Below are 111,408 nucleotides of genomic sequence, written 5' to 3'. Positions count from 1 at the left end.
GTGCGAGGCGAGTTGGCGGTTGAGTTCGTCGAGGACGATCCCGGGCTCCACCACGCAGGTGCGCCGCTCGGGGTCCACGGAGATCAGCCGGGTGCAGTACTTGCTCCAGTCGATCACCACGGCGGTGTTGGTCGACTGGCCGGCCAGACTGGTGCCGCCGCCCCGGGAGAGGACGGGGGCGTCGAAGCGTGCGCACACCGACAGCGCCCGTGCGCCCGCCTCGACGGTGCGGGGGACGACGAGGCCCAGGGGGACCTGCCGGTAGTTGGAGCCGTCCGTGGCGTAGGCACCGCGGCTGCCGGCGTCGAAGCGGACCTCGCCGTCCACCTCGGCGCGAAGGGCCGCCTCCAGGCCCGACGTGTCCGGTGGGGTCATCTGTGCTCCTTGCGTTCGCCGGCGTACTGCCCTGTCCGAGGACGGGCGAGTACCCGGCAAGCAGTCAGGCAAAACTGAACAGTCCAGGCTGGACAGTTTCGGCTGTCGGTCCTAGGGTGGGCGGCATGGCTGACATCTCCGACTCCGCCGCCCGCGCCGCGCGCGATCTGCGCGTGGTGTTCAGCCGGCTGCGGCGCCGTATCCGCGAGGTCGCGCAGGACACCGACCTCAGCCCGTCCCAGGAGTCGGCGCTCACCCTGGTCGGCAAGCACGGCGCCGCCACGGCCAGCGCGCTCGCCGCAGCCGAGGGCGTACGGCCGCAGTCGATGGCGACCACACTGGCCGCGCTCGACCAGCACGGTCTGATCCGGCGCGCCCCCGACCCCGAGGACGGCCGCCGCCAGCTGGTCACCCTGACCGACGCCGGGCGGGCCCGTATCGAGGGCAACCGCCAGGTCCGCGAGGAGTGGCTGGCCCGCGCCTTCCAGGACCGCTACACGGAGGAGGAGCGGCAGACCGTCCTCGCGGCACTGGAGCTGATGGAACGGCTGTCGCGGCCGTGACACCGAGGCTCACCGGACGCACCGACAGGGCCGCCCGGCCCGCCCCCGCCGGGTTCGACCGCCGGCTGATCCCGCCGATGCTGTTCGGCTCGGTCCTCAACCCGGTCAACTCCTCGATGATCGCCGTGGCCCTGGTGCCGATCGGCGTCGCCTTCGGGGCCCCGCCCGCCGAGACCGCCTGGCTGGTCTCGGCGCTCTATCTGGCCACGGCCGTCGGACAGCCCGTCATCGGCCGCCTGGTCGACATGTACGGCCCACGCCGGCTCTACCTCGCCGGTACGGCCCTGGTCGGCGTGGCCGGTCTGCTCGGCGCGCTCGCGCCCACGCTGGGCGCGCTGATCGCGGCGCGGGTCCTGCTGGGATTCGGGACCTCGGCGGCGTACCCGGCGGCCATGCGGCTGACCCGCGGCGAGGCCGAACGCACCGGGCAGGACAGCCCCGCGGGAGTGCTGGCCGCGCTGGCCGTCGCCAACCAGACGGTGGCCGTCGTCGGGCCCGCGCTCGGCGGCCTGCTGATCGGCCTCGGCGGCTGGCGCGCCGTGTTCACCGTCAACGTGCCGCTCTCGGCGGTCTGCCTGGTGCTCGGCACACTGCGACTGCCCCGGTCCGGGACCCGGCGACGGGCCGTCGACGTGCCCGGCATGGCGCTGTTCGCGCTGCTGCTGGTCGCGCTGATGCTGTTCCTGATGGAGCCGCGCACAGGGCGCTGGTACCTGCCGGTGCTGGCGGCCGTCGCCGCCGCCGGTTTCGCGGTGCGCGAGCTGCGGGTGCCGGACCCGTTCGTCGACCTGCGCGTCCTCGGCGGCAACGGCCCGCTGCTCGCCACCTACCTGCGCCAACTGCTCGCCTACACCACCTCCTACGCCTTCATGTACGGCTACACCCAGTGGCTGGAACAGGGGCGCGGGCTCGGCGCCTCCACCGCCGGGCTCGTCCTGCTGCCGCTGTCGGTGTCCGCGCTGATCGTGTCCACGCTCACCGGCCGCCGGGAGGCGGTGCGAGCCAAGCTGCTCGTCGGCTCCGCGCTCCAGGTCGCGGGCTGCGCCCTGCTGCTGCTCGTGCGCGCCGACAGCGCGCTGTGGCTGCTGCTCGCGGTCGGCGCGCTGCTCGGCATCCCGCAGGGCCTGATCGGCCTGGCCACGCAGAACGCCCTGTACCGGCAGGCCGATCCGGAGCGGATCGCCTCCGCCGCCGGGCTGCTGCGGACCTTCATGTACCTCGGCGCGCTGGGCGCGTCCGCCGCCACCGCGGCGTTCTACCCGCACCGCGCCGACACGGCCGGGCTGCACGGCCTGGCCCTGTTCATGCTCGCCGGCTCCGCACTGCTGCTGGCGACGACCCTGCCGGACCGCTCCCTCGGCCGGCCGGGCACCTCCACCCCCCGAACCACCGGAAAGGCCTGACCGACTCATGTCGCTCACCACGCTCGACCCCCGTACCGCCCTCGTCGCGATCGACCTGCAGAACGGCATCGTGGGCATGCCGGTCCAGCCGCACGCGGCCTCGGACGTCGTCTCCCGCACGGCCGAGCTCGCCGACGCGTTCCGCGCGCAGGGACTGCCCGTGGTCCTGGTCCGGGTCTCGTTCGCGCCCGACTGGGCGGACGCCGTGCCCGGCCGCACCGAGCAACAGGCGCGCGGGCTCGCCTTCCCGGAGGGCTGGGACGTCCTCGTCGACGAGCTGTCCGGCCACCCCGGCGACCTCCGCGTCACCAAGCACAACTGGAGCGCCTTCCACGGCACCGACCTGGACGTGCAGCTGCGCCGCCGCGGCATCACCCAGATCGTGCTGACCGGCATCGCCACCAGCATCGGCGTGGAGTCCACCGCCCGCGACGCCTACGCCCACGGCTACCACGTCACCCTGGCCACCGACGCGATGTCCGACTCCGTCCCCGAGGCGCACGCGAACAGCGTCGAGCGGATCTTCCCGCGGCTCGGCGAGAGCGGTACGACCGCCGAGATCCTGGAACTGCTCGCCAAGACCCACGCCTGACCGCCCGGCCCGGCCCCTCGCGGCGGGAGCGGGGTCCCGCACGCCCGCGCGAGGGACCGGACCGGCATTCGGCCGCGCCCACGGGCTCGGGACTGCATCGCCTCCCGCTGCGCGAGTTGCGGAACGCCTGTCGCGCACGGACTTCGTCCTTCCGGCGGACGAACCCTGAACCCGCCCCGGCGCCACCCGGTATGCTGCGCCGGCTGCTGCGCAGGGCACGGCGCCTGCCCGGTGGCGTACGGGGAACGCGGACGACCACGACGACGGAAGGCATGACGGCGTGCGGCAACTGGGGATAGGTGACGCCTGGGTGCTGGAACCCCAGGTGTTCCCGGACGACCGGGGCAGCTTCCACGAGTGGTACCGGGGAGCGGAGTTCCGTGAGGCCACCGGCTACGACCTCGGACTCGTCCAGGCCAACTGCTCGGTGTCCCGGCGGGGCGTGCTGCGCGGCATCCACTTCGCCGACGTGCCGCCCGGCCAGGCCAAGTACGTCACCTGTGTGCGCGGCGCCGTCCTCGACGTCGTCGTGGACATCCGCGTCGGCTCCCCCACCTACGCGCAGTGGGAGGCCGTACGACTGGACGAGGACACCCGGCGGGCGGTGTTCCTCGCCGAGGGTCTCGGGCACGCCTTCATGGCGCTCTCCGACGATGCCACGGTGGTGTACCTGTGCTCGGCCGGGTACGCCCCGAAGCGCGAGCACGGCCTGCACCCGCTCGACCCGGCGCTGGGCATTCCCTGGCCGCAGGGCATCGAGCCGGTGCTGTCGCCCAAGGACGCCGAGGCGCCCTCGCTGGCCGAGGCGGAGCGGTCCGGGCTGCTGCCCATGTACGCGGACTGCTCCGCCCACTACCAGCGGTTGCGCTCAGGGGAGTTCAGCGGCTGACGGCGCGCGGACCTCGAGCTCCACGATGAGGCGGCGTAGTTGCTCAGTCCTCGCCCCGCACGATGTTCTCCTCCGAGCCGGTGCCCAGCCGTTGCGCGGAGCGACGGTCCACGACGGCCGGGAGACAGGTGCGCACTCCCCGGTTCCGCCGCCTGCGAGTCGCCCAGCCGGTCTCGGCGTAGGGCACGGACGGTTTCTCAGTGGGATGCGCGATCACGTCGTCCATCTTCCTTCTGCGTCGTGCGCCCGCCGGGACCGGTCGGTCGGCCCGGCGCGGACCGGTGTGCGATCTGTGCGTCCCCGGGTCCCCGTGCCCCCGCCCCCGTAAACGCCGCGCCCGCTCAGGTCCGGCCGCCGCCCCCGCCGCCGAACGATCCGCTGGAACCGGGCGACCAGCGCGGGCGCCGCTGGTCAGCGGCGCGCCGGCTGCGGATGGTGCCGATCTGGTAGGGGGTGAGCCGCTCGCTGTCGTCCGCGGCCCGGGGCACCTCGTCGGGTTCGCGCATCTCGCTGGCCTCGTGGACGGGTCCGGTCGACGGCAGGCGGGGCTGCTCCTCGGGTCGCGGCGGGGCCGGCTCACGCCGGCGCACCTCGAAGCCGAGCCGGAAGGCCCAGAGCAGTCCCGCGACGCAGACGACCCCGGCGAGCAGGATGAGGACGTACCCGAACACCTGGGGGCCCGTGGCGGCTGTGTGCATGGCGAAGTTCATGGCCGTCGGGTACCCGGCCGAGCGGCGGATACGACCCCGGCGGTGAGGGCGTGGCGCACGGGAGGCCGCAGGTCACGGGGAGTAGCGTCATCCGGGATGACAGAACTACCGGAAATGTCGGACACTCACGAGGTCGTCGCGCGGTACACGGCGCCCGCCCCGCGTCCCGGCCGGTCCCTGCTGCGCTGGGCCTCCACCGCCGACCACAAGGTGATCGGCCGCCTCTACATGGTCACGGCGTTCTGCTTCTTCCTGCTCGCGGGGCTGCTCGCCCTCGGAATGCGCGCGGAACTCGCCCGGCCGGGTCTGCAGTTCCTGAGCGAGCACGGCTACAACCAGTTCTTCACGGTCCACGGCACGATCATGATGCTGCTGTTCGCGACCCCGATGTTCGCCGGGTTCGCCAACGCCATCATGCCGCTGCAGATCGGCTCGCCGGACCTGGCCTTCCCGCGGCTGAACGCGCTGTCGTACTGGATGTTCCTGTTCGGCGGCCTGATGGTGGTCTCCGGCTTTCTGGTGCCCGGCGGGGCGGCGGCGTTCGGCTGGTTCGCCTACGCACCGCTGAACAGCGCCTACTTCTCACCGGGCGCGGGCGGCGACCTGTGGGCGATGGGCCTGGTGGTCTCGGGTGTGTCGACGACGCTGACCGCGGTGAACTTCATCGCCACGATCCTGTCCCTGCGGGCGCCGGGCATGACGATGTTCCGGATGCCGATCTTCACCTGGAACGTGCTGTTCACCTCGATCCTGATCCTGCCGGCGTTCCCGGTGCTCGCGGCGGCGTTGCTGGCGCTGGAGGCGGACCGCAAGTTCGGGGCGCAGGTCTTCGACGCGGCCGACGGGGGCGCGCTGTTGTGGCAGCACCTGTTCTGGTTCTTCGGGCATCCGGAGGTCTACATCGTGGCGCTGCCGTTCTTCGGGATCGTCTCGGAGATCATCCCGGTGTTCTCCCGCAAGCCGCTGTTCGGCTATCTGCCGATGATCGGGGCCACGATCGCGATCACCATGCTGTCGGCGGTGGTGTGGGCGCACCACATGTTCGCCACCGGCGCGGTCCTGCTGCCGTTCTTCTCCATCATGTCGTTCCTGATCGCGGTGCCGACGGGCATCAAGTTCTTCGCGTGGATCGGCACGATGACGCACGGCTCGCTGTCGTTCGAGACCCCGATGCTGTGGTCGATGGGCTTTCTGGTGTCGTTCCTCCTCGGCGGGCTGAGCGGCGTGCTGATCGCCTCCCCGCCGCTGGACTTCCATCTGACCGACACCTACTTCATCGTGGCGCATCTGCACTATGTGCTGTTCGGTACGGTGGTGTTCGCGATGTTCGCCGGCTTCTACTTCTGGTGGCCGAAGTTCACGGGCAGGATGCTGGACGAGCGGCTGGGCAAGCTGCACTTCTGGCTGCTGTTCCCGGCGTTCCAGCTGACCTTCCTGGTGCAGCACTGGCTCGGCGAGGCCGGCATGCCCCGCCGGTACGCGGACTATCTGCCCGAGGACGGCTTCACACTGCTCAACAGCCTGTCGTCGGCGGGCGCGTTCCTGCTGGGCGTCTCCACCCTGCCGTTCCTCTACAACGTGTGGCGCACCGCCACCAAGGGCCGGAAGGTCACCGTGGACGACCCGTGGGGATGGGGGCGCGGCCTGGAGTGGGCGACATCCTGCCCGCCGCCCCGGCACAACTTCGTGGCGCTGCCCCGGATCCGGTCCGAGTCCCCTGCCTTCGACCTGCACCACCCGGAGATCGAGAGTCCGGCCGGAGAGGAGCTGGCCCGATGAAGGCGGAGGCGATGCTGTTCGGCGGGGTCGCGGCGTTCTTCGGCGGGTCCGCGGCGCTGTACGGGATCTGGTCGCAGGACGAGACGGGCACGGTCGCGCTGGTCGTCGCGTGCGCGATGGCGGGACTGGTCGCGTTCTTCTGCCTGATCCAGTACCGGCGCCGGGGGACGCGGGCCCAGGACCGCACCGAGGCGGAAGTGGCGGACGGGACCGGGCCGGTGGCCTTCTTCCCCGACGAGTCCCTGTGGCCGATCGTCACCGCGCTGGGCTTCGCGCTGACGGCGACCGGCGTGGTCTACGGACTGTGGCTGTTCCTCATCGGCCTGGGCGTTCTGGCGCGCGGGGTGTTCGGGATGGTGTTCCAGTACGCGCACCGGTGAGCGGTCTGCGCGGGGCTCCGGGCCGGAACGTCTCCGCGGGCTCGTGATCGGTCTCGTAACCGCCGGTGACGCTCTGCCGGATCTCGCCCGTGGGCACGCCCTCGGCCAGCCGCTCGTTCTCGGCCGCCGTCAGGGCCCGGCACAGCCACCGGGCGACCAGGAAGGCGAGGACCGGGGCCACGACGAAGGCGACGCGCAGCACCCAGGTGATGGCGTTGACGGAGACGTGGAAGGTCTGTGCGATGACGTCGTTGCCGCCGGCCAGCAGCAGCACGCCGTACCAGACCGTGCCCGCCACGCCGAGGCCCGTGCGCACCGGCCGCTCGCGGGGCCGGTCGCACAGGTGCCGCTCGGCCCACCACTCCCCCGTCAGCCGCTGCTCGACGAACGGATAGGCGTACAGCACGGCGAACAGCAGGCCGGGCAGGACGACCGCCGGGAGGAGGACGTTCCACATGAGAGTGTGCCCGGCGAAGTCCGTCTCCCACGCCGGGACCAGCCGCAGCGCACCCTCCAGGAAGCCGACGTACCAGTCGGGCTGGGAGGCGGTGGAGACCTGGTCGGGGCGGTAGGGGCCGTAGTTCCAGACCGGGTTGATCTGGGCGATGCCCGCCAGCAGCACCAGGACGCCCGCGACGATGACGGCCAGGCCACCGGAGGAGCCGGTGAACTGCGGGAAGAACGGCTTGCCGACGGCGTTGCCCTGCGTGCGGCCCGGCCCGCGCCACTGCGTGTGCTTGAGGTGGACGACGAGGATCAGGTGCACGGCGACCAGGGCGATGAGCAGGCCCGGCAGCAGCAGGATGTGCAGCGGATACAGGCGGGTGATGATGTCGTGGCCCGGGTACTGCCCGCCGAAGACGAAGAACGCCACGTACGTCCCCACGACCGGGATCGAGAGCATGATGCCCTGCGCGATGCGCAGTCCGGTGCCGGAGAGCAGGTCGTCGGGGAGCGAGTAGCCGGCGAAGCCCTCGGCGAGGGAGACCGCGAACAGGGTCACCCCGATCGTCCAGTTCAGCTCGCGCGGCCGGCGGAAGGCGCCGGTGAAGAAGATCCGCAGCAGGTGCGCGCCGATCGCGGCGACGAAGACCAGCGCGGCCCAGTGGTGGGTCTGCCGCATCAGCAGTCCGCCGCGCACGTCGAAGCTGATGTACAGGGTGGAGTCGAAGGCGGCCGACATGCGCACTCCCTGCAGCGGCACATAGGAGCCCGCGTAGACGACCTCGCGCATCTCCGGCTGGAAGAACAGGGTGAGCCAGACCCCCGTCACGATCAGCACCAGCAGGCTGTACAGGGCGAGTTCGCCGAGCAGGAAGGACCAGTGGTCGGGGAACGCCTTGCGCAGCAGCGGCCCGCCCTCCAGGACGGGCAGCCGGGAGTCCGCTGCGTCGACGAGCCGCTCGGCGCGGCAGCCGGCACGGTTCATGCGTCCTCGGACTCCGCCGCCGCGCGGGCCACCTCGGCCTCCACCTCGGGCCGTGGCCGGCCCGTCTCCCTCGCGAACTCGCTCAGCGCGGTCTGGACGTCCCGGGCCAGGTCACGCCAGGCACGCAGGGCGGTCTCGTACGTGCCCGACTGGGCGCCGGTCATCCGCCGCTCGGCCGGCGGGCCGTAGGCGTCCCGCAGTTCCTCGACCGTGGCGTGGGCCGCGTCGGCCGCGCGCTGCTTCTGCACGAGTTCGTCGAAGGTGTGTGCCACACCAATCGACCCTAGGCACCCCTCCCCGGATGCGCCTCCCCAAGCCTCACCGACCTGCACGAAACGCACCCGTGTGGCGGTCAGCCCCGGGCACACCGGCGAGCTGAGAGTGCGGCACGCACGGCACTGGCGGGCGGTGAGCCAGGGGTGCGACGGGGCCTGCCGGCCGCGGGTACGGCACCGACGGGGGCTGCCGGCCGCGGGTACGGCACCGACGGGCGGCGAGCCGCAGGTACGGCACCGACAGGGGATGCCGGCCGCGGGTACGGCACTGACCGGGGGCGGTGAGCCGGAGATGCGTCAACTGGTGGAGGCGGGGTCAGCTGCGGCCGTCAGGCGCCGCAGGCGGCGGTGGTCGGTCCCGGCCATCAGCCACCACAGGCACGGCCGGCCCCGGCCATCAGCCACCACACGCGGGGGCTGGTTGGTCCTGACAGTCAGCCACCGCAAGGGGCGGTCCCATCGTCAGGCGCCACAGGCACGGCCAGCCCAAGCCGTCAGGCGCCTCACACGGGGCCGGCCCAGGCCATCAGTCACCACAGGCACGGCCGGCCCCGGCCGTCAGGCGCCGCAGGCGGGAGCCGGTCCTGGCGTCATCGGGCGTCGCACGCCGGGCCGGTCCAGGCCGTCAGCCGCCGGGGACGAGGTCCGCCCATACCTGTTTGCCGCCGCTGACCGGGACCGTGCCCCAGGCCACCGACACCGCCTCCACCAGGAGGATGCCGCGGCCGCCGGTGGCCTCCCAGCCGATGCTGGTGGGCTTGACGGGGCTGCGCGGCGAGGCGTCGGCGACGGCGAGCCGCAGGCGGTGGTTGACCAGGCTGAGGTCGAGACGGACCTGGCCGTCGGTGTGCACGAGCGCGTTGGTGACGAGTTCGGAGACCACCAGCAGGGCCGCGTCCAGGGTGTCCTGCGAGACGCCCCACACCCGCAGGGTGCGCCGGGTGAAACGGCGGGCGTGCCGGACCGCCTCCGGCACCCGCCACACCGTCCAGCTCTCCCGCAGCGGGCGTACGGCCATGCCGTCGTAGCGCATCAGCAGCAGGGCGACGTCGTCGCCGCGGTGGGCGCCGGTGAGCAGGGCGTCGGCGACCAGGCCGAGGTGGGTGGGGTCGGCTGCGGCCAGCTGGGCGGCGAGCCGGTCCATGCCGGCGTCGATGTCGGCGCCCGGCGACTCCACCAGGCCGTCGGTGGTCAGCGCGATGACCGTGCCGGGCAGCAGCCGCAGCGGGGTCATCGGGAAGTCGGCCTGACCGAGCACGCCGAGCGGGGGCCCGCCCTCGGCCCGGAGGATGTCGGCGGTGCCGTCCGGGTGGCGCAGTACGGGCTGGAGGTGACCGGCGCGCACGCACCACCCGGTGCCCTCCTCCACGTCGACGTCGACGTAGGCACAGGTGGCGAAGAGGTCGGTCTCCATGTCCAGGAGGAGCCGGTTGGCGAGCGAGACGACCACGTCGGGCGTGTGTCCCTCGGCGGCGTAGGCACGCAGCGCCGTGCGCATCTGGCCCATCAGGGTGGCGGCGCCCGCGTTGTGGCCCTGGACGTCCCCGATGACGAGGGCGACGTGGTTGTCCGCCAGCGGGATCACGTCGTACCAGTCGCCGCCGACCTCCAGTCCGGCGGTGGTGGGCAGGTACCGGGCGACCGCGACCGCGCCGGGCAGCCGGGGCAGCCGGCGCGGCAGCAGGGTGCGCTGGAGCATGCCGACGAGTTCGTGCTCGGCGTCGAAGGCGTGGGCGCGCAGCAGCGCCTGCCCGGCGAGGCCCGCGCAGGCGGTGAGCAGGGCCCGTTCGTCGGGGCTGAAGCGGTGCGGCCGGTCCCAGCCGATCAGGCAGGCACCGGCCATGCGGCCGCCGGCGGGCAGGGGCAGCACCGCGAGTCCCCCGGGGCCGACCTCGGCGAGGGCGGGTTCGAGCGGACTGCCGGCGGGCCAGATCCGGGAGCGGCCCTCGCGCAGCGCGGCGGCCAGGGTGGGCATGGCGCGCACCGGTGCGTCGGGCCACTCGGTGCGCCATTCGCTGCGCCACACCTCGGGCCAGGCCTCGGGTTCGGGCGGGTCGAGGACGGTGACGACGAGCCGGTCGTTCTCCAGTTCGGCGAGCGCGATCCGGTCGGCCCGCAGCGGCCCGCGCAGGGCGGCGACGACGGCGTCGCCGACGTCCTTGACGGTGGTGGCGGTGGCGAGGGAGGCGGCCAGGCGCTGCACCCGGGCCACGTCGGTGACATCGGAGCGCAGGGTGGAGGCGTCGGCGACGGTGCCGACGAGCCGGGCGGAGCGGCCCTCGTCGCCGGGCAGCAGCCGGCCGCGCAGCCGCAGCCACTTGGGCGGGCCGGAGGGCTGCAGGATGCGGAACTCCAGCTCGCGGTCGCCGATGGACATGTGGTCGGCCTCGACCACGGACATCAGCGCGGGCAGGTCCTCGGGCACGGTGAGCGCCAGCAGGGTCTCGACCCGGCCGTCGAAGGCGTCCCGGGCGAGTCCGAACAGCCGCAGGATCTCGTCGCCGACCTCGACCCGGCCGCTGTCCATGGCCAGGCTGAAGGCGTTGGGCGCAAGCTCGCCGGCGTCACCGGGGGGCGCGTGCGGGCGGGGTACGGCGATGGCGCGGGCGACCAGCTCCAGGCAGGTCCGGTCGTCGGTGCCGAAGCCGCCGGGGTGCTCGCTGATCGCCAGCAGACAGCCGCCGCCCGCCGGGCCGAGCGGCAGGACGGCCATGGAGAAGTCCGGGGACGGGGTGCGCCTCGCCTCGGACCAGCCGGCGAGCTGCTCGGGCCCGAGCCAGAGCGCGTGTCCGCTGCGATGGGCCTCGGCGACCGGGGAACCGCCGGCGGCCGGATAGCCGTCGCGGAGCCCGTACAGGGTGCGCGGCAGACCCGCCGACTCGGCGAGGCGCAGCTGGGCCGGATCGTCACCGGGCGTGTAGACCCCCGCGAAGGCGGCCGCGGCGAACACCAGCGCCTGTTCGAGGACCCGGCGGAGGCGGTCGGGCGTGGCGGGCGCCGCGGTGAGCGTGTCCAGGGCGGCTTCGGCACGCTCCGTTCTCGTTCTGCTGACCGCAGCGCCCTCGCTCCTCACCACGTTCGCCATTACAGCGCGTGTGAGGCTCCCGCGCAGCCCCTGTGAAAGGTCGGGGCGCAAGGGCGGGGCCCGGTTCGCTCGAAAGTTCGCCGAACACATCTTGACCCGTGCGTTCCGCACGGTGACCTCGTGACAGCTGTGACTGTCCGCGACCGTCCGGCTCCTGCGAGTGTCGTCTGGCGGCCACAGGACGAGGGACGGAGGCGCATGGACAAGCGGTACGAGGTGTACGCGCTCGCCGACGGACACTTCTACGACACGCCCGACCGGCTCGCGGGGGCGGCCGGTGAGCCGGCGCCGCTGTTCGCGACGGCGCGTCGCACCGTCCCGGAGGGCTGGCACGCGGCGCGCTCCGGCGACTGGCTGACGCTGACCCCGGTCGGCTCGGACGGCGCACCGCTGCCGTCGCCGGCGCAGGGCTGGAAGATCCATTCCTCGGCGACGGCCGCGAACGCGGAACGGATCGCGGAGATCGTGTGGGACTACTGCGTGCCGCGCCGCATCCCGTTCAAGTTCGTGCCGGGTCCGCACCTGCTGCACCTGCGCAACGCCAAGTACGCGGGCCGCGACACCAGCGGCAAGTTCGTCACCGTATATCCCGCTGACGAGGAGCAGCTGCACCGGAGTCTGCGGGAACTGGGCGCGCTGCTGGAGGGTTTCGAGGGGCCGTACATCCTCACCGACCTGCGCTGGTACGACGGTCCGCTCTACGTCCGCTACGGCGCCTTCGCCCGCCGCTACGTCGTCGACGAGCGCGGCTCGCTGGTCCCGGCGGTGGCCGACGGCGCCGGCCGTCTCGTGCCGGACCGGCGGGCGCCGTCCTTCCAGGTGCCCGAGTGGGTGGGCCTGCCGGAGTTCCTGCGGCCGCATCTCGACGCCCGCAACACCACGACGGTCGGCGAGCTGCCGTACCGCATCGACAAGGCGCTGCACTTCTCCAACGGCGGCGGGGTGTACGCAGGCACCGACACGCGGGACGGGCGCCGGGTGGTGCTGAAGGAGGCCCGGCCGCACGCGGGGCTCGCCGCCGACGGAGCGGACGCGGTGGCCCGGCTGGAGCGGGAGAGGGCGGCGCTGGAACGGGTCGCCGGGACCGGTGTGGTACCCGAGGTGCGGGACTGGTTCACGCTCGGCGAGCACCGGTTCCTCGTCATGGACCACCTGGCGGGCCGCCCGCTCAACTCCTTCTTCGCCGAGCGGCATCCGCTGCTCACTCCCGACCCCGACCCGGCCGCCATCGCCGCGTACACGGCGTGGGCGCTGCGGATCAACGCGGCGGTGGAGCGGGCGGTGGCAGCGGTGCACGCGCGCGGGCTGGCCTTCAACGACCTGCACGTCTTCAACATCATGGTGTCCGAGGACGAACGGTCGGTGTATCTCATCGACTTCGAGGCCGCCGCCCCCGCCGAGGAGAACGCCCGGCAGACCGTCGCCCACCCCGGCTTCTTCGCCCCGCCGGACCGCCGCGGCACGGACGTCGACCGCTATGCGCTGGCCTGTCTGCGGCTCGCCCTGTTCCTGCCGGTGACCACGCTGTTCGTGGTGGACCGCGGCAAGGCGGCGCATCTCGCGGAGGTGATCGCCGAGCAGTTCCCCAACGTGCCGCGCGCCTTCCTGGACGAGGCGGTCGCGGAGATCACCCGGGATCCGGCGGGCGGACGGCGCACCCGGCCGGCCCCGCCGGTGGTGCCCGGCGACTGGCCCTACAGCCGGGACTCGATGGTGAAGGCGATCCTCGCCTCCGCCACCCCGGAACGCGACGACCGGCTCTTCCCCGGTGACATCGCCCAGTTCGCGGACGGCGGCGGCCTCGGCCTCGCGCACGGCGCGGCCGGGGTGCTGTACGCGCTGCAGGCATCCGGGGCCGGCCGGTACGACGAGGGCGAGCGCTGGCTGCTGGACCACACGGCCCCGCCACCGCCCGGCACCCCGCTCGGCCTGTACGACGGCCTCGCGGGCGTCGCCCTCGTCCTCGACCGACTCGGCCACCGGCAGCGGGCGTTGGACCTGCTGGACGGCATCCTGCGGGAGAACTGGCGCAGCCTCGCCTCCGACCTGCACGGCGGACTCGCCGGGCTCGGCCTGGTCCTCGGCCGCCTCGCCGACACGACGGGCGAGCCGGCCCTGCGGCAACACGCCGCAGAGGCCGCCGACATTCTCGTACGACGACTCGCCGAACCGGTCCCGGACGGCCCGCGCCGGCGCGCCGGGCTGCTGCGCGGCGCGAGCGGACCCGCGCTGTTCCTCCTCAGGCGGTACGAGGAGACCGGCGAGGAGGGTTGCCTGAGCGCGGCGGGCGAGGCGCTGCGCCGCGACCTGGACTGCTGTGTGACCCAGGAGGCGGGCGGCGGCCTGGAGGTGGACGAGGGCTGGCGGACGCTGCCCTACCTCGGCGACGGCAGCGCGGGCATCGGCCTGGTCGTCGACGACTTCCTGGCCCACGCGGACAGCGCGGAGTTCGAGCGCGCCCGGTCCGGCATCCTCACCGCCGCCACCTCCCGCTTCTACGCCCAGCCCGGCCTCTTCCAGGGCCGCGCCGGAATGATCCTGCACCTCGCCCGCAGCACCGCACCGGGAGCCGGTCGTGACCGGCTGGAGCAGCAGATCGCGGGGCTGGGCTGGTTCGCGATGGACTACCAGGGCCAACTGGCCTTCCCGGGGCACCAGATGATGCGGCTCTCCATGGACCTCGCCACCGGTACGGCAGGCTGCCTGCTGGCGCTCGCCGCGGCCCGCGACGGCGCCGGCACCGCACACCTGCCCTTCCTTCCGCCGCCACCGGCGGCCCGCACACGCGGCTCCGCACCGACGGAGCCGTGACACAACCCCGTCCCCAATCAGGGAAAGGACACCGTCATGGCACTGCTGGACCTGCAGACCCTCGAGTCCGAGGAGCACACCCACAACGGCGCGAGCACCGCGAGCCTGCTCTCCTGTGTCTCCGCGGCGAGCGTTCTCCTCTGCCTCTGACCGGGCGGTGAGTCCGCGGCTCCGGACGGTTCTCTCCCCCGTGGGAGGGGCCGTCCGGAGCCTCTGCGACCGGAAGGGACGACCGAGGCCCCGGCGCGAGGAACCACCCGGAACCTCCCCCGGCCGCGAATCGCCATCCGAACCCCGCCGACCACCGTCCGGGAGCCACCACCCAAAAGCCCGACACCCCCGCGCCCGCGGGCAGCCGTCCGCAAAGCCCGGCAGCCTCCGCCGCCGCTTCACTGTCCACAACCCCGGCAGCCGCCGTCGGCGAGCCGCCCTGCCGGCACCGGCAACCGCTGCGAGCCGAGACCGTCCGAAGTCTCCCCCAGGCGGCGGCCGTCCGCCCGGGAGCCCTGCCGTATCGTCCGATCTCAGCGAGGCCTAAGCCCATGAACTCCCGCTCCGGCAGCGCCACTTCCGCGGCCGGCCGTGCGCTGTCACGCGCGGTGCTGCGGCAGGGCGGTGCCCGCTGTGCCGCGCTCTGCGCCGTGAGCACGACCGCCACCGCGGCGGGCCTGCTGCTGCCCGCCCTGCTCGGCCACACCCTGGACCTGCTGCTGGTCCACGCCCCGGCCGGCCGCTGGCTCGGCTGCTGTGCCGGTGTCGTCCTGCTGCTCGCCCTGCTGGACGGCTGCGCGGGTGTGCTCACCGGCACCGCCGACGCGCACGCCACCGCGTGGCTGCGCCGCCGGCTCACCGGGCACGTCCTGGCTCTCGGCCCGCGCGCGACGGCCCGGTTCGGTGCCGGGGACCTGGTGGCACGGCTGGTCGGCAACGCCGCACAGGCCGGGACCGCGCCGGGCGCGCTGGCTGCGCTGCTCGCCGCGGTCGCCGGGCCCGTCGGGGGCGTGGTGGCGCTCGGCCTCATCGACCCGTGGCTGGCCGCCGTCTTCCTCGCCGGGGCGCCGGTCCTGGCCCTGCTGTTGCGCGCCTTCGCCCGGGACACATCGGCGTGCGTGGCCGAGTACCAGCGGGTGCAGGGCCGGATCGCCGGCGCCCTGGCGGAGGCGGTCGGCGGTGTCCGTACGATCCGGGCCGCGGGCGCCGAGGCGCGCGAGACGGCCCGGATCCTGGCGCCCCTGCCCGAACTGTCCCGCGCCGGGCAGCGCATGTGGCGGGTGCAGGGGCGGGCCGCCGCGCGTGCGGTCACCGTGGCCCCGCTGCTGAACCTGGGCGTACTGGCGGTGGCCGGGCTGCTGCTGGCCCGGCACCGCCTGTCCGTCGGCGAGATGCTGGCCGCCTCCCGGTACGCGGTGCTTGCCACGGGCGTCGGCGCCCTGGTCGGTCAACTGGCCTCGCTCGCGCGGGCCCGCGCGGCGACCGGCCGGCTCGCCGAGGTGTGCGCCGAGCCCGCCCCCGGACACGGCACCCGCCGCCTCCCGCCGGGCAACGGGCGGCTGGAGCTGCGGGCGGTGACCGCGCGCCGGGGCGGACGAACCGTCCTGGACCGCGTCGACCTGACCGTCCCGGGCGGCACCACCCTGGCGGTCGTCGGCCGCTCCGGCGCCGGCAAGTCCCTGCTCGCGGAGGTGGCCGGCCGGCTCGCCGACCCCGACACGGGCGAGGTCCTCCTCGACGGCGTCCCACTGCCCGACCTCGCCCACGGCGAGCTGCGCGGTGCCGTCGCCTACGCCTTCGAGCGCCCCGCCCTGCTGGGCACCACCGTCGAGGACACGGTCGCCTTCGGACTCACGGCGGCCACCCCGGCCGCCGTCCGCTCGGCCGCCCGGCGCGCCCACGCCGACGACTTCGTACGACGCCTCCCCGACGGCTACGCCACCCGCATCGCCGACGCGCCCCGCTCGGGCGGCGAGTGCCAACGCCTCGGCCTCGCCCGTGCGTTCGCCCACGGCGGCCGCCTGCTCGTCCTCGACGACGCCCTGTCCAGCCTCGACACGGTCACCGAACACCACATCACCCGGACACTGCTGGCCCCCGACCCGGACCGCACCCGCCTCCTGATCGCCCACCGCGCCTCGACGGCGGCCCGCGCGGACCGCGTCGCCTGGCTGGACGCCGGCCGGGTCAAGGCCGTCGGGACACACCGGGAGCTGTGGCAGGAGGCGGAGTACCGGGCGGTGTTCGGGGACGGCGAGGAGGAGATCCGGGACGAGCCCGGGACGGGAGGGCGGGGCTGATGGCGGTGCCGGTGCGGGGCCGCCGGGTTTGCCGTACTGGACGGTGGCCGGGACCGAGTCGGGGCCGACGGCCGTTCGGAGCGAGCGGCGGCCCGTGCCGGACCGCCGCCGGAAGTCGAGGTGACAGGCGTGCGTGACGGAATCCCGATGCGCGGGCCGGTCCACGGGCACCCGCAGCGTGTGCGCAGTCGGGCGTACCGGTTTCTGCGGGCGCGATGGCCGGTGCTGGTCCGGCTCGGCGCGTGGTCGGTGCTGGAGGCCGGGCAGACCTTCGTCGTCGGATACGCCCTCGCACGGGCGCTGGACGCAGGGTTCCTGGCCGGGAACGCGCGGGCCGGCCTGCTGTGGCTGGGTGCCGCGGGGCTCGCCGTGGGTGCCGGGGCGTACGGGACCGGCCGGGTGTACGGCGTGGTCGCGGCGCTGGTCGAGCCCGCCCGGGACCGGCTGGTCACGGCGGTGGTGGCGCGCGGGGTGCGGGAGGCGGACCCGGGTGCGCTGTCCGGGCTCACCCAGCAGGTGGAGATCGCCCGGGACACGCTCGCCGGTGTGGTGATGGTGTCGCGTTCGTTCCTGTTCACGTCCGCCGGCGCCTTGATCGGCCTGTTCTCGCTGGCCCCGCTGCTGCTGGCGGTCGTCCTGCCGCCGCTGCTCGCCGGGGTGGCCCTGTTCGCCGCGACGCTCGGCCCGCTGGCCCGCCGTCAGGAGGCGTTCCTGGCCGCCGACGAGGCACTGGCGCAGTCGCTGGGCGAGATCTGCCCGGGACTGCGGGACGTCACGGCGGCCGGAGCGGAGGAGCGGGTCGCCGGCACCGTCGGCGAGCGCACGGCAGCGGAACTGCGGGCCGCCCGCGCTCTCGCCCACTGGAGCCTGGCCCGCGTGGCCGCCCTGACGGTGGGCGGCGAGCTCCCCGGGGTACTGCTGCTGCTCACGGCCCCCTGGCTGCTCGACCACGGCGTCACCCCGGGCGCCCTGGTGGGCGCGCTCGCCTACGTCACCCAGTCGCTGCTCCCCGCGCTCGACAACCTGGTCCACGGCCTGGGCACGAGCGGTTCTCGGCTCACCGTGGTTCTGCGCCGACTGACCGTCCGAGACCCTGAGGGGCGGGGGACCGTGTCCATCAGCGGCTCCGCCGGGGGGCTCGACCGGCCACGGACAACCCGCGGCCGCCCGGCGAGCGCACCTCCCCCTTCCTCATGCGCCCTCTCCGTCACCTCCCTCACCTTCGCCTACGGCCCCGCGAGCGCACCCGTGCTCCACGACCTCGACCTCACCCTTCCCACCGGCGCCCACCTGGCCGTCGTAGGTCCCAGCGGCATCGGCAAGTCAACGCTCACCGCACTGATCGCCGGCCTGCTCACCCCTGCGCACGGCACCATCCGCGCCTGCGCGGCCGTCCTCATTCCGCAGGAGGCCTACGTCCACACCGGCACCCTGTCCGAGAACCTGAGCCTCCACCGCTCCGACCCGGTTCCCGAACAGGAACTCCTCGCCGCCGCCGACGCCGTCGGGCTCACCCCCCTGCTGAGAAGACTGGGCGGACCCGACACCCCCGTCGAGCCGGCGGAGCTCTCCGCCGGTGAGCGGCAGCTCGTGGCGCTGACCCGCGCCTACCTCTCCCCCGCCCCGCTGGCCCTGCTGGACGAGGCGACCTGCCATCTCGACCCGGCGGCCGAGGCGCGCGCCGAGCGGGCCTTCGCGGCACGCCCGGGCGGCACACTGGTCGTCGTCGCCCACCGGATGAGCTCCGCGCGGCGCGCCGACCGGATCCTCGTCATGGACGGGGTGCGCGCCGCCTGCGGCACCCACGCGGAGTTGCTGCGGATCTCGCCGCTGTACCGGGACCTGGCCGGCCGCTGGACGGACCCGGCGCAACTGCCCAGCCGGTCGCCGCTCACACCCAGCCCTCCCCGCGCGATATCCGAATCGCGTCGATCCGGTTCCGCGCCCCGGTCTTGCGGGTGATCGACGCCATGTAGTTGCGGACCGTGCCGTGGGACAGATGCAGGTTGCCGGCGATCTCCGCGATGGACGCGCCGCCGGCCGCCAGGGACAGCACGCTCAGTTCGCGTCTGGTCAGCGGCATCTGGGCCGCCTTGAGGAAACCGAAGCCCAGCGAGTCGTCGACGAAACGTTCCATCTGGGCGACGGACCGGATGGCGCGCAGCAGCCGGTCCGGTGAGCCCGCCTTGTCCACGAAGCCGAGCGCGCCCGCCTCGGCGGCCCGCTTCAGCAGGCCCGGCCTGTTCGCCTGGGCCAGCACCACGAGCGCCGGCGGCCTGCCGCCGGTGCCGGGCGGGCACAGCTCGCCGAGCGGCGGCACCCCATGGCCGTCGGCGCAGTCGAGGTCGGCCGCGCAGACGTCGGGCCTTAAGGACCGTACCCGCGCGGCGGCTCCTCGCCACGGCGTGTCGTGGACGTCCAGTCCGGGTTCCCCTCGCAGCCATTCGGCCAGAACCGATCGCACCAGACACGCGTCCTGCACCAGAAGCACCCGGATCACTGCCCCGCCCCCTCGGATGGTCGTCGTACGTCCGTTCTTTCCGTTCCTCGTCGTCGCGCCGCCCGCGCGGTCGTGGTCCGCTCCTCCTGCCCCTCGCGGTCCGCCACGGTCCGTGCCGTGGCCCGGGCACGGCAAGCGCGTGCCCATTCTTGGGTGCCGGTACCGTTCGCGGGCGCGGAGATCTGGCCATCAGGGTGCGCGGGGGCGCACGTGAGGCGCCCGTACGCCGTCCGCGCTTCCGCTGGTCGGGCATGGGTGCGGCCGGACGGGGTACCGCGAGCCGTCTGCGCACGGGGGACCCCGGCGGGCGGCCGGGGTGCTCGCCGTGCGCGGTGCGCGCCCGCGAGGGAATCTTGTGCCCAGAATGCGCGACGCGGCCGGGCGAGGAGGTGGTCGCCGTGTCCGACGGGCCGGGACCGGCACCGGTGGCCGACGGGGCACCGACCGCCCACACCGTGATGTCGCTTGCGCTGGTCTCGATGATGCAGGAGGTGCACGCGCACTCCGGCGCCGTCTACCTGCTCAGGTCCAACCAGCCGGTCCTGGAGATGACGGTGATGGCGGGCATGCCCCGGGCGTTCGCGGCGCCGTGGGAGCGGGTCGGGCTGTCCGCGCCGATCCCGGTCGCCGACGCGGTGCGCGACCGGCGGCTGGTGTGGGTGGGCGGCGAGGAGCAGATGGCCCGCTGCTATCCGCGTATCGCGGTGGTGCTCCCGTACCCGTTCGCGCTGGCCGCGCTGCCCGTGGCGACCGAGCGGCAGGTGTACGGCGCGGTGTTCGTGACCTGGCCCGGGGCGCATCCGCCGGAGCTGTCCGACTGGGAGCGGGACCATCTGTGGGCGGCCTGCGAACGGCTGGCGCTGCGGCTGGAGCGGGCCGCGTGGGAGGACCGGACGCTCGACGACGAGGCCGACATGCTGACGGAGCCGGTGTCGGCCGTGGCGGACACGCTGGGCTCGGTGGAGGCGACGCGGATGGTGTCGCGGCTGCCGTACGGGCTGGTCTCGCTGGACCTGCACGGCCGGATCGGGTTCGTCAACGCGGCCGCCGCCGAGCTGCTCGGCAGACCGGCCGGGGAACTGCTGGGCACGCCGCTGTGGGGATCGGTGCCCTGGCTGAACGACCCGGTGTACGAGGACCGTTACCGCGGGGCGCTGCTCAGCCAGCGGGCGACGTCGTTCGTGGCACTGCGTCCGCCGGGCGAGTGGCTGTCGTTCCGGATGTATCCGAGCACGACCGGGCTGAGCGTGCGGATCAGCCGGGCCAGGGCGGTGGCGGAGATGGCGCGCGGCCCGGCGCGAAAGGACGCGCCGCCGCGGCTGGTGACGATCTCGCAGGTGCTGAGCTTCGCGGGCGCGCTGACCGAGGCGGTCGGAGTGCAGGACGTGGTCCAGCTGGTCTGGGACGAGGTGGCTCCGGCGGTCGGCAGCCAGGCGATGGTGGTCCTCGGTTCGCAGGGCGGGCGGCTGGACGTGCTGGGACATCGCGGGTACCCGGACCCGCGCACCGTGGAGAGGTTCCACGGGCTGCCGCTGACCGAGCGGACCCCGGGCACCCAGGTGCTGAACAGCGGGGTGCCCGCGTTCTTCGCCTCCCAGCAGGAGCTGGAACGGCTGTATCCGGGCCGGCCCGAGACCCAGGACGACTTCGCGGCCTGGGCGTATCTGCCGCTGATCGCGTCCGGGCGGCCGGTGGGCACGTGTGTGCTGGCGTATGCCGAGCCGCATGTCTTCCCGGCCGACGAGCGGGCCGTACTGACCTCCCTGGGCGGCCTGATCGCGCAGGCGCTGGAGCGGGCCAGGCTCTACGACGCCAAGCACCGGCTCGCGCACGGGCTCCAGCAGGCCCTGCTGCCGAACTCGCTGGCACCGCCGCCCGGCATCGAGGCGGCCGCGCGCTATCTGCCGGCCACCCACGGCATGGAGATCGGCGGAGACTTCTACGACCTGGTGCCGACGCTGCCGCTCACGGCCGCGGTGATCGGGGACGTGCAGGGGCACAACGTGACCGCGGCGGGCCTGATGGGGCAGATCCGCACCGGGGTGCGGGCCTACACCACGGTCGGTCAGGCCCCGCACGAGGTCATGAGCAGCACGAACCGGCTGCTGATCGACCTCGGCACCGAGCTGTTCGCCAGCTGCCTGTATCTGCGGCTGGACCCGGCGCGCGGGCAGGCCGTGATGGCGCGGGCGGGGCATCCGCCGCCGCTGCTGAGACGGCCGGACGGGCGGGTGCGGGTGCTGGACCTGGCCGGGGGCCCGCTGCTGGGGATCGACGCGTGCGCGGTGTATCCGACGACCGAGGTGTCTTTCGCGCCCGGCTCGGTGCTCGTCCTGTACACCGACGGCCTGGTGGAGGCGCCCGACGTCGACATCGAGGAGGCGCTGGTCGACCTCGGCGCGCTGCTGTCGGAGGCCGGCGACCAGCCGCTGGAGAGGCTGGCGGACGAGGTGGTCCAGCACACCGCGGCGACGCGGGCGCGGGTGGACGACGTGGCGGTGCTGTTGCTGCGCGCGTCCGACGACGCGTGACGGTCCGGCCCTCCCGCCGGAGGGCCGGACCGTCACCCCGCCGACCGGAACCGCGGGTGAGGCCGGCGGGGCGACGGGGGTGTCGGACAGGCAGGGGTAGTGCGGTGCGCCCCTCCGGGGCGCTGCTCAGCGGGTGCTGGTCAGGGACGACCCGTCGTTCGCGGAGCCGCTGCCGGACTGGTCGCCGGAGCCGGCGCCGTTCCCGGACTGACCGCCGGCCGAGGCGGTCGGGTCGGCCGAGCCGCCGCTCTGGTCGCCGGCCGCGCCGGCCGGGTCACTCGCCGAGGCCGACGGGTCCGCGGAGCCGGACTGGTCACCGGCCCCGGACTGGTCGCCCGCCGAGGCCGACGGGTCCGCGGAGCCGGACTGGTCGCCCGCACCGCCCGCGGCGTTGCCGCCGCCGAGGGTCGCGCCGGTGGCCTGCAGGGCGGCCGTGACCGGCTGGAAGAAGGTCTCACCGCCGCTGGTGCAGTCGCCGCTGCCGCCGGAGGTGAGGCCGACCGCCCCGCCGTCCTGGGTGAACAGGGAGCCGCCGCTGTCGCCGGGCTCGGCGCAGACGTTGGTCTGGATGAGGCCGTTGACGGTGTCGGTGCCGCCCGGGACGGTCTCGCTCGCGAAGTTCACGGTGGCGTCGAGGCCGGTGACCTGGCCGTCGTGCAGACCGGTGGTGGAGCCCATGCGGAACACGGTCTCGCCGACGGTGGCGTCGGCGGCCTGGGTGATCTGGACGGTCTGGCCGTTGCCGGTGTTGACCTCGCTGGGTGCCTGGGTGCTCGGGTCGTTGTACTTGACGAGCGAGAAGTCGTTGCCGGGGAACTTGGCCTGGTCGACGGTGGCGACGGGCTGGCCGTTCTGCGAGTCGGACCAGTCCTTGGCGGCGACTCCGCAGTGACCGGCCGTCAGGAAGGCGGGACTGCCGTCGGAGGCGGTGACGTTGAAGCCGAGGGAACAGCGGACGCCGCCCTGCTGGGTCTGGGAGAAGATGGCGTCGCCGCCCGAGACGAAGGTCTTGAAGGTGCCGGCGGACTTCTTCAGCGTCGCCATGCCGGAGCCGAGGCTCTGCACGGTCGACTGCAGTCTGTTCCACTTGGCGCCGGTGACGGTGGAGTCGGCGGTGACGAGGACCTTGTCGGTGCGCGGGTCCACGGCCCAGGAGGTGCCGGGGATCGTCGCCTTGGTCTTCAGCGTCGTGGCGGCGGCCTTGAGCTCGCTGGTGCTGTTGCTCACCTGGCGCGCGACCGCGCCCGCCTTCTTCACCTGCGCGATCACGTTGTTGTCGCCGCTGACCACGTTGACGACCAGTTGCTGCTTGCCGCTGTCGTAGTACGACCCGGCGACGGCGTCGCCGAGGACCTTCTGCAGCTGGGCGGCGAGGCCGGAGGCCTGCGTGGCCTTCAGGGTCCTCGCGGTGCCGGTGGTCCCCGATGCCTGGTTCTTGTCCTGGGACGCGTTGGCGTTGGGCAGCAGAATGGCTGCCGCTCCGAGCGCCGCGACACCGCCCACCGCTATCGCTGCCTTGCGCTTGGGCATTCGCTTGTGACTCAAACTTCTCGACCTCCTGGGGACGGGGTCTGCCGCTTGCGGGCAGTTCGTATCGGGGCGCCTGGATGGCCGTACGTACGCACCGGCCGTGCGGTGTGTTCAATTCCGTTTCCCAACGGCCGTGCCGGGCGGGCGAATCGGCCACCCTCCGCGTGTCACAGCGGGCGGCCGGGAACAATCCCCCATATGACGATGACCCCCGCCGAAGCCGACAAGATCCTCTCCGCCAACTTCGCCCCCTGGGTGCTCGATCTCGCGCTGACCGTCGAGGCGGTGGGCGAGGACCGGGCCGTGCTGCGACTGCCCTGGTCCGAGCGGCTGGCCCGGGAGGGCGGCGGACTGTCGGGGCAGGCGCTGATGGCGGCCGCCGACACGGCGACGGTGATCGCGGTGTCCGCCGCGCGGGGCGGCTTCGTGCCGATGACGACGGTTCAGCAGTCGACGTCGTTCCAGCGGGCGGTGACCGGTTCGGATGTCCGGATCGAAGCGGTCCTGACGAAGCTGGGCCGCCGGATGGCGTTCGCGGACATCACCCTGAGCGACGCGGATTCGGGCACGCTCGCGGCCCGGGCGAGCACGGTCTACGCCATTCTGGGCTGACACGTTCCGCTACCGATCAGTAACGGTCCGTTCCGTGCTCGATGCGGAATCCCTGCTTCAGGGAATCTACACATTGAATACTCAACCAAGTCACTGACGACCGGGGATCTGCACATTCGCGCGCCCCCCGTCACTCCTTTGGCGCGGAGTGCCGGATTCGCGATCCTGCGGGCAAGCCCTCGTACGCGACGATGCGGTGCGGCATGTGAAGGAGTGGCCGACATGTCGTGCCCACGCCTGCACGGATGGCGCCCGTCCCGAGCCAAGTGCCCTGGTGAGAGCCCTGGTTGATTGGAAGCGCGTGCCGCCTGCGTGCTTTGATCCATCGCACCGCGGGGGTCGCGGCGGGCTCCCGGAGACGGGGGTCCGGCGCCCGCGGTCGCGGCCGTCCGTCTGTCCCCAGAGGGGGCCGCTCCCCTTGTGAAATATTTATAGGAAGGGAAGTTCCATCATGAACTCCACCCCCCAGGTCGAGACCGTCGAGATCTCGGACGCCGAGCTGGACAGCGTCTCCGGCGGCCTGTCCCTGAACACCCTGAACACCGTCACCGGTGCCGTGAACGGCGTTGCTCCGGTCTCCGGCGCGGTGGACACGGCCATCGGCACCGTCGAGGGTGTCACCGGCCTGAACGTTCAGCCGGTCACCAACCTGGTCGCCGGTCTCTGATCGCACCTCGTTGCATCGAAGGTCCCGGAGCCGTCCCTCGGCTCCGGGGCTCATCGATGTCCTGAAACACCAGCGTCTCTCCCCCAGGTGAGGGAAGTTCCGTGCAATTCCGCCAACAGGCCCTCGCCAAGCTCCAGTCGCCCGAAGAGCTGGACCTTCCGGTGCGGCTGGCCCGCCCCCAGGGCTGGCGCGCCCTGGGCGTCACCGTCGTCGTCATGGCCGCCGCCTCCGTGTGGGCCATGACCGGTTCGGTCGCCTCCACGGTGAGCGCACCGGCCGTCCTCACACACGGGCAGGGCAGCTACCTGCTGCAGAGCCCGGTCTCCGGCCAGGTCACGGCCGTCCTCGCCCAGCAGGGCGAGCGGCTGCCCGCGAACGCACCGGTCCTGAAGGTCCGTACCGGCCAAGGTGATTCGGTGGTCCGCACGGTCGCCGCGGGCCGGGTCACCACGCTCGCCGCCACCATCGGGCAGATCATCCAGACCGGCACGAACGTGGCCGCCGTGGAGAAGGTCGCCCACGCCTCCGACCCGCTGTACGCCACCGTGTACGTGCCCGCCGAGAACGCCGCCGCCATCCCGGCGCACGCCTCCGTCGACCTCACCGTGTCCTCGGTGCCGACGCAGACCTACGGCGTGCTGCGCGGCCAGGTGAAGTCGGTGGACCGCACCGCGCAGTCCGCCCAGTCGATCTCCGCGTTCCTCGGCGACAGCCAGCTCGGGCAGCAGTTCACCGGCAAGGGGCGCCCGGTGGCCGTGCTGGTGGCACTCGACAAGTCGACGGCCACCAAGAGCGGTTACCGCTGGTCCACGAGCGACGGGCCCCCCTTCCGGCTCGACTCCATGACGCTCGCCTCCGGTTCGATCAAGCTGGCCGACCAGCACCCCGTGGATTGGCTGCTCCCGTGACCGCCACCCAGGAACGCGGCCGCAGACGCGCCGCACCGGCCAAGCGGCCGGTCCCCAAGCCCCGTGGCGGCACGGTCCGTACGCCCACCGTGCTCCAGATGGAGGCCGTCGAGTGCGGCGCCGCCTCCCTCGCCATGGTCCTCGGCCACTACGGCCGGCACGTCCCGCTGGAGGAGCTGCGCATCGCCTGCGGTGTCTCCCGCGACGGCTCGCGGGCCTCCAACCTGCTGAAGGCGGCCCGCAGTTACGGCCTCACGGCCAAGGGCATGCAGATGGACCTGGCCGCCCTCGCCGAGGTGCGGGCACCGGCCATCCTCTTCTGGGAGTTCAACCACTACGTCGTCTTCGACGGCATGGGCCGCCGCTTCGGCCGGCGCGGCGTGTACATCAACGACCCCGCCAAGGGCCGCCGTTTCGTGCCCATGGAGGAGTTCGACGGCAGTTTCACCGGTGTGGTGCTCGTGCTGGAGCCGGGTGACGGCTTCACCAGGGGCGGGCGCAGGCCCGGCGTACTCGGCGCGATGCCGGCCCGGCTGCGCGGCACCGCCGGCACCCTGCCCGCCGCCGTCCTGGCGAGCCTGCTGCTGGTCGCGGTCGGCGCCGCGGTGCCCGCGCTCAGCCGCACCTACATCGACACGTTCCTCATCGGCGGCCAGACCTCCCTGCTGGGCGTGCTGTTCGCCTCGATGGGCACCTGTGTCCTGCTCACCCTGGTGCTGACCTGGCTCCAGCAGGCCAATCTGCTGCACGGCCGGATCATCTCCTCCACCCTCTCCAGCGCCCGCTTCCTGCGCCATCTGCTGCGGCTGCCGGTGACGTTCTTCGCGCAGCGCTCCCCCGCCGACCTGGTGCAGCGCCTGCAGTCCAACGACCAGGTCGCCGAGACCCTGGCCCGCGACCTCGCGGCGGCCGGGGTGGACGCGATCGTCGTCGTGCTCTACGCCGTCCTGCTCTACACCTACGACCCGCAGCTGACGTTCGTCGGCATCGGCGTGGCCCTGTTCAACGTGGTCGCCATGCGGCTGGTCGTACGGCTGCGCGCGACGCGCACGGCCAAGCTGCGCGCGGACACGGCCCGGCTCACCAACACCTCGTACACCGGTCTTCAGCTGATCGAGACGATGAAGGCGACCGGCGGCGAGGACGGCTACTTCCGCAAGTGGGCCGGACAGCACGCGACCACCCTGGAGGAGCAGCAGCGGCTCGGGGTGCCGAGCGCCTGGCTCGGGGTGGTCGCGCCGACGCTCGCCACCTTCAACAGCGCGCTGATCCTGTGGATCGGCGGCCTGCGCGCGGTCGAGGGGCACATCTCGGTGGGTCTGCTGGTCGCCTTCCAGGCGCTGGTCACCCGGTTCACCGCTCCCCTGACCCGGCTCAACGGTGTCGCGGGCCGCATCCAGGACTTCGCCGCCGACGTGGCCCGGCTGAAGGACGTGGAGAGCTTCCAGGCCGACCCGCTCTACGCCCGCCCCGGCGGCGCCGACTCCACGCGCCGGCTGCACGGGCACGTCGAGCTGCAGAACGTCACCTTCGGCTACAGCCCCCTGGACAAACCCCTGCTGAACGGCTTCGACCTGGCCGTGGGGCCGGGTGAGCAGGTGGCGCTGGTCGGCGGCTCCGGCAGCGGCAAGTCGACGGTGTCCCGGCTCATCTCCGGTCTCTACGCCCCGTGGGACGGGGTGATCCGCATCGACGGCCGCCGGCTCGAGGACATCCCGCGCGGCGCGCTCGCCGCCTCCGTCTCCTTCGTCGACCAGGACGTGTTCCTCTTCGAGGGCTCGGTCCGCGACAACGTGGCGCTGTGGGACCCGTCGATCCCGGACGAGGCCGTGGTCGAGGCGCTGAAGGACGCGGCGCTGTACGACGTGGTGATGCGCCGGCCCGGCGGCATCCACAGCAAGGTCGAGCAGGACGGGCACAACTTCTCCGGTGGCCAGCGGCAACGGCTCGAGATCGCCCGGGCCCTGGTCCGCGGGCCCAGCATTCTCGTCCTGGACGAGGTGACCAGCGCGCTGGACGCGGAGACCGAGCTGGTCGTGATGGACAACCTGCGCCGGCGCGGATGTGCCTGCGTGGTCATCGCGCACCGGCTGAGCACGGTCCGCGACAGTGACGAGATCGTGGTGCTGCAGCACGGCACGGTCGTGGAGCGCGGCCGGCACGAGGAGCTGGTGGCACACGGTGGCGCGTACGCCGCGCTGGTCAGGGAGCGATGAGATGACGACCGTCGGCGAAGGCGACCTCGTTCTCGGTGCGCTGGGCTCCATGGGCACCCGCGTCGACTGCGCGGGCTTCAACCGCCTGGACCTGGAAGGCCCGCAGGTGCTGTGGCTGGTCGCGGCCGGCGCCCTGGACCTGTTCGCGGTGGACGCCGTCCAGCAGGGCCACTGGCACCACCTGGGCCGGCTGGAACCGGGCGCGCTGCTGCTCGGCCCGGTCGCCGGGCCCCAGCACACCCTGGTGGCCCGCCCGGTCCGGGACTGCGTGGTCCACCGGATCAACCTGCGCGAGCTGTACCAGCCGGCGAACACCCAGACCTGGTCGTACGACGAGTACGGCAACCCCCAGTACGTGCCGCCCGCCACCAGCCCGCTGGAGTACGCGGTCGCGCTCGGCGTCGGCCGCGGCCTGTCCGTCCTCTTCCAGGCGCCGATGGCGGAGGAACGCGTCGCGACGCCCACCGACGACGACGTGTTCTGGATGCAGGTTCCGCCCGGCAGCGTCCAGTACGGCGCGCTGTACGGCGCGGAGGCCGCCGCCGACCTGCTGATGGACCCGGCGCTGTGGCAGTCCATGGTCGACCAGCAGTACCGGCTGCTGACCGCGCTGGACCGGTGGATAGAGCAGCTGGAGCGCACCCACGAGACCCGCACGGCCGCCGGGATCAAGGCCGGGGAGGCGGTGCGCGCCCAGGCCGACCAGACCCTGCTGGCCTCCATCGGCAAGCGCTCGGCCCACCGGACGACCGCGGCCGACGCCGACGCCGGTTACGCCGCCTGCAAGCTGGTGGCCGAGGCGGCCGGGATCAAGCTCGCCGAGCCCGCGCAGAGCGGCACCGAGAGCGAACGCCTCGACCCCGTCGAACGGGTGGCCCTCGCCTCCCGGGTGCGCACCAGAGGCGTACGGCTGCAGGGGCGCTGGTGGCGGGAGAACGTAGGCCCGCTGGTCGGGCACCGGGCGCTGTCGGGCGCGCCGGTCGCGCTGCTGTGGCGGCGCGGCGGGTATGTGGCCGTGCACCCCGGCACCGGACGTGAGACGCCGATCGAGAAGGCGAACGCGGAGGAGTTCGAGCCGCGCGCGGTGATGTTCTACCGGCCGCTACCCGACAAGGCGCTGACGCCGTTCGGTCTGCTGCGGTTCAGCCTGCAGGGCACCCGCGGCGACCTGGCCGGTCTGCTCCTCGCGGGCCTGGTGACGGTGGCGATCGGCGCGCTGGTGCCGGTCGCGACCGGCAAGGTGCTCGGCGAGTACGTGCCCAGGGCGCAGACGGGCCTGATCGTCCAGGTGTGCCTGGCCGTGATGGTGAGCGGGGTGGTCGCGGCGGCGTTCACGCTGCTGGAGAACCTGTCCATCCTGCGCCTGGAGGGCCGGATGGAGGCGGCGCTCCAGCCGGCCGTCTGGGACCGGCTGCTGCGCCTGCCCACCCGGTTCTTCACCCAGCGCTCCACCGGTGAACTCGCCAGCGCCGCCATGGGCATCAGCGCGATGCGGCGGCTGCTGGCGGGCGTCGGCCCGGTGGTCGCGCAGTCGGTGACCGTCGGCGCGATGAACCTGGGCCTGCTGTTCTGGTACAGCCCGCCGATGGCGCTGGCCGCGCTCGGCATGCTCGTCGTCATCGCGGCCGTGTTCCTGGGGCTCGGGCTGTGGCAGGTGCGCTGGCAGCGGAAGCTGACGGTGCTGGGCAACAAGCTCAACAACCAGGCCTTCCAGACCCTGCGCGGCCTGCCCAAGCTACGGGTGGCGGCGGCGGAGAACTACGCGTACGCGGCCTGGGCGCGGGAGTTCGCGCGCAGCCGGGAGCTGCAGCAGAAGGTCGGCCGGATCAAGAACCTCACCACGGTCCTCGGCGGGATCTATCTGCCGGTGTGCACGCTGCTGATGTTCATGCTGCTGGCGGGCCCGGCGAGGGGCGCGATGTCGGCGTCCGACTTCCTGACCTTCAACACCGCGGTGACGATGGTGCTGACCTCGGTCACCCAGCTGACCGGCTCCTTCGTCTCGGCGGTGGCCGCGCTGCCGCTGTTCGAGGAGATCAGGCCGGTCTTCGAGGCGACCCCCGAGGTGCGGACGTCGAGCACCCGGCCGGGGCCGCTGTCGGGTGCGATCGAGGCTCGCCGGCTGTCCTTCCGGTACGCCGACGACGGCCCTCTCGTCCTGGACGACGTCTCCTTCGCCGTACGGCCGGGAGAGTTCGTGGCGATCGTCGGCCCGAGCGGCTGCGGCAAGTCCACCCTGCTCCGGCTCCTCATCGGCTTCGACAAGCCGGTCTCCGGCAGCATCCTGTACGACGGCCAGGACCTCGCGGCGCTCGACCAGTCGGCGGTGCGCCGCCAGTGCGGGGTCGTGCTCCAGCACGCACAGCCGTTCACCGGCTCCATCCTGGACGTCATCTGCGGCACCGAGCCGTACACGCCGGAGGAGGCGATGGCGGCGGCCGAGATGGCGGGGCTCGCGGAGGACATCAAGCGGATGCCGATGGGCCTGCACACGATCGTGGCCGGCAACGGTGCGATCTCCGGAGGTCAGCGGCAGCGCCTGATGATCGCGCAGGCCCTGATCCGGCGCCCGCGCATCCTGTTCTTCGACGAGGCCACCAGCGCCCTGGACAACGACACCCAGCGCATCGTCATCGACAGCACCCGCAAGCTGAACGCCACCCGCGTCGTGATCGCGCACCGGCTTTCGACGGTCCTGGACGCCGACCGGGTGATCGTGATGGAGGAGGGCAAGGTCGTCCAGCAGGGCTCTCCGGCCGAGCTGCTCGCGGACACCACCGGCCGGCTGCACGAGCTGGTGCGCCGCCAGCTGACGTAGCGTCCGCGGCGGCCGGAAGCGTTCAGTACTTCCCCCTTCGCGGGCCACCCTCCTCCTCGCGCCGGTCGTGGTGGGTCGGCCTCCAGTGGTGTTCGCAGAACCAGCGGCCGAACAGGGCACCGCCGTAGATGACGAACCCGACGCCGATCAGCCAGGACTCGACCACGAGCACGGTGCCGACCGCGCCGTAGCTGAGCGCGTTGGTGACGATGAGCGGGGTGAAGACGAGGTAGGAGAAGGCGCGCAGGCCGGCCAGGCCGACGACGGTGGCGAGCGCGCCCGGCAGCAGGGTGCGCCACGGGATCTGGCCGCCCAGCAGGAAGCGCTGCCCCCACCAGAAGAAGACGATGCCGCTCACCGCGGACAGCGTGATCCGCTGGCCCCCGTGGAGCGCGTCCTTGGTCGCCACCTCCTGGTAGAGGTAGCCGGTGAGCACCACCAGCCAGGTCGCCTGCCGCCAGACCCGGTGCCAGGGGCCGGAGGCCAGGCCCCAGATGCGTTCGTAGGCGTTCTGCACGCTGCCGCCGAAGGACACGCCGAAGACGGCCAGCAGGACACCGCCCCAGACGCTGGTCGTGCCGATGACGTTGCGCGGCGGGCTGATGACGTCGGTGATCACACGGGCGGACCGGCCGGACAGGCCCATGCCGTCGGTGAGCCACGAGGCGAAGCCGCCCCGCACCAGGGGATCGGCGGCGGCGACCACGATCAGCAGTGGCGCCAGCGTCACCAGCGCCAGGGTGGCGAACCCCATGGCCCGGTGCATCAGTTCCAGCTCACGGCCGCGTTCGAGCAGGGCCTCGGCCCTGAGCCACTCCCAAGCGCGGTGCAGGCCGCGCCGCCACCGCCTCACGGCTCCTCCCGTGCTCGCCACCCACACGCTCTGCTGAAGCCGATTCATCCATCCCGGCGCGCTCCGGGCAACTCGCGTCGCTGCCGTGTCATGTCTTCGAGGTACGGCGACACGGCGGCGGAGTGACCGGTTTGCGGGCGGCCTCCACCGGAGAATCGGACCCCGTGCGTACTCCTGCGGAGGTGACCTCCACCCAGCCGGGCGGTCGGCGGCGGCCGCTGATCCTGAGCGCGAGCATGGGCGCGGGTCACGACACCGTGGCCGCCGAACTGGCGCGCCGAGCCGCGGCGCGCGGACACGAGCCGCATGTGGCCGACGTCCTGCGCCTGCTGCCGTACGGCCTGGGCGACGGTCTGCGCCGCTCCTACCAGGCCTCGGTACGGCACTTCCCGTGGGCGTACGCCGGCGTCTACGGCGCGTTCCTGCGCGGCGGCAGGGGGCCGCGCCCCAGCGGGGTGCCGCTGGCCCGGCTCGCCGCCGCCGCGCTGACGGAACTCGTGGAGCGGACGGACGCCGATGTGGTCGTGCCCGTCTTCCATCTGGCCGCGCAGCTCACCGGTCATCTGCGGGTCCGGGGCCGGTTGCGGGTGCCGAGCACCGTCTTCCTCCTGGACTTCGCCGTGCACCGGCAGTGGCTGCACCCCGGCAACGACCGGTACCTGTGCCTCACGGACGGGGCGGCGGCCGAGGTGCGCCGCGCCCTGGGCACGCCCGCCGTGACGACCGGCCCGGCGGTCGCGCCCGGGTTTCGCGCGCCGGCGCCCGGGGCTGCGCGGTGGCGGGAACGCTTCGCCGGGCGGGCGCCCGGCCGGCCGGCGGTCCTGCTGTCCGCGGGCGCCTGGGGTGCGGCGTACCGCCCTGACGCCACCGCCCGGCTGCTGGCGGCGGCCGGCTGGCTCCCGGTGGTGCTGTGCGGGCGCAACGCGCGGCTGCGGGCGCGGGTGGCGCGGGTGCCCGGGGCGCTCGCCCTGGACTGGGTGGACGACATGCCCGGGCTGCTGGCCGCCGCGTACGCCCTGGTGGACAACGCGGCCGGCCAGACCGCCGTACAGGCCCTGGCGGCCGGACTGCCCGTGATCGGCTACCGGCCGCTGCCCGGCCACGGGACGGACGGGGTCCGCCAGATGGCCGACCTCGGCGTGTCCGATCTCGCCCCGGACGGTCCGGCGTTGCTGTCCGCTCTCGCCAGGCTCACGGACGGCAGCCCACAGCGCGTGGAACGGGTGGCACGGGGGCGGGCGCTGTTCCGGGGTGACCCGATGGCGTACGTGACCGGGTCATGAGGCGGACAGACGCGGACGCGGAGCCCCCGCGGGCACCGGCCCGGCACGCCCGGCGACCTGCAGCCGACGCCACGGGACCGAGCGCATCCGGCAGCTCCTCGACGTGTGCCCCCGGACCCGGAGTCCAGCGCTTCGGCGGCTCCTTGCGCCTGTGCTCAGCCGCCGCACCCAGCCGCCCATATCACCGCCGGGCTCGGCCCGTCGGGTGGCCGACCGCCCCGGCCTGCATACGTGACCGGGTCGTGAGGCGGAGAGACCCGGACGCGGAGCCCCTGCGGGCACCGGCCCGGCACGCCCGGCGACCTGCAGCCGACGCCACGGGACCGAGCGCATCCGGCAGCTCCTCGACGTGTGCCCCCGGACCCGGAGTCCAGCGCTTCGGCGGCTCCTTGCGCCTGTGCTCAGCCGCCGCGCCCAGCCGCCCGTATCACCGCCGGGCTCGGCCCGTCGGGTGGCCGACCGCCCCGGCCTGCCGCGTGGCGGGCCACCGGGCACCCTGTGCTCCGAGACGCGCAGTCCGACGCTTCGGCGGGTCCACTCGCACGCGACGCGGGAACTCGGGGCGCCGACGGCCGCCAGGAAACCGGCCGGTGCGCCGGTCGGCCGACCTGAGCGAGACGATTCGGGATGCGCGGGCGGCTCCCCGCCCTGTACTCCGGGACGTGGAGCACAGGGCCTCGGCGGGTCCTCGGTCTGTGCTGAGCCGCCGGGCCCGGCCGCCCGTGTCACCGCCGGGCTCGGCGCATTGGAGGGCCGGTCGCCCCGACCTGCCGCGTGGCGGGCAACCGGTCGCCCCGGTCCAGCCGCTCGGCGGGCAGCCCGGTCAGCAGCGTGTCCCGTGGTCGCGCAAGGGGCCGACCGAGAGGCCGGCCTCGTGGCAGTCCCGCACCAGGGCGGGCAGTGCGCCGAGGGCCGAGCGCCAGCAGCCGGGGGCGCCCAGCCGGTCGGAGTCGTGCAGCAGGACCGTGCCGCCGCCGCGCAGGTCGGCCGCGACCAGGGCCCGCACGGACGCCGGGGTGGCCTCGGCCGTCCAGTCCCTGCCCCACGCCGACCACAGCACCGGCCGCAGCCCGGCCCGCCGTGCGGCCAGCCAGCGTCCGCAGGTGAGGATCCCGTACGGCGGCCGGTACCACTGCGGCCGGTGGCCGCAGACGTCGTGCAGCGCGCGGACGGTCCGGGCGACCTGCCGAGCGTCCCGGGCGGGGGCGGGGCGCCAGGGACGGTCGTGCGTCCAGCCGTGCACGGCCAGTTCGTGGCCGCGCCGGGCGGTCTCCCGGGCCAGCGCGGGATGGCGCACCACGTGCTCGCCGAGCACGAAGAACGTCGCCCGCACGCCGAGGTCGTCCAGCGCGTCGAGGAAGTGTGGCGTCGACCGCGGGTCCGGGCCGTCGTCGAAGGTCAGCGCGACGTGCCGGCGGCGGCCGGTGCCGGCGAGCCCCGGGAACAGCAGCAGCCGTACCCCGGGGAGCCAGGTGGCCGCCGGTCCGATGTGCGCGGCGGCGACGGCGGCCGGCAGCAGGACGGCCGCGGTCCGCCATGAACGGCCGGACAGGGGGGACATCGCTCACCCGCCTTCCGTACGTGTCCTCAACCGTGCGTCCGGTGCAGACGCCTCCGGGTGTCCTTCCCGCCCCGCGACCGCGCATCCCACTCCCGTCCGACGACCGGGGCCCGGGCCAGGCCGATGCTGCCCGCCCCGATCAGCGCGATGCCGATCACCTCCGGCAGGATCCGCCACCCGAGGTGGATCGCCTCGGCGAACAGCACCCAGCCGAGGACGACGCTGGTGAGCGCGTCGCCGAGGGTGAGGGCGGGTTGGGAGGCGGTGAGCGACCCGGCGCCCAGCGCGCTCTGCAGCAGCAGGAAGGCGACGAGTCCGGCGGCGGCCGTGGCGTACGGCGACCAGTGGGTGAACATCGCCGCCGGCCCGTGCCCGAGCCGCCCTACTGCTTCCTTGAGCAGCGCGGCGGTGGCGGCGAAGCACACGGCGGAGGCGAGGCCGAACAGTGCCGCCCGGGGCGCGCCCTTCGTCGGCCGGGCGGCGGTCACGAGGAGTACGACCAGGGCGAGCGCCCCGCCGCCGCCCAGCAGCCAGGCCCGGGGCGGCGCGGTCGGCCGGCCCGCGCCCGGGGCGGCCGCCAGCAGGAACACGGCCAGTCCGGCGGCGAGGGCGCCGAAGGCCAGCCAGGTCCACAGACCGGGGCGGCGCCGGAAGACGACCCCACCCACCAGCAGGGTGAACAGCAGCTCGGTGGCGAGCAGCGGCTGGACCAGGGAAAGGCTGCCCACGGCCAGCGCCCCGGCCTGCAGCAGCCCCGAGACCGCCAGCAGCGCGGCGCCCGTGAGCCAGTACGGGCGCCGCAGCAGCCGGGCGAGCCGGCGCACGGCCGACCCCGCCCCGCCGGCGCCTGCCTCGTCGTACGGCTCCTGTACGGCGGCCCGGCGCTGCAGCACGGACGCGGACGCGTTGCTCAGGGCCGCGAGCAGCGCGAGCAGCACGGTGACGCCGATCATGGCAGGTCACCCGAAGCGGGCGGCGAGCCACCGGTAGAGCCCGGGCGCGACGCCGCGCACCAGGGCGGGATACCGCAGCCAGCCGGGGACGTACACCTCGTCCTTGCCGTGCCGCACCGCGGTCCAGACGGCGTCCGCCACCCGCTCGGCCGGCACCGGGCGCGGCCACGCCCTCGTGTAGGGGGCGCCGCGGCGCTCGAAGAACGGCGTGTCGACCGCGCCGGGGATCACATGGGACACGCCCACCCCGGTGCGGCGCACCTCGTAGCGCAGCGCGTCGGCGAAGGCGGCCAGGGCGGCCTTCGCGGCGGAGTACACGGCCTCGCCGCGCACGCCGACGCTGCCCGCGACGGACCCGATGAGCACGATGCGTCCCGAGCCGGCCGCGACCATGTGGGGCAGCAGGGCGCGCACGAGGTGCAGGGTGGCCAGCAGGTCGACGCCGACGATCTCGTCGATGCGCGCGTGCGGCATGCCGGTGAAGTCGCCGGCCCAGCCCACTCCTGCGCACGCAACCAGCAGGTCGAGCCGGCCCGCGTGGTCCAGGACCAGATCGGTGAGCAGACGGTCGGCGCCCGGCCGGGTCAGGTCCGCCGGCACGGCGAGGGCGTCGAGCGGGGCGGCCACCTGCTCCAGTCGGGTGGCGTCCCGCCCGTTGAGCACCAGTTGCCAGCCTCCTTCGGCGGCGAGCCGGCGGGCGACGACGGCACCGATGCCCGAGGAGGCGCCCGTCACCAGGGCGGTGCCGCCCGGGACGGTACGGTTCCCGGCGGACCCGAGTACCGGGCCCGCCTCCGGGACGGAGGTCGCGACCGGCCCGGCGCGTTTCGACGGTCCTGCGGGGGGCGGGGCGTGGGACATGGTGACGACCTCACTGCGACGTGTGGGCACGGACTCGCGAAATCCGGGGCCGAACCTTCGCGGTGTATCCAGGGCGCCACACACTGAAACACCGCGCACGGCGGAGCCCCGCCGAACGCCTGCCGCAGGTGAACGGATGGGGCTCGGGTCGCCGGCCGGTGCGCCGGGACGACCATGGGTTTCGGGGAGCGGGGCAGCGGACCGGAGCGCGCAGGGCGGGCGCCGGCATCACGACCGTACGCCGGGGCATCTGGCGGCAGAAGGGCGTGCCGCACACCGAGGTACGCCGGCTGATGGACCGGCTGCCGTACGGGTGTCCTCGGCCCGTACCGGCGCGCCGAGCGGGGTGCTGGCCCGGGTCGTGGCGAGGCGACCGGTGCGGCCGGTCAGTCCAGGCCCGGCACGGGCGCGCCGGAGGGCACACCGGCGCCGATGTAGGCGTCGTAGAACTCCTTCCAGGGCGCGCTCACCCCGGCGTGCGCGCCCTCGAAGCGCTCGCCGCTTGCCTTGGCGTCCAGGGCGGCGAGGCACACCTCCCAGCCGGCGCCGTTGCGGGCGGCGGTGTCCGACGCGCCGAGGACGTTGGTGAGTGTGAACCGGGTGCGCCGTTCGCCGACGGCTTCGAGGTCGAAGTGGAGCTCGTCGCCGCCCCAGGCGAAGGACAGGTGCCGGGGCGGGTCGACGGCGAGCACCCGGCCGGTGGACTCGGGCATGTTCGGGTCGCCGCTGAAACGGATGGTGCCGCCGGGGCGCAGCTCCATCTCGGCGCGGGAGGGGAACCACTGGGCGAGTTCGTCGGGATCGGTGACGAACCGCCAGACGCGGTCCACCGAGTGGTCGTAGGTGCGGCTGAACCGGACGGCGGGGCGGCCGTCGTCCAGGGTGAGATAGGTGCCGGTGAGGTCGACGGGCATGGTGTTCCGGTCCTTCGCTGTGGGGGTGTCAGGTGTCGTCCGACGTCTCGTCGAGGCGCCGGCCCAGGGCGTCCAGGCTGCGGTTCCACAGCCGGCGGTAGGGCTCGAGCCAGGCGTCGAGGGCGGCGATCGGCGCCGGGTCGAGGGCGTAGACGCGGCGCTGCGCGTCCTGCCGGACCCGGACCAGGCCCGCCTCCCGGAGCACCTTCAGATGCTTGGAGGTGCTCGGCTGGCTCAGTCCACAGGCCTCGACGATCTCCCCGACGGGCCGGGGGCGCTCCAGCAGGAGCGCGACGATGGCACGCCGGTGGGGGTCGGCGAGGGCGGACCAGAGCGCTGCGTCGGACATGCAGCCCAATATGCCTGGGCAGTTATATTCCAGTCAAGGAATGCAAGAAAAGAAACGTTGCCGTTTCGCTAGACGTGTCGTAAGGTCGGACGTGTACGAAACAGTTTCGTTTACGAGCTGTTCGCTCGCCCGTACCCGAACGACTTGCCCTGGAGTGGTTCCCAATGCCCCAGAAGACCCTGGCCGAGGGCTCCCGAGCAGGAGCCGCCGCCATCGAGCACGGTGAAGTGGCCTCGCCGAAGCGGTGGTGGATCCTCGCGGTCATCGCCATCGCCCAGCTGATGGTCGTCCTCGACGCCACGATCGTGAACATCGCCCTGCCGTCCGCCCAGACCGACCTCGGCTTCTCCGACGGCAACCGGCAGTGGATCGTGACGGCGTACGCCCTCGCCTTCGCCTCCCTGCTGCTGCTCGGCGGCCGGATCGCCGACCTGTTCGGCCGCAAGCCCGCCTTCCTCGTCGGCGTCGTCGGCTTCGCCGCGGCCTCCGCGCTCGGCGGTGCCGCGAACGGCTTCACCATGCTGGTCGTCGCCCGGGCCCTGCAGGGCGCCTTCGGCGCGCTCCTCGCGCCCGCCGCGCTGTCGCTGCTCAACACCACGTTCACCAACGCCAGGGAACGGGCCCGCGCCTTCAGCGTGTACGGCGCGATCGCCGGCGCCGGCGGCGCCGTGGGCCTGCTGCTCGGCGGTGTGCTGACCGACGCGTTCGACTGGCGCTGGACCCTGTACGTGAACGTGGCCATCGCGGTCGTCGCCTTCGCGGGTGGCTGGATCCTGCTGGACAACCACCGCGACGCGGAGAACGCCAGGCTGGACGTGCCGGGCACGGTCCTCGTGGCCGCCGGTCTGTTCTCCCTCGTCTACGGCTTCTCCAACGCCGAGACCCACGACTGGAGCTCGCCGCTGACCTGGGGCTTCCTGAGCGCGGGCGGTGTGCTGCTCGCGGCGTTCGCCGGGTGGCAGACGCGGGCCGCGCATCCGCTGCTGCCGCTGCGCATCCTGCTCGACCGCGACCGCGCGGCCTCCTTCCTCGCGGTGCTGATCACCGGCGCGGGCATGTTCGGCGTGTTCCTCTTCCTGACCTACTACCTCCAGCTCAACCTGGGCTTCAGCCCGACGAAGACCGGTGTGGCGTTCCTGCCGATGGTCGGCGCACTGATGGTGACCGCGCAGGTCGGCACCACCGTCCTGGTGCCCCGCCTCGGCCCCAAGACGGTCATCCCGCTGGGCTTCGCCATCGCCACGGCCGGCATGGCCTGGCTGACCGGCATCGGCCTCGGCTCGCACTACCTGAGCGCCGTGCTGCCCCAGCTGATCGTGATCGGCGTGGGCCTCGGCCTGGTCATGCCGCCGGCCATGCAGCTGGCCACCGGCGGGGTCGCGGCAGAGGACGCGGGCGTGGCCTCCGCGACCGTCAACGCCATGCAGCAGGTGGGCGGTTCGATCGGCACGGCGCTGCTGAACACCCTCGCCGCGAGCGCCGCCACCGACTACCTCTCCGGCCGGGACGCCACCAGCAAGCTGGTGCGGGCACAGGCGACGATCGAGAGCTACACGACCGCCTTCTCGTGGTCCGCGGGCCTCTTCGCGGCCGGCGCGGTGCTCGCCTTCGCGCTCTACCGGCGCGGGGTGCCGCAGCAGGACGCGGGAGCGGCACCGGTCGTCCACATGTGACGGCCCCGCGCCATCCAGCCCGAGGGGCCGCCGTCAGCAGGGAGACGGCGGCCCCTCGCCCTGTCATGGTGGGGGGTGTGCGCAAGGCGTCGGCGGCGCTCGGCAGCGCCCTGTTCCTCGTCCTCGTCTCGGGCGGCGCGGCCGTTCTGGTGCCGTGGTGGCTGACCGATGGCTGGCGGGCCGGTCACTGGTGGATGCCGCTGCGGCTGCCCGGCCTGCTGCCCCTGGCGGCCGGTGCCGCCGTCGTACTGGAGGCCTTCACCCGGTTCGCCCTGGAGGGGCTCGGCACGCCGGCGCCGGTCGCGCCGCCTGCGCGACTGGTGGTGAGCGGCCCCTACCGGTACGTTCGCAATCCGATCTACGTCGCGGTGGTCGCCGTACTCCTCGGGCAGGGGCTGCTCCTCGCCCGGCCGGTGCTCTTCGTTTACGCCGCCGGCGCCTGGGTGCTGACCTGGGCGTTCGTCCGCTGGTACGAGGAGCCCGGACTGGTGCGGCGCTTCGGCACCGAGTACGAGCTCTATCGGCGGGCGGTGCCGGCCTGGTGTCCCCGGCGCACTCCCCGGCAGGGCGCTTGAGACGGCCGTCGGCGGGTAACTCAGCTGATCAGGGGCACGACGGCGGAAGGAGAGGGCCATGACCAGCGAGCAGGACGAGAAGGACCGCAAGGAACAGTTCGACACCGCCCTGGAGGAAGTGCTCCGGGAGGTCGAGGAGGCCGAGAAGCGCGAGGAGGACAAGGCCGCCGGCGGTGAGGCCGGAGACGCCATCACGCCGAACACCGAGGCGCAGGAGCAGGCTGAACAGCCGGAGGAGGACTGAGAAGCCCGCACACGGGACCAGCCGCGCCCTCCGGGCCGGCGATCACCCATGCGCTCCGGGCGCAACCGACCCCGGTACCCGGCCCTCCCAGGGAGGCACAGGCCCCGGCGACCTCCCGTGCCGTAAGAAGCCCCGACGGCCCTCCCGTGCAGCAACAAACCCCGGCGACCCTCCCGAGACGGCCCCACCAGCCATGCCCTCCCGACCCCCGACCAGCCACCGCCGGACCAACCCGAGGCGGTGCGGCCAGCCACGCCCTCCCCAGGGCGAATCACCCCCCCGCGGCACCACAACCACGCCCCACCCGAGGCCCAGCCGTCACCAGTGGCCACAAGGCGGCCCGAGTGGCCGCACCCGCCAGGCCGAGCAACCACGGGCAGCCCTTCCCGAGGGCCCAGCCACCACCAATCCGCCGAGGCCGCACCACCAGCCGTGCCCTCCCTGGGCCGGGGTACCCGGTGCCCATGAACAGCTACGAGCGGGGGCCCGGGCTGCCTCCGTCCCGAGGGCCCCTCTCCGGCGCGGTCGCCGGTCGTCTGTGCGGGACGGGGCCCCTGCCCCGGCCCGTCGAGGCGGAGGGGGCTGATCCCTATGGGGACGATCTGCAACTCGCCCTGTACCTCTGCTACGAGCTGCACTACCGGGGCTTCGCCGGCGTCGGCCCGGAGTTCGAGTGGGATCCCGGCCTGCTGCGTTTCCGCGCCGCGCTGGAGCGCCGCTTCCTGTCCGCGCTGCGCGCCGACACGCCCGGCCATGACAGCCTCGACGAAGCGCTCGCCGCGCTGCTGGTCGAACCCGTCGAGGGCAGCGGGGTCACCCATTTCCTCGGCGCCGAGGGCGAGTTGTGGCAGCTGCGCGAGTACGCCGCCCAGCGCTCGCTGTACCACCTGAAGGAGGCCGACCCGCACGCCTGGGTGCTGCCGCGGCTGTGGGGCCGGGCCAAGGCGGGAATGGCGGCGGTGGAGTTCGACGAGTTCGGCGGCGGCCGGGCCGACCGTATCCACGCCCGCCTGTTCGCCGCGCTGATGACGGACCTGGGCCTGGAGAGCACCTACGGCCGCTATCTGGACGCGGCCCGCGCGGAGATGCTCGCCGTCGTCAACCTGATGTCCCTGTTCGGCCTGCACCGCGAGCTGCGCGGCGCTCTGGTCGGCCACTTCGCCGACGTGGAGATCACCTCCTCGCCGGGCTCGCAGCGGCTCGCCGAGGCCATGCGCCGTACCGGTGCCGGACCCGCGGCGGAGTTCTTCTACGACGAGCACGTCGAGGCGGACGCGGTCCACGAACAGGTCGTCCGCCACGAGGTGATCGGCGGACTGCTGGCCGAGGAGCCGGAACTCGCGGCGGACGTGACCTTCGGGATCGACGCTACCGAGTATCTGGAGGACCGGCTGGCACGGCGGCTGCTCGCCGACTGGCGCGCCGGGCACTCGTCGCTGCGCACACCCCTGGCGCCACATATGTCCCATACATCTTGAATGCCGGGGTACTCGCGCCATGTGATCGCTGTGGTACTTCCGGGCGTGTACGCCCCGCAGGACGACACGGAATTGCTGGCCGAGTCCCTCCGGGAGGAGGCCCTGCCGCCCGGTGCCCGGGTGCTCGACGTCGGCACCGGCAGCGGGGCGCTGGCCCTGGAGGCGGCCCGGCACGGCGCCGAGGTGACCGCCGTGGACGTGTCCCGGCTGGCGGTGTGGACGGCCCGGCTGAACGCCTGGCTGACCCGGCTGCCGGTGCGGATCCGGCGCGGCAACCTCTTCGGACCGGTCCGGGGCCGCACCTACGACCTCATCCTCGCGAACCCGCCGTACGTCCCCGCACCCGATGCCGGACGCGGGCCGCGGGGCCCGGCCCGCGCCTGGGACGCGGGCCGGGACGGCCGGCTGCTGCTGGACCGGATCTGCCGGGACGCACCCGTACTGCTGCGGCCCGGAGGCGTGCTGCTGATCGTGCACTCCGCGCTCAGCGATCCGGACCGCACCCTGCGGTTGCTGCGCGCCGCACACCTGCAGGCCTCGGTGGTCCGGCGCCGCTGGATCTCCTTCGGCCCGGTGCTGCGCTCGCGGGAGGACTGGCTGCGCCGGCGCGGTCTGCTCGCGCCGGCCGCACAGGCGGAGGAGCTGGTGGTCGTCCGTGCCGAACGAACCCGCTGACCGGGCCCGTCGGATCACCGTCCAGCGGCAGGGGCCGCTGCTCGTGGAGGGACCGGTGGAGGTCGAGCTGGAGGACGGCACCACGGTGTCCTCGGACCGTTTCCGTGTCGCTCTGTGCACCTGCCGGCGCAGTCGCCGCTACCCCTGGTGCGACACGAGTCACCGGCGCAAGACCAAGGGCAGCGGCTGAAACCGGCTGTTTTTCGCCGCTCCCCGGGCAAGGCCCCCCACAGGCCCGCCCGGGAAGCGGCTGTGTGCCCGGAAGCCGGCGGGCGGCCCCACTCCGCCCGTCGGCTCCGGTGCGAGATCGCAGGTTCCCCGCTGCTGGGGCCGCACTCCCCGGTTGCGGACCTGTTCCGGCGTATGCGGGGTCCGCTGCGATCCCGGTCCTGGAGGCGGCTCTAGAAGGCGAAGACGCCGCCGCCCACGGAGTCGCGCATGCACGAGTTGCCGAAGGTGCGCTCGTAGGAGACGCGCTTGCCCTGCCAGACACCCTGGACGGTGACGACGACCGGGTCGTAGAGCTTGTTGCACCACACGTCGCCGGCGGGCTTGAGGGCGTCGAAGTCGCCGCCGGTGCCGCGCAGTTCGGCGCAGGCCGCCGCCGCTGCCGGGTGGGTGCCGGAGGCCGTGGGAGCGCAGGTCAGGGTGACGGCGCGCTCCGGGGTGGCCGTGGCCACGTCGTTGCCGTGGCCGGTGGTGAGGACCAGCGCCGAGGGGGCGTAGAGCGACGACGGGGCGGCGCCCGGTGCAGCGACGGCGGCCCCGGTCAGGGGTCCGCAAACGGCAGCGGCCGTGAGGCCGAAGGCCGCTGCCCAGCGCGCGGTGTTCCGCATTGTGTGCATCCTTCCGCTTGGAGAGACGGTTGCCGGCTCCGAGCCCGGTCGGCGCCGGAGCGGCGAGCGCCACTCTGCCGAGTCCGCCGCCGAAACACACATCGAACCCGCTGCTTTCAGTAACCTTGCGTGTTGAAACAGTGGCGTGAAGTTACGGAAATGCAAGCGCCTGACCGCGTAACTGAGCGGTTCTTGATCGCGGAAAGCGGTCACATGGCCGAAAATCACCGGCTCGTTAATCGGCCTGAAACATTCCGGGTTCACTGCGAGTGAAAGCTTTCACGATGCCTTCACGTCTCCTTGCGTTCATGAAGGCAGAGGCGTAAGCATGATTACATGATTACAGCGGATCAAAAGGAGCAGTTGCGCGGCTGGTTCGCCGGCCGCCTGCCGGACGATCTCTTCGAGGAACCGGTCGAGATCAGCGCCGACCGCGAGGAGATCACGGTGATCGGCCGCGTCCCCGAACCCCGGCTCGCCGAGGGCGCCTCGGACGCCGAGCGGGAGACCGCGCTGCGCGCCCGGATCCAGGAGTTCCGGGAGCGGACCCGCGAGCAGCGGATGGAGGTGGCCCGGGAGGCCGAGCACCTGTTCCGCCGGAAGGTCTCGTGGGGCGTGGTGTGCGGCCCGGAGCGTGCCCTGTTCACGCATGTGGCCGCGCCGGTCATGACCCGGCTGCGCCAGCCGGAGCGCCAGGTGCTGGACACCCTCATCGCCGGAGGCGTCGCCCGCAGCCGCAGTGACGCCCTCGCCTGGTGCGTGCGCCTGGTCCAGCGCCACACCGAGGACTGGCTGACCGAGCTGCGCGAGTCGCTGGAACACGTCCAGCGGGTGCGGGCGCAGGGACCTGACGCGGAGGAGGTGGCCGATTCATCCATTGCCGACGGCGAAGATGGATGAATCGTCCCCTGGCAGGGGTCCGCGCCGGAGCCGTACCGTCGGCAGACCGCTCCGGACGGCCCCGAGTCCGCCGCGACACCCCCGCGGCACCAGCGGCCGTCCGTCACCGCCGCGCCACCAAGCGCTCCATCGCCGCGACCTCGCTGGAGCCCTCCGTGCCCCCTCAGTCCCCCGACTCGCCCACCACGCCGCCGCCGTCCCTCACCGAGGTCGAGCCCTACGGCGTCGAGCGCATCCCCGACGCGGACCGCACCGCGACCCCGCTGGACCTGTTCCGGCTCGCCTTCGGCGGCGCCAACACCTTCTCCACCTGTGTGCTCGGCGCGTTCCCGATCCTGTTCGGGCTCTCCTTCTGGCAGGGGCTGGCGGCGACCGTCCTCGGTGTCGTCGCGGGCGCGCTGATCCTGTGCCCGATGGCCGTGTTCGGCCCGGTCAACGGCACCAACAACGCGGTGTCGTCCTCCGCGCACCTGGGCGTGCACGGCCGCGTGGTCGGCTCGTTCCTGTCGCTGCTGACGGCCGTCGCGTTCTTCTCCATCTCGGTGTGGAGCTCGGGCGACGCCCTGGTCGGCGGCGCGCACCGGCTGTTCGGCCTGGAGCGCGGCACACCGTCGTACGTCGTCGCGTACGCCCTGTTCGCCGGGCTGGTCCTCGCGGTGTGCGTCTACGGCTTCCGGTTCATGCTGTTCGTCAACAAGGTCGCGGTGACCTCGGCGACCGTGCTGTTCCTGCTCGGCGCGATCGCCTTCGCCGGTGACTTCGACCCGTCGTACTCCGGTGTCTTCACGGCCTCGGCGGACGCGGCGACGAAGTCGATGTTCTGGCCGTCGTTCATCGGCGCGGCCCTGATCGTGCTGTCCAACCCGGTGTCGTTCGGGGCGTTCCTCGGGGACTGGTCGCGCTACATCCCGGCCGGCACCCCGCGCCGCAAGGTGGTCGGCGCCGCGTTCCTCTCGCAGATCGCGACGCTGCTGCCGTTCGTCTTCGGCCTGGCGACCGCGAGCATCATCGCGACGAAGGCTCCGAAGTACGTCGACCCGGCCGCGCCCGATTTCGTCGGCGGGCTGCTGGCGATCTCGCCGAGCTGGTTCTTCCTGCCCGTGTGTCTGCTCGCCCTGGTCGGCGGCATGTCGACGGGCACGACCTCGCTGTACGGCACCGGCCTGGACTTCTCGTCGGTCTTCCCGAGGCTCTCCCGCGTGCAGGCGACGCTGCTGGTCGGCGTGGTGTCCGTCGCGTTCATCTTCATCGGCCGGTTCGGACTGGACCTCGTGCAGTCGATCTCGACGTTCGCCACGATGATCATCACCTGCACCACACCGTGGATGGTCGTCATGATGCTCGGCTTCCACACCCGGCGCGGCTGGTACGACCCCGACGCGCTGCAGGTCTTCAACCGCCGCCAGCGCGGCGGCCGTTACTGGTTCGCGCACGGCTGGAACTGGCGCGGCATGACGGCCTGGTGGGTGGCCGCGGTGCTCGGCGTGCTGTTCACGAACATCCCGGGTCAGTTCGTCGGCCCGCTGGGCGACCTGGCGAACGGCGTCGACATCAGCCTGCCGCTGTCGCTCGCGGTGGCCGCCGTCGTGTTCCTGACGCTGCTGCGGCTGTTCCCCGAACCCCGGGCGGCGTACGGCCCCGAGGGCGCCCGGCTGGTGCCGACGGTCGAGGTCCCGGTGCCTGCGATCACCGGCCCCGGCGCCTCAACGACCCCTCTGGGAGAGGGGGTTGACACACCCGTGCACTAGGTTGTCCGCCATGACTCACTTCGTACTGGTGGCGGGCGCGTGGCTGGGGGCATGGGCGTGGGACGAGGTGGCGCCCGGACTGCGCGCCGCCGGACGCGACGTCCACGCCCTGACGTTGTCCGGACTCGCCGAGAAGAAGGACGTGCCCGCGGGGCAGGAGACGCACGTCCGGGACATCGTGCGGGAGGTCGAGCGGCTGGATCTGCGGGACGTCGTCCTGGTCGGGCACAGTTACTCGGGCGTCCCCGTCGGGCAGGCGGCCGAGCGGATCGGTGACCGGCTGCGCCGTGTCGTGTACGTCGACTCCAACGTGCCCGCGGACGGCGTGTCGTTCCTCGACGGGTTCGACAGCGACCACATCCGGCGGTCGCTCACCGAGCACGGCGGCGTGTGGCCCACCCTGCCCGCGGCCGCCTACGCGGGCCAGGGCCTCACCGACGAGCAGATCGACCGCATCCGCGCCGACGGCACTCCGCACCCCGGTGCCACGCTCGACGAACCGGCCGCGCTCAAGCGGCCGTTGGGCGACCTGCCGGCGACGTACATCAAGTGCGTGCTCAACGGCACCACACTGCTGCCCGCCGTGGCCGAGGCCCTGGAGGGCGGGCGGTGGGAGCTCGTGGAGCTGAACACCGGGCACTGGCCGATGTTCTCCACGCCGACGGACCTGGTGCGCATTCTGAACGAGGCGGCCACCCGCCGCTGAGGCCCCCGGCTACCCGCCAGTATCGTCGGGCTGCACGCGGACTCAGCGACGAGAGGCGGGACGGCCGGATGGCGAAGCACTGGGCTGATTTCCAGTACGAGATCTATCTGAACGGGACGACGGGTGCCGTGCCCCGCCTCCCCACGGACCTGACCCGGCTGGAGGAGCTGGCCGAACACCGGCTCGGTCCGGGCCCGGTGGGGTATGTGGCGGGAAGCGCGGGCGACGGCAGCACGGCCCGCGCGAACCGGGCCGCGCTCGCCCGGCGCCGGATCGTGCCGCGCATGCTGCGTGACGTGGCCGAGCGCGATCTGTCGTGCGAGGTGCTCGGCCGGGCGCTGCCGGCGCCGCTGGCCCTGGCGCCCGTCGGAGTGCTGTCGATCATGCATCCGGACGCCGAGTCCGCCGCCGCCCGGGCCGCCGCCGCGCAGGGCGTGCCCTACGTCCTCTCCTCGGCGTCGAGCACACCGATGGAGCAGGTCGCGGCGGCGATGGGGGACGCCGAGCGGTGGTTCCAGCTGTACTGGGGCAAGGACCGTGAGGTGACGCGGAGTTTCCTGAGCCGGGCGAAGGCCGCCGGGTTCTCGGTGCTCGTGGTCACCCTGGACACCCCGTTGCTGGCGTGGCGGCCGCGCGACCTGGACCAGGCGTATCTGCCGTTCCTGCACGGGGTGGGCACGGCGAACTACTTCACCGACCCGGCGTTCCAGGCGGGGCTCGCCAAGCCCGTGCACGAGGACCCCAACGCGGCGGTGCTGCACTTCCTCGGCCTGTTCGGGGACGCGGGCCACACCTGGCCGGACCTGGCGTTCCTGCGGGAGCACTGGGACGGTCCGATCGTCCTCAAGGGCATCCTGCACCCGGACGACGCCCGGCTCGCCGCCGACGCCGGGGTGGACGGCGTGGTGGTGTCCAACCACGGCGGCCGGCAGGTGGCCGGTTCGGTCGCCGCGGCCGATGCGCTGCCCCGGGTCGCGGACGCGGTCGGCGACCGGCTGACGGTGCTGTTCGACAGCGGGGTGCGCACCGGCGACGACGCGTTCAAGGCGCTGGCCCTCGGCGCGCGGGCGGTGCTCCTGGGCCGGCCGTACGTCTACGGGCTCGGACTGGACGGACAGGCCGGCGTGGAGCATGTCATCCGGTGCGTGCTGGCGGAGCTGGATCTGACGCTGGCTCTGTCCGGGCACACCGGTCCGGGGACGGTGTCCGGGGCGGACCTGGTCGAGGACCCGTCCTGACCCGTGCCGAGCGCTCCGCGGGGTGCCACGACAGGCCGTCACACGTACCCGGCGCCGTCGTGCCCGGTCGCGCCCAGCCGGCGTAGCCGCACATCAGACGAGGCCCGCGCCCCTTCGGGGCGCCGGACCTCCCGTCCCGGCGATGGAGAGCGAGCCCGGGCTCGCCGTGGCCGCGTCGGTCGTCCAGCGCTGCCCGGCCGAGCCGTCGCGGACCTTGACGACGAGGTCGGCGCCCGCGTTCCCGGCGGTGGTGGCGAGGGCCAGTGTCCGGTCCCAGCGGGGCAGCAACTCGCCCTGCGCGGTGAGGTCGTAGCGCACGTCGTCGCCCCGCCGGTCGCCGGCGTCGGCGCAGGTGCCGAGGATGACCACGCCGGCGTCGGCGTGCGAGTCCAGGCACAGCCCCGCGGCGGCCGCGCTGCGCAGGCGCCCGTCGGGCTCGTACGTCCACTGCTGGGTCGGTGCCGGGGAGCAGACGGCGAGGACCGCGCCCGCACCGGCCTTCGGTGCGCCCTTGATGTCCAGGCACAGGCCGACGGCCGCGTTGCGCAGCCGGGCGGGTCGGCCGGCGGCGGGCAGTGCCGTGGCGCCGGGCGCGGTGGCGGAGGTGTTCGGGGACCGGCCGGCGGCGCTGCCGGGGACGGCGCTGGTGGAGGCGACCGGGTCGGTGCCGTCGCCGCCGGCCGGCCACACGCTGATCGCCAGGACGGTCGCGAGCAACCCCGCCGAGGCCACGCCGACTCCGGTGAGCAGCGTCCGGGACGACCAGGCGGTGCCCTGGATCCGGGCGAGCGGTCCGGGTTCGTCGTCCGCGCGCCGCCGGCTGCCGGGCGGGGCGACGCGGGTGAACAGACCGGGCCTGTCGCGCCTGTCGCCGCCGCGCCGGCGTCCGCCGGAGCGCCGGGAGCCACCGCGGGTGCGGCCGGGACCGGGGCGGCGGCCGGGACGCGAGTCGAGGTAGCGGCGGGCGCCCCAGCCGAGCACGGCCTCGGCGAGCAGCACGCCCAACGCGGCGTCGGCGTGGCCCAGTTGCTCGGCGGCGTGGCGGCAGTAGGAGCAGGCGGACAGGTGCTCCTGCACGTCGGGCAGCAGGGCGCCGGCGCCGCCGCGGCGGATCGGCGCGTCGAGCAGGCGGTTGTAGTAGCGGCATTCCTTGCCGGGCGCGAGTTCCCGGTGGGCGCGTACCAGACCCTCGCGGAATTTCTCGCGCGCCTGTGCCAGCGCGCCCGCCGCGCTCTCGACGTCCATGCCGAGTAGTCCGGCGGGAACGGTTATCGGCTCGGCCTCGACCTCGATGTGCCACAGCAGCGCCTGCTCCGGCCGGGGAAGGGCGTGGAACGAGCGGTCGGAGAGGGCGCGGTTTTCCGGTATCAGGGTCTTGGCGGCGCGCATACCGCGGCCCCCGGCGGGTTTCCCGAGTCCGGGCAGTACGGCGGTGATCCGGTCGGTGCCGGACCAGTTGACGACCGTGTCCCGGACCGCCACGAGCAGCCGCGGACGCAGCGCCTCCGCGGGTTCGCCGAGCGCCAGCCGGCCGAGGACCTGATGGAAGGCGGTGGCGGTGACCATATGGGCGAGCGGCCCGGAAAGGGCCAGGCAGACGACCGCGTAGTCCTGCGCGGGCTGCCAGTGCCGGGCCATCAGCAGGGCGGCGGACCGGGAGGCCTCCGCGTCGGAGCCGGCCCGCAGCGGACCGGCGAGCGACTCGTCGGACTCCCCGGGGTCGCCGCCCGGCGGCGGATAGGGAGGACGAGGGGGGTGGGGGGTTGGCACTGAGCGGATTCCTTTGGTGCGACGTGCGTTGATGCGTACCTCGGCGACGCGCGGGGAAGGAATTGGCCGGTGCTCGGCCGGTGAAGTTCCGCAACTGCTGGAAGAACTTCTGATTTTACCCCCCACACGGTCCTTTCAACCCTTGCACAACTTCCACACGAGCAACAAGGCGCCCGCAGGACATCGGCAGTTTTGAAGGAAAGTCAGAATACGGCCCGCTGTCTGCTCCCCCTGCCTCGGCTTTCGGTATTTCATGCGCCCCGTGTGAAGCACGCGCACACGGCGGCGGCTCCGCGCACGCTTCCGGGGTGTGCGGCCAGGTAGTGGACTGGGGCCGGCCCCTCGGAAAGGCCGCGCAACCGGCCGCCGGCCCCGTTCCTCCTGCCCTCGGCCGGCGGCCCGCCCCGCCCGGCCCGCCCCGCCCGGCCTGCCCCGGCCGGCGGCCCCGGCGGCTTCCCCCGCCGGCCGGGGCGGGACGGGCCCGCGCGGGTCCGCTCAGATCTGCCAGGACCGCAACCGGTCGGCCGCGCCGTACACGTCGGTCTTGCCGGAGATCAGATCGCGGGCGAGGTCGACGAGGGCGCCGTAGGGCGGGTCGATGCCGACGCCGCTGACGAACATGTAGGCCACGGCGGTCGCGCAGGCGAAGCGGGCGTTGGCCGCGGGCAGCGGCTTGAGCAGGGTGAGGGTGTGCAGCAGGGCGGCGGCCCGCCAGGCGGGGTCGGAGTCCACGCCGAGCCGGGGCGGATCCACGCGGTGCCGGGCGACGGCGGCGACCAGCGCGGAGAAGTCGTCGACAGCGGGCTGGTCGGGCAGGACCTCCTCGTGGCGCTGGAGCAGCCAGGGGACGTCGATGTGGATGACGGAGGGCATGCGTCAGGCGGCCTCGTCCTTCGCGGGTGACTCGTCGTCGGGGAAGGCCGCGGCGAACTCCTCGGCGTGCGCGGCGAAGAACTGACGGAAGGCCTCGGCGCCCTCCTGCAGGGCCCGGTGCCGGGCGATGTCGGCGGCGGCGGCCTCGCGCACGAGGGCCTTCATCGACGTACCGCGCTCCTTGGCGATCTGCCGCAGGTCCTCGAGTTCCCGTTCACTGAACTCCACATTGAGAGCTGGCATGCCCCTTACGGTACCGCGCGGGTACTTACCCGTAAATATCACCAGGTCAGACGCCCTTCCCGGCGGTACCCGCGGGGCCCGAGGGCCATGTCCGATTCCCGCCGGTCACGCGGCGCGCGAAGCAGCAGACTCGACAGCGCGGAAGAAGCCGACAGCACGACCACAGGAGCCCTGCCATGAGCACGAGCACCGTTCACACCGTCCACCCGAGCCCGCTGGGCGACCTGCTGCTGACCGGCACGGTCTCGCCGGCCGGCCTGACGCTCGGCTCGCTCGGCATGCCGGGGCAGCGCGGCGCACCCGCCGTAGGCGCCGAGGACCGCGACGACGGGCCTTTCGCCGAGGTGCACCGGCAGCTGGATGCCTACTTCGAGGGCCGCCGGACCCGTTTCGAGCTTCCGCTCGCCGCCACCGGCACCCCGTTCCAGCGGGCCGTGTGGCAGGCCCTCGAGGACATCCCCCACGGCACGACGACCACGTACGGCGAGCTGGCCGCCCGGCTGGGCGTGCCGCGGGCCGACCTGCGCGCGGTGGGCCGGGCACTCGGCGCCAACCCCCTCCTGCTCGTCCGCCCCTGTCACCGGGTGATCGGCGCGGACGGCTCGATGCGCGGATACGCGGCCGGAGTCGAGCGCAAGCTGTGGCTGCTCACGCACGAGGGCGCGCTGCAGCCGGCCCTGCTGTGAGGGAGGACGTGATGACGCTGACCCCGGCCGAGGCCCGCCGCCGGGTGGCCCGCACGGACTGGGCCGCGCTCGCCGCCGAGCTGGACGAGCACGGCAGCGCGCCCACGGGCCCGTTCCTCTCCCCGGCCGAGTGCGCCGACCTGGCCGCGCTCTACGACAAGCCGGAACTGTTCCGGACGACGGTCGATCTGGCCCGGCACCGGTTCGGCTCCGGGGAGTACCGCTACTTCACCCACGACCTGCCCGCCCCGGTGGCCGCGCTGCGCGCCGCGCTCTGGCCCCGGCTGCTGCCGGTGGCCCGGGACTGGGCGGCCCGCCTGGGACGGCCGGCGCCCTGGCCCGACTCCCTCGAGGAGTGGCTGGAGCGCTGTCATGCCGCGGGCCAGGACCGCTCGGCGCAGATCCTGCTCAGCTACGGTCCGGGCGACTGGAACGCCCTGCACCGGGACGTGTTCGGCGAGCTGGTCTTCCCGCTCCAGGTGGTGGTCGCGCTGGACACGTACGGCACCGACTACACCGGCGGCGAGTTCCTCATGGTCGAACAGCGCCCACGCGCCCAGTCCCGGGGCACGACGAGCATCCTGCGCCGGGGCCACGGCCTGGTCTTCACCACCCGGGACCGCCCCGTCCGCACCCGCCGAGGCTGGTCGGCCGGGGCGATGCGGCACGGGGTGAGCACCGTACGGTCGGGCCGACGGCGCACGCTCGGGCTGGTGTTCCACGACGCGGCGTGAGGGCACGCGGTTTCGTCGGCGGACGGGCCGGTCACTCCGGATGAGCCACGGCGTCCTTCTGCAGTTGCACCGACACCACCAGGCTGAGCTGCGGCTCCGCCTGGCGCAGCGCCTTCAGCGCCGCGATCGAGGCGATGTCCCCGGCGAAGCCGACGGCGGCCAGCCGGGAGCGGACCCAACGAGCCCGCAGCTCTCCCTCGGTGGCGGCGGCGGTGGACTCGACGAGTGCGGCGGCACGCTCCAGGCCCGGGCGCTCCTCGGGCGATGCCTCGGCCAGCGCCCGCCGCAATGCCGCCGCGACCATGTCCGCGTCCCGGATGACGAGCACGACGTTGTGTTTCCTGTTCAGTCCCGCGAGAGCTGCCATGGGATCACCGTGGCCGTCACCGTGCGTGCCCGGCAAGACAATTGAGGATTCTCAGAGGATCACCGGGCTGGGTCCGCCGTCACACGTCCAGCCTGCTGATCCGCACCGCCCCCTTCCCCTGCCCCGGGTAGGCGCTCGTGAGCGTCAGGCGCAGCCGGGAGCCCCGTACCGCGTCGAAGGTGATCACCGTCGGGCTGTCCGACGCGGTGGCCCATTCCGTCTTCGCGCCGGTGACCGGGACGTAGGCACGCCCGTTCCACACCGCCACGTCGGCCTTCGCGGGCAGCGCGTGGGTGGCATCCACCGTGAAGGAGACCGCCACCCGGTCGAAGGTCCGGGTACGCCCGAAGTCGACCGAGACCCAGTCCTCGGCGCGAGCGCCGTTGAACGCGGGCAGCAGCGCGGTGGCCGACTTGACGAAGGCGTTGGACCAGCCGGTGGCGGGGTCGCCGTCGAGCATCGCGGCGGGCAGGGTGTCCGGGCGGCCGGAGTAACTGGCGTCCGCACAAGGGTAGTCCGGGGGCGACGGACGGTCAGGCTGGAAGCCGGCCGCCGGGGTGCCCGCGGTGTCGCGCGCCGGGGTGGTGGGCACGCTCGCCGTGCCGGTGCGCAGGCCGTCCGCCCGCGCGGTGACCGTCAGCGGGCCGGGCTTCGTGCCGGAGCGGACGATGGCGAGGGCCTTGCCGTGGAACGCGGTGCGGGTGCTCGCCTGGTAGCGCTCGGCGCTCTCCTCGCGGCCGTTGTCGACCCCGGCCAGGGAGCCGCCGGTGACGCCGAAGGTGATGAGGTGCCCGGCGTCGGGCACCACCACGCCGTGCGCGTCGACGATCTCGGCGGTGACGAAGACCAGCGAACGGCCGTCGGCGGCGAGCGACGAGCGGTCGGCGGTGAGGCGTACGGCGTGCGCGGCACCGGCCGTGCGGAGTACGTCGGTGGCGACCTCCTTCCCGTCCCGCCGGGCCACGGCCTTCAGCTCGCCCGGCCGGTAGGGCACCTTCCAGGTCAGGTGCAGCTTCCCCGCGCTGCCGTTGGGGCTGGTGTAACTGCCCGGGTAGGGGCCGTCGGTGAAGGTCTTGTCGTCGCCCGTCGCCTCGGTGGTCTCCAGGTAGCCGCGGCCGTCGGTGGTCCGCTTGACGTCGAACTGCCGTACCCCGAGGGACTTTCCGTTGAGGAACAGTTCGACCGACGGCACGTTCGCGTACGCCCAGACCTCGACCGTGTCGCCCTCCTCGTGGTTCCAGGTCATCGGCAGCAGATGGACCATCGGCTCGGTGGTCCACTGGCTCCTGAAGAGGTGGTACATGTCCTTCGGGAACCCGGCCGTGTCGACCGCGCCGAAGAAGGACGCCTTGACCGGGAAGACGTCGTACGGGGTGGGTTCGCCGATGTAGTCGATGCCGGACCACAGGAACTGGCCCGCGAACCACTTGCGGTCCCGGTCCTTCTTGTGGCCGTACTCGCCGCTCATCGTCCAGGAGGCGAGGTTGTTGTCGTAGGAGGAGGTCTCCCGCCGGCCCGGCGTGTGGTTCTCGCCGGTGTTGAGGTGTTCGGGCTCCTGGTACGTCCCCCGGGTCGAGGTCTCCGAGGACGACTCGGACTCGAAGAGGAACAGGTGCGGGTACCGGGCGTGGAGCGCGTCCACCGACTTGGCCGTGTTGTAGTTGAGGCCCAGGCCGTCGAGCTTGGCGAGCATCAGGTCGGCCGCCGAGCCCTGGGCGGGTACGCCGTGGTACTTGTTCGAGCCGATCACGACCGGGCGGGTGTCGTCGGCGGCCTTGATCGCGCCGATGATCCGGTCGGCCATCGCGAGCCCGGCGGTGGAGGTGGAGTCGGGGATCTCGTTGCCGATGGACCACAGGACGACGGCCGGTGAGTTCCGGGCGGCCAGCACCATCTCCGTGGCGTCCTTCTCGCACCACTCGTCGAAGAAGCGGCCGTAGTCGTACTTCGTCTTGCCGGTCTTCCAGCAGTCGAAGGCCTCCACCATCATCACGATCCCGAGCTCCTCGCAGACCTGGATCATCTGCGGTGAGGGCGGGTTGTGGGAGGTGCGGAAGGCGTTGACCCCCATGGACTTCATGATCCGCATCTGTCTGCGGACCGCGTCGACGCTGATCGCCGACCCCAGCGCGCCCTGGTCGTGGTGCAGGTCGACACCCTTGATCTTGGTGTACGTGCCGTTGAGGGAGAAGCCCTCGTCGGGGTCGAAGCGGTAGGTGCGGATGCCGAAGGGTGTGCTGCAGGTGTCGGTGGTGCGGCCCGCGACACGCAGTTCGGTGTGCAGGGTGTAGCGGTGCTGCGGGGTCGCGAAGTCCCACAACAGGGGCTTGCCGACGGTCAGTTCATGGGTCTCGGTGGTCCGGTCGGAGACGGCGGCCGTGGTGGACGCGCGGGCGACCGTGCGGCCGTCGGGGCCGGTGATGCGGGACAGGATCCGGACGTCCGTGCCGGTGCCGGACTCGTTCACCACCGTGGTGGCCACCCGGACCAGGGCGCCGCCAGCGGAGACGTCGGGGGTCGTCACGCAGGTGCCCCAGCGTGCCACGTGCACCGGTTCGGTGACGAGGAGCCGGGCCTCGCGGTAGATGCCGCTGCCGGAGTACCAGCGGCTGCTCGGCAGCTGGTTCTGCACCTTCACCGCGAGCACGTTCGGCGTGCTGCCGTCGGTGTGCACGAGGCCGGTGAGGTCGAGGGCGAAGCCGGTGTAGCCGTACGGGTGGCGGCCGGCTTCCGTGCCGTTGCAGTAGACGTACGAGTCCATGTAGACGCCGTCGAACTCCACCGAGATCCGCTTGCCGGCGCAGGCGGGCGGCAGGGTGAAGGCGAGCCGGTACCAGCCGAGGCCGCCCGGGAGGAAGCCGGTGCCGCCGGTGGTGCCGTGGTCGGTGGTGGGGGTCTGCTCGATGCTCCAGTCGTGCGGGACGGCGACCTCGCGCCAGGCCGAGTCGTCGTAACCGGGATCGGCGGCCCGTGCATAGGCGCCGGTGGGATCGGTGACGCCGCCCGGATCGACCAGGGCGAAGCGCCAGCCGTCCCGCAGGGGCACGGTGTGGCGTCCGCCGGCACCGGCGGACGCCCCGGCGGCGGCCGGCGGCGCCGGGATGCTCAGCAGCGCACCGGCCGCGGGTGTCGCGGTGGCGGCGACCAGAACCGATCGGCGAGTGACCGTCATGCCGACTCTCCCTCATCAGGGCCCAGAAGCACTCACAACTACTCGTTAACAAACAGATTCTGACGGATCGCCACACGCGATCGTCAAGGGTCGGGAGCACCGGGAGAGCCACCACCGGCACATCGGCCGGATTTCCCCCTTGACCGTGTTCGACCGACCGGCCAGGTGGACGGCGGTTGCGGTCCACCGGAGTCCCCGAAGCACTAGGCTGGAACGCGAGAGGTGCCACCTGTTCACTGTGAGTGTGCGCTTGGGAGCGGCGACGATGAGCCGGGTCTATCCGTTCGACGATGCGGCGACGGCCCGGGCTGTCATCGACGACGACGGCACGCTGGTCGAGTGGAACGAGGGCGCCAGGCGCCTGCTCGGCCACCCGGCGGAGTCCGTCCTGGGCCGCCCCGCCGCCCAGCTGCTGGCCGGGCAGGACGCCCCGGCCCCGCCCGTCGGCCCCCGCTGGGAGGGAACACTCGGATTGCGCCACCGGGACGGCCGTACCGTCCCCGTCTGGCTGCTCGCCCACCGCCGTCCGGCGCGCGCCGGACACGGCGGCAACTGGCTCGTGGTCACCCCGCTGGCCGACCCGATACCGCCCGCCGAGGACGACCCGCTCGCCGCCGCGGGCCTGATCCAGTCGCCGTGCGCCGTCGCCGTGTACGACGCCGAACTGCGGCTGCGCCGGATGAACGACGCGATGGCCGATGTCGTCGGTCTGCCGGAGGAGCACGTACGCGGGCTGCGGCTCACGGAGATCGGCGGCAAACCGCAGAGCGAGGACCTGGAGCAGGGCATGCTCCAGGTGCTGACCACCGGCAGCCCGCTGGACGTGCACACGTACATGCGCACCGGCGGCGAGGACCGCGCCCACGCCTGGCTCGCCCGGATCGCCCCGGTCAGGGACGCTCAGGGCCGGGTGCGCGGGGTGTGTCTGGCCAAGCACGACGTCACCGAAAACTACCGGGCCCGCCAGCGGCTGCAGCTGGTGAACGAGGCGAGCGTGCGTATCGGCAGCACGCTGGACGTCACCCGTACGGCACAGGAGCTGGCGGACGTGTGCGTGCCGGCGCTCGCGGACTTCGTCACCGTCGACCTGCTGGATCCGCAGGACTACGGCGGCGAGCCCCCGGCCCGCCCCTCGGCGCCGCTCACCCTGCGCCGGGCCGCCCACCACTCGGTCCTGGACGGCGTGCCGGAGGCGGTGACGCAGGCCGGCTCGACCGAGGAGTACCCGGCCGGCTCTCCCCAGGCGGACTCGCTGACCGCGGGCCACACGATCATCGCCTCGGTGGCGGCGGGCGAGATGCGGTCGTGGCTGACCTGGAGCACCGCGCGGGGCGAGCAGGTGCGCAGGTTCGGCATCCACTCCTCGATGTCGGTGCCCATCCAGGCCCGCGGGCTCACCCTGGGTGTCGCGGTGTTCGCACGGCACCGGTGGGCGGATCCGTTCACCGCGGACGACCGGCTGCTCGCCGAGGAGATCACCACAAGGGCCGCCGTCTGCATCGACAACGCCCGCCGCTACTCCCGTGAGCGCGAGACCGCGCTCGCGCTCCAGCGCAGCCTGCTGCCGCGCACACTGCCCCGCACGGCCGCGCTGGAGGCCTCCTCGCGCTACCTGCCGGCCGCGCGGGCCGGCGTGGGCGGCGACTGGTTCGACGTGATCCCGCTGTCCGGGATGCGGGTCGCGATGGTCGTCGGGGACGTCGTCGGGCACGGCGTCGAGGCCTCGGCCACCATGGGCCGACTACGGACCGCGGTGCGCACCCTCGCCGACATCGACCTCGCCCCCGACGAACTGCTGACCCACCTGGACGACCTGGTGGTCCGGCTGTCGGACGAGTCCGGCGCCGGCGCCGGCCCCGGGGAGGCCGGCAGTCCCGGAGAGGCCGGCGCGACGTGTGTGTACGCCGTCTACGACCCGGTGTCCAGGCGCTGCACGGTGGCCCGCGCCGGGCATCCGGCGCCGGTGGTCCTGCGGCCGGGCGGCGCGCCCCAGGCCCTGGAGGTGCCCGCCGGTCCCCCGCTGGGGCTGGGCGGGCTGCCCTTCGAGGCCACCGAGGTGGAACTGCCCGAGGGCACCGTCCTCGCGCTGTACACGGACGGTCTGGTGTGGTCACGGGAGCGGGACCCGGAGGCGAGCCGGGAGATGCTCTACGAGGCGCTCGGCACGTACGCGGACTCCCTGGACGGGGCGTGCGACCGCGTCCTGCACACCCTGCTGCCGCCGGGGGGCTCCGCGGACGACGTGGCCCTGCTGCTCGCCCGCACCCAGGGCCTGCCCGCCACGCAGGTGGCGACCTGGGACATCCCGGCCGACCCTGCACTGGTCGCGCCCATCCGCAAGCAGGTCGTGGAGCAGCTGGACGCCTGGGGGCTGAGCGAGGCCGCGTTCACGGCGGAGCTGGTGGTGAGCGAGCTGGTCACCAACGCCATCCGGTACGGCTCGCCTCCCATCCGGCTGCGGCTGATCCACGACGCGACCACGCTGATCTGCGAGGTCTCCGACACCAGCCACACCGCCCCGCACCTGCGCCGGGCCAAGTTCTTCGACGAGGGCGGCCGCGGCCTGCTGCTGGTCGCCCAGCTCACCCAGCGCTGGGGCAGCCGGCACACCCCGGAGGGCAAGACGATCTGGGCGGAACTGCCCCTGTTCGAGCAGGACCAGCAGGGCTTCTAGAGCAGCAGGGCTTCCAGGCCAGCAGGGCTTCCAGCGGGAGCGGCGGCGCTCAGGAACCCGCCAGCCACGGACGTACCTGTTTGCGGGCCTCGTGCAGACGGGACTTCAGGGTGCCGAGGGGGATGCCCACGCGCTCGGCGACCTCCGCGTAGTCCAGTTGGCAGATGTCCCGGTAGACCAGCGGCGCGACCAGGTGCGGATGAGTCCGCTCCAACCGCTCCAGCGCCTCCAGCAGGTCCACCCGGGAGCCGGCGATCACGCTGGTGGTGCGCGGGTCGACGGCGTGCGAAGGCTCGATGGCGGCCGGCTGCTCGGCGGCCCGCCGCTTCAGCTCGCGGTACTTCTGCCGGCAGCAGTTGGCGACCACCGTGTACAGCCAGGTGCCGAAGCGGCTGCGGCCCTCGAAGGCCGCGATGTGCCGGGCCACCTGGAGCAGCGCGTCCTGGGCGGCCTCCTCGGCGTCCTCCCGGCACGGCAGGAAGCGCCCGCAGCGGCGCAGGACCTCCGGCCGGATCTCGGTGAGCAGCCGGTCCAGGGCCGCTCCGTCGCCAGCGGCGGCCCGCCGGGCGAGGTCTTCCATCGGCGCCTGGTCCTGCACCGGGGTCCCCCTTCGAGTCGATCTCAGGCCAGGCATGATAGTCGTATGCAATCCCCAGGGCGGATCGGCCGCTACCGCCTCGCACGGCCGCTGGGCACCGGCGCCTTCGCCACGGTCTGGCTCGCCCACGACGACGAGCTCCAGGCCCCGGTCGCGGTGAAGGTCCTCGCCGAGAACTGGTCGCACCGGCTCGACATCAGGGACCGCTTCCTGTCCGAGGCACGGCTGCTGCGCCGGGCCGGCTCCAGCCGGGTGGTGCAGGTCTACGACATCGGTGAACTCCCCGACGGCAGGCCGTACTTCGTGATGGAGTACGCCGACGGCGGCACCCTCGCCGACCTGCTGGAGGGCGGGCCGCTGCCGGTGGGGCACGCGCTGGCGCTGACGGCGGAGGCCGCGCGGGCCGCCGCCGCGCTGCACGAGGCGGGGATCGTGCACCGGGACATCAAGCCGACCAACGTGCTGCTGCACACCGCCCCGGACGGCACCCGGCGGGTGCTGCTGGCCGATCTGGGGCTCGCCAAGAGCCTCGCGCAGGCCTCTGTGCTCACGCTGGCGGCGGGCTCGGCGGGCTATCAGCCGCCCGAGCAGGCCGAGCCCGGCGCGGGCATCGACGAGCGGGCCGACGTCTACAGCCTGGGCGCGGTCGGCTACGAGCTGGTCACCGGGGCCGTGCCGGGCCCGCCGGGTCGGGTCGTACCGCCCCGGCGGCTGCGGCCGGACCTCGGCGAGGACGTGGAGCGGGCGCTGCTGCGCGCGCTGGAGCCGGACCGGGCACGCCGCTGGCCCGGCGCGCAGGTGTTCGCGGACGAGCTCGGCCGGCTGGCGGCGGGGCCGCCCGCGCTCCGGCCCGCCCGGCGGCTGGACGGTGTGCGCGGCCGGCTGAACACGGTCACCCTGTCCCTGACCGCGGTCCTCACCGCGGCGGCGGCCGCGGCCGCGGTGACCCTGGCGATCCAGCACGGCGGCTCCTCGGACCAGGTGCGGGTCGCGGACGCGACCGGGCGGGTGGCCGTCAGGGTGCCGGCGGGCTTCGGCCGCGAACTGCGCGACTCCGGCTGGGACCCGGGCGCGCTGCGCCTCGGCAAGGGCCACGAACCGGGACTGGTGGTGGCCGACGACCTGACCCGGTGGCCCGATCTGGGCAGGGCGGTGGACGGCGTGTTCGTCGGGCTGAGCGAGCACGGCGACGTCACCGCGAAGGTGAAGGCCCTCGCGCACACGGGCTGCAGCTACTCCGGCAGCCGCACCTTCGCCGACGCCGACTGGCGCGGTCTGGTGCGGGCCTGGAGCGGCTGCCCGGACGGCGGCTCGGTCACGGAGACCGCGCTGATCCCGGCCCACGGCGCCGCGCAGCCCCAGGTGTACGTGCAGGTGCGTCAGCGGGGCACCGGGGACGCGACCGAAGGGATAGTCCGTTCGCTGAGCGTGACCTGAGGCCTGCCGAAGGCCACGGCGGGGAAAAGATTCCTGCGTGTGCCGAACTCTTCCGGCGTTGCGCGCATCGGAAGGTGAGGACGGCGCACCCGCGCCTCGAGGCACGCGTTCCGGCGCGTGCCCTGACCCTCCAGGAGTGTTGAGCGACATGGTGTACACCCCCCGGTCCGCGCGGCACGGGGCCCTGCTCGTGGGCACGGTCGCCGTGCTGGGCCTCCTGTCCGCCTGCGGCAACGGCAAGGACGTCCACAGCAACCCGCCCATCACGGCCTCCGGTACGGCCGCGCCGGCGACGGGCACCACGAAGAGCCCGGCGTCGACCACGTCCGCCCGGTCCGGCACGTCCACCGGCGCCGCCCCGTCCTCCCCCTCGAAGGCGGCCCCCTCCGCGAGCGGCGGCAACACGGCCACGCCCGCGGCGAGCACCCGCTGCCACACCTCCGAGCTGCGCGCCTCGGTGGGCCGCAACGACCCGGGCGCCGGCCAGGAGAACTTCCCGGTCGTCCTCACCAACAGGTCCGGCCGGACCTGCACCGTGCACGGCTATCCGGGTGCGGCGTTCATGAGCGCCTCCGGCAGCCAGCTCGGATCGGACCCCAAGCGCGAGTCGGGCACCCCGACGACGATCACCCTCAGGCCCGGGCAGAGCGCCTGGGCGGGGCTGACCTTCTCCAACCCCGGTATCAGCGGTGCCAAGACGGCCACCCCGGCCGCGCTGCTGGTGACACCGCCGGACGAGCGCGACTCGCTGAAGGTCGCGTGGACGGGCGGAGCGGTGCCCGTCTCCGGGAACTCCTCGTCCGTCTTCCTGTCGGTGTTCAGCCCCGGCACGGCCCCCTGACCGGCCCCGACACCCCGAGAACCCCGCTGTCCCACTGCCTGGGCAGCGGGGTTCGTCATGCTCGCGCCACAACTGTCACAGGACGGCAACAGGCGCCGTAGGCCGCGATCTTCTCCACGACTCCCGTCATCGAACCCGTCGACCCACACCGGCGAGCAGGCCCCACCAGGGGCCGTGACAAGGAAATCGGGGACAAGATGAGCGGGATCTCACGCAGGCGGGTGCTGACGGCGGGCGCGGCGGCGGGCGCCCTGGGCACGCTGGCCGCGTGCTCCTCCGGCACCGGCCTCCGGATCGGCGGCCCGGGGGACGGCAAGGGCACGGCCCAGGCCCGGCCGGTCAAGCCGATCGGCGACGGCTCCACCGCCGACACCGGGGCCCAGCCGCACCAGCCGACGCCCGAACGGCTGAAGCCGGGCCAGAAGCCCCCGCAGTTCGTGGTGTTCTCCTGGGACGGCGCGGGCGAGCTGAGCAACCAGCTGTTCTCCCGCTTCCGCAAGGTGGCCGCCGACCACGGCGCCAAGATGACGTTCTTCCTCAGCGGCATCTACACGCTGCCCGAGTCCAAGAAGAACCTGTACCGCCCGCCGCAGCACCCGGTCGGCGCCTCCGACATCGGCTACCTCGCCGACCGGCACATCCACGCCACCCTCCAGCAGGTCCGCGCGGCCTGGCTGGAGGGCCATGAGATCGGCACCCACTTCAACGGGCACTTCTGCGGCGCGACCGGCGTGCGCAACTGGTCCCCCGCCGAGTGGCGCAGCGAGATAGACCAGGCGGTCGACTTCGTGACCAAGTGGAAGACCAACACCGGCTTCACCGACCTGGAGCCGCTCCCCTTCGACTACCGCAAGGAGCTGATCGGCGGGCGCACCCCGTGTCTGGAGGGCCAGTCCAACCTGCTGCCCACGGCGGCCGCGCTCGGCTGGAAGTACGACGCCAGCTCCCCCGGCGGGCTGCAGATCTGGCCGGGCAAGGTGCAGGGCGGGAAGATCTGGGACTTCCCGCTGCAGTCCATACCCTTCCCCGGACACTCCTTCCAGGTGCTGTCGATGGACTACAACATGATGTTCAACCAGTCCGGCGGCAACCCGAACGGCGACCGCGCCCAGTACGACGCCTGGCGCACCCAGGCCCGGGACGCCTATGTCGCCGGCTTCCAGCGGGCGTACACCTCCAATCGGGCGCCCTTCTTCATCGGCAACCACTTCGAGCGCTGGAACGGCGGCATCTACATGGACGCCGTCGAGGAGGCCATCGGGAAGATGGCCGCGTACGGCGACGACGTGCGGTTCGTGTCGTTCAAGCAGCTCGTGCACTGGCTGGAGGCGCAGGACCCGGCGGTGCTGCGGAAGCTGCGCACGCTGGTGCCGGGGCAGGTCCCGGCGGGCGGCTGGGCGGAGTTCCTGGGCGCGGCGGGCAGCCACAGCTCGTAACCCGCCTCTGACTCGGGTACGTGCGCCGGGAGAGGCCGACCGGATGGCGTGTGGTCGCCCGGCTCGTCGAGGGCCCGGGCCCGGGGTGCCGGGTCTGGCGTACGGCGCGTTCGCGGGGCTGCTCGGCCGGGGGTATCCGGACAGGGATCCGGGCGACCGGATGGCGGCACTCGGCGGGAGTTCGGCGGCCGAACTGCTGGACGCGGCCGCAGACCGGCTGGGCCGTCCCTGTGCGCGCGAGGAGCGGTCGGGCCGGGTCGAGCGGCAGGTGGTGGCCGCCGCCGAGGGCGCCGATCTGCTGGTGCCGGCCCGGGACGGCGACCGGTCCCGGCCCGGGCCGAAGTGCCTCGACCCGGCGGTCCGGTTCGCCCTCGGCCACGCGCCCTGCCCGGTGTTGCTGGTGCGGCCCCAACCGGCCCCGGAGCTGGGGACGATCCCGCCGTCACCCCCTTACCGGCCCTGAGTCAGCGGCGGTGAGGCCCGCCGCCGTAGCCCCCGCCGTCCCCGTATCCCCCGCTGCCCCAGCCGCAGTAGTACGGGTGCGCGGAGCAGGGGTCGACCGGGGCGGAGGGCGTGGCCGCCGGGCCCGATCCGGTCGCCGTCGGGGACGGCGTACGGGGGGCGGAGGTGGTCCTGGAGGCCTTGGGAGCGGGCGTCGCGTCGGTCCTCGGGTGGGGACTGGCGACCGGCGACGGGGCGGCGTCGCTGTCCCAGTCGACGTTCTGCATCTGCAGATCCGGCTTGGCGGTGTCGAGGGTCCACCGCTGGGCGGCGCCAGGGGCACGGTCCTTGAGGACGAGGGCGCCGGAGCCGTCGGTTGCGGCCGGGGTGAGGGCCAGGTCCTGGTTCCAGCGGGGTATCAGGGCGCCCTGGAGGGTGAAGTCGTAGCGGATGTTCCGGGCGGCCTCGCCGGTGGCCGAGCAGGGAGCGAGGCGGACCGAGTAGCCGAGGTGGGAATCCAGGCACAGGCCGGGCGCGGCGGAGTTGCGCAGCAGCCCGTCGGGCTCGTACGCCCACTGCTGGCTCAACGTCGTGGAGCAGGGGGCGAGTTCGGTCTCGGCGCCCTCGACGGCCTTCTTGCCGACGACGCCGACGCACAGTCCGGAGGCGAGGTTGTGCAGCCGGCCGTGCAGGGTGCCCTGTCCCGCCCTGTGCCTACCGGCCCAGGAGGCGCCGGGACTCTTGGCGTCCTTGCCCGGCGCCGGGGAGGACGCGTCCTTGCCGGCCGGGGCCGGTCCGTCGCCGGACCCCAGCGCCGACCACAGCACCAGGGGCAGCACGACCAGCCCGCTGACGGTGACGACAGCCAGCGCCACATTCCGCCGCCTCGCCCTGCGCGCACGGGCGGCACGATGGGCCGACCGGCCGGAGGGGGTGGCTTCCCCGGGGCCACCGGACGCACGGGCGCCGGCCGAGCGTCGGGAGAGGCTGGAGCCCACGGCGCCGGCGGGGAAGGCGAAGTCGGCGGAGGGGGAACCGGAGGCGAACACCTCGGCGCCTGCGGACGCGGAGGCGAACACGTCGGCGTCGGACGGGTAGGCGGAGGCGCCGGCGGACGGTGGGCCGGAGGCGAACACGTCGGCGTCCGCGGACGCGGAGGCGAACACGTCGGCGTCGGACGGCTGGACGGAGGCGCCGGCGGACGGGAGGCGGGAGGCAAACTCGCCGGCAGACGGGGGGCGGGACGCGAACGCGTCGGCAGACGAGGGGCGAGAGGCTACGGCGTCGGCATCCGCGAACGCGGCGGCGTCAAAGGAGCGGCCGGCGGAAGCCGAGCCGGTGGTGTCGGAGGCAAACGCGTCGGCCTCGGCGGAACCGGAGGCGAGCACGTCGGCGTCGGACGGGTAGGCAGAGGCGCCGGCGGACTGTGGGCCGGAGGCAAACGCGTCGGCCTCGGCGGAACCGGAGGCGAACACGTCGGCGTCGGCAGCGGGGCCGGTACCGCGGCGAGGCGGGGCTCCTGCAACGCCGCCCCCGCTGGTCGCCCCGGGGAAACGACCCCGACGCCTGCCCCCGGCGGAACCACCCGGAGGCGTGGGCTCGGCGGAGCCGTCCGACCCCATGGACCCGACTGAGCCGCTCCCACCCATGGACTCGGCGGTCCCACCCCGACGCCCACCACCGGCTGAACCACCCCGCCGCTCGGACTCGGCGGAACGGCCACGGCCCGCGGACTCGGCAGAACCACCCCAACCCACGGACTCGGTGGACAGGCCTCGGTCCGCTGGGCCGTCCGAACCGCCCCGACCCGGTGGCTCGGAGGGCAGGAAAGCCTCGCCGGACCGGGGCACGGTGGTTTCGGGGTGTGGGGCCGGTTCGGCCGGATCCTCGGGGCGGCTCGCCCGGGAGTCCATGTAGGCCTGGGCGCCCCAGCCGAGGACCGCTTCGGCGAGGGCGAGGCCGAGTCCCGTGTTGAACGCGGCCAGTTGGTCGGCGGTGCGACTGCAGTGGCCGCACCGGCCCAGATGCTCACGCAGATCCGGGTCGACGTCGACGCCGCCGCGCCGGAACGTCACGTCGAGCATGCGCAGATAGCGCCGGCACTCGTTCTCGGGGGCGAGTTCGCGGTGGACCTGCAGACACTCCTCACGCAGCCGTTCCCGGCCCCGGCGGAGCTCGACGCCGGCGTCCTCCTCGTCCAGGCCGAGCAGGCCCGCCGGTACGGCGAGCGGTTCGGCCTCGACCTCCGTGTGCCACAGCACCGCACGGGAGATCTGCGGCACCCGCTGGAACGCCCGGGACAGCAGTCGTCGGCCCGGCGGCGGCAGCAGCCGGGCGGCGGCACGCTCTCCGGTGGCGCCGGACCGCAGCGCCGGGTGGAGGAGTTCCTGGCGGCCGTCGGAGTCCCACTCGGCCGCGATCCGCCGGACGGCGACCAGCACATGGGGCCGCCAGGCGGCGGTCGGTCCGGCCTGCCGCAGGGATTCCCCGAAGAGCCGGGTGAAGGCGGCGGTGGTGAGCATGCCCGCGGCCCGCGGCCCGTCCGTGCACAACCGAGCGTAGGCGAAGGCCGCTTCCCAGTGCCGGTCGAGCAGTTCACCGACGGGATGGAGCGCGGGCGTCCCGCCCGTCCACCTCTGCAGCTCGGCACTGAGTTGTTCGTCCGACCGGCCTGCCTCATTCACGACTGCATTCCTCCAGACGTGACACGAAAATTGGTCCATACCAAGCAGTATGGAAAGGTGGTGGGGCTGCTCGAACGTCCACCTGAGGAGGCTCTTTTGAAGCGTGGGGGGTGTACGGGGAGCGGCCTGGCGCATACAGCGGAAATGCGATGAGCCTGCGCGCCGACAGCGCACACTTTTGCACAGCCGCACAGGTGCGAACAAGGGATCTCTCGATTATCGACAATCAACTGCGGCGGACCCGCTTATTGACACAAGTTCAGGCGATTCCTTTTCTGCCCATTACCGCCGTTCGCCCGCCCGGTAGGCACCGGGCGGTACTCCGTACCGTTCCCGGAAAACCCGGCTGAAGTGGAAGGGGCTGCTGAATCCGCAGGCCGTCGCCACCCGTTCCACCGTGAGGTCGGTGGCCTCCAGCAGCCGGGCCGCGTGCCGCAGCCGCGCCTCGCGCAGCGCCCGCATCGGGGACCGCCCGGTGCGCAGGGTGAACAGATGGGCGAAACGGGACGGGGACAGCGCGACGCTCCCGGCGAGCGAGCGGACGGTGTGCGGGGCTCCGGGGTCGGCGGCGATCAGTTCCTCGGCCCGGCGCACCCGGGCGTCGGCGTCCGGTGCGGGTGGCAGTGTCCGGGCTCCGTCGGCGGCGAACAGGACCACCTCCTCCAGCGCGCACAGAGCCAGTTCCCGCGCCAGGCTGCCGTGGGCCACGGCCACCGGGTCCGGCTCGCGCGGGGTGTCCTCACGCGGCACGTCCTCGGCCGGTCCGCGGGCGTCGGCGAGCATCCGGGCGAACGCCGCCTCGATCCGGCCGTGCAGGGCGCCGGGGACGGACGTCACGGCGTACAGACCGTCGGACACGGCGTACGGGGCGAGCCAGGTCGTCCAGGACGGGCGGGCCTGGCAGTGCGCCCACCAGAACCGCCAGCTCCCGGCGCCGGGTGCGACGGTGTAGCGGTGGCCGGTGCCCGGCGCGAGCACCACGAGATCCCCGGCGCGTGCGCGGGCCCGCGCGGTGCCCTGGCGAAGCAGTCCGCAGCCGCCCAGGGTGAAGGTGAACAGCCAACTGTCCGATCCTCTGGGCCGGTTGACGCCGTAGCCCGGCCGCTGGTCGTAGCGGCCGGTGACCACGAGCCCGGGCGGTGGGGACGGGTCGGCGGCAGCCGTCACAGGCAGGTCCTCAGCATGCACGGGCATCCTCCCGAGGGGCGCACCGGCCTAGCGTGGCCGGTGGGTGACCATCCGACCACCGGCCTCTCAGGAGCGGGCACATGACAGCCACGGACAACGACGCCATCCTGCCGCAGGCGCAGCGGCAGCGGTTCGAGGAGGACGGGTTCACCGTCGTACGAGGGCTGTTCGGCCCGGACGAGACCGAGCGGCTGTGCGCCGCGTTCGCCGCGTTGCACGCGGCCGGTCCGGTGCCGGGCCGCTTCGAGCCCCGCCCGGCGGACGCCGACCCGCTGCGCCGGTATCCCCGGGTGATGCAGCCGCACGAATTCAGCGCGGTGGCACGTGAGTTCCTGCTGGACGCCCGGTTGCGGGCCGTGCTGGAGGTGTTCTTCGGCGAGGAGGTGCTGGCCGCGCAGAGCATGTTCTACTTCAAGCCGCCGGGTGCGCGCGGGCAGGCGCTGCACCAGGACAACTTCTATCTGCGGGTCGAGCCGGGGACGTGTGTGGCGGCCTGGGTGGCCTGCGAGCCGATCGACCGGGACAACGGCGGTCTCGAGGTCGTCCCGGGCACCCACCGGATGAACCTGTTCTGTCCCGAACTCGCCGACGAAAAGCTGTCGTTCGCCCGTGAGTACGTCCCACCGCCGCCCGGTCTCGTCCCGGTTCCGGTGGATCTGGCACCGGGTGACGTGCTGTTCTTCAACGGCAGCCTGGTGCACGGCTCCGGGCCCAACCGCACGGCCGACCGGTTCCGGCGCTCGTTCATCGGGCACTACGTGGGCCGCTCGGCGGAACGGATCGGGGCGTACTACCGGACGCTCACGATGTCCGGCGAGCGGGTGCCGCTGCCGGAGAGCGAGGGCGCGGGTCCGTGCGGCACGGAGTTCACACCACACGGACCCCACTGATCCGTCAGAACCTCAGTGGCCGCTGATCGCCCGCGGCGTGTAGGGCTGCTGGAGCTCTTCGAGCTCCTTCCCGGTCAGCTCCAGCTCCACGGCGGCCACCGCGTCCTCGATGTGGTGCGGCTTGGCGGCGCCGACGATCGGTGCCGCCACCGTGTCCTGGTGCAGGAGCCAGGCGAGGGCCACCCGGGCGCGGGGCACGCCGCGGTCGCCGGCGATCCGGGTGACGGCCTCGACGATCGAGCGGTCGCTCTCCAGGTACAGGCGGCTGCCGAAGTTGTCGTTCGCGCTGCGCTCGGTGACCGTGCCCCAGTCACGGGTGAGCCGGCCGCGGGCGAGCGGGCTCCACGGCAGCACGCCGACGCCCTGGTCGGCGCAGAGCGGCAGCATCTCCCGCTCCTCCTCCCGGTAGAGCAGGTTGTAGTGGTTCTGCATGGACACGAACTTCGTCCAGCCGTGCCGTTCCGCGGTGTACTGCAGTTTGGAGAACTCCCAGGCGTACATCGAACTCGCCCCGATGTAGCGGACCTTGCCCGCCTTGACCAGGTCGTGCAGCGCCTCCATCGTCTCCTCGACGGGGGTCGCGTGGTCGTAGCGGTGGATCTGGTAGAGGTCGACGTAGTCGGTGCCGAGGCGGCGCAGGCTGTGGTCGATCTCGGCCATGATGTTCTTGCGGGACAGCCCGGCGCCGTTGGGGCCCGGCCGCATCCGGCCGTGCACCTTGGTGGCCAGCACGATCTCGTCGCGGTTCGCGAGGTCGCGCAGCGCCTTGCCGACGATCTCCTCGCTGGTGCCGTCGGAGTAGACGTTCGCGGTGTCGAAGAAGTTGACGCCTGCCTCCAGCGCCTGCCGGATGAGCGGGCGGGACGCCTCCTCGTCGAGGGTCCACTCGTGGACGCCGCGGTCGGGCAGGCCGTAGGTCATGCAGCCCAGACAGATCCGCGAGACGTCCAGGCCCGTCGAACCGAGCTTCACGTACTGCATCGTTGCTGCTCCTGCCTTCGGGACGATGGTCACCCCCGAGCCTACGGCGTGGCCCGGCACCGGCTTGACGATCACGGTGCGCGGGCGATTTGATCCTGCCACGTGCCGCGCCGCCCGGCGTGGGCAGGACGGAGCGGACGTGCCCCCGGACTCGACCCCTGAGGGTGCTTCCCGCGCACCGCGCGAGCGTGCGGGTTCCCCGGGTTCCCGAAGGGCCGCGGGCGCCTTGGCAGCGGCCCTGCTCGTCACCCTCGCGGCGTCGGCCGGCTGCGATGCCGGCACCTACGACGACTCCGGCGGCACCAAGCGGCCGAGCTCGCCGAAGCCCGCCGCGGTACGGCTGCCCCCGCGCCACGCCGGGTTCGACTACCAGATCGGCGGCGCCTATCCCCCGCCGACGGGCGTGCGGATCGTCAGCCGCGACCGCTCCGCCTCCCCCGCGCCGGGCCTGTACAACATCTGCTACGTCAACGCCTTCCAGGCCCAGCCCGAAGAACGTTCCTCCTGGCCCGCCGACCTGCTGCTGCGCGACGCGCACGGCGAGGCCGTCGTCGACGAGGACTGGAACGAGGCCCTGCTCGACATCCGCACCCCCGCCAAGCGGGAGCGGGTGGCCGAGCGGGTGAACGGGTGGATCGACGGCTGCGCGAGGAAGGGCTTCGACGCCGTCGAGCCGGACAACTACGACAGCTACACCCGTTCCCACCGCCTGCTCACCGCGGCCGACGCGACCGCCTTCATGACCCTGCTGTCCCGGCACACGCACGCCCGGCACCTGGCCATCGCGCAGAAGAACACCGCCGGGCTGGCCGGTGTGCGGGAGCGGGCCGGGCTGGACTTCGCGGTGACGGAGGAGTGCGGGCAGTACGACGAGTGCGGGGTGTTCGCCAAGGCGTTCGACGACCGGGTGGTGGACATCGAGTACACCGACGCCGGGCTGCGCTCCGCGCTCGCCCACTGGGGCGACCGGCTGAGCATCGTCCGGCGGGACCGGGACGTGTCCACTCCGGGGAGCAAGGGGTACGTACGGAAAGCGCAGTAGCCGGGCGCCGCATTGGTACCCCCAGGTGACCATCCGGCGTGGGAGCGGCCGATCGTCGTACTGTCGGCTCATCCTCGGCGCAGACGACCGGCATCCGGCCGGTCTCGGCCGCCCCGGAGGAAACGCGGTGCCGACTCGTGCCACCACCCTGAGGATCCTTGCCGGAGCAGCGCTGCTGCCACTGGCCCTCGTCACCCCCGCCTGTGCACAATCCGCCGCCGCACCCGCGCCGGAGGCCCCTGCCACGCTGTGCTCGCTCGCCGGCACGCTGCGCGGTACGCACGGCGAGCAGGCCGATGTGAGCCTGTGCGCGGACACCGGCTCCCCGAGATTCAACATCACGGCCCCGGCCACCTGCCGGATCGGCCGCACCCGGGTCCGCTACGCCTGCCGTACCGAGGGCACCTGGAAGGTCGCCCGGTCCGGCAAGACTCTGGGCACCGGAACGCTGCCCGGTTCGGGCCTGTACCCGGGTCCGGGCACCTACGACGTCAGCGCCACCGTGCGCGTGCGCTCGACGCCGGCGGGTGTCGATCTGAAGGGCACGGTGCAGACCACCGTGGCGCTGACCGCGCCCAAGGCGAAGGCGACGCACACCGTCACCGTCGACAAGACCGTGCTGCGCCGCAACGCCACGACCACCGTGACGTACACGATCCACCGGGACAGTGCCGAGGGCGACGGCAACGCGCGGCTGGGAATGATCGGTCAGGAGGGCACCGGTCTGCGGATCAGCACGGCCGACCAGCGCTGCGTCAACCCGCTGGTGGGACGGTACCCGGGCAAGACCCGGCTGGCGCACTCCCTGGACTGTACGGTGACCGAGCTGCAGCCCGGCCACCCGGAGACGCTGAAGGTCCGCTTCACGGTCGGGGCGAAGTGCTCCACGGTGGTGTCGAAGCTCGGCTACTGGGTGCCGAAGGGCCAGGACATGTTCACCGGGAACATGCTGGCCGGGCCGACGCTGACCTGCCGCTAGAGCAGATCCAGCGCCCGTTCCCAGGCGAAGTCCGGCCGTGCGCCGTCCGGCCGGGCTTCGCCGGTGTACGGGTCGCCGAAGCGGACGCCCATCGCGCGCAGCCGTGCCAGGCTGTCCCGGTAGGCGGGATGGGCGGCCAGCGCGTCGGCGACGCAGGGCAGGACGGCGATCGGTATGCCCAGGCCCGCGGCCTCGCACAGGGTGCCGAGCGCGAGGGTGTCGGCGATGCCGGCGGCCCACTTGTTGACGGTGTTGAAGGTGGCGGGTGCCACCACGACGGCGTCCGGCGGCGGGAAGGGGCGGGGGTCGGCCGGCGTGCGCCAGGCCGATCTGACGGGTCGCCCCGTCTGTGCCCCCACGGCCGCGCTGTCGAAGAAGCCGCCCATGGCGACCAGTGTGGCGATGACGCCGACCTCCCAGTCGCGTTCCTGGGCCGCGCCGATCAGTTTGCTGACGCCCGCGGCGACCCCGGCCGCGCAGACGACGACGTAGAGGAAGCGTTTCCCGGCCTGTTCGGTCATCCGGGAACCCTACTGAAGCGGGAACGACACCCCCCGCTCGGCCTCGGGGCGCGGGCCGTGGATACGGCGGTCCTTCTCCTCGATGCGTACGTCGTTGATGCTGGCCTCGCGCCGGGTCATCAGGCCGTGCTCGTCGAACTCCCACAGTTCGTTGCCGTAGGAACGCCACCACTGGCCGTCGGTGTCCCGGGACTCGTACTGGAAGCGGACGGCGATGCGGTTGCCGTCGAACGCCCACAGGTCCTTGCGCAGCGCGTAGTCCAGCTCGCGCTCCCACTTGGCGGTCAGGAACGCGACGATCCCGGCGCGGCCGGTGACGAAGGTGTCGCGGTTGCGCCAGACGGAGTCCTCGGAGTAGGCGAGCGCCACCTTGTGCGGGTCGCGGGTGTTCCAGGCGTCCTCGGCGGCCTGGACCTTCTGCGCGGCGGTCTCGCGGGTGAACGGCGGCAGGGGCGGGCGGTCCGTCATGGTCTCCTCCTGGGCTCGGACAGCACCGGAGAACGTGCGTTCTCCAGGTGGCTGCTACCGTATGAGAACGCCCGTTCTCCCGTCAAGGAACGCGGCAGGCCAAGGGCATGGAGGAGTGATGGTGTCGCCGATGGACAGCGCGGCCGCCCGGGACAGGGCGCTCGACGCCGCCGAGGAGCTGTTCTACGCCCGCGGTGTGCAGTGCGTGGGGATGGACGAGCTGCGCGGCGCGTCGGGTCTCTCGCTCAAACGCCTCTACCAGCTCTTCCCCGCCAAGGAGCAGCTCGTCGCCGCCTACTTGGCCCGGCGGGACGAGCGCTGGCGCGCACGTCTGGCCGAGTACGTTGCCCGGCAGCAGGACCCGTGGCAGCGGATCCCGGCCGTGTTCGACTGGCTCGAGGGGTGGTTCGGAGAGGACGGCTTCCGCGGCTGCGCCTGGATCAACGCCTACGGCGAGCTGGGCGCCACCTCCGCCCTGGTGGCCGAGCAGGTGCGCGCCCACAAGGAGGCGTTCCGGGACTACCTCGCCTCGCTCGTCGCGGACGCCGGACTGCCCTCCCCGCTCACCGGACCCCTGTTCCTGCTCGCCGAGGGAGCGATGGTGACCGCCGGCATCACCGGGACCACCCAGCCGGCCGCCGAAGCCCGCACGGCCGCACGGACCCTACTGACAGCCACCACCCCGAACCGACCCACCCAACCGTCCCAGGACAGCCCGACCGCCCCCACAAAGAGGCGCTCCGAGGCCACCTCCAGGACAGCCTGACCGCCCCACAAAGAGGCGCTCCGGGGCCACCTCTAGGAGAGCTTGATCGCGCCCACCGGGCAGGCGCGGGCCGCCTCCCGGACCATCGGGTCGCCCGCGCCGTCCTCACGGCCGGGCAGCAGGGTGCTGTATCCGTCGTCGTCCTGGGTGAAGACGTTCGGTGCCGCCAGCGCGCACTGACCCGCGCCGATGCAGACGTCCTTGTCGATTTCGATGTGCATGAGCAGAGCCTCTTACCAGGTCACGGGGAGTTCCAGCATCCCCTGGATCGTGTCGCCTCGCTTGAAGGGGATCTCCTCGGCCGGGACGGCCAGGCGCAGCCCCGGCAGCCGGGCCAGCAGGCTTTCCAGGGCGATCTCCAGCTCCGCGCGGGCCAGGTTCTGCCCCAGACACTGGTGGATCCCGAAGCCGAACGCCACGTGGTGGCGGACGGGGCGGTGGAAGTCCAGGGCGTCGGGGGCGGCGTAGAGGGCCGGATCGCGGTTGATCACCGAGGTCGAGAAGAGCACGCCCTCACCGGCCCGGATCGTGGTGCCGGCGATCTCGATGTCCTCCAGCGCCACCCGCGCCAGTCCCTCCGCGATGGACAGCATCCGCATCAGCTCCTCCACGGCGGCGGGCAGCAGCGCCGGGTCGGCGCGCAACTCGGCCAGCCGGTCGGGGTGCTGGAGCAGGGTGAAGGTGCCGAGGGAGATCATGTTGGCGGTCGTCTCATGCCCCGCGACCAGCATGATGACGGCCAGCGACACGAGTTCGGCGCGGTCCAGCGTGCCCTCGCGCAGCTGCTGGTGGACGAGGTCGTCGAGGATGCCGTCGCCGGGCTCCGCCTGCTTCGCCTTGTCGTCGATCAGGGCGCCGAGGTACTCCTCCAGACGTGTGCGGGCCTCCATGGAGTCGGCCGCCCGCGGGCCGCGCAGCAGCCTGCGGGACTGCTCCTCGAAGAACTCGTGGTCGGCGTACGGCACCCCGAGCAGGCCGCAGATCACCATCGACGGCACGGGCAGGGCGAAGGCGGAGACCAGATCGGCGGGCGGCCCCTGCGCGATCATCGCGTCCAGCAGCCCGTCCACGGTCCGCTGGATCCACGGCCGCAGCTCGGTCGCGCGTTTGACGGTGAACGACGGGATCATCATCCGCCGCTGGCGCTGGTGCTCGGGATCGTCCATCCCGAGCAGGGCCACCCGGCGGTCGCGGACGCCCACGAAGCGCTCCGCGGGGATGGGAAAGCCGGGACGGCGGCGGTCGCTGGACAGGCGGGGGTCGGCGAGCAGGGCGCGGGCAGTGGCGTGGGCGGTGACCAGCCAGACCTCGCGGCCGTCGAAGAGGGTGACGCGGGACAGGGCTCGCCCGTCACGCAGCGGCTCGTATCCGGTGGGCGGGTGGTAGGGGCAGGTGCGGTCCTGCGGGAAGGCGACGGGGGCGGCCGGAGTCGCCGGGCCGGTGGGGTCCGTCAGTTCCGTCATGGAAGACCTCGCAGACGAAGAGGTGCGTCGTGCCGATCTTCATTAGATGCCCCGGGCATCTATGGGTCGACCGGAAGTTCGGCCAGTTCGGCGATGTGGGTGATCTGGCCGAAGACGAGCGGTCGGAGGGATGGATTCCGGCCGGGGTGCGGCACGTGTCCGCGGCGAGACCGTCCTCGTACCCATGGTTCCGCAGGCCGGAGCGCCCCGCACGGTCAGGTGCAGGGCGCAGGGCGCGGCGGGCCGCACGGGCACGGGCGGCCGGGCGGGCCGTCTGCCGGATGCCACCTCGCCCTGGCCGCCTCCCGCGCAGCAGTCGGCGGTCGTCGCCCCGTCGGCCCAAGCGGACCGCGGTACGGATGATTTGCGGGGCCCGGGGTGTTGAATGCCGGTGGCAGACAGCTGTTGGACCGACGAAGGGGACGGATCCCATGCCTCTTGAGGGCGAGTACGAACCCAGCCCGACGCAGTGGGTGCGCGAGCAGGTCGAGCTGTACGAGAGCTCCGGTGGGACGAAGGGCACCACGCTGATGGACACGGGGATGCCGGTCATCGTGCTGACCAGCCGGGGTGCGAAGAGCGGGAAGATCCGCAAGACGCCGTTGATGCGGGTGGAGCACGAGGGGCGGTACGCGGTGGTCGCCTCGCAGGGCGGCGCACCCAAGCACCCGGTGTGGTACTTCAACATCACCTCCGATCCGCACGTCGAGCTGCAGGACGGGCCGGTCAAGCGGGACATGAGGGCCCGTGAGGTCACCGGTGAGGAGAAGGCCCGGTGGTGGGAGCGGGCCGTCGCCGCGTACCCGCCGTACGCCGACTACCAGAAGAAGACGTCGCGGGAGATCCCCGTCTTCGTGCTGGAGCCCTTCGACGAGAGCTGATTCGCGCCGGGTACCGTCGGATTCGGGAAAATCCGCGCCGCAAAGGTGTGAAGCCGTCTCGGGACGGGCACCCGTGCGTCAGGCCCCGCCGCGTTCCCCCGTCGCGGCGGGGCTCTCTCGTGCTTCGCCCGCCGGCCGGTCGGTCACGTCCAGGAAGATCTGGTCGGCCTCGGGACACATCCGGGCCAGGGACCGCTTGATGCGTACGGCGACCTCCTCCACCCGCTCGCTGTCCAGCCCCGGCACCAGGTCGATGCGGGCGGCCACCAAGGTGGAGTCGAGGCCCATCTTCATCGTGAACAGCGCCTCGACGCTGTCGATCTCCGGCTGCGCCCGCAGCAGCGAGCGGATCCGGCCGCTCAGCTCCGGGTCGGCGGCCTCGCCGATGAGCCGGTCGCGGGCCTCGCGGCCGAGCCGGTAGGCGACGTACACCAGCAGGACGCCGATCGCCAGCGAGGCTGAGGCCTCCCAGGCGACCTGTCCGGTCACCATGTGCAGGCCCATCCCGGCGAGGGCGAGCGTCACGCCGAGCACCGCCGTGCCGTCCTCGGCGACCACCGTGCGCAGCGCCGGGTCGCTCAGCCCGCCCGGCCCGCCGCCCTGCCGGCGCACCTGGTGCAGGGCCCGCAGCAGCGAGGCGCCCTCGGCGACCAGGGCCACGCCCAGCACGACCAGACCCGCCACATAGCCGCTGAACTTCTCCTCGGTGCCCTGACGCAGCGCCTCGGCGCCCTGGAAGAAGGAGAAGCAGCCGCCCATGACGAAGATGCCGACCGCGGCGAGCAGGGACCAGAAGAAGCGTTCCTTGCCGTAGCCGAAGGGGTGCCGCCGGTCCGCGGGACGGCGGCTGCGGCGCAGCGCGGCCAGCAGGAAAACCTCGTTGAAGCTGTCGGCGACGGAGTGCGCGGCCTCGGACAACAGCGCGGGCGAGCCGGCGAGGACACCGCCGACGGCCTTGGCCACGGCGATCACCAGGTTGGCGGCGAGCGCCACCAGCACGGTGACCTTGGTGTGCCGGTCGGCCCTGGCGTCCGTGCCGGGCGTCCCACGGCCCTGCTCACCGCTGCGCTTGCCCTCGGATGATGTCCCGCTCACTCAACGCCGACTGCCCCCGAGCGGGCCGGTCACACCGTGCGGACGGCGGAAAACGGGGAACGCGTGTGCCGGGGACCACCGGGCGGCGAGGAGGAGACATGGACGGCGGCGACGGCAACCGCGCCTACGGCCACCAGACGTTCACCCGGTCCGGGAGCCACTTCACGGACCGGATCACCGCCGACGGCCGGGACGGCCGGCCGGTGCAGGAGGGCCGTTACCGGCTGGTGGTCTCGCGCGCCTGTCCGTGGGCGAGCCGGGCGGTGATCTCGCGTCGGCTGCTGGGCCTGGAGGGCGGGCTGTCGACGGCGGTCGCGGATCCGGTCCAGGACGACCGCAGCTGGCCGTTCACCCTGGACCCGGGCGGCCGGGACCCGGTGCTCGGCATCCGGTTCCTGAGCGAGGCCTACGACCGGCGCGAGGCCGGGCATCCGGGCGGGGTCAGCGTGCCCGCGGTCGTGGACGTGCCCAGCGGACGGCTGGTCACCAACGACCACCAGCGGCTCACCCTCGACCCGGCGACCGAGTGGACGGCCCTGCACCGCACCGGCGCACCCGACCTGTACCCGGCCGGCCGGCGCGCGGAGATCGACCGGGTGATGGCCGAGGTGTACGAGGACGTGAACAACGGCGTGTACCGGGCGGGGTTCGCCACGCGCCGGAAGGAGTACGAGGAGGCGTGCGCGGGCGTCTTCCGGCGGCTGGAACTGATCGCCGGCCGGCTGGCCGGGCGGCGGTATCTGGTCGGCGACACCCTCACGGAAGCAGACATCCGGCTGTTCACGACGCTGGTCCGATTCGACGCCGTCTACCACGGCCACTTCAAGTGCAACCGCTGGGAGCTGACGGAGAACCCCGTGCTGTGGGTGTACGCCCGGGATCTGTTCCAGACGCCCGGGTCCGGTGACACCGTCGACTTCGACCACATCAAGCGGCACTGCTACCAGGTGCACACCGGCATCAACCCCACCGGCATCGTCCCGCTCGGTCCCGATCTCTCCGGCTGGTCGGCTCCGCACCACCGCGAGGAGCTGGGCGGACGGCCGTTCGGGGACGGTACGCCACCGGGTCCGGTGCCCCCCGGCGAACGGGTGGCCCCCGAGGGACGGCCCGCATGAGGGCCGTCCGACGAGGAAGAGGTGACACATGGGCAGGACAAAGAAGAAGAAGCTCCCCTTCGTCTACCAGCCGATCGGTTTCGCGCTCAGCTGGGCGAGCGGTGCGCTGGCCGGTATCGCCTTCCGGAAGGCCTGGATGGCGCTCCGGCACGAGGAGGACGCGCCGGACGCGCTGGACCAGGACCGGGGATGGGGGGAGATCCTGTTGGCCGCGGCGGTGCAGGGGGCGATCTTCGCCGTGGTGCGCAGTGCGGTGAACCGTACCGGCGCGAAGGCCATTGCCCGGTCCACCGGCGTGTGGCCGGTGGCTGACAGGCCGGCGCCGTAGGGATGCGGGCCGTACCTGGCCGCGGATGCGTCGTGCCCCTTCGGGGCGCCTCAGCCGGTGGTGACGGGAAGCCACTCCCCGTCGCGCATCAGCTCCCGGCCCCGTAGTTCGTTCTCCTCGCGCCACGCCTGCACGCGGTGTGGGAGGACCCTGAAGTACAGGTAGCGGTTGGAGAGTTGGCGGGGGTCGAAGCCCGTCTTGCCGGCGAAGACCTCGGCGTCCTCCTCGGGGAGGTCCTCCGGGGTGACCGACTGGACGGTGCCCTCGATCACGACGACGTCCCGGGTCGGGCCGAGGCCGAGGCGGGCCCGGCCGGTGGACACGAGGTTGCGGCCGGTGGGGCTCTCGGCCGGGGTGGCGATCAGCAGGGTGGCGCCGTCCCACACGAAGGACAGCGGCACGAGGTAGGGGGCGGCGCCGTCGGGGCCGGCGGTGGCGACCCACACGTCGACGTCGTTCTCCAGCCGGTGGAGGGTGTCCTTCTTGCGCTCTGCGGCGGTGCGGGCGGGCGGTGGGGTCATGGCGTTCGGCCTCCTCGGGATCCGGATCCCGTCCAGTGTGGCCGTCGGCCCCCTGTCCCCGCACGAAGGTGATCAAGGCGTGTCCGGGCGGCCGTCAGGAGGAGCTCCAGGGCGGCCGGGTAGGAGCTGGAGCGCATGGTGGCGACGAGATGGGGGGCCGTGGCCGCGATGTGCGGGTGGGTCTCGGCGGGCAACCGGCCGTAGGTGCTCCGCCACACCTCCGCCTCGGCCTCGCGCGCGGCCCGGGGCAGGGCGCTGCCGGCGGAGTCCAGGGCGCCGAAGGCGAGGGCCTGGTCGACGAACGCGTGGTAGATCCGCACCGCCTCCTGGTCCGGGAACCCGGCCGGCCGCAGGACGCCGAGGATGCTCTCCACGGCCTGGATCTCATGGGCGCGCCCGGTGACACGGTGGGCGCTGAGCATCGCCGCCCGGGGGTGCGCGAGCGCCCCGGCGTGCATGCGCAGGCCCAGGTCGCGCAGGTCGGCGGCCCAGTCGCCGGTCGGCCGCCAGGTCCGCAGGGTACGGCCGATCAGCTCGTCGGCGATGGCCAGCATCAGGTCGTCGGTGTGCCGGAAGTACCGGTAGAGGGAGCTGGGGTCGGCGCCGAGGGCCCGGCCGAGGCGGCGCACGGAGAGCGCGTCGGCGCCGTGCTCCTCGATCAGCCGGAGGGCGGTCTCCACGATCAGTTCCTCGGACAGCATCACGCCCTGTTTGGTGGGGCGGCGACGCTGCCGGGCGGCGGCCGGGACGACTCGGTCGGTCATGGGGCCTCCCTCGGGGTGTGCCCGGCACCTTATGACAACACCGTTGACCTGTGAAGTGCCCCGGCAGTTTCATGTCCGGTCACCGGGGCCGTCCGGGGCCCCGCGGTGCGAGCGGAGAACCGGCCATGAGCGAGACACCCTTGGGAGTGGATCCCCCCGCGCGGCCCGAGCTGCGCAGGTCCCTGAGCGTGGTGGACGGCGTCGCCGTCGCCGCCTCCAGTACGGCCGCCACGACCAGCATCGGCATCGGGCTGGGGGTGACCGCGGGCGTGGTCGGCCCGCATCTGCCGGCCATCATGCTGCTGGCGTTCCTGCCCGTCCTCGGCATCGCCGGGGCCTACTCGCGGCTGAACCGGGTGGAGCCGAACGCGGGCAACGGCTATGTGTGGGTGGGCCGTTCGCTCAGCCCCTGGCTCGGTTTCATGGTCGGCTGGGTGAACTTCGTGGCGAGCGTGGCCTTCCTCGCCTACACCACGGCGGTCACGGGTTCGGCGCTGCTGCAGCTGGCCGGGGAGGCCGGCGTGCACCGGATCGGCTCGCTCGGTCTCGATCCCGGCTCGACCGCGCAGACGACGGCGGTGGGGATCGTCGCCCTGGTGGCCGTCACCCTGACCGCCGTGACCGGTGTCCGCACGGCGGCCCGGCTGCAGACCGGGCTGCTGGTCTTCGAGTACGTGGTCCTGCTCGGGTTCTGCGGCTACGGCATCGTCACCGGACCGCACTCGTTCAGCCTGTCCTGGTTCGACCCGTTCGCCATCCCCTCGGCGACCGCGCTGGCGCAGGGCCTGCTGCTGTCCGTGTTCTGCTACTGGGGTTTCGAGGCGGCGTTCACCGTGAACGAGGAGGTGCGGGACCCGGCGGACGCCTCCCGGGCCGGGACCATCACCCTGGTCACGATGCTCGGGCTGTTCCTGCTCGGCTCGGTCGCCTTCCAAAGGGTTCTCTCCCAGGGCGAGTTGGCCGGTCACGGCGCGCAGGGGCTCGCGTACTTCGGGGACCGGCTGGCCGACCGGCCGCTGGCCGCGCTGCCGCTCGTCGCGCTGATGTTCTCGGCGGTGGCCTCGCTGCAGGCCGGGGTCATCCCGACGGCGCGCGGGATGTTCGCGATGAGCCGGGACCGTACCCTCGGACCGGTGTGGTCCAGGGTCAGTGCCCGGTACGGGACCCCGGCGGCCGGGACGCTGCTGATCGGGGCGCTGGCCGTCGTCGTGGCGGCGGGCGCGCTGGTGATCCCGCGCCTCGCCGACATGATCGACGCGATCGTGAACGCCGTCGGCATCGTCGTCGCCCTGTCCTACGCGCTCACCGCGCTCGCGGCCGCCGTACGTTTCCGCTCCCTGCTGCGGGAGGACTGGCGCCAGGGCGTCCGGGCGGTGCTGCTGCCCACGCTCAGCGCGCTGGCCCTGCTGGGCCTCGGCGGCTATCTCGGCTGGTCCTTCTACACCTCCGCCGACCACCTCGAACTCCGCGCGGACAACGGCTGGTTCCTGCTGCTGATGCCGGTCGCGATGATCGTGTCCGGGTTCGCGGTGGCCGCGTGGGCCAAGTGGGGGCGCAGGTCGCCGTACTTCCGCACCGGGGCGGGCACCGACGCCGACTCCCCCGCGCTGCTCACCACCTCCAACTGATTGACCAGGAAAGGCATCATGCACCCTGACCTCCTCTTCACCGGCGGCCCCGTCCTCACTCCGGACGGCCGTACGGCGACCGCCGTGGCCGTCACCGGGGACCGGATCACCGCCGTCGGGCACGACGAGCTGCGCGACCTCGCCGGGCCGCGCACGGACGTGGTCGACCTGGCCGGACGGCTGCTGCTGCCCGGCTTCCAGGACGCGCACGTCCATCCGGTGCCGGCGGGCCTGGAACTGGCACAGTGCGATCTGTCGGACACGACGACGGCCGAGGAGACCGTGGCCGCCGTACGGGCGTACGCCGAGGCCCATCCGGAGCGGGAGTGGATCCTGGGCGGCGGCTGGTCGATGGAGGCGTTCGCGGGCGGCACGCCGACGAAGGAGCTGCTGGACGCGGTGGTACCGGACCGGCCGGTGTATCTGCCCAACCGGGACCACCACGGGGCCTGGGTCAACAGCCGGGCCCTGGAGCTGGCGGGCATCGGCCGGGACACGCCCGACCCGGCCGACGGGCGGATCGAGCGGGACGCCGCCGGAGAGCCGGGCGGCACGCTCCAGGAGGGCGCGATGCAGCTGGTCGGCCGGCTCACCCCGCCCGCCACACCGGCCGACCGGCTGGCCGCGCTGCTGCACGCCCAGCGGCATCTGCACGCGCTCGGCATCACGGCCTGGCAGGACGCGCTGGTCGGTGACTTCCTCGGCATGGACGACCCGGCCGAGGCGTATCGCACGGCGGCGCGGGACGGCTCGCTCACCGCCCGGGTGCGGGGCGCGCTGTGGTGGGACCGGGAACGCGGGGCCGAGCAGATCCCCGAACTGGTGGAGAAGCGGGCCGCGTTGAGCCACGGGCGGTTCCGGGCGGGCACGGTGAAGCTGATGCTGGACGGGGTCGCCGAGAACGGTACGGCCGCGTTGCTCGACCCCTATCTGGACCGGTGCGGGTGCGCGACCGCCAACCGCGGCAAGAGCTTCGTCGACCCGCAACAACTACCCAAGTACGTCACCGAGTTGGACGCCCTCGGCTTCCAGTGCCACTTCCACGCCCTGGGCGACCGGGCCGTACGCGACGCGCTGGACGCCGTCGAGGCGGCCCGCGCCGCGAACGGGCCGGGCGACACCCGGCCGCATCTCGCGCACCTCCAGGTCGTGCACCCCGACGACGTGCCCCGCTTCGCCCGGCTCGGCGCCACCGCCAACATCCAGCCGCTGTGGGCCGCGCACGAGCCGCAGATGGACGAGCTGACGATCCCCTTCCTCGGCGCGGAGAGGGCCGCGTGGCAGTATCCGTTCGGCGCGCTGCTGCGGTCCGGGGCACGGCTCGCGGCGGGCAGCGACTGGCCGGTGAGCAGCCCCGATCCGCTCCAGGGCGTCCATGTCGCGGTCAACCGGGTCGAGCCGGGAGGCAGCGGCCCGGTGTTCCTGCCGCACGAGCGGCTCGGCCTCGCGGACGCGCTGACGGCGTACACGGCCGGGTCCGCGTACGTGAACCACCTGGACGACACCGGCCGGGTGGCCGTCGGCGCGCTCGCCGATCTGGTCGTGCTGGACCGCGATCCGTTCGCCGGGCCTCCGGAGGCGATCGCGGAGACGGCGGTGGCGCTCACCTACGTGGGGGGTGAGCGGGTGTACGCCGCCGAGTGAGGGCCGTGCGCAGCCGATCCGGGTTCCCCGCAGTCGGCCGGAACGGTTCAGCGGGCCTGCTGGAACGTCCGCCGGTACGCCTGCGGGGACACCCCGATCGCGGCGTGCAGGTGCTGGCGCAGCGAGGCGCCGGTGGCGAAGCCGACCTCGGCGGCGATCCGGTCCACCGGCAGGTCGCTGGACTCCAGCAGATGCCGGGCACGGGCGACGCGCTGCTGGATCAGCCAGCGGCCGGGGCTGAGGCCGACCTCGTCGTTGAAGCGGCGGGCGAAGGTGCGCAGGCTCATCCGGGCGTGGCCGGCGAGGTCGGACAGGGTCAGCGGCTCGTCCAGGCGCTCCAGGGCCCAGGCACGGGTCGCGGCCGTGCTCGCCGCGCCGCTGACGGGGACCGGCTGCTCGATGTACTGGGCCTGGCCGCCGTCCCGGAACGGCGGGACGACACAGCGGCGGGCGACGGAGTTGGCCAGCTCGCTGCCGTGGTCGGTGCGGACGATGTGCAGGCAGATGTCCACGCCGGAGGCGGCTCCGGCGGAGGTGAGGATGCGTCCGTCGGCGACGAAGAGGACGTCCGGGTCGAGGTCCACCCTCGGGAAGCGGCGGCGGAACACGTCGGCCACCTGCCAGTGGGTGGTGGCCCGGCGGCCGTCGAGCAGGCCGGCCTCGGCGAGCACGAACGCGGCCGTGCAGATCGAGACGATCCTGGCGTCCGGGCGGATGCGGGCGAGGGCCGCGGCGACCTCGTCCGGCAGCCCGGCGGGGATGTGGGCGGGCGGCATCGAGGTGACCACCACGGTGTCCGCCGTCCGGAGGATCTCCGGGCCGTGCTCGACACCGATCGTGAAGTCGGCGTTGGTGCGCACCGGACGGCCGTCGACCGTGCAGGTCAGCACCTCGTAGCGGCCGTCGGCGGCGCCGAAGATGCGGCTGGGGATGCCCAGCTCGAAGGGGTAGACGCCGTCGAGGGCGAGGACGACCACCCGCTCGGGACTCCGTTTGCCATGCATGGCACGATCTTATCGAAGGTTGGCATTCATGCCATTTCCCGGAAGGGCTGCTCCGGGCAGGCTGGGTGACCATGAGCGATGTGAACACGATGCGAGCCATCGGCCAGGACGTCCTCGGCGGTCCCGAGGTCCTGAAGGAAGTACGGGTGCAGCGGCCGAAGCCGGGCCCCAACCAGGTGCTGGTCCGGGTCCGGGCGGCCGGGGTCAACCCCACCGACTGGAAGCACCGGGCCACCGGCGGCTTCCTGGGCGAGCCGCCGTTCGTCCTCGGCTGGGACGTCTCCGGCGAGGTCGTCGAGACCGGGATCGGCGTGGCCGCCTTCGAGCCCGGCGACGAGGTCTTCGGCATGCTGCCCTACCCGTACGGCCACGGCTCGCACGCCGAGTATGTGATCGCCCCGGTGCGCGCCCTGGCGCACAAGCCGGCCTCGATCGACCACACCCAGGCGGGCGCGCTGCCGCTGGTGTCCCTGACCGCCTGGCAGGCGCTGACCGAGCACGCGGACGTACGGCCCGGACAGCGGGTGCTGATCCACGCGGCGGCCGGCGGGGTCGGGCATGTGGCGGTGCAGATCGCCAAGGCGCGCGGTGCGTACGTGATCGGCACGGCCAGCGCGGGCAAGCACGACTTCCTGCGGGAGATCGGCGTGGACGAGCCCGTCGACTACCGGACGACCGACGTCACCGAGGCGGTGCGGGACGTCGACGTGGTCCTGGACACGCTCGGCGGGGACACCTCCGTGGAGTCGCTGAAGGTGCTGCGGCCGGGCGGTGTCGTGGTGTCGATCCTGCCGGTGGGCTCGGCGGAGTTCCACGACGAGGCCGAGCGGCGCGGTGTGCGGGCCGTGCGCATGCTGGTGGACGCCGACCGGGCCGGGATGCAGAAGGTCGCGGAGCTGGCGGAGTCCGGGAAGCTGAGGGCGACGATCGCCGGGACGTTCCCGCTGGCCGAGGCGGCGAAGGCGCACGAAGTGGGCGACACCGGGCGGACCGCGGGGAAGCTGGTCCTTCTGGTCGACTGAGCGGCAACACCCGTTCGTCCGAGCACGGTTACCGGGCGATACGCCTCAAACTCGAAGACATATGTCAACCGAACATGCTCAAATTCCTTCCATCGAGGGTAACTTGACGATCGGGAGACCGACGTCCGGGAGCGGGTGGGAGGTGATGCCGTCGTGCGAGACGAGCCTGCACCACTCACCCGTCACCTCCGTGTGTACGAGCACCGGGAGCACACGGTGCTGGAGTTGCGGGGCGAGATCGACCTGGTCTCGGCGACGGAGCTCGGCCCGTCGCTGGACCGGGTCACCGGCCGGCCCGGGGCACGGATCGTCATCGACCTGCGGTCGGTGGAGTTCTTCGACTGCTCCGGGCTGCGGCTGCTGTACCGGGCCCGCGCGAGGGTGCTGGACGGCGGCGGCCAGCTGCACCTGGTGTGCACGCACCCGCTGACCCTGCGCGTCTTCCGGGTCACCGGTCTGTCCCGGCTGCTGCCGCCGCACCCGACGCTGGACGCGGCCCTGGCTACGACTGCTCGAACAGGGCGCTGACCGATTCACCGTTGTGGATGCGCCGTACCGCCTCGGCGAGTGCCGGGGCGATGGTGAGCACCCGCAGCTTGTCGGTGTGCTCCTCCTCCATGGGGACCGGCACGGTGTTGGTGCAGACGATCTCCAGCACGTCCGGCTGCTCGCTCAGCCGCTTCAGCGCACCCGCCGCGAACAGCCCGTGCGTGCACGCCACCCGGACCGTCCGCGCACCCAACTCCCGCAGCCGGACCAGCAGTTCCAGCACCGTGCTGCCCTTGGCGATCTCGTCGTCCAGCACGATGACGTCCCGGCCGGTGACATCGCCGATGACGGAGCTGATGCTCACCCGGTCGTCCGCGAACCGCTGTTTGGCGCCGGCCGCCACCGGCGCCCCGATCAGCCGGGCGAAGGCGGCGGCCTCCTTGGCGTTGCCCAGGTCCGGCGACACGACCGTGGTGTGGGTCAGGTCGTACCGCCTGAAGTGCGCGGCGAGTTCGCGCAGCGCGTTCAGATGGTCCACCGGCACCGAGAAGAAGCCGTGCACCTGCGGGGAGTGCAGGGTCATGGCGAGCACCCGGCTCGCACCCGCCGCCACGAGCAGATCGGCGACCAGCCGGCCGCCGATGGAGATGCGCGGCGCGTCCTTCTTGTCGGAGCGGGCGTAGGAGTAGTGCGGCATGACGACGGTGATCCGGCCGGCGGAGGCGCCCCGGGCGGCGTCGCACATCAGCAGCAGCTCCACCAGGTGCTCCTGCACCGGCCGGACCAGCGGCTGGATCAGGAAGACGTCCCGCTCCCGGCAGTTGGCCCGGAGCTGGACCCCCAGACAGTCGTTGGCGAACCGGCTTATCCGGGTGGGGCTGAGCGGCACCCCGAGGTGCGCGCAGACCTCGTGGGCCAGGTCGGGGTGGGCGTTGCCGCTGAAGACGGCGATGTCTCGCATGATCCGCTCCTCGCCTGATCACCGCAGGACCGGGATCATGCTACCGACTGGGGCCGCATCGGTAGAGGGTCTGCGCGGTGGCCGTCCGCGCGTCGCCGAACGAACTCGTAGCGCCGTAGGCCGAGGCGGGGACCTCGGTGCAGGCGGACCGCACCCAGTCGGTGATCTGCGCGGCGGCGGTCTTCCCGGTGCCTGCGAAAGCCGGGCTCATGCCCCGGCCGCCGCCCAGCAGTACGTACCGCAGCTTTCCGTCGTCGGCCAGCCGCCGGAACTGCGCCAGGGTGGGAAACGGCACACGGCCGCTGAATCCGCCGAGCGGCAGCACGTGGGCGCCGGTCGCCAGGATGTACGGCGACGCTGTGCTCCAGGCGGCTGCCGCGAACACGTAGGTGGCGGAGCCCTGGTGCGCGCGGGCGTAGTCGAGCAGCCGGCGCTGGTCCGCGGTCAGTGAGCCGCTGCCGTTTGCGCCGACGGAACCGCGCCGCGCGAGGGATCCGCCCCGGCCCGGGCCGCGCACGCCGGCGGAGGCCGCCTGCCCGAAGGTCCCACCGCGGGCCCAGGCCGCCCGGCCGAACCGACCGGGTCCCGAGCGGGCCGCCCCGGAGCCGGGGTTCATGGCGGACGGGCCGACCGCGCCCATCACGGAGGTGCGGTAGACCGGGTTGAAGACCTGCACCGCCCACGCGCTCGGCGCGAGGAGCAGGGCGGCCAGGGCGGCGGCCGGCCCGGCGAGCGCGAGGCGGCCCGCGGCGCGCGGCCGACCCGGCCGGGCGAGGCGGAGCAGCACCACCGCGGCGATGCCGAGCACGGCCACCGCGGGGGCCAGCCAGGGCAGGAACGACGGGAACCGGCCCGCGAGACACGCACTCCAGGCGGCCGTCGCCGCGACCGCGCCCGGCAGGGCCCAGGCGCGGCGCCCGCCGGCCCGGTGGGCGCGCCACATCTGCACGCTCCCGGCGCCGGTGAGCGCGGCGAGCGGCACCGCGATCACGCCCATGTAGTACGTGTGGCCGCCGACGCTGCCGGCGCTGAAGACCAGGAAGTACACAGCGAGCCAGGCGGTCCACAGGACGTATCCGGCGCGCAGCCGGTCGGTGCGCGGCCGCCCCCGGCACCACAGCAGTCCGCAGACCGCGGCCACCGCGGCGAACGGGTAGAACCAGCCGGTCTGTGAGGCGAGCGCCGTACCGAACATCTTCGACCAGCCGTTCTGGCCCCCGCCGAACCCGCCGGCGCCCCGTGGGCCCGCACCCGCCCCTGCGGTGGCCGGGGTGAGCGCCGGTCCACCAGCGTCCCGGACGAGCCCGGCACCCGTGCCACCCGCGGCGCCGAAGAACTGGCCGGCTCGGCTGTGGCCGCCTCCGCCGCCCTGGGTCGCGCTCACGCTGCCCGTGGCGGCCGCGCTGATGCCGAGCGAGGAGAAGCGGTTCAGGAAGTTGTAGCCGACCACCATGCTGAACGCGGAGTTGTTCGTGGTGCCGTCCACGTACGGCCGGTCCTTGGCCGGGGCGAGCGTGACGGCGAGGATCCAGGACGCCGACACGGCTGTCATCACCAGGGCGGACACGCCGAGGTGCAGCAGACGCCGGCGCAGCGCGAGGGGTGCGGACAGCAGGTGGACCAGCGCGAGCGCCGGCAGTACGGCCCACGCCTCCAGCATCTTGGCCTGGAAGCCGAGCCCGACCCAGACACCGGCCGCCAGCAGCGGGCGCAGCCGGCCGTCGCGGGCGGCGCGTCCGGTGGCCTCGGCCGCCAGCAGCAGGCACAGCGTGAACGCGGGGTCCTCCACCGCGGTGCGGAACAACCCGACCGCCACGGGCGTCACCAGAAAAGCCGTGCAGGCGATCAGCGCCGCGTTCACGCCCGCCCAGCGGCGCACCAGGCGATGGAGGACGAGGAGACTGGCCACTCCCTCCAGGACCTGAGGAAGGACCAGCGCCCAGGGATGGAATCCGAAAAGCCGTGCGGAGAGCGCCTGCGGCCACAGGAATCCCGGCAATTTGTCGAGCGTGATGGAATTCCCCGGGTCGAAAGAGCCGTAGAAGAATGCCTTCCAGCTCTCCGTCATGCTGCGGGCGGCGCTCGCGTAGAACGTGTGGTACTGGCTGTGGTCGATGCCCCAGCCGTAGAGAACGGCGGCGAGCACGGTGAGGAGCAGCAGCGCAGGGCGCGCGTACGCGGGCTCGTCCGCCGGTGATCGCCAGGGTGCGCGACGGGCGGCACCGGTGGACGCGGTTGCGTCGAGGACGTTCGTGGCCATGCGCAGCAGTCTTCGTCAACCGCGGGCCTCGACCACGCCGTAGCGGCTCCCTTCAAGGAAACTCTCACCACACCCAGAGCATCTCTTTAATCACACTACTTTGAATTTGCATCAGAAAAGCGCGTTCATTGCCTGCGGCTGGATTCCGCCGTACACAGGAATCCGACAGCCGTCGCACAGGTGCCGGTCAGCCGCCGAGCACCGCCGGCAGGGCCAGCACCCCCAGCACCGTGGCGCCCATCAGCAGCCAGGCGACGTAGTCGCCGACATGGCCGGACTGCAGCCGGCGCAGGGGCCGGGACCAGTCGGGGGCGGCGGTCCAGTGCGGTCGGGTCACCGCGAGGCCGGCGAGGGCGACGGCCAGTGCGGTGGAGGCCAGGCCGAGCAGGGCGCCGTGCACCGTCCACTGCGCCGAGGCCTGGGCGCCGCCCGACCCGGCCTCGTTGACGGAACGGGCCACCAGGTCGCCGAATCCGGGGACCGCTCCAACGGCGAGGGCGGCGGTGAGCAGCACGGCGGGAACCATCCTCATGGTGTCCGGGATCCGCCTCAGCGGGCCGGTCGTCTCGGGCTCCTCCTCGGATCCGCTGGTCTCCAGGTCGGCGTCGGCCTCCTCGGGTCGCGGCCCGAGGCCGCGGAACACGCGTGCAGTGACCCGCAGGACGGCGCCGGCGGTGATCGCGGAGGCGGCCACGTACACCACGGTGAGCGGGCCGCCGACCGCCTCCTCGGTGACCGCCTTGCCCAGGCCCGTACCGAACGGGGGCAGGCCCGCGAGGCCGAGGCCGCCGACGGCGAACATCACCGCGGTCGCGCGCATTTCGCGGGCCCGGCCGTGCAGCGTGTGCTCGTCGAGGCAGCCGTAGCGGTCGAGCAGGACGCCCGCGCAGGCGAACAGCGCGGCCTTCACTCCGGCGTGCCCGAGGATGTACAGGGCGACTCCGTCGTCGCCCTGGGGGGTGAGGACGCCGATGCCCACGAGGAACAGGCCCGTGTGGGCGACGGTGGAGTAGGCCAGGAGGCGCTTGATGTGCCGCTGGTACCAGCACATGACGGCGCCGGTCGCGGCCGTGAGCGCGCCGAGCGTCACCAGGGCCCGGGTCAGATCGGCGGCGGGGATGCCGCCGGGGCCGGCGAAGACGGTGCCGTACACCCGCCAGACGCCGTAGACGCCGAGTTCGACCATCACCCCGGACAGCAGCATGCACACAGGGGTGGGGGCGACCGCGTGGGCGTCCGGGAGCCAGAAGTGGAAGGGCACGGCGGCCGCCTTCACCAGCAGCCCGGTCAGCACGAGGACGAAGGAGGCGAGGACCAGCGCGTCCGCTCCGCCGTGTCCGGCCGCCGCGTCGAGACCGCGCCCGATCTTCGCCATGGCCAGCTCGCCGGTACGGGCGTACAGCAGGCCGATGCCCATCAACATGGCGTAGGCGCCGAGGGAGTTGACGACACCGAAGGTCAGCGCGCCCTGTACGGCCTTCGGGTCGTCGATGCGGTAGCCGGTGAGCGCGTACGCGGTGACGCTCATCAGCTCGAAGAACACGAACGCGTTGAACAGGTCCCCGGCGATGGCGAACCCGCACATGGCGCCCTGGAAGAGCAGCATCAGCGCGGTGAACGCGCCGGGGTGACCGCGCGGCGGTTCGTCGAAGTAGCGCCAGGAGTAGGCGAGCGCGGCCAGTGTCAGCAGGGAGACGAGCGCGGCCATGCCGAGTGAGGGGCCGTCGCCGACCACGACGATGCCGACGCTCTCGCCGCCGACGGGCAGCCAGCCGCCGACCCACTCGACCATCGGCGGCGAGGAGTTCAGCAGCAGCACCAGCGCGAGGGCGGCCGTACCGCCGGAGACGACGAAGCCGGTGATCTCGGCGGCGATTCGGGGCAGATGGCGGCCGACGGCCACCAGCAGGGCGGCGCCGAGCAGGGGGATCGCGACGAGCAGAGGGAGCAGATGGTGCATCAGCCGCGCAACTCCCGCAGTTCGTCGGGGTCGACCGTGCCGTGCCGTTTGGCGATCTGCAGGACGAGGGCGAGCAGCAGCGCGGTGACGGTGGCGCCGACGACGATGTCGGTGAGGGTGAGCGCCTGCACGACCGGGTCGACCACCGGCCGGGAGCCGGGCTTGATGTCGGAGAAGACGGGTGCGGTGGCGCCGTCCCGGTAGCCGACCGCCAGCAGCAGGACATAGGTGGAGGACTGGCAGACCGCGAGACAGCCGACGGCGTGGATCAGGTTGCGGCTGGTGGCGAGGCCGTAGCAGCCGGTCAGGAAGACGTAGGCGGCGACCAGGTAGGGAAGGACGTGCATCACGGTGGTCAACTCCCGTGTTCCTCCTCGATCTCGACGGCCTGGTCGAGGAAGTTCGCGAGCAGCACGACGACCGCGCTCGCCACCTCGATGCCGATGGCCGCGTTCAGCAGGGGGACGGTGCCGCCGGAGGACAGGGTGTTGAAGGTGCCGTACGGCAGCAGCGTGTTGGCCAGGAAGGCGGTGCCGGCCAGGACTCCGGCGAGGCCCAGCACGAGGTAGGAGGAGACGGCGAGGGCGTCGGACGTCTCGTAGACGGCGAGCGGGCGGATGCGTTCCAGCGCGCGGTAGTCGGCGCCGAGGTACAGCAGGTGCAGGGCGGTCGCGGCGACGACTCCGCCCTGGAAACCGCCGCCGGGGCTGAGCTGGCCGTGGGCGATGACGTAGAGCCCGGTGACCAGGGCGACGGGCAGCACGATCAGGGCGTAGCGGCGGACCGGCCGGGCCACCTCGGCGGGTTGCGGCTGGGCCCGGTGCTCGTCGCGGGCCTGGCGCAGCAGCACGACACAGCCGAGCACGGCCGCGAACAGGATGCTCATCTCGCCGAGGGTGTCGTAGGCGCGCTGGTCGAAGTTGACGGAGGCGATGGTGTTGGCGGCGCGCCGGGTGAGGGAGGCGTGCACGGCACGGGTGCCGTACGGATGGCTCCGGCCGCCGAAGCCGGGCAGGTCGAGGCAGGCGGCGACGAGCAGGGCGGCCAGGCCGGCGCCGCCGAGGGCCAGCAGGGCGAGCCGCAGCCGCTTCACTTCGCACCACCGTCCTCCGGGCGACCGCGGCGTCTGACCTTGCGCACGCTCAGCATGATCAGCAGCGGGGTGAGCGCGGAGCCGACGGCCAGCTGGGACAGTCCGACGTCCGGGGCCTGGAGCACGGTGAACAGGACGGCCAGCACGGACCCGAGCACGGACAGCACCAGTGCCTGCCGTGCGGGGTCGCGCTGGACGACGGCGGCGGTGGCGGAGCCGGCCATCAGCAGCAGGGCCACGACGATCACGGCATCGTCCATGCCACACCTCCGCTCCCGCCTGCCGACGGTTCGTCAGCCACCGTGTAGGCCTTCGCCCCGAGCGCAGGCACCGGGCCCGCCACCCGCTCCGGCGACCGCCCGGCGAGCGGACGAAATGCCACGCACCTTTGCGACCGTCCCACCAGCGCTACGGCCGCCCCGCCCGCCTGCCGCCCGTCGGCCCGCACAGCCGTCGCCGTGCAACGCCGCGCGAACGCACCCGCCCTCGCCCGCTCCTGGGCTTCGCCCCCGTGCATGTCAGCCACCCCGTACCCCCCGGAACCCGCCGGACAGGGCGCGTGAGGCGATGACGTTGCCGCTGATCAGGAGGGCGCCGATGACCAGGAGCTTCGCCATGGCGCGGCCGGGGCCGGTGGCGGCGCAGACGGCGGCCACGACCACCGCGCCCACTGCGGCGGCGGTCCAGGTCAGCGCCCAGGCACTCGGCCGTTCTGCTGCCAGGTCGTCGGAGAGGAGCCGGGCGAAGACGAGCGTGCCGACCGGGCCGAGCAGGGCCAGCAGCAGGGCGAGGTCGACGTAGGCGGGGCGGCCGTAGCCCTGGGAGAACAGCAGCAGGGCCGGGCACAGAGCCGAGGTGGTCATGTTCTGGGCGACGACCCGGCGGGCCGGCCCTCCGGTGGTGACACCCCACAGGGCGGCCGCCCCTCCCCCGCCCAGTTCGACGGTCGCCGCCAGGATCCAGCCGTTCACCGCCAGGTCACCGCCCGTCGGCCGGCCCGTGCCAGCAGCGCCCCGAGGGCCGCCGAGCTCCCGCCGACGACCCACTCCAGGAGGTAGACCGGTGTGATGAGCACCAGCCACAGCAGTGTCAGCGCCCCCCACCAGGCGAGGAGTTCACCGAGGGCGAGGAGGGCCGTGCGGGGGGCCGTACGCCGGGTCATCGACCACCTCCTCGGTTCGCTCTGCGCACATACGCGGGGAATTGTCGGGTATGCCGCTCGGGGCATCCAAGCACCGCCGGACCCATGAGGGGCGGCGGCACGCGGGTCCGCAGCCGGAGTGCCCCGGGAGCGTGAACGGAAACCCGTTGTGCGCCCCAAGCCGCCCGCGCGACGGCATCCCGGGCCGGTTGCCGGGTAACCGGCCTACGAACCGGGGTAGTTCACCACTGGAGGACCGCATGGCCCGTACCGTCCCGCGGCTGCCCGCACTGCTGAGCACACCCGGGAAGCGGGCGTCGGCCGCAAAGACCCGCCGGCCCGCCGCGCGGCACGCGCTGCCCCTCGTCCTACGGCTCTCGGCGATGCTGGTGGCCTTCGTGTTCATGGTGGCGTTCGCCGTCGCCCTGGCCCGGATCACGCTGGAACCGTCGCCCGCCTCGGTGCATCTGACGCACAGCAATCTGCACCCCGGCCGCTCTCTGCGGGCCTACCTGGAGCGGGCGCGGACGGTGGACGCGGTGCGGCAGATCGGCGGGAACCTGCTCCTCGGAGCCCCGTTCGGGGTACTGGTGCCGGTCCTCGCACCGCGTGCCCGAGGGACGCTGCGGGTACTGGCGTTCACGGCGCTGGTGATGCTGATGGTGGAGCTGGTGCAGGGCGCGCTGGTCACCGGGCGGGCCTTCGACATCGACGACGTCCTGCTCAACACCGCCGGGGCGCTGCTCGGCCGGCTGCTGCTGGGACGGCGGCTCGGGCGGGCGGTGCACCGGCGCGTGCCCGAGCCGAAGCCCAAGTGACGGCTGACGGTTCGTCAAGGACGGGTCTGCACCAGGGTATTGACGACCTCTTTTCTCACTCCTTAAATCAAGAGGCGTCTCACCCCCCACGCAGAACGGAGAGCCATGGTCTCCTCACGCTTGCTCCGCAGATGTCTCCTCGCCGCCCTGTCCGCGGCGCTGGTCGGTTCCGCCGCCGTCGGTCCGGCGCGGGCCCAGGCCGCCGCGCCGGCCGCGGCGGCCGTCACCACCTTCTCCGACAACTTCGACGGGCCCGCCGGCTCCGCGGTCGACTCCTCGAAGTGGAATCTGGAGACCGGCGACAACGTCAACAACCACGAACGGGAGTACTACACCCCGGGGACGAACAACGCGGCCCTGGACGGCCAGGGCCACCTGGTGATCACGGCCCGCAAGGAGAACCCGGCCGGTTACCAGTGCTGGTACGGCAGCTGCCAGTACACCTCGGCCCGGCTGAACACGGCCGGGAAGTTCAACGCCCGGTACGGGCACGTCGAGGCGCGGATGAAGATCCCGCGCGGGCAGGGCATGTGGCCGGCGTTCTGGATGCTCGGCACGCCCGTGAACTGGCCCGACTCGGGCGAGATCGACGTGATGGAGAACGTCGGCTTCGAACCCTCGACCGTGCACGGCACCATCCACGGCCCCGGCTACTCCGGCTCCGGCGGCATCGGCGCGGCCTACAGCCTGCCGAACGGACAGGCCTTCGCGGACGCCTTCCACACCTTCGCCGTCGACTGGGCGCCCGGCTCGATCACCTGGTCCGTGGACGGCACCGCCTACGAGCGGCGCACGCCCGCCGACCTGGGCGGAAAGACCTGGGTGTTCGACAGCAAGCCGTTCTTCCTGATCCTGAACCTGGCCGTCGGCGGCTACTGGCCCGGCGACCCGGACGGCAATACCCAGTTCCCCCAGCAGCTGGTGGTGGACTCGGTATCGGTGACGACCAGCGACAGCGCGGCCGGGGTGCCCATACGGGGCCTGGCCGGCAAGTGCGTGGACGTGGCCGGCGCGAACTCGGCGAACGGAACACCGGTGCAGCTCTACGACTGCAACGGCACGGCCGCGCAACAGTGGACGGTCGGCTCGGACGGCACGATCCGGGCGCTCGGCAAGTGCCTGGACGTCACCGGCAACGGCACCGCCGACGGCTCGACCGTCCAGCTGTGGGACTGCACCGGCGGCCCGAACCAGAAGTGGACCGTCACCGGGGCGCACGACATCGTCAACCCGCAGGCGGACAAGTGCCTCGACGTGACCGGGAACGACTCGGCCAACGGCACACGCCTGCAGATCTGGACGTGCACGGGCGGCGCCAACCAGAAGTGGACGGTCGGCTGAGCCGCACGCCGCTCAGTGCAGCGTCCAGGTGTACTTGCCGCCACCGACCCAGCGGACCATGTCGGGGTCGTCCAGGTCGTGGATGGTGATGCCGTACGAGGCGGCGGCCTCCAGTACGTCGGTGACGGTCCTGGCCTCACCGATGACCTGACCGTCGATCTCCATGATCCTGAAGGGCGGCTCGCCGGGCTTGCCCGGGCACACTCCGTGCACCAGGACCCGTGGATGGGAGATGTAGGGAGCTCCTTGTTCGGTCATGCAATAGAGCGTAGAACGCATCGCGTCCCGATGAGTCATCCACCGGAGCCGTCCAGAAGATCAAGAACCGCCGCCTCGACCGCCCCCTGGGTGGCCAGGTAGTGGCTGACCTCGCGGACGGCACGGGTGGTCTGCCGGCGCCGGGCGGTGCGGCTCGCCCGGCCGCTCTCGGCGGGCACGGCGACCGCCACGGCGGCGAGCACGGTGGCGTGCCAGGTGCGGGAGTCCTTGGCGGTGACGTCGGTGCCGGACAGTCGGCGCAGCGCCTCGTTGAGGTCGTCGCTGTGCAGGTCGTGCCAGAGGCCCCGCGCGTAGTAGGCGAGGAAGCGGTCGCCGCCGCGCGGGCGCCGCAGCAGCGCCCGGGCGACGGTGCGGGCCTGTTGGTCGACGAGGGCGCGGACCGTCTCCACGCCGCCCTTGGCCGGATGGCTGAAGGTGATCTCGCCCCGGCCGCAGCTGACGTGCTCGCGGAGCATGGTCGTCAGGCCGTACGTGTCGCTGAAGCGGGTGTGCCGGTCGCTGCCGATGCGGAAGAAGCCGAGGTCCAGCAGGCGTACCGCGCAGGCGGTGACCCGGGTCGGGGTCAGCCCGCGCCCCGCGAGGTCGACGGCGACCTTGGCCCGCAGCTCGGGCAGGGCCCGCGCGACCTGCCGCACGTGCTCGTGCTTGGCCTCCTCCTGTGCGGCCCGGAACCGCTCGTGGTACAGGTACTGGCGCCGCCCGGCGTCGTCCGTGCCGACGGCCTGGAGGTGGCCGCCCGGCCAGGGACAGATCCACACGTCACGCCAGGCGGGCGGGATGGTCAGGGCCCCGGATCCGGGCGAGCTCCCCGGCGTCGGTGAGGGGCCGGCCGGCGGTGTCGGTGTAGCGGAAGCCCCGGCCGCAGTGGATGCGGCGGTAGCCGGGCCCGTCGCAGGAACTCGTCCGCAGCCGCATGGTCTCAGGGCCGGCGCCAGTCGTCGGCGGTCAGGTGGGAACCGGCCTGCGGGCCCATCCGCAGCATGCCGCCGTCGACGCTCCAGGAGGCGCCGGTGACGTACGAGGCGTCCGGGCTCGCCAGGAAGGCGATGACGGCGGCGACCTCCCGGGCGTCACCGGGTCGACCGAGCGGCACGCCGGGCCGCCGCTCGGTGTGCACGTCGATGTCCTCCTGGCCGGTCATCGGCGTGGCGATCTCACCCGGCGCGACCGCGTTCACGGTGATGCCGTACTCGGCGAGCTCCAGCGCCATGACCTGCGTGAGCAGCCCGAGCCCGCCCTTCGCCGCGCAGTACGGTGCCGCGCCGACCCGGGGCTGGTGTTCGTGGACGGAGGTGACGTTGACGATCCGGCCGCCGTCGCCCTGCCGGATCATGTGCCGGGCCGCGTGCTGCCCGCACAGGAACGGGCCGACGAGGTCGACGTCCAGGACCCGGCGCACGTCCGCGAGGGTCAGGTCGAGGAAGGGGGTCATGACGCCCGTACCGGCGTTGTTGACCAGGACGTCGAGGCGGCCCAGTTCGGCGCACAGCTCGTCGACGGTGTCGGCGGCCTGGGGCAGCGCTGTGAGGTCCAGCCGGGCGACGGCGGCGCGACGGCCCTTGCCGCGGACCTCCTCCGCCGTGCCTTCGGCGCCCTGCTCGTCGGTGTGCCAGGTGATGCCTATGTCCAGGCCCGCCTCGGCCAGGCGTACGGCGGTGGCTCGGCCGATTCCGGAGTCCGCGCCCGTGACGATCGCTGCGCTGGGCATGCCCGACCTCCTCAGCTTGCCTGGGCCTCGCAGTACCCGGGGGTGCGGTGGGCAAACCGTTACGCCGTGCAGGGCGCGGTACGTTCGGGACTGCGGGTGCGTTGCGCTCGCCCGCGCCCGCGCGGCGGAGCCGCATGTCGATACGGCCCCGTGCGCCTTCGGGGCGCCTGAGGGAACCTTGGTTGCATGGATCCCGTGGCTGCTCTCGACCGGATCGCCTTTCTGCTGGAGCGGTCGCTCGCGCCCACCTACCGGGTGAAGGCCTTTCGGAACGCCTCGCGGACGTTGGCCGTCCTGCCCGCGGACGAGGTTGCCGAGCGGGCGGCGGCCGGGACGCTCGAGGCACTCAAAGGGGTCGGGCCCAAGACCGCCCAGGTGGTGCGGGAGGCGTTGGCCGGGGAGGTGCCCGGTTATCTGCGGAAACTGGAGGAGGAGGCCGGGGCGTCGGTCGGGGCGGAGGGCGCCGGCGCGGAGTTGCGGGCGCTGGTCCGGGGGGACTGTCACACCCATTCGGACTGGTCCGACGGAGGGAGCCCGATCGAGGAGATGGGCCGGGCGGCGGCCGAGCTCGGACACGAGTGGACCGCCCTGACCGACCACTCCCCCCGGCTGACCGTGGCCCGCGGCCTGTCGCCGGAGCGGCTGCGGGAGCAACTGGCGGTGGTGGCGGAGCTGAACGCGCGGTGGGCGCCGTTCCGGCTGCTCACCGGCATCGAGTGCGACATCCTCGAGGACGGCTCGCTGGACCAGGAGCCGGAGTTGCTTCAGCGGCTGGACGTGGTCGTGGTGTCGGTGCACTCCAGGCTGCGGATGGACGCCCGCTCGATGACCCGCCGGATGGTGGCCGCCGTACGCGATCCGCACGCCGATGTGCTCGGGCACTGCACGGGGCGGCTGGTGACGGGCCGGGGGCGGCCGGAGTCGGAGTTCGACGCGGACGCGGTGTTCGCGGCCTGCGCCGAGTCCGGTACGGCCGTGGAGATCAACAGCCGTCCCGAGCGGCTGGACCCGCCCCGCCGGCTGCTGCGCCGGGCCGTGGACGCGGGGGTGCTGTTCTCGGTCGACACCGACGCACACGCGCCCGGCCAGCTCGACTGGCAGATCCTCGGCTGCGCCCGCGCCGAGGAGTGCGGGGTGCCCGCCGAGCGGGTGGTGACGACCTGGTCCGCCGACGAGTTGCTGGACTGGACCCGGGAGGGCCGGGTCCCGGCACGCGTGGCGGGTTCCTGACCCGCCCGGCGTGGTACCCGGGGCGCAGCGAGAGCCAGGAAGGGACCCCGGATGGACCGTGCCGCCGTCTTCGATGTCGACGGGACCCTCGTCGACACCAACCATCTGCACGTCGTCACCTGGTGGGAGGCGTTCCGGCAGGCCGGGCACGACGTGCCCATGCACGCGGTGCACCGGGCCGTCGGCCTAGGCTCGGCGGACCTGATCGCCCACCTGCTCGGTGACGGCCGCGACAAGGACCGGGACGGGGAGCTGAGCACCGCGCACAAGGCGCTGTACGGCCAGTACTTCGACCGGCTGCCCGCCCTGCCGAAGGCCGGGGAGCTGCTGCGGCGGCTGCACCGGGACGGCTGGGCGGTCGTCCTCGCCACCTCGGCGAGCGGCGCCGAGCTGGGCGCGCTGCGCCGGGCCGTCGACGCCGACGACGCGATCGTGGGCACCGCGAGCGCGGAGGACGTACAGGAGGGCAAACCCGCCCCGGAGCCCGTGGAGCACGCGCTGGAGCTGGCCGGGGTGCCGGCCTCGCGGGCGGTGTTCGTCGGGGACACCGTGTGGGACATGCGGGCGGGCAGCAAGGCCGGGGTGCGCTGTGTGGGCGTGCTGTGCGGCGGGATTCCCCGGGCCGACCTGGAGGGGGCCGGGGCGGAAGCCGTCTACGCGGACCCCGCCGAACTGCTCGAACGGCTCGACGGGAGCCCGCTGGCGCGAGCATCATAGGGAGTGGTACAGGTCACCTGACCGACCGGAACACCATGGAGTGGTTGCCCGTTGAACCAGCCGTGGGTACGGATGGGACAGTGTCCCCGGGCCTCACCTGCTGCCCACAGGGACGATCGTTCGGCTGAAGCCCTGTGGAGCCCTTCGCCGAGAGGCGACCGCCATCCGTGCCCACCACCTGACCGCCCCGGTCGTGAATCCCCCGTCACGGCCGGGGCTCTTTCGTGTTCACCGGCCGGCCGCTGCGGCACCGACGGGTTCGCGGGTGCCCGGGGTCCCGGCCTCGACGAACTCCCGCAGGTCGGCCGTGAGCCGGGCGGCGTGCGTGGCGAACAGGCCGTGGCCGCCGTTCTCGTACATCTTCAGGACGGCGCCCGGCACCAGCCGGGCCACGCGTTCACCGGTGAGTGCCGACGGCGCAGAGGTGTCGTGGGTGCCGTGCACGACCAGCACCGGGAGGTCCAGCGCGGGCAGCTCTGCGGCGATGTCCAGCGCGGCGACGACGGCCCGGACCGCGGTCGCGGCGCGGGGCGTGGCGACCATGCAGCGGTCGATCAGATGGCGGACGTAGGCCGGGGAGACGTCGTTGCCGGGCTGCTGGACGGCGAAGAAGTCGTCCGCGAAGTGCGTGAACCAGGCGGCCCGGTCACGCCGGAAGGACTCCTCGTCGGCGCGTACGGCCGCCGGGTCGATGCCCTCCGGGAGGTTCGGCGAGCGGACCAGGCCGGGGCTGACCCCGGCGACGAGTGCGGCGCGGGCCACGCGTGCGGTGCCGTGCCGGGTGAGGCAGCGGATCACCTCGGCGGTGCCGACGGAGTGCCCGACGAGGGTGACCTCGCACAGGTCCAGGTGGCCGAGGAGGCCGTGGAGGTCGTCGGCGAGGGTGTCGAGGTCGTACCCGCTCCAGGTGTCCTCGGAGCGTCCGTGTCCCCGCCGGTCCAGCGCGACGCAGCGGAATCCGGCCTCCGCGAGCGGCAGCGTCTGGTACTCCCACATCTCCTGGCCGAGATAGGCGCTGGCCACGAAGACGGCGACCGGGCCGGTGGCCGGACCGTGGTCGGTGTAGTGCAGACGCGTGCTGTCGACCGGGCTCTCGAAGTACGGCATGGGGTGCCTCCTCGGCGGTGGGGACCTGGTGCGACGCTCTGGGTCGCGCCGACGTCCTCGATGCTCCCCGGATCGCGCGCACCGGTCGATTACCTGCCATGTCATGGCCCGGGTGTGCGCGCGCCCGGGCCCGGGTACCCGGCCGGTTCCCCGGAGCGTGTGCCGAGAGGAGCCGAAGGTGAGCAGCGCAGCGGGCATCAGGGTCGTCGTCACGGGTGCCACCGGCAATGTCGGCACGAGTGTGGTGCGGTTGCTCTCCGAGGACCCGGAGATCAAGTCGGTACGCGGACTGGCCCGGCGTACGCCGGCCTGGTCGCCGCCGAAGACCGAGTGGTCCGCGGTCGACATCGCCTCCGAGCAGGCGAACCTCGCCGAGCGCTTCGAGGGCGCCGACGCCGTCGTCCATCTGGCCTGGGCGTTCCAGCCGACGCACGATCCGGCGGTCACCTGGCGGACCAATGTGCTCGGCGGCATCCGGGTGTTCGAGGCGGTCGCCGCGGCGCGGGTGCCGGTGCTGGTGCACGCCTCGTCCGTGGGTGCGTACTCGCCCGGCCCGAAGGACCGCGCGGTGGACGAGTCCTGGCCGACGCACGGCTGGCCGGACGCCGCCTACTGCCGGGAGAAGGCCTATCTGGAGCGCACGCTGGACGTGTTCGAGCGGGACCACCCCGAGGTGCGCGTGGTGCGGATGCGCCCGGCGTTCCTGTTCAAGTGGCAGTCGGCGAGCGAGCAGCGGCGGATCTTCGGCGGGCGCTTCCTGCCGGGTCCGCTGGCGCGGCCGGAGCTGCTGCCGTTCCTGCCGGACGTTCCGGGGCTCAGGGTGCAGGCGCTGCACACGGACGACGCCGCCGAGGCCTACCGGCTCGCCGTGTACCCGGACGGCGCGCGGGGCGCCTTCAACCTCGCGGCGGACCCGCCGCTCGACGCCGCCGTGCTCGGCGAACTGCTGGGCAGCCGCCCGGTACGGCTGCCGCGTACGGCGGCCCGGTCGGCGATCGCCGCGGCCTGGGGACTGCATCTGCTGCCGGCCTCACCGCACCTGTTCGACGCCGTGCTGCGGCTGCCGCTGATGGACTGCGGCCGGGCGCAGACCGAGCTGGGCTGGCAGCCGCGGCGCACGGCGACCGAGGTACTGCAGGAGTTCCTCGACGGCCTGCAGAAGGGCGCGGGGATGGACACCGAGCCGATGCGTGGGCGCAAGGTCGGCTGACCCGCCGCCACGCCCGGGCCGAGGGGAGAACGCCATGGCCGCACAACGAGAGCCGGAGCCGGACCGCGACACGGGCCCGGTGCCGAGGGACATGCCCGACCAGCAGGCGGGCGCGGGCGAGGACCCGTGGGAGGTCGAGCCGGACAAGCCGCGCGAGCAGGACGCGATCCCGGCGGACGACGCACCCGACGCGGACGAACCGTCGGCCTGAGCAGGGGGCGGCGCGGTGCCGGGGAAGGCCGTCGGTCCTGTGCGGCGCCGTCGCGGCTGGTCACCCCCGTGGTCCCGCGCGCGTGGCGGCGGCCGTGTATCGGACCCGGCCCCGCCCCTCCTCGGGGCGCTCGTGGCACCGGTCCTTCAGCGCGGCGCCCTCTCCCGAAGTGCCGCTCGCCACGCCGGCAGGCGGCCCTCGGTGACCGGCTCCGGGCGGCGGCCGCCGCTGGCGAAGAAGTCGGCCAGGGGCAGGATGGCCGCGCCGACGGTGACCGCGTCCGAGCCGAGCCGGCCGAGGTCGATGGTCACCTTGTCGGCCGGATGACGCAGCGCGTACGTCGCCGCGTGCCGCCGTACCGCCGGAAGGAAGCGGGCACCCAGCTGGAGCCCGGCCCAGCCGCCGATGAGGATCCGCTCGGGCTGGAAGAGGTTGATCAGGTCGGACAGACCGGCGCCGACGTACTCGGCGGTCTCCTCCAGGACGGCCAGCGCGACGGGGTCGTGCCCGGCGCCCTCGGCCGGATACGCGGCGGCGAGCATCGCGGTGAGCGCCGTCTCCTCGTCGGTGCCCTCGGGCGGCCGTCCGCCCTCCTCCCGCCAGCGTTCGAGCAGCGACTCGGCGCCCGCGTAGGCCTCCAGACAGCCCGCCGCGCCGCAGCGGCAGCGGCGCCCCCGCACCCGCACGGTCAGGTGCCCCCACTCCACCGCCCGCCCGTGCTCCACCTCGGGGGTGACCACGCAGGCGCCGACGCCGGAGCCGAACAGTACGACCACGGCGTTGTGGGCCCCGCGCCCCGCGCCGAACCACATCTCGGCCTGGCCCAGGGTCCTGGCGCCGTTGTCGATGAAGTACGGGACCTCGTCCGGGAGCCGGGAGGCGGAGCGGAGCAGCTGCTCCAGCGGGACGGCGTCCCAGCCGATGGTCTGCCCGTGGACGACGGCGCCCTGCTCCGGGGTGTGCTCGACGATGCCGGGGACGCCGACTCCGACGCCGAGCAGCCGCTCGGGCACGGCCTGTTCGACGCCGAGCACCTCGGCGATGCCGTCGCGGATGTGTCCGGCGATCACCTCCGCGTCGTAGCCGTGCGGGACCAACCGGCGTTCGGTGCGGGCGAGTTCGGTCAGGGCCAGGTCGAACAGCTCGACCCGGACGCGGGTTTCGCCGACGTCGACGCCGATCATCTGTCCGCTGTCCGGGGCGACGCGCAGCAGGGTGCGGGGCCGGCCGCCGTCGGAGTCGACACTGCCGGCCTCCTCGACCAGACCGTCCGCGACCAGGTCGGCGACCACGTTGCTGACCGAGCCTGAGCTCAGGCCTGTGGCCGGGCCCAGCTCGAAGCGGCTGAGGGGGCCGTCGAAGTACAGCTTCTGCAGCACCGCCGTGCGGTTGCCCCGCCTGAGGTCGCGTACCGTGCGCCCATTACGCTGCCCCGCCATGCCGCTCCCTTCACAAACCCTGCCCGACCTGCAACATACCCCTTCGGACAGGCGGAAGGCGAGATTCTGCCAACCCTTAGTTCACGATCTGAGCAAAGCGGCTCACCCTGCCGCGTACACGTCCTCCACGTAACGGCCCTCGGCCACCAGCGAGTCGAGCCAACGCCCCGCCGCCTCCTCGCCACCCGGCGTCCGCTCCCGGTACAGCGTGCGGAAGGCCTCGCGGACGCCGGGGGCCATCCGGGCGCCGTCGCCGCAGACGTACACCCGGGCGCCGGCGTCCAGCAGGGCCCAGACCTCGTCGGCCTCGGCGGCGATGCGGTGCTGCACGAAGGCGGCCCCGTTCTCGGGCGCGGCGCTGAAGGCCGGGCGCAGCGAGACGGCGCCGGCCTCCTCGGCGGCCCGCAGCTCCCCGGCGTGCAGGAAGTCGGCGTCGGGGGCGTCGCAGCCGAAGTACAGCAGCGCGGGCGGGAGTTCGGTGCCCGCGGCGCGGGCCGCGACGCGGTCGGCGACGGCGCCGCGGAACGGGGCGAGCCCGGTGCCGGCGGCGACCATCACGACCGGTGCCGAGCCGTCGATCCGGAAGGCCTCGCGGCAGGGCTGGACGCGGGCGTACACGGTGTCGCCGGGCCGGAGGGTCGCCAGGTGGCCGGAGCCGGTTCCCCGGTAGCGGCCCTTCCCGGAGCGGGCGGGGACGTCCAGGACGGAGACCATGAGGTCCACGTGGCCGGCGTCGACGGCCGGCGAGGAGGACACCGAGTAGGTGCGCGGCCGCAGCGGGGTCAGCAGGTCGAGCAGGAGCGGCCAGCCCAGGGCGCCGCGCAGGGCGGGGTGGTCCTCGGCGAGTTCGAGCAGGGTGCGCGGATCGTCGCCGGGCAGGGCGGCGAGGGCGGCGCGCTCGGGCGGGCAGGGGTTGGCCTCGGCGAGCAGGGCCAGCTGCCGGGGCGTCGGCCGCTGCTGCAACTCGACGTGGTGCGTGAGGAGTTGCCGTACGGTGAGTGGGCGGTCCACGGCGAGGCCGGCGCGGCTCGGGCGGGTGGCCCGGATGTCCAGGACGGCGTCGGGGTCGAGGCCGTACGCGGCGACGGCGCGGTCCACCAGGTCAGGGGCGTTGGGGGGCAGCACGGTCAGGTGGTCGGCGGTGCGGTGGGTGACGCCCTCGGGCAGTGCGATGCGCAGGAACCGCTTGGTGCGCGGGTATGCATGCGCGGTGAGGTCGTACGCCTCGGTGACGGTCATCGGGACCAGCTCGTGCCGGGCGGCCAGGGCGTCCAGGGGGCCGCCGGTCAGCGTGCGGACCTCGTACGCCGTCGTGGGCTCCGCCTCCCCGCTACCGGCGTCGGGGTCGCCGTACTCCGTCAGCAGCGCGGTGCGCAGCCGGGCCGTGAACTCCCGGACCTTACCGGTGAGATCGCCGGAGGCGTCGGCGGCGGTCCGGTCGCTCAGGCGGATGGCGCCGAGCTCGGCGAGGCGGACGTCGATGCGGGTGGGGACCTGCTGGTAGGTGGCGGACCAGTTGCGGTCGCCGACGCCGAGGACGGCGTAGGTCACGCCGGTCAGGTCGGGGGTGCCCTCGAGCCAGGCGGTGAACGCGCGGGCGTCGTCGGTGGGGTGGCCGTTGTAGGAGGCGGCGGTGATGACGACCGCCCGGTCCGTGGGCAGTCCGTCCGCGTACGCGTCCAGGGCGGCGACCTCGGTGGTGCAGCCGACGGCGGCGGCCTCGTCGGCGAGCTGGGCGGCGAAGGCACGGCAGGTGCCGTAGTTGCTGCCGTGCAGGAAGAGGGCGCCGGTGCCGGGGCGGACCCGGGCGGGCAGCGTCTGCGGGGCCGGGCCCGCGTCGGTCCGCGCGGGGATGCCGCCCGGCAGCGGGGCGTGCACGCGGTCGGCGGGGGTGCGCGGGGTCAGTGTGAGGGTGAAGCCCTCGGGCTTGAGGGTGAGGGTCTCCTTCACGGTGAGCCGGTAGTCGGCGTGGTCGTGCAGCCGGTAGCGGTGGACCAGCATGGCGAGCAGCATGGTCGCCTCGTGCAGCGCGAACTGCCGCCCGATGCAGGCGCGTTCACCGGTGCCGAAGGGTTTGAAGGCGTGCACCGGACGGGCCGCCTCCGCCTCGGCGGTGAACCGCTCGGGGTCGAACAGCTCCGGGTTGTCGCCCCACACCGGCTGCCGGTGCAGCATCGGGGTGAGCACGGTGACGGCCTGGCCGGCCGCGAGCGGGATCCGCCCGCCGAGCAGGGTGTCCTCCCGGGCGTGCCGGCCGAAGGCGGCGGCCGTCGGCCACAACCGCAGTGCCTCGTTCAGCACCTGACGGGTGTAGGTGAGCCGGCCGATGTCGTCGTACGACGGCTCGGGGTCGGCCGTGCCGCCCCACAGCGCGTCGGTCTCGCGCTGCACCAGCCGCAGCACGGCGGGGTGCTTGGCGAGGTAGTACAGGGCGAAGGACATCGCGCCGGAGGTCGTCTCGTGGCCGGCGATGAGGAAGGTGATGACCTGGTTGCGGATGTTGGCGGCGTCCAGGGTGGTGCCGTCGGCCGGGTGCGGCGCGCTGAGCATCAGCCCGAGCAGGTCCTCGGCGCCGCTCTGATCGGTGCCGGTGCGGGAGGCGACGACGTCGTCGACGACCTTCGCGAGATGGTCGGCGTCGGCCCGGAAGGCCGCGTCGGCGGCGGAGTGGTCCTGGCCCGGGGTGCGGGCGAGCCGGTGCATGCTCCACTCCAGGCAGCGGACCATCGACTCCACGAAGGGGTGCGGCTCGCCGCGCTCGAAGGAGCCGAAGTCGTAGCCGAACCCGGCCAGGCCGATGGTGTCGAGGGTCATCCGGGTCATGTCGTCCGGCACGTTCACGGCCCGCCCGTCCCGGGCCGCCCGGTCCCAGGAGTCGATGACCCGGCGGGCCACCTTGAGCATCACCGGGTGGTAGGTGCGCATCGAGCCGAGCGCGAAGGCGGGCATCAGGATGTCGTGCGCCTTGGCCCAGTTGGGCTCGTCGTTGTACGCCGTGAACAGGCCGTCGGCGGCGAAGGAGCGCACGTTCTCCAGCGCGGGCCCGACGTGCTTGGCGAACCGCTCCTCGTCGGCGAGGTCCGCGACCAGGCCGGCGTCGGCGACGAACAGCGCGTCCCGGCCGTGCAGCCGGCGCACGAGCACCGGGCCGTGGCTGCGCATCAGGTCCATGACCTGCTGGAGGGGGGTGCGGCCGGGACCGGTGGCGGTGATGTCGACGACGGGGACGCCGGGCAGGGTTCCGGCGGGGTCGGGGTGCAGTGCGGTGGGGGACATGGCGCGGCAACTGCCTTTCGCGGTAACGGTGTACTCGCGGTAACCGAGTACTGCGTTCCAGAGTGGGCGAGCGGCGGTGCGGGTCCGTTCCCCGGCACTTCACGATCGCGCAGTCAAATCTCGGTCGCGGGCCTTGCGCCGACGGCGTCCCGAGGTCTTGGCCATGCGCACCGGGGCCGCACGGTTTGCCGCTGACCTGGATCTTCGTCTTGTATGAGGGGTGGCTCGGCAGTTCGGGAGGTGGGCATGGACCTGGGGCGGGCCGACGGGGTCGTATGGCGCAACCGGGCCCTGACGCTCTTCGACCGGGTGTCGGTGCCGGTCGCCGTGTGCGATGTGTACGGCATGGTGGTGCTGGCCAATCCCGCGATGGCGGCGGAGTGCGGTACGACGCCGGGGCGGCTGCGCGGACGGGACGTGCTGGAGCTGTTCCGCCCGCAGGAGGCCACGCAGGTGGAGCGGATCGCCGAGGCGCTGCGGCTGCGGCACCGCTCGCGCTACCAGGTGTCGGTGCGCTGGCCGGCACCGGGCGGCGCCGAGCGGTTCGGGGAGCTGACGGCGGACCCGGTGAGCGACAGCGTGGACGACACCCCGGCCCTGCTGGTGATGCTGCGGGTGCGGGGCGAGAGCGCGGCGCCCGAGCCGGAGCCGGCACGGGTCACCCTGGTGGAGGGCCGCGTGCTGGCCCTGCTTGCGGGCGGCGCCACCACGGCCGGCGCCGCCCGCGAACTGGGCCTCAGCAAGGATGGCGTCACCTATCACCTACGGCGCCTGTCGGCCCGCTGGAACGCCGCCAACCGCACCGAACTGGTCGCCCGCGCCTATGCGTTGGGTGTCCTGGCGCCGGGGGTGTGGCCGCCGGAGGCAAGGACGTCGGAGGCGGGGTAGGGCGACCGGGAGGCTCGGAGGAGACCGGACGGGGAGAGGCGCACGCGGGGGGGCCGATGCCGGAGCGCGAGGAGCCGCCGCAAGCCGCTCCGGAGTCGGCGGGCCGGAAGAGGACCTACCGGGAACGCCCACGCCGCAACCGGCCGGCCGGTCCGCCGGAGCGGCCGTACCGGAAGTCGCCGCAGCCGATGGCGCCGCCCCCGGAGCGGCCGTACCGCGGCCGGTACCCTCGGAAAAGGCCACAGCCCGGTACGCCGTACCCGCACCCTCCGGAGTGCCGAAGCGGGCCAGTGCCAGACCACCTTCAGATCCTGGAGCTCGTGGCGATCAGTGCACCGAGGTCGGCGTGCTCCGGCCCGGTAGTCGGCGTGGCGGCGCCGCGGCAGCCACTGCCGGAAATCCATTGGCCCGCCCTCCCCTTGGCTACATAGGCTAGCCGTGTACCTAGACCTATTAGGTTTCACGGACCACCAGGTTCACGGCAACGCATCCGGAAGGACTCTTCCCATGAGATCTCTCACCGAGCAGGACATCCGCAACTCCTTCGTCAACTGCTCCAAGGGGGAGGCCAAGCGGCTGACGGTGCCGCGGGACCTCGGCGAACGCCCGTGGGACGACCTGGACTTCCTCGGCTGGCGGGATCCGGGGGCGCCCGACCGCAGCTATCTGGTCACCGAACGGGAGGACCGGCTGGTCGCCGTCGCCCTCCGCTTCCAGGCCTCGCAGCGCGGGTTTCTGCACCGCAGCATGTGTTCGGTGTGTCTGACCACGCATCCCGGTGGCGGGGTGACGCTGATGGCGGCGCGCAAGGCGGGGGCGGCGGGCCGCGAGGGCAATTCGGTCGGCCTGTACATGTGCACCGACCTGGCGTGTTCGCTGTATGTGCGGGGCAAGAAGGTGCCGGAGTCGGGCACGCGGTTCGAGGAGAGCCTGACGACGGAGGAGCAGATCGCCCGTACGACGGGCAATCTGCACGCGTTCATCGACAAGCTGTATGCCTGACGGCACCGTGCACGGCGGCGGACAGCAGCACCTTGTTGCCGGTGCGCCGCCACCACTCCAGCACGCCCGCGGCCATCGTCTTTGCCCGGCGGACCACCCCGTCAGGACACCGGGCGCGCCCACTTTGGGTCCCGGCCGAGGAAGGCGAGCAGGGCCGCCGTCTCGTCCCGGGGTTCGTCGGACGTCAGGGCGGGGGCGAACACGCCGTACCCGCGCAGTCGTGGGACCAGCTGGTCGGCGGTCGGCCGGAGGGCCGCCGCCAGCGCCGGTGTGATTGGCCGGTTCTGACCGGTGGCGGCGGCGATGTCCCAGGCGTGCACGGCGGCGTCCAGCGCGCCCGCACCTGCGGCCAGCGGCAGGGGCAGCGGGCCCAGCGGCGTCGGCACGGACCCGGCGTCGGCGGGCAGCCCCGCATAGGCGTCGGCCACGGCGTCCAGGACCTTGTCCAGCTCGGCCACCGCATCGCCGTACAGGGCGTCGGCCGGCTGGAACGGGTCCTCACCCGGCCGGCCGGCGGTGAGCGCGAGGCCGTATGCCTGCTGGTCGATCCGTGTGTGGTTGAGCACCTGCCGTACGGTCCATTCGGAGCACGGCGTCGGCCCGCCCCAGGCCTCCTCCGGCACCGTGGCGACCACCTCGCGCAGACAGGCGTGCGCCTGCCGGAGCAGTTCGACGCCCTCGGGCCCGCCCTTGCCCTTGTACTCCCCCATGCCGACCCCTTCCGTGGTTTCGACGGCCTGCCGACCGCCGCTCGACGTGGCGGTCTCCCAACCGCCGAAATCACTGTACGAACCCTTGCGGACAGGTTCGGTCCGCAACGAGGGACGTTCGATGCGGCCGAGGAACGGGAACAGGCCAAGCAATGCACGACGTACGGAAGTGGACCACGGGACTGCGGCGTCTGCTGGAGCGTCGCCGGCAGCCGGTGGTCGTCCAGACGCTGCGGTCGGCGACGGCTGCGACGATCGCCTACGTCATCGCCCTGCGGCTGAGCCCCGAGCCGGCCCCGCTGACCGCGCCGCTGACCGCGCTGCTGGTCGTCCAGGTGACCTTCTACGCCACCCTCACCAACGGCATCCGCCGGGTGAACTCGGTGGTCGCCGGCGTGCTGGTGGCGATCGCCTTCAGCGTGCTGGTGGGGCTGACCTGGTGGAGCCTCGCCCTGCTGATCGTGGCCTCGCTGGCCGTCGGGCATCTGGTGCGGGTCGACGAGTACGTGGCCGAGGTGGCGATCAGCGCCATGCTGGTCCTCGGCGTCACCACCGTCGGGTTCACCGCCTGGGCGCGCATCGTGGAGACGCTGATCGGCGCGGTCGTCGGCACGGCCTGCAATCTGCTGCTCCCGCCCCCGGTGTGGGTGGACGAGGCGGGCCGCTCGATCGAGGACCAGGCACGCCGGGTACGGCAGTTGATGCTGCGGATGGGTGAGGAGGCCGCCGGCCGGATCACCTGGGAGCGGGCGGCCGAGCGGCTGCACGAGGCACGCGGGCTGGACCAGCACATCACCCGGGTGGACGCGTCGCTCAGGCAGGCGGAGGACAGCCTGCGGCTCAATCCGCGGGTCAAGGAGGGGCTGCTGCACCGGGTGGTGCTGCGGACCGGTCTGGACGCGCTGGAGATCTGCACGGTGGTGCTGCGGGTGCTGGCCCGTACCTTCACGGACCTGGCCAAGGCCCGCGGGGCCGAGGAGCTGTTCCCGCCCCGGGTGGGGGCGACCGTCGAACAGCTGCTGTCGGAGATCGCCGACGCGGTGGTCAGCTTCGCGGTCCTGGTCACCACCCACCTGAGCGAGAACGCCGAGTCGGCGGAGGCCCGTCTGTCCGCCGAGCTGCACACGGCGGCCGGCACCCGGGACCGGCTGGCCGAGCTGCTCCGGGAGGAGATCGGCAAGGACTGGGCGAACTGGCAGCTGTTCGGGGCCGTGCTGACCGAGACGACGCGGATCATCGACGAGCTGAACACCGAGCACCGCACCCGGCGCCTGTTCGAGGAGCTGGACCGGGTCTCCCGGAGGCAGCGGGCGAAGCTGCCCCGGATGAGCCGGATGCGCGAACGGCTCGGGGTACAGGAGGAGCTGTGGCGGAACCGTGCGGGGTTCGGTGAGCGTTCCTGGTGAGGGAGAGTGCCGGGCGAGGCTCGGCGCGCCGGGTGCCGGGGTAGCCGGCACGACGGGTTCGAGGGGTGCCGGGGTATCCGGCACGACGACGGAGTTCGAGGGGTGCCGGAGCGGCCGGCACGGATGCGAGGGGGCGACCGGATGGCCGGTTCAGGGGTGCGGATCGACGGGAACACACTGCGGTTGCCGGGCGGGGTGGCGGTGCGGTTCATCCGCACGCTGCGGCTGCCGGAGTCGGGCACGCATCCGCTGCCTCCCGGGCTGGGCGAGTTCCCCGTCCGGCGGGTCTCGGACCACCCCGACACGGTCCCGGCCGAGTGGCGGGCGCGCGGTGGTGTGATGCTGCCGGTGTATCTGCGCGAGGCGATGTGGCTGAGCTTCTCCGGCACGAGGGAGCCGGCGGCGCTCCAGGTCGGGGTCGGCAAGGTGTGCGCGGTGTCCGGCCGGCCCTGGAGCGACCGGCTCGCCCGGGATCCGCAGAACTACGTGGTACTGCCCCGGCAGCCCTGGCTGGACGGCATCAACTCCGGCAAGGGCACGGTCCGCCAGTTCGTCGCCGTACCGCTCGGTCTCGGTGCGACGGTGGAGGGGCAGGTCACCGGCGAGGAGGTGTGGGGCGGCGTGCAGCTGCAGTCGTTCCCGCTGCGGGAGCCGCTGCTGTCCGAGTGGCGGCGCCGTGAGCGGGAGCGGGAGGAGGCACGGCGCAGGGCCCTGGCAGCCGGGCCGACGGGCGGGTACGGCGCGCCGATGATGGCGTCCGCGCCCGGTGCGATGCCGCCTCCCGCGGCCCCGGGTGGGGCGCCTCGGGGCGCCGCCATGGGTCTGGGTGTCGGCGGCTCGATGCGTCAGGAGGTGTACCGGGACGAGCGGCCGCCGACGGACTGGTCCGAGGAGCCCGCAGGGCGGGTGTTCGTGCATCTGGTCACGCCGCCGGAGTGGCGGCGCATCACCGGCGAGGCGCCCCCGCCGTCCCCGGTCGACCGGGCGGCGTACACCCGGGCGGGGCTGCCCTGGTACGACTACTACGACGCCGATGCCGGGGATCTGGCCCCCACGGACGCCCTGGGGGCGGTCAAGCCGGTCGGCGAGTGGCTCGGGGACGACCTGGACCCGTGGCAGGCGCCGTCCGCCGGCCAGGTGACCCCGCTGAAGGACGCGCCGGGCAAGCCGGTCGAGGACGGCGACTGGTAGATCGCGTTGCACGGCGCGCAACACCTGTTGCCGTGCTTGCCCTTTGCCGTCGGCAGGGGCCAAGGTGGCTGTCACGACCGGGGCCACCGACGACCTGAGGTGCTGCATGGACACGGACGACGAGCCGGTGAACGGACGCTGGAGCAGGCGCCGGTTCGTCGGAGCCGTGGCGGGCACGGCGGCCGTGGTGACGGTGCCGTCCCCGGCGGCCCCGCCGGCCGGCACCCGGGCCGCGGCGGACGATCCCAGGCCCGCCCCACCACCCCGTGGGCCCTCCGGTCCGCGTCCGCTGTACGTGGGCACCTACACCTCGGCCGACGGCGGCGGCACCGGCATCGGGCTGGCCTCCTACGACCCGGCGACCGGCCGGATCACCACCTCCGGCACCCTCGCCGGTGTCCCCGACCCGTCGTACCTGGCCGTGCACCCGGACGGCCGCACGCTGTACGCGGTCGACGAGCGCCAGGACGGCGGCGTGACGGCCGTACGCCTCGCCGGCCGGCGGGTTCTCGGCACCCGCGGCACGGGCGGTGCGGGCCCCTGTCATCTGTCGGTGCATCCCTCCGGACGCTGGCTGCTGAGCGCCAACTACGGGTCGGGCAGCGTCGCCGTGCATCCGGTCGACTCCTCCGGCGCCCTGGGCGAGCGCACCGACCTGGTCACGCACACCGCGCCGCCTCCCGACTCGGGTCAACAGGGGCCGCACGCCCACCAGTTCGTCACCAGCCCCGACGGCGGCCACGTCCTCGCGGTCGACCTCGGCACCGACACCGTCTACAGCTACCGTCTGGACCAGGCGAACGGCACACTGACGGAGGTGGCACAGGCGCACACCCGGCCCGGTGCCGGACCGCGCCATCTGACCTTCCATCCCGGCGGCCGGTACGCCTATCTGGCCAACGAAGTGGACGACACGGTCACCGTATGCGGCTACGACCCGGCCTCCGGCCGGCTGACCATCGGCGAGCCGCAGTCCACGGGGTCGGGCGGCGGCACCAACTACCCGGCACAGTTCGTCGTGACGGCGAACGGAGGGTACGCGTTCCTGGCCAACCGGGGCGACAACAGCCTCGCGCGGTACGCGATCGAGGCCGACGGCGCCCGGCTGCGGCTGCTCGGCACGGTGCCGGTGGGCGGGGACTTCCCGCGGCAGATCGCTCTCTCGCCGGACGGCGGACTGCTGTTCGCGGCGAACCAGCGCTCGGGGACGGTCACCGTCTTCCACGTCGACGCGGACAGCGGTGAACTCCGGTCGGCCGGCGAGCCGTTCGCCTCACCGGTCGCCGTCTGCGCGCTGCCGCTGTAGGGGCCCGTCCGGCGGATCATGCCGCAGAGGCGGGGTCCGGCACGCACATCCGCAGGCTCCGGAACCCGCTCACGCCGGCCGGTCAGGCACCGCTGCCTCCCTGCGGCTTGAGCCGCGGGACAGGCCCTCGCGCGCGGGGGCAGGCGGCGGCGGTGGCCTGGACCAGCAGGGCGTGCATGCGCTCGGTGAGCTGGG

At 73.3% G+C, this 111,408-nt stretch carries 105 protein-coding genes and 1 pseudogene (2 of these 106 running past the window's edge); 56 read left to right on the top strand and 50 right to left on the bottom strand.

Annotation, left to right across the window (positions count from 1 at the left end; all coding sequences use genetic code 11):
* Positions 1–375, bottom strand: the 5' portion of a protein-coding gene (locus tag LMU33_RS30195) for an FAD-binding and (Fe-S)-binding domain-containing protein (protein ID WP_228623802.1). It extends 2,661 nt beyond the left edge of the window; the window shows 375 of its 3,036 coding nt (coding positions 1–375); it begins with the start codon at positions 373–375; the stop codon falls past the left edge of the window.
* 125 nt (positions 376–500) lie between these two features.
* On the opposite strand from LMU33_RS30195, the gene LMU33_RS30190 reads away from it, so the two are divergent.
* From LMU33_RS30190 to rfbC, 4 genes are all read left to right on the top strand, one after another.
* Complete coding sequence (locus tag LMU33_RS30190; RefSeq protein WP_228623800.1) at positions 501–938, top strand: MarR family winged helix-turn-helix transcriptional regulator; 438 nt, start codon at positions 501–503, stop codon at positions 936–938.
* Positions 935–2,341 carry an MFS transporter gene (locus tag LMU33_RS30185; RefSeq protein ID WP_228623798.1) on the top strand — a complete coding sequence of 469 codons (1,407 nt, stop codon included), beginning with the start codon at positions 935–937 and terminating at the stop codon, positions 2,339–2,341. Before LMU33_RS30190 ends, LMU33_RS30185 begins: the two co-directional genes overlap by 4 nt.
* A gap of 7 nt (positions 2,342–2,348) precedes the next feature.
* The gene (locus LMU33_RS30180) at positions 2,349–2,933 is read left to right on the top strand and encodes a hydrolase (protein ID WP_228623797.1); all 585 of its coding nucleotides are present in this window, start codon (positions 2,349–2,351) and stop codon (positions 2,931–2,933) included.
* Between the two features lie 280 nt (positions 2,934–3,213).
* Positions 3,214–3,822 carry a dTDP-4-dehydrorhamnose 3,5-epimerase gene (gene rfbC, locus LMU33_RS30175; RefSeq protein ID WP_228623795.1) on the top strand — a complete coding sequence of 203 codons (609 nt, stop codon included), beginning with the start codon at positions 3,214–3,216 and terminating at the stop codon, positions 3,820–3,822.
* Positions 3,823–3,865: 43 nt separating this feature from the next.
* Here rfbC and LMU33_RS30170 read toward each other — a convergent pair whose 3' ends face one another.
* Positions 3,866–4,048 carry a hypothetical protein gene (locus LMU33_RS30170; protein ID WP_228623794.1) on the bottom strand — a complete coding sequence of 61 codons (183 nt, stop codon included), beginning with the start codon at positions 4,046–4,048 and terminating at the stop codon, positions 3,866–3,868.
* A gap of 115 nt (positions 4,049–4,163) precedes the next feature.
* On the bottom strand, positions 4,164–4,532 hold the full coding sequence (locus tag LMU33_RS30165; protein WP_228623793.1) for a DUF6479 family protein: 369 nt from the start codon (positions 4,530–4,532) through the stop codon (positions 4,164–4,166).
* A gap of 114 nt (positions 4,533–4,646) precedes the next feature.
* On the opposite strand from LMU33_RS30165, the gene ctaD reads away from it, so the two are divergent.
* The gene (gene ctaD / locus LMU33_RS30160) at positions 4,647–6,311 is read left to right on the top strand and encodes an aa3-type cytochrome oxidase subunit I (protein ID WP_228623792.1); all 1,665 of its coding nucleotides are present in this window, start codon (positions 4,647–4,649) and stop codon (positions 6,309–6,311) included.
* Entirely contained in the window at positions 6,308–6,691 is a 384-nt protein-coding gene (gene ctaF / locus LMU33_RS30155; protein ID WP_228623791.1) for an aa3-type cytochrome oxidase subunit IV, read from the top strand. Before ctaD ends, ctaF begins: the two co-directional genes overlap by 4 nt.
* Here ctaF and qcrB read toward each other — a convergent pair.
* From qcrB to LMU33_RS30140, 3 genes are all read right to left on the bottom strand, one after another.
* Positions 6,627–8,120, bottom strand: a complete 1,494-nt coding sequence (qcrB, locus tag LMU33_RS30150) for a cytochrome bc1 complex cytochrome b subunit (protein ID WP_228623790.1) — start codon at positions 8,118–8,120, stop codon at positions 6,627–6,629. The two genes, ctaF and qcrB, sit on opposite strands and share 65 nt — an antisense overlap.
* Complete coding sequence (locus LMU33_RS30145; RefSeq protein WP_228623789.1) at positions 8,117–8,392, bottom strand: hypothetical protein; 276 nt, start codon at positions 8,390–8,392, stop codon at positions 8,117–8,119. Before LMU33_RS30145 ends, qcrB begins: the two co-directional genes overlap by 4 nt.
* A 628-nt stretch (positions 8,393–9,020) precedes the next feature.
* Positions 9,021–11,480, bottom strand: a complete 2,460-nt coding sequence (locus tag LMU33_RS30140) for a SpoIIE family protein phosphatase (RefSeq protein WP_228623788.1) — start codon at positions 11,478–11,480, stop codon at positions 9,021–9,023.
* A gap of 198 nt (positions 11,481–11,678) precedes the next feature.
* On the opposite strand from LMU33_RS30140, the gene lanKC reads away from it, so the two are divergent.
* The 4 genes from lanKC to LMU33_RS30120 all read left to right on the top strand — a co-directional run bounded on the left by lanKC (position 11,679) and on the right by LMU33_RS30120 (position 18,544).
* The gene (gene lanKC, locus LMU33_RS30135; RefSeq protein ID WP_228623787.1) at positions 11,679–14,291 is read left to right on the top strand and encodes a class III lanthionine synthetase LanKC; all 2,613 of its coding nucleotides are present in this window, start codon (positions 11,679–11,681) and stop codon (positions 14,289–14,291) included.
* Positions 14,292–14,327: 36 nt separating this feature from the next.
* A complete protein-coding gene (locus tag LMU33_RS30130) occupies positions 14,328–14,441 on the top strand; it encodes a SapB/AmfS family lanthipeptide (protein ID WP_228623786.1) in 114 nt (37 codons plus the stop codon).
* Between the two features lie 392 nt (positions 14,442–14,833).
* On the top strand, positions 14,834–16,582 hold the full coding sequence (locus tag LMU33_RS30125; RefSeq protein WP_228623785.1) for an ABC transporter ATP-binding protein: 1,749 nt from the start codon (positions 14,834–14,836) through the stop codon (positions 16,580–16,582).
* Between the two features lie 147 nt (positions 16,583–16,729).
* Complete coding sequence (locus tag LMU33_RS30120) at positions 16,730–18,544, top strand: ATP-binding cassette domain-containing protein (RefSeq protein WP_249814458.1); 1,815 nt, start codon at positions 16,730–16,732, stop codon at positions 18,542–18,544.
* Here LMU33_RS30120 and LMU33_RS30115 read toward each other — a convergent pair.
* On the bottom strand, positions 18,474–19,082 hold the full coding sequence (locus LMU33_RS30115) for a response regulator transcription factor (protein WP_228623783.1): 609 nt from the start codon (positions 19,080–19,082) through the stop codon (positions 18,474–18,476). The genes LMU33_RS30120 and LMU33_RS30115 overlap by 71 nt on opposite strands.
* A 389-nt stretch (positions 19,083–19,471) precedes the next feature.
* Between LMU33_RS30115 and LMU33_RS30110 the strand changes: the two genes are divergently transcribed.
* Positions 19,472–21,613 (top strand): SpoIIE family protein phosphatase, encoded by a 2,142-nt coding sequence (locus LMU33_RS30110; RefSeq protein ID WP_372478080.1) that lies wholly within the window; start codon positions 19,472–19,474, stop codon positions 21,611–21,613.
* A 126-nt stretch (positions 21,614–21,739) separates the two neighbouring features.
* Here LMU33_RS30110 and LMU33_RS30105 read toward each other — a convergent pair whose 3' ends face one another.
* Positions 21,740–23,143: a S1 family peptidase gene (locus tag LMU33_RS30105; RefSeq protein ID WP_228623837.1), complete on the bottom strand. Its 1,404-nt coding sequence runs from the start codon at positions 23,141–23,143 to the stop codon at positions 21,740–21,742.
* Positions 23,144–23,341: 198 nt separating this feature from the next.
* Between LMU33_RS30105 and LMU33_RS30100 the strand changes: the two genes are divergently transcribed.
* The 5 genes from LMU33_RS30100 to LMU33_RS30080 all read left to right on the top strand — a co-directional run bounded on the left by LMU33_RS30100 (position 23,342) and on the right by LMU33_RS30080 (position 30,364).
* Positions 23,342–23,755: a PaaI family thioesterase gene (locus tag LMU33_RS30100; RefSeq protein WP_228623782.1), complete on the top strand. Its 414-nt coding sequence runs from the start codon at positions 23,342–23,344 to the stop codon at positions 23,753–23,755.
* Positions 23,756–24,206: 451 nt separating this feature from the next.
* Positions 24,207–24,422, top strand: coding sequence for a type A2 lantipeptide (locus LMU33_RS30095; protein ID WP_228623781.1), 216 nt, complete (start codon positions 24,207–24,209; stop codon positions 24,420–24,422).
* 101 nt (positions 24,423–24,523) lie between these two features.
* Positions 24,524–25,330 carry an HlyD family efflux transporter periplasmic adaptor subunit gene (locus LMU33_RS30090; RefSeq protein ID WP_228623780.1) on the top strand — a complete coding sequence of 269 codons (807 nt, stop codon included), beginning with the start codon at positions 24,524–24,526 and terminating at the stop codon, positions 25,328–25,330.
* Complete coding sequence (locus tag LMU33_RS30085) at positions 25,327–27,546, top strand: NHLP family bacteriocin export ABC transporter peptidase/permease/ATPase subunit (RefSeq protein WP_308280822.1); 2,220 nt, start codon at positions 25,327–25,329, stop codon at positions 27,544–27,546. The genes LMU33_RS30090 and LMU33_RS30085 overlap by 4 nt, the downstream gene beginning before the upstream one ends.
* Before the next feature lies 1 nt (position 27,547).
* Complete coding sequence (locus LMU33_RS30080; RefSeq protein ID WP_228623779.1) at positions 27,548–30,364, top strand: NHLP bacteriocin export ABC transporter permease/ATPase subunit; 2,817 nt, start codon at positions 27,548–27,550, stop codon at positions 30,362–30,364.
* Between the two features lie 22 nt (positions 30,365–30,386).
* Here the strand turns inward: LMU33_RS30080 and LMU33_RS30075 are convergent, their stop codons facing one another.
* On the bottom strand, positions 30,387–31,265 hold the full coding sequence (locus tag LMU33_RS30075) for a YhjD/YihY/BrkB family envelope integrity protein (RefSeq protein WP_249814437.1): 879 nt from the start codon (positions 31,263–31,265) through the stop codon (positions 30,387–30,389).
* A 188-nt stretch (positions 31,266–31,453) separates the two neighbouring features.
* On the opposite strand from LMU33_RS30075, the gene LMU33_RS30070 reads away from it, so the two are divergent.
* Entirely contained in the window at positions 31,454–32,500 is a 1,047-nt protein-coding gene (locus LMU33_RS30070) for an MGDG synthase family glycosyltransferase (protein WP_228623833.1), read from the top strand.
* An 823-nt stretch (positions 32,501–33,323) separates the two neighbouring features.
* Here the strand turns inward: LMU33_RS30070 and LMU33_RS30065 are convergent.
* The 5 genes from LMU33_RS30065 to LMU33_RS30045 all read right to left on the bottom strand — a co-directional run bounded on the left by LMU33_RS30065 (position 33,324) and on the right by LMU33_RS30045 (position 37,138).
* Entirely contained in the window at positions 33,324–34,061 is a 738-nt protein-coding gene (locus LMU33_RS30065) for a polysaccharide deacetylase family protein (RefSeq protein WP_228623777.1), read from the bottom strand.
* A 26-nt stretch (positions 34,062–34,087) separates the two neighbouring features.
* On the bottom strand, positions 34,088–35,014 hold the full coding sequence (locus LMU33_RS30060) for a DMT family transporter (RefSeq protein WP_228623776.1): 927 nt from the start codon (positions 35,012–35,014) through the stop codon (positions 34,088–34,090).
* Between the two features lie 6 nt (positions 35,015–35,020).
* A complete protein-coding gene (locus LMU33_RS30055) occupies positions 35,021–35,875 on the bottom strand; it encodes an SDR family NAD(P)-dependent oxidoreductase (protein ID WP_228623775.1) in 855 nt (284 codons plus the stop codon).
* A gap of 386 nt (positions 35,876–36,261) precedes the next feature.
* Positions 36,262–36,789, bottom strand: a complete 528-nt coding sequence (locus LMU33_RS30050; RefSeq protein ID WP_228623774.1) for an SRPBCC family protein — start codon at positions 36,787–36,789, stop codon at positions 36,262–36,264.
* Between the two features lie 28 nt (positions 36,790–36,817).
* The gene (locus LMU33_RS30045; protein ID WP_228623773.1) at positions 36,818–37,138 is read right to left on the bottom strand and encodes an ArsR/SmtB family transcription factor; all 321 of its coding nucleotides are present in this window, start codon (positions 37,136–37,138) and stop codon (positions 36,818–36,820) included.
* Between the two features lie 164 nt (positions 37,139–37,302).
* Between LMU33_RS30045 and LMU33_RS30040 the strand changes: the two genes are divergently transcribed.
* The 6 genes from LMU33_RS30040 (at position 37,303) to LMU33_RS30015 (ending at position 41,973) form a co-directional block, all read left to right on the top strand.
* Entirely contained in the window at positions 37,303–38,811 is a 1,509-nt protein-coding gene (locus LMU33_RS30040) for an MFS transporter (RefSeq protein ID WP_228623772.1), read from the top strand.
* 77 nt (positions 38,812–38,888) lie between these two features.
* The gene (locus LMU33_RS30035) at positions 38,889–39,386 is read left to right on the top strand and encodes a methyltransferase family protein (RefSeq protein WP_228623771.1); all 498 of its coding nucleotides are present in this window, start codon (positions 38,889–38,891) and stop codon (positions 39,384–39,386) included.
* A 58-nt stretch (positions 39,387–39,444) separates the two neighbouring features.
* Positions 39,445–39,630, top strand: coding sequence for a hypothetical protein (locus LMU33_RS30030; protein ID WP_228623770.1), 186 nt, complete (start codon positions 39,445–39,447; stop codon positions 39,628–39,630).
* A gap of 464 nt (positions 39,631–40,094) precedes the next feature.
* Positions 40,095–41,108, top strand: coding sequence for an iron-containing redox enzyme family protein (locus tag LMU33_RS30025; protein WP_228623769.1), 1,014 nt, complete (start codon positions 40,095–40,097; stop codon positions 41,106–41,108).
* Positions 41,109–41,783, top strand: coding sequence for a HemK2/MTQ2 family protein methyltransferase (locus LMU33_RS30020; RefSeq protein WP_228623768.1), 675 nt, complete (start codon positions 41,109–41,111; stop codon positions 41,781–41,783). It abuts the gene before it with no gap.
* Positions 41,764–41,973 carry a CDGSH iron-sulfur domain-containing protein gene (locus LMU33_RS30015; protein WP_228623767.1) on the top strand — a complete coding sequence of 70 codons (210 nt, stop codon included), beginning with the start codon at positions 41,764–41,766 and terminating at the stop codon, positions 41,971–41,973. The genes LMU33_RS30020 and LMU33_RS30015 overlap by 20 nt, the downstream gene beginning before the upstream one ends.
* A gap of 211 nt (positions 41,974–42,184) precedes the next feature.
* On the opposite strand, the gene LMU33_RS30010 is transcribed toward LMU33_RS30015, so the two are convergent.
* Positions 42,185–42,619 (bottom strand): protease inhibitor, encoded by a 435-nt coding sequence (locus LMU33_RS30010; protein WP_228623766.1) that lies wholly within the window; start codon positions 42,617–42,619, stop codon positions 42,185–42,187.
* Between the two features lie 336 nt (positions 42,620–42,955).
* On the opposite strand from LMU33_RS30010, the gene abmR reads away from it, so the two are divergent.
* The 4 genes from abmR to LMU33_RS29990 all read left to right on the top strand — a co-directional run bounded on the left by abmR (position 42,956) and on the right by LMU33_RS29990 (position 47,211).
* Positions 42,956–43,519, top strand: a complete 564-nt coding sequence (abmR, locus tag LMU33_RS30005; RefSeq protein ID WP_228623765.1) for an ATP-binding transcription factor AbmR — start codon at positions 42,956–42,958, stop codon at positions 43,517–43,519.
* A gap of 155 nt (positions 43,520–43,674) precedes the next feature.
* Positions 43,675–45,267, top strand: coding sequence for a purine-cytosine permease family protein (locus tag LMU33_RS30000; RefSeq protein WP_228623764.1), 1,593 nt, complete (start codon positions 43,675–43,677; stop codon positions 45,265–45,267).
* A 10-nt stretch (positions 45,268–45,277) separates the two neighbouring features.
* On the top strand, positions 45,278–45,973 hold the full coding sequence (locus LMU33_RS29995; protein ID WP_228623763.1) for an alpha/beta fold hydrolase: 696 nt from the start codon (positions 45,278–45,280) through the stop codon (positions 45,971–45,973).
* 68 nt (positions 45,974–46,041) lie between these two features.
* Positions 46,042–47,211, top strand: coding sequence for a lactate 2-monooxygenase (locus LMU33_RS29990; protein ID WP_228623762.1), 1,170 nt, complete (start codon positions 46,042–46,044; stop codon positions 47,209–47,211).
* 93 nt (positions 47,212–47,304) lie between these two features.
* Here the strand turns inward: LMU33_RS29990 and LMU33_RS29985 are convergent, their stop codons facing one another.
* The 3 genes from LMU33_RS29985 to LMU33_RS29975 all read right to left on the bottom strand — a co-directional run bounded on the left by LMU33_RS29985 (position 47,305) and on the right by LMU33_RS29975 (position 50,097).
* Positions 47,305–48,981 (bottom strand): RICIN domain-containing protein, encoded by a 1,677-nt coding sequence (locus LMU33_RS29985; RefSeq protein WP_228623761.1) that lies wholly within the window; start codon positions 48,979–48,981, stop codon positions 47,305–47,307.
* A 495-nt stretch (positions 48,982–49,476) separates the two neighbouring features.
* Positions 49,477–49,854, bottom strand: coding sequence for a toxin Doc (locus LMU33_RS29980; RefSeq protein WP_228623760.1), 378 nt, complete (start codon positions 49,852–49,854; stop codon positions 49,477–49,479).
* A 3-nt stretch (positions 49,855–49,857) separates the two neighbouring features.
* On the bottom strand, positions 49,858–50,097 hold the full coding sequence (locus LMU33_RS29975; RefSeq protein ID WP_228623759.1) for a hypothetical protein: 240 nt from the start codon (positions 50,095–50,097) through the stop codon (positions 49,858–49,860).
* 176 nt (positions 50,098–50,273) lie between these two features.
* Between LMU33_RS29975 and LMU33_RS29970 the strand changes: the two genes are divergently transcribed.
* Positions 50,274–50,783 carry a methylated-DNA--[protein]-cysteine S-methyltransferase gene (locus tag LMU33_RS29970; protein WP_228623758.1) on the top strand — a complete coding sequence of 170 codons (510 nt, stop codon included), beginning with the start codon at positions 50,274–50,276 and terminating at the stop codon, positions 50,781–50,783.
* 11 nt (positions 50,784–50,794) lie between these two features.
* On the top strand, positions 50,795–51,517 hold the full coding sequence (locus LMU33_RS29965; RefSeq protein ID WP_228623757.1) for a 2OG-Fe(II) oxygenase: 723 nt from the start codon (positions 50,795–50,797) through the stop codon (positions 51,515–51,517).
* Between the two features lie 31 nt (positions 51,518–51,548).
* Here the strand turns inward: LMU33_RS29965 and LMU33_RS29960 are convergent, their stop codons facing one another.
* Both LMU33_RS29960 and LMU33_RS29955 read right to left on the bottom strand, forming a co-directional pair.
* On the bottom strand, positions 51,549–51,884 hold the full coding sequence (locus tag LMU33_RS29960; protein WP_228623756.1) for a hypothetical protein: 336 nt from the start codon (positions 51,882–51,884) through the stop codon (positions 51,549–51,551).
* A 79-nt stretch (positions 51,885–51,963) separates the two neighbouring features.
* A complete protein-coding gene (locus tag LMU33_RS29955) occupies positions 51,964–55,056 on the bottom strand; it encodes a glycoside hydrolase family 2 TIM barrel-domain containing protein (protein ID WP_228623755.1) in 3,093 nt (1,030 codons plus the stop codon).
* 265 nt (positions 55,057–55,321) lie between these two features.
* Here LMU33_RS29955 and LMU33_RS29950 point away from each other — a divergent pair, with 265 nt between their 5' ends.
* On the top strand, positions 55,322–57,730 hold the full coding sequence (locus LMU33_RS29950; protein ID WP_228623754.1) for a SpoIIE family protein phosphatase: 2,409 nt from the start codon (positions 55,322–55,324) through the stop codon (positions 57,728–57,730).
* A 49-nt stretch (positions 57,731–57,779) separates the two neighbouring features.
* On the opposite strand, the gene LMU33_RS29945 is transcribed toward LMU33_RS29950, so the two are convergent.
* The gene (locus tag LMU33_RS29945) at positions 57,780–58,328 is read right to left on the bottom strand and encodes an RNA polymerase sigma factor (RefSeq protein ID WP_228623753.1); all 549 of its coding nucleotides are present in this window, start codon (positions 58,326–58,328) and stop codon (positions 57,780–57,782) included.
* A 45-nt stretch (positions 58,329–58,373) separates the two neighbouring features.
* On the opposite strand from LMU33_RS29945, the gene LMU33_RS29940 reads away from it, so the two are divergent.
* The 4 genes from LMU33_RS29940 (at position 58,374) to LMU33_RS29925 (ending at position 62,505) form a co-directional block, all read left to right on the top strand.
* The gene (locus LMU33_RS29940) at positions 58,374–59,765 is read left to right on the top strand and encodes a serine/threonine-protein kinase (RefSeq protein WP_228623752.1); all 1,392 of its coding nucleotides are present in this window, start codon (positions 58,374–58,376) and stop codon (positions 59,763–59,765) included.
* Positions 59,766–59,913: 148 nt separating this feature from the next.
* A complete protein-coding gene (locus tag LMU33_RS29935; protein WP_228623751.1) occupies positions 59,914–60,606 on the top strand; it encodes a DUF4232 domain-containing protein in 693 nt (230 codons plus the stop codon).
* Between the two features lie 197 nt (positions 60,607–60,803).
* Positions 60,804–62,042 carry a polysaccharide deacetylase family protein gene (locus LMU33_RS29930; RefSeq protein ID WP_228623750.1) on the top strand — a complete coding sequence of 413 codons (1,239 nt, stop codon included), beginning with the start codon at positions 60,804–60,806 and terminating at the stop codon, positions 62,040–62,042.
* 7 nt (positions 62,043–62,049) lie between these two features.
* Entirely contained in the window at positions 62,050–62,505 is a 456-nt protein-coding gene (locus LMU33_RS29925; protein WP_372478082.1) for a universal stress protein, read from the top strand.
* 1 nt (position 62,506) lies between these two features.
* Here LMU33_RS29925 and LMU33_RS42255 read toward each other — a convergent pair whose 3' ends face one another.
* The 3 genes and pseudogenes from LMU33_RS42255 to LMU33_RS29915 form a co-directional block, all read right to left on the bottom strand.
* Positions 62,507–64,105, bottom strand: a complete 1,599-nt coding sequence (locus LMU33_RS42255) for an RICIN domain-containing protein (RefSeq protein ID WP_443728977.1) — start codon at positions 64,103–64,105, stop codon at positions 62,507–62,509.
* Between the two features lie 213 nt (positions 64,106–64,318).
* Positions 64,319–65,206, bottom strand: a pseudogene (locus LMU33_RS42250) (hydrolase); the annotation flags it as partial.
* Positions 65,207–65,449: 243 nt separating this feature from the next.
* Positions 65,450–66,361 (bottom strand): helix-turn-helix domain-containing protein, encoded by a 912-nt coding sequence (locus tag LMU33_RS29915; protein WP_228623748.1) that lies wholly within the window; start codon positions 66,359–66,361, stop codon positions 65,450–65,452.
* A 74-nt stretch (positions 66,362–66,435) separates the two neighbouring features.
* On the opposite strand from LMU33_RS29915, the gene LMU33_RS29910 reads away from it, so the two are divergent.
* Positions 66,436–67,245: a phytanoyl-CoA dioxygenase family protein gene (locus LMU33_RS29910; RefSeq protein WP_228623747.1), complete on the top strand. Its 810-nt coding sequence runs from the start codon at positions 66,436–66,438 to the stop codon at positions 67,243–67,245.
* A gap of 12 nt (positions 67,246–67,257) precedes the next feature.
* Here LMU33_RS29910 and LMU33_RS29905 read toward each other — a convergent pair whose 3' ends face one another.
* The gene (locus LMU33_RS29905) at positions 67,258–68,226 is read right to left on the bottom strand and encodes an aldo/keto reductase (protein ID WP_228623746.1); all 969 of its coding nucleotides are present in this window, start codon (positions 68,224–68,226) and stop codon (positions 67,258–67,260) included.
* Between the two features lie 226 nt (positions 68,227–68,452).
* Between LMU33_RS29905 and LMU33_RS29900 the strand changes: the two genes are divergently transcribed.
* Positions 68,453–69,268: an endo alpha-1,4 polygalactosaminidase gene (locus tag LMU33_RS29900; protein ID WP_308280821.1), complete on the top strand. Its 816-nt coding sequence runs from the start codon at positions 68,453–68,455 to the stop codon at positions 69,266–69,268.
* Positions 69,269–69,395: 127 nt separating this feature from the next.
* Complete coding sequence (locus LMU33_RS29895; RefSeq protein WP_228623745.1) at positions 69,396–70,247, top strand: hypothetical protein; 852 nt, start codon at positions 69,396–69,398, stop codon at positions 70,245–70,247.
* Here LMU33_RS29895 and LMU33_RS29890 read toward each other — a convergent pair.
* Both LMU33_RS29890 and LMU33_RS29885 read right to left on the bottom strand, forming a co-directional pair.
* Entirely contained in the window at positions 70,244–70,768 is a 525-nt protein-coding gene (locus tag LMU33_RS29890) for a flavoprotein (RefSeq protein ID WP_228623744.1), read from the bottom strand. The genes LMU33_RS29895 and LMU33_RS29890 overlap by 4 nt on opposite strands.
* Before the next feature lie 9 nt (positions 70,769–70,777).
* Positions 70,778–71,236: a nuclear transport factor 2 family protein gene (locus LMU33_RS29885; RefSeq protein WP_228623743.1), complete on the bottom strand. Its 459-nt coding sequence runs from the start codon at positions 71,234–71,236 to the stop codon at positions 70,778–70,780.
* 130 nt (positions 71,237–71,366) lie between these two features.
* Here LMU33_RS29885 and LMU33_RS29880 point away from each other — a divergent pair, with 130 nt between their 5' ends.
* A complete protein-coding gene (locus tag LMU33_RS29880; RefSeq protein ID WP_372478081.1) occupies positions 71,367–72,002 on the top strand; it encodes a TetR/AcrR family transcriptional regulator in 636 nt (211 codons plus the stop codon).
* 32 nt (positions 72,003–72,034) lie between these two features.
* Here the strand turns inward: LMU33_RS29880 and LMU33_RS29875 are convergent, their stop codons facing one another.
* Both LMU33_RS29875 and LMU33_RS29870 read right to left on the bottom strand, forming a co-directional pair.
* The gene (locus LMU33_RS29875) at positions 72,035–72,223 is read right to left on the bottom strand and encodes a ferredoxin (RefSeq protein ID WP_228623742.1); all 189 of its coding nucleotides are present in this window, start codon (positions 72,221–72,223) and stop codon (positions 72,035–72,037) included.
* A gap of 12 nt (positions 72,224–72,235) precedes the next feature.
* The gene (locus tag LMU33_RS29870; RefSeq protein ID WP_228623741.1) at positions 72,236–73,465 is read right to left on the bottom strand and encodes a cytochrome P450; all 1,230 of its coding nucleotides are present in this window, start codon (positions 73,463–73,465) and stop codon (positions 72,236–72,238) included.
* 431 nt (positions 73,466–73,896) lie between these two features.
* Between LMU33_RS29870 and LMU33_RS29865 the strand changes: the two genes are divergently transcribed.
* Positions 73,897–74,346: a nitroreductase family deazaflavin-dependent oxidoreductase gene (locus LMU33_RS29865; RefSeq protein WP_228623740.1), complete on the top strand. Its 450-nt coding sequence runs from the start codon at positions 73,897–73,899 to the stop codon at positions 74,344–74,346.
* Between the two features lie 78 nt (positions 74,347–74,424).
* Here LMU33_RS29865 and LMU33_RS29860 read toward each other — a convergent pair whose 3' ends face one another.
* Positions 74,425–75,441, bottom strand: a complete 1,017-nt coding sequence (locus LMU33_RS29860) for a cation diffusion facilitator family transporter (protein ID WP_372478078.1) — start codon at positions 75,439–75,441, stop codon at positions 74,425–74,427.
* Positions 75,442–75,539: 98 nt separating this feature from the next.
* Between LMU33_RS29860 and LMU33_RS29855 the strand changes: the two genes are divergently transcribed.
* Positions 75,540–76,559, top strand: coding sequence for a glutathione S-transferase family protein (locus LMU33_RS29855; protein ID WP_228623739.1), 1,020 nt, complete (start codon positions 75,540–75,542; stop codon positions 76,557–76,559).
* A 28-nt stretch (positions 76,560–76,587) separates the two neighbouring features.
* Positions 76,588–76,887, top strand: coding sequence for a DUF4235 domain-containing protein (locus tag LMU33_RS29850; RefSeq protein ID WP_228623738.1), 300 nt, complete (start codon positions 76,588–76,590; stop codon positions 76,885–76,887).
* 50 nt (positions 76,888–76,937) lie between these two features.
* On the opposite strand, the gene LMU33_RS29845 is transcribed toward LMU33_RS29850, so the two are convergent.
* Positions 76,938–77,408, bottom strand: coding sequence for a pyridoxamine 5'-phosphate oxidase family protein (locus LMU33_RS29845; RefSeq protein ID WP_228623737.1), 471 nt, complete (start codon positions 77,406–77,408; stop codon positions 76,938–76,940).
* Complete coding sequence (locus LMU33_RS29840) at positions 77,405–78,172, bottom strand: TetR/AcrR family transcriptional regulator (protein ID WP_228623736.1); 768 nt, start codon at positions 78,170–78,172, stop codon at positions 77,405–77,407. Before LMU33_RS29840 ends, LMU33_RS29845 begins: the two co-directional genes overlap by 4 nt.
* Positions 78,173–78,297: 125 nt before the next feature.
* On the opposite strand from LMU33_RS29840, the gene LMU33_RS29835 reads away from it, so the two are divergent.
* Both LMU33_RS29835 and LMU33_RS29830 read left to right on the top strand, forming a co-directional pair.
* Positions 78,298–79,800: an APC family permease gene (locus LMU33_RS29835; RefSeq protein ID WP_228623735.1), complete on the top strand. Its 1,503-nt coding sequence runs from the start codon at positions 78,298–78,300 to the stop codon at positions 79,798–79,800.
* An 18-nt stretch (positions 79,801–79,818) separates the two neighbouring features.
* The gene (locus LMU33_RS29830; protein ID WP_228623734.1) at positions 79,819–81,444 is read left to right on the top strand and encodes an amidohydrolase; all 1,626 of its coding nucleotides are present in this window, start codon (positions 79,819–79,821) and stop codon (positions 81,442–81,444) included.
* 47 nt (positions 81,445–81,491) lie between these two features.
* On the opposite strand, the gene LMU33_RS29825 is transcribed toward LMU33_RS29830, so the two are convergent.
* Positions 81,492–82,448 carry a GlxA family transcriptional regulator gene (locus tag LMU33_RS29825; protein ID WP_228623733.1) on the bottom strand — a complete coding sequence of 319 codons (957 nt, stop codon included), beginning with the start codon at positions 82,446–82,448 and terminating at the stop codon, positions 81,492–81,494.
* A 71-nt stretch (positions 82,449–82,519) separates the two neighbouring features.
* Here LMU33_RS29825 and LMU33_RS29820 point away from each other — a divergent pair, with 71 nt between their 5' ends.
* Both LMU33_RS29820 and LMU33_RS29815 read left to right on the top strand, forming a co-directional pair.
* Entirely contained in the window at positions 82,520–83,470 is a 951-nt protein-coding gene (locus LMU33_RS29820; protein ID WP_228623732.1) for an NADP-dependent oxidoreductase, read from the top strand.
* Between the two features lie 153 nt (positions 83,471–83,623).
* Entirely contained in the window at positions 83,624–83,998 is a 375-nt protein-coding gene (locus tag LMU33_RS29815; protein WP_228623731.1) for an anti-sigma factor antagonist, read from the top strand.
* Here the strand turns inward: LMU33_RS29815 and LMU33_RS29810 are convergent.
* The 8 genes from LMU33_RS29810 to LMU33_RS29775 form a co-directional block, all read right to left on the bottom strand.
* Positions 83,973–84,920 carry a ribose-phosphate diphosphokinase gene (locus tag LMU33_RS29810; RefSeq protein ID WP_228623730.1) on the bottom strand — a complete coding sequence of 316 codons (948 nt, stop codon included), beginning with the start codon at positions 84,918–84,920 and terminating at the stop codon, positions 83,973–83,975. The two genes, LMU33_RS29815 and LMU33_RS29810, sit on opposite strands and share 26 nt — an antisense overlap.
* A 40-nt stretch (positions 84,921–84,960) precedes the next feature.
* Positions 84,961–87,180, bottom strand: a complete 2,220-nt coding sequence (locus tag LMU33_RS29805) for a mannosyltransferase YkcB-related protein (protein ID WP_228623729.1) — start codon at positions 87,178–87,180, stop codon at positions 84,961–84,963.
* Between the two features lie 187 nt (positions 87,181–87,367).
* Entirely contained in the window at positions 87,368–89,140 is a 1,773-nt protein-coding gene (locus LMU33_RS29800) for a complex I subunit 5 family protein (protein WP_228623728.1), read from the bottom strand.
* Positions 89,140–89,487 carry a sodium:proton antiporter gene (locus LMU33_RS29795; RefSeq protein ID WP_228623830.1) on the bottom strand — a complete coding sequence of 116 codons (348 nt, stop codon included), beginning with the start codon at positions 89,485–89,487 and terminating at the stop codon, positions 89,140–89,142. Before LMU33_RS29795 ends, LMU33_RS29800 begins: the two co-directional genes overlap by 1 nt.
* Before the next feature lie 8 nt (positions 89,488–89,495).
* The gene (locus LMU33_RS29790; protein ID WP_228623727.1) at positions 89,496–90,233 is read right to left on the bottom strand and encodes an MnhB domain-containing protein; all 738 of its coding nucleotides are present in this window, start codon (positions 90,231–90,233) and stop codon (positions 89,496–89,498) included.
* Positions 90,230–90,493 carry a Na(+)/H(+) antiporter subunit B gene (locus LMU33_RS29785; protein ID WP_228623726.1) on the bottom strand — a complete coding sequence of 88 codons (264 nt, stop codon included), beginning with the start codon at positions 90,491–90,493 and terminating at the stop codon, positions 90,230–90,232. The genes LMU33_RS29790 and LMU33_RS29785 overlap by 4 nt, the downstream gene beginning before the upstream one ends.
* A 258-nt stretch (positions 90,494–90,751) precedes the next feature.
* Complete coding sequence (locus tag LMU33_RS29780) at positions 90,752–91,204, bottom strand: MrpF/PhaF family protein (protein ID WP_228623725.1); 453 nt, start codon at positions 91,202–91,204, stop codon at positions 90,752–90,754.
* Entirely contained in the window at positions 91,201–91,395 is a 195-nt protein-coding gene (locus LMU33_RS29775) for a hypothetical protein (protein ID WP_228623724.1), read from the bottom strand. The genes LMU33_RS29780 and LMU33_RS29775 overlap by 4 nt, the downstream gene beginning before the upstream one ends.
* Before the next feature lie 239 nt (positions 91,396–91,634).
* On the opposite strand from LMU33_RS29775, the gene LMU33_RS29770 reads away from it, so the two are divergent.
* Positions 91,635–92,192: a VanZ family protein gene (locus tag LMU33_RS29770; RefSeq protein ID WP_228623723.1), complete on the top strand. Its 558-nt coding sequence runs from the start codon at positions 91,635–91,637 to the stop codon at positions 92,190–92,192.
* Positions 92,193–92,297: 105 nt separating this feature from the next.
* On the top strand, positions 92,298–93,533 hold the full coding sequence (locus LMU33_RS29765) for an RICIN domain-containing protein (RefSeq protein ID WP_228623722.1): 1,236 nt from the start codon (positions 92,298–92,300) through the stop codon (positions 93,531–93,533).
* 12 nt (positions 93,534–93,545) lie between these two features.
* Here the strand turns inward: LMU33_RS29765 and LMU33_RS29760 are convergent, their stop codons facing one another.
* The 4 genes from LMU33_RS29760 to LMU33_RS29750 are packed head-to-tail and all read right to left on the bottom strand — an operon-like array spanning position 93,546 to position 95,520.
* A complete protein-coding gene (locus tag LMU33_RS29760) occupies positions 93,546–93,791 on the bottom strand; it encodes a hypothetical protein (protein WP_228623721.1) in 246 nt (81 codons plus the stop codon).
* A 35-nt stretch (positions 93,792–93,826) separates the two neighbouring features.
* On the bottom strand, positions 93,827–94,570 hold the full coding sequence (locus tag LMU33_RS29755; RefSeq protein WP_308280820.1) for a DNA topoisomerase IB: 744 nt from the start codon (positions 94,568–94,570) through the stop codon (positions 93,827–93,829).
* Position 94,571: 1 nt separating this feature from the next.
* Positions 94,572–94,727 carry a hypothetical protein gene (locus tag LMU33_RS41760; protein ID WP_308280819.1) on the bottom strand — a complete coding sequence of 52 codons (156 nt, stop codon included), beginning with the start codon at positions 94,725–94,727 and terminating at the stop codon, positions 94,572–94,574.
* A 4-nt stretch (positions 94,728–94,731) separates the two neighbouring features.
* Positions 94,732–95,520 (bottom strand): SDR family oxidoreductase, encoded by a 789-nt coding sequence (locus tag LMU33_RS29750; RefSeq protein ID WP_228623720.1) that lies wholly within the window; start codon positions 95,518–95,520, stop codon positions 94,732–94,734.
* A gap of 186 nt (positions 95,521–95,706) precedes the next feature.
* On the opposite strand from LMU33_RS29750, the gene LMU33_RS29745 reads away from it, so the two are divergent.
* Positions 95,707–96,750 (top strand): PHP domain-containing protein, encoded by a 1,044-nt coding sequence (locus LMU33_RS29745; RefSeq protein WP_228623719.1) that lies wholly within the window; start codon positions 95,707–95,709, stop codon positions 96,748–96,750.
* Positions 96,751–96,801: 51 nt separating this feature from the next.
* Complete coding sequence (locus LMU33_RS29740; RefSeq protein WP_228623718.1) at positions 96,802–97,467, top strand: HAD family hydrolase; 666 nt, start codon at positions 96,802–96,804, stop codon at positions 97,465–97,467.
* A gap of 228 nt (positions 97,468–97,695) precedes the next feature.
* Here LMU33_RS29740 and LMU33_RS29735 read toward each other — a convergent pair whose 3' ends face one another.
* Positions 97,696–98,574: an alpha/beta fold hydrolase gene (locus tag LMU33_RS29735; protein ID WP_228623717.1), complete on the bottom strand. Its 879-nt coding sequence runs from the start codon at positions 98,572–98,574 to the stop codon at positions 97,696–97,698.
* A gap of 178 nt (positions 98,575–98,752) precedes the next feature.
* On the opposite strand from LMU33_RS29735, the gene LMU33_RS29730 reads away from it, so the two are divergent.
* Both LMU33_RS29730 and LMU33_RS29725 read left to right on the top strand, forming a co-directional pair.
* Positions 98,753–99,784: an SDR family oxidoreductase gene (locus LMU33_RS29730; RefSeq protein WP_228623716.1), complete on the top strand. Its 1,032-nt coding sequence runs from the start codon at positions 98,753–98,755 to the stop codon at positions 99,782–99,784.
* 34 nt (positions 99,785–99,818) lie between these two features.
* A complete protein-coding gene (locus tag LMU33_RS29725; protein ID WP_228623715.1) occupies positions 99,819–99,995 on the top strand; it encodes a hypothetical protein in 177 nt (58 codons plus the stop codon).
* Positions 99,996–100,141: 146 nt separating this feature from the next.
* On the opposite strand, the gene LMU33_RS29720 is transcribed toward LMU33_RS29725, so the two are convergent.
* Complete coding sequence (locus LMU33_RS29720) at positions 100,142–101,434, bottom strand: ROK family transcriptional regulator (protein WP_228623714.1); 1,293 nt, start codon at positions 101,432–101,434, stop codon at positions 100,142–100,144.
* Positions 101,435–101,536: 102 nt separating this feature from the next.
* Positions 101,537–104,710, bottom strand: a complete 3,174-nt coding sequence (locus LMU33_RS29715; protein WP_228623713.1) for a bifunctional cytochrome P450/NADPH--P450 reductase — start codon at positions 104,708–104,710, stop codon at positions 101,537–101,539.
* Positions 104,711–104,956: 246 nt separating this feature from the next.
* On the opposite strand from LMU33_RS29715, the gene LMU33_RS29710 reads away from it, so the two are divergent.
* Positions 104,957–105,598 carry a PAS domain-containing protein gene (locus tag LMU33_RS29710; protein ID WP_228623712.1) on the top strand — a complete coding sequence of 214 codons (642 nt, stop codon included), beginning with the start codon at positions 104,957–104,959 and terminating at the stop codon, positions 105,596–105,598.
* A 507-nt stretch (positions 105,599–106,105) separates the two neighbouring features.
* Complete coding sequence (locus tag LMU33_RS29705) at positions 106,106–106,600, top strand: FBP domain-containing protein (RefSeq protein ID WP_228623711.1); 495 nt, start codon at positions 106,106–106,108, stop codon at positions 106,598–106,600.
* Between the two features lie 101 nt (positions 106,601–106,701).
* Here the strand turns inward: LMU33_RS29705 and LMU33_RS29700 are convergent, their stop codons facing one another.
* A complete protein-coding gene (locus tag LMU33_RS29700; protein ID WP_228623710.1) occupies positions 106,702–107,310 on the bottom strand; it encodes a TIGR03086 family metal-binding protein in 609 nt (202 codons plus the stop codon).
* Between the two features lie 152 nt (positions 107,311–107,462).
* Here LMU33_RS29700 and LMU33_RS29695 point away from each other — a divergent pair, with 152 nt between their 5' ends.
* The 3 genes from LMU33_RS29695 to LMU33_RS29685 all read left to right on the top strand — a co-directional run bounded on the left by LMU33_RS29695 (position 107,463) and on the right by LMU33_RS29685 (position 111,213).
* Positions 107,463–108,716, top strand: coding sequence for an FUSC family protein (locus LMU33_RS29695; RefSeq protein WP_228623709.1), 1,254 nt, complete (start codon positions 107,463–107,465; stop codon positions 108,714–108,716).
* Between the two features lie 141 nt (positions 108,717–108,857).
* Positions 108,858–109,907: a hypothetical protein gene (locus LMU33_RS29690; RefSeq protein WP_228623708.1), complete on the top strand. Its 1,050-nt coding sequence runs from the start codon at positions 108,858–108,860 to the stop codon at positions 109,905–109,907.
* Between the two features lie 106 nt (positions 109,908–110,013).
* Complete coding sequence (locus LMU33_RS29685; protein WP_228623707.1) at positions 110,014–111,213, top strand: lactonase family protein; 1,200 nt, start codon at positions 110,014–110,016, stop codon at positions 111,211–111,213.
* Between the two features lie 82 nt (positions 111,214–111,295).
* On the opposite strand, the gene LMU33_RS29680 is transcribed toward LMU33_RS29685, so the two are convergent.
* Positions 111,296–111,408: the 3' end of a DUF2470 domain-containing protein gene (locus LMU33_RS29680; protein WP_228623706.1), read on the bottom strand. The gene runs 628 nt beyond the window's last position; the window shows 113 of its 741 coding nt (coding positions 629–741); its start codon lies beyond the right edge, outside the window; its stop codon occupies positions 111,296–111,298.

The sequence above is a fragment of the Streptomyces barringtoniae genome, from assembly GCF_020819595.1.
GTDB lineage: Bacteria > Actinomycetota > Actinomycetes > Streptomycetales > Streptomycetaceae > Streptomyces > Streptomyces barringtoniae.
Note: the sequence above shows the minus strand (reverse complement) of the source record. Positions and strands in the feature narration are given on the sequence as shown.

Bases quoted from the DNA above. Each gene is read 5' to 3' on its own strand.
- LMU33_RS30190 (WP_228623800.1), top strand. From the start codon at position 501: ATGGCTGACATCTCCGACTCCGCCGCCCGCGCCGCGCGCGATCTGCGC.
- LMU33_RS30180 (WP_228623797.1), top strand. From the start codon at position 2,349: ATGTCGCTCACCACGCTCGACCCCCGTACCGCCCTCGTCGCGATCGAC.
- LMU33_RS30170 (WP_228623794.1), bottom strand. From the start codon at position 4,048: ATGGACGACGTGATCGCGCATCCCACTGAGAAACCGTCCGTGCCCTAC.
- LMU33_RS30165 (WP_228623793.1), bottom strand. From the start codon at position 4,532: ATGAACTTCGCCATGCACACAGCCGCCACGGGCCCCCAGGTGTTCGGG.
- ctaD (WP_228623792.1), top strand. From the start codon at position 4,647: ATGTCGGACACTCACGAGGTCGTCGCGCGGTACACGGCGCCCGCCCCG.
- ctaF (WP_228623791.1), top strand. From the start codon at position 6,308: ATGAAGGCGGAGGCGATGCTGTTCGGCGGGGTCGCGGCGTTCTTCGGC.
- qcrB (WP_228623790.1), bottom strand. From the start codon at position 8,120: ATGAACCGTGCCGGCTGCCGCGCCGAGCGGCTCGTCGACGCAGCGGAC.
- LMU33_RS30140 (WP_228623788.1), bottom strand. From the start codon at position 11,480: ATGGCGAACGTGGTGAGGAGCGAGGGCGCTGCGGTCAGCAGAACGAGA.
- lanKC (WP_228623787.1), top strand. From the start codon at position 11,679: ATGGACAAGCGGTACGAGGTGTACGCGCTCGCCGACGGACACTTCTAC.
- LMU33_RS30130 (WP_228623786.1), top strand. From the start codon at position 14,328: ATGGCACTGCTGGACCTGCAGACCCTCGAGTCCGAGGAGCACACCCAC.
- LMU33_RS30125 (WP_228623785.1), top strand. From the start codon at position 14,834: ATGAACTCCCGCTCCGGCAGCGCCACTTCCGCGGCCGGCCGTGCGCTG.
- LMU33_RS30120 (WP_249814458.1), top strand. From the start codon at position 16,730: ATGCGCGGGCCGGTCCACGGGCACCCGCAGCGTGTGCGCAGTCGGGCG.
- LMU33_RS30105 (WP_228623837.1), bottom strand. From the start codon at position 23,143: ATGCCCAAGCGCAAGGCAGCGATAGCGGTGGGCGGTGTCGCGGCGCTC.
- LMU33_RS30100 (WP_228623782.1), top strand. From the start codon at position 23,342: ATGACGATGACCCCCGCCGAAGCCGACAAGATCCTCTCCGCCAACTTC.
- LMU33_RS30095 (WP_228623781.1), top strand. From the start codon at position 24,207: ATGAACTCCACCCCCCAGGTCGAGACCGTCGAGATCTCGGACGCCGAG.
- LMU33_RS30080 (WP_228623779.1), top strand. From the start codon at position 27,548: ATGACGACCGTCGGCGAAGGCGACCTCGTTCTCGGTGCGCTGGGCTCC.
- LMU33_RS30075 (WP_249814437.1), bottom strand. From the start codon at position 31,265: ATGAATCGGCTTCAGCAGAGCGTGTGGGTGGCGAGCACGGGAGGAGCC.
- LMU33_RS30070 (WP_228623833.1), top strand. From the start codon at position 31,454: ATGGGCGCGGGTCACGACACCGTGGCCGCCGAACTGGCGCGCCGAGCC.
- LMU33_RS30065 (WP_228623777.1), bottom strand. From the start codon at position 34,061: ATGTCCCCCCTGTCCGGCCGTTCATGGCGGACCGCGGCCGTCCTGCTG.
- LMU33_RS30060 (WP_228623776.1), bottom strand. From the start codon at position 35,014: ATGATCGGCGTCACCGTGCTGCTCGCGCTGCTCGCGGCCCTGAGCAAC.
- LMU33_RS30055 (WP_228623775.1), bottom strand. From the start codon at position 35,875: ATGTCCCACGCCCCGCCCCCCGCAGGACCGTCGAAACGCGCCGGGCCG.
- LMU33_RS30050 (WP_228623774.1), bottom strand. From the start codon at position 36,789: ATGCCCGTCGACCTCACCGGCACCTATCTCACCCTGGACGACGGCCGC.
- LMU33_RS30045 (WP_228623773.1), bottom strand. From the start codon at position 37,138: ATGTCCGACGCAGCGCTCTGGTCCGCCCTCGCCGACCCCCACCGGCGT.
- LMU33_RS30040 (WP_228623772.1), top strand. From the start codon at position 37,303: ATGCCCCAGAAGACCCTGGCCGAGGGCTCCCGAGCAGGAGCCGCCGCC.
- LMU33_RS30030 (WP_228623770.1), top strand. From the start codon at position 39,445: ATGACCAGCGAGCAGGACGAGAAGGACCGCAAGGAACAGTTCGACACC.
- LMU33_RS30025 (WP_228623769.1), top strand. From the start codon at position 40,095: ATGAACAGCTACGAGCGGGGGCCCGGGCTGCCTCCGTCCCGAGGGCCC.
- LMU33_RS30020 (WP_228623768.1), top strand. From the start codon at position 41,109: ATGCCGGGGTACTCGCGCCATGTGATCGCTGTGGTACTTCCGGGCGTG.
- LMU33_RS30010 (WP_228623766.1), bottom strand. From the start codon at position 42,619: ATGCGGAACACCGCGCGCTGGGCAGCGGCCTTCGGCCTCACGGCCGCT.
- abmR (WP_228623765.1), top strand. From the start codon at position 42,956: ATGATTACAGCGGATCAAAAGGAGCAGTTGCGCGGCTGGTTCGCCGGC.
- LMU33_RS29995 (WP_228623763.1), top strand. From the start codon at position 45,278: ATGACTCACTTCGTACTGGTGGCGGGCGCGTGGCTGGGGGCATGGGCG.
- LMU33_RS29990 (WP_228623762.1), top strand. From the start codon at position 46,042: ATGGCGAAGCACTGGGCTGATTTCCAGTACGAGATCTATCTGAACGGG.
- LMU33_RS29980 (WP_228623760.1), bottom strand. From the start codon at position 49,854: ATGCCCTCCGTCATCCACATCGACGTCCCCTGGCTGCTCCAGCGCCAC.
- LMU33_RS29975 (WP_228623759.1), bottom strand. From the start codon at position 50,097: ATGCCAGCTCTCAATGTGGAGTTCAGTGAACGGGAACTCGAGGACCTG.
- LMU33_RS29970 (WP_228623758.1), top strand. From the start codon at position 50,274: ATGAGCACGAGCACCGTTCACACCGTCCACCCGAGCCCGCTGGGCGAC.
- LMU33_RS29965 (WP_228623757.1), top strand. From the start codon at position 50,795: ATGACGCTGACCCCGGCCGAGGCCCGCCGCCGGGTGGCCCGCACGGAC.
- LMU33_RS29960 (WP_228623756.1), bottom strand. From the start codon at position 51,884: ATGGCAGCTCTCGCGGGACTGAACAGGAAACACAACGTCGTGCTCGTC.
- LMU33_RS29955 (WP_228623755.1), bottom strand. From the start codon at position 55,056: ATGACGGTCACTCGCCGATCGGTTCTGGTCGCCGCCACCGCGACACCC.
- LMU33_RS29950 (WP_228623754.1), top strand. From the start codon at position 55,322: ATGAGCCGGGTCTATCCGTTCGACGATGCGGCGACGGCCCGGGCTGTC.
- LMU33_RS29940 (WP_228623752.1), top strand. From the start codon at position 58,374: ATGCAATCCCCAGGGCGGATCGGCCGCTACCGCCTCGCACGGCCGCTG.
- LMU33_RS29935 (WP_228623751.1), top strand. From the start codon at position 59,914: ATGGTGTACACCCCCCGGTCCGCGCGGCACGGGGCCCTGCTCGTGGGC.
- LMU33_RS29930 (WP_228623750.1), top strand. From the start codon at position 60,804: ATGAGCGGGATCTCACGCAGGCGGGTGCTGACGGCGGGCGCGGCGGCG.
- LMU33_RS42255 (WP_443728977.1), bottom strand. From the start codon at position 64,105: ATGGGGTCGGACGGCTCCGCCGAGCCCACGCCTCCGGGTGGTTCCGCC.
- LMU33_RS29915 (WP_228623748.1), bottom strand. From the start codon at position 66,361: ATGCCCGTGCATGCTGAGGACCTGCCTGTGACGGCTGCCGCCGACCCG.
- LMU33_RS29910 (WP_228623747.1), top strand. From the start codon at position 66,436: ATGACAGCCACGGACAACGACGCCATCCTGCCGCAGGCGCAGCGGCAG.
- LMU33_RS29905 (WP_228623746.1), bottom strand. From the start codon at position 68,226: ATGCAGTACGTGAAGCTCGGTTCGACGGGCCTGGACGTCTCGCGGATC.
- LMU33_RS29890 (WP_228623744.1), bottom strand. From the start codon at position 70,768: ATGACCGAACAGGCCGGGAAACGCTTCCTCTACGTCGTCGTCTGCGCG.
- LMU33_RS29885 (WP_228623743.1), bottom strand. From the start codon at position 71,236: ATGACGGACCGCCCGCCCCTGCCGCCGTTCACCCGCGAGACCGCCGCG.
- LMU33_RS29880 (WP_372478081.1), top strand. From the start codon at position 71,367: ATGGACAGCGCGGCCGCCCGGGACAGGGCGCTCGACGCCGCCGAGGAG.
- LMU33_RS29875 (WP_228623742.1), bottom strand. From the start codon at position 72,223: ATGCACATCGAAATCGACAAGGACGTCTGCATCGGCGCGGGTCAGTGC.
- LMU33_RS29870 (WP_228623741.1), bottom strand. From the start codon at position 73,465: ATGACGGAACTGACGGACCCCACCGGCCCGGCGACTCCGGCCGCCCCC.
- LMU33_RS29865 (WP_228623740.1), top strand. From the start codon at position 73,897: ATGCCTCTTGAGGGCGAGTACGAACCCAGCCCGACGCAGTGGGTGCGC.
- LMU33_RS29855 (WP_228623739.1), top strand. From the start codon at position 75,540: ATGGACGGCGGCGACGGCAACCGCGCCTACGGCCACCAGACGTTCACC.
- LMU33_RS29850 (WP_228623738.1), top strand. From the start codon at position 76,588: ATGGGCAGGACAAAGAAGAAGAAGCTCCCCTTCGTCTACCAGCCGATC.
- LMU33_RS29845 (WP_228623737.1), bottom strand. From the start codon at position 77,408: ATGACCCCACCGCCCGCCCGCACCGCCGCAGAGCGCAAGAAGGACACC.
- LMU33_RS29840 (WP_228623736.1), bottom strand. From the start codon at position 78,172: ATGACCGACCGAGTCGTCCCGGCCGCCGCCCGGCAGCGTCGCCGCCCC.
- LMU33_RS29835 (WP_228623735.1), top strand. From the start codon at position 78,298: ATGAGCGAGACACCCTTGGGAGTGGATCCCCCCGCGCGGCCCGAGCTG.
- LMU33_RS29830 (WP_228623734.1), top strand. From the start codon at position 79,819: ATGCACCCTGACCTCCTCTTCACCGGCGGCCCCGTCCTCACTCCGGAC.
- LMU33_RS29825 (WP_228623733.1), bottom strand. From the start codon at position 82,448: ATGCATGGCAAACGGAGTCCCGAGCGGGTGGTCGTCCTCGCCCTCGAC.
- LMU33_RS29820 (WP_228623732.1), top strand. From the start codon at position 82,520: ATGAGCGATGTGAACACGATGCGAGCCATCGGCCAGGACGTCCTCGGC.
- LMU33_RS29810 (WP_228623730.1), bottom strand. From the start codon at position 84,920: ATGCGAGACATCGCCGTCTTCAGCGGCAACGCCCACCCCGACCTGGCC.
- LMU33_RS29805 (WP_228623729.1), bottom strand. From the start codon at position 87,180: ATGGCCACGAACGTCCTCGACGCAACCGCGTCCACCGGTGCCGCCCGT.
- LMU33_RS29800 (WP_228623728.1), bottom strand. From the start codon at position 89,140: ATGCACCATCTGCTCCCTCTGCTCGTCGCGATCCCCCTGCTCGGCGCC.
- LMU33_RS29795 (WP_228623830.1), bottom strand. From the start codon at position 89,487: ATGCACGTCCTTCCCTACCTGGTCGCCGCCTACGTCTTCCTGACCGGC.
- LMU33_RS29785 (WP_228623726.1), bottom strand. From the start codon at position 90,493: ATGGACGATGCCGTGATCGTCGTGGCCCTGCTGCTGATGGCCGGCTCC.
- LMU33_RS29775 (WP_228623724.1), bottom strand. From the start codon at position 91,395: ATGACCCGGCGTACGGCCCCCCGCACGGCCCTCCTCGCCCTCGGTGAA.
- LMU33_RS29770 (WP_228623723.1), top strand. From the start codon at position 91,635: ATGGCCCGTACCGTCCCGCGGCTGCCCGCACTGCTGAGCACACCCGGG.
- LMU33_RS29765 (WP_228623722.1), top strand. From the start codon at position 92,298: ATGGTCTCCTCACGCTTGCTCCGCAGATGTCTCCTCGCCGCCCTGTCC.
- LMU33_RS29760 (WP_228623721.1), bottom strand. From the start codon at position 93,791: ATGACCGAACAAGGAGCTCCCTACATCTCCCATCCACGGGTCCTGGTG.
- LMU33_RS41760 (WP_308280819.1), bottom strand. From the start codon at position 94,727: ATGCGGCTGCGGACGAGTTCCTGCGACGGGCCCGGCTACCGCCGCATC.
- LMU33_RS29750 (WP_228623720.1), bottom strand. From the start codon at position 95,520: ATGCCCAGCGCAGCGATCGTCACGGGCGCGGACTCCGGAATCGGCCGA.
- LMU33_RS29745 (WP_228623719.1), top strand. From the start codon at position 95,707: ATGGATCCCGTGGCTGCTCTCGACCGGATCGCCTTTCTGCTGGAGCGG.
- LMU33_RS29740 (WP_228623718.1), top strand. From the start codon at position 96,802: ATGGACCGTGCCGCCGTCTTCGATGTCGACGGGACCCTCGTCGACACC.
- LMU33_RS29735 (WP_228623717.1), bottom strand. From the start codon at position 98,574: ATGCCGTACTTCGAGAGCCCGGTCGACAGCACGCGTCTGCACTACACC.
- LMU33_RS29725 (WP_228623715.1), top strand. From the start codon at position 99,819: ATGGCCGCACAACGAGAGCCGGAGCCGGACCGCGACACGGGCCCGGTG.
- LMU33_RS29720 (WP_228623714.1), bottom strand. From the start codon at position 101,434: ATGGCGGGGCAGCGTAATGGGCGCACGGTACGCGACCTCAGGCGGGGC.
- LMU33_RS29715 (WP_228623713.1), bottom strand. From the start codon at position 104,710: ATGTCCCCCACCGCACTGCACCCCGACCCCGCCGGAACCCTGCCCGGC.
- LMU33_RS29710 (WP_228623712.1), top strand. From the start codon at position 104,957: ATGGACCTGGGGCGGGCCGACGGGGTCGTATGGCGCAACCGGGCCCTG.
- LMU33_RS29705 (WP_228623711.1), top strand. From the start codon at position 106,106: ATGAGATCTCTCACCGAGCAGGACATCCGCAACTCCTTCGTCAACTGC.
- LMU33_RS29700 (WP_228623710.1), bottom strand. From the start codon at position 107,310: ATGGGGGAGTACAAGGGCAAGGGCGGGCCCGAGGGCGTCGAACTGCTC.
- LMU33_RS29695 (WP_228623709.1), top strand. From the start codon at position 107,463: ATGCACGACGTACGGAAGTGGACCACGGGACTGCGGCGTCTGCTGGAG.
- LMU33_RS29690 (WP_228623708.1), top strand. From the start codon at position 108,858: ATGGCCGGTTCAGGGGTGCGGATCGACGGGAACACACTGCGGTTGCCG.
- LMU33_RS29685 (WP_228623707.1), top strand. From the start codon at position 110,014: ATGGACACGGACGACGAGCCGGTGAACGGACGCTGGAGCAGGCGCCGG.